Origin of the sequence: uncultured Treponema sp. (assembly GCF_946187725.1) — a bacterium.
Lineage (GTDB): Bacteria > Spirochaetota > Spirochaetia > Treponematales > Treponemataceae > Treponema_D.
In genome coordinates this window covers 1-115,343 of the sequence record NZ_CAMHSK010000002.1, presented here as the reverse complement: position 1 = coordinate 115,343, position 115,343 = coordinate 1, and the positions used below count along the sequence as shown (strand labels likewise).

Annotated in this window: 93 protein-coding genes, 7 tRNA genes, 1 rRNA gene and 1 other RNA gene (1 of these 102 running past the window's edge); 51 read left to right on the top strand and 51 right to left on the bottom strand. The window is 42.9% G+C overall.

Going from position 1 to position 115,343, the window contains the following annotated elements; translation table 11 throughout:
- The 8 genes from Q0Q74_RS01505 to lnt form a co-directional block, all read right to left on the bottom strand.
- Positions 1-106, bottom strand: partial view of a hypothetical protein gene (locus Q0Q74_RS01505; RefSeq protein ID WP_294427823.1) — the 5' end (the start) only. 326 nt of this gene lie to the left of the window's left edge; 106 of the gene's 432 nt are visible here — the first part of the coding sequence; its start codon is at positions 104-106; its stop codon lies beyond the left edge, outside the window.
- A 45-nt stretch (positions 107-151) separates the two neighbouring features.
- On the bottom strand, positions 152-1,105 hold the full coding sequence (argF, locus tag Q0Q74_RS01500; protein ID WP_294427821.1) for an ornithine carbamoyltransferase: 954 nt from the start codon (positions 1,103-1,105) through the stop codon (positions 152-154).
- 590 nt (positions 1,106-1,695) lie between these two features.
- A tRNA-Met gene (locus Q0Q74_RS01495) sits at positions 1,696-1,768 on the bottom strand.
- 73 nt (positions 1,769-1,841) lie between these two features.
- Positions 1,842-2,345 carry a transcriptional regulator NrdR gene (gene nrdR, locus Q0Q74_RS01490; RefSeq protein ID WP_294427818.1) on the bottom strand — a complete coding sequence of 168 codons (504 nt, stop codon included), beginning with the start codon at positions 2,343-2,345 and terminating at the stop codon, positions 1,842-1,844.
- A 24-nt stretch (positions 2,346-2,369) separates the two neighbouring features.
- Positions 2,370-3,068, bottom strand: a complete 699-nt coding sequence (locus Q0Q74_RS01485; RefSeq protein ID WP_294427816.1) for a hypothetical protein — start codon at positions 3,066-3,068, stop codon at positions 2,370-2,372.
- The gene (locus tag Q0Q74_RS01480; RefSeq protein WP_294427982.1) at positions 3,059-3,796 is read right to left on the bottom strand and encodes an energy-coupling factor ABC transporter ATP-binding protein; all 738 of its coding nucleotides are present in this window, start codon (positions 3,794-3,796) and stop codon (positions 3,059-3,061) included. The genes Q0Q74_RS01485 and Q0Q74_RS01480 overlap by 10 nt, the downstream gene beginning before the upstream one ends.
- Before the next feature lie 21 nt (positions 3,797-3,817).
- Complete coding sequence (locus Q0Q74_RS01475; RefSeq protein WP_294427815.1) at positions 3,818-4,396, bottom strand: biotin transporter BioY; 579 nt, start codon at positions 4,394-4,396, stop codon at positions 3,818-3,820.
- A gap of 38 nt (positions 4,397-4,434) precedes the next feature.
- Positions 4,435-6,267, bottom strand: a complete 1,833-nt coding sequence (gene lnt, locus Q0Q74_RS01470) for an apolipoprotein N-acyltransferase (RefSeq protein WP_294427813.1) — start codon at positions 6,265-6,267, stop codon at positions 4,435-4,437.
- Between the two features lie 58 nt (positions 6,268-6,325).
- Between lnt and Q0Q74_RS01465 the strand changes: the two genes are divergently transcribed.
- Genes Q0Q74_RS01465 through secA form a run of 7 tightly spaced genes read left to right on the top strand, consistent with a single transcriptional unit; the run spans position 6,326 to position 18,379 of the window.
- The gene (locus Q0Q74_RS01465) at positions 6,326-7,504 is read left to right on the top strand and encodes a galactokinase family protein (protein WP_294427811.1); all 1,179 of its coding nucleotides are present in this window, start codon (positions 6,326-6,328) and stop codon (positions 7,502-7,504) included.
- Positions 7,494-8,285, top strand: coding sequence for a 5'/3'-nucleotidase SurE (gene surE, locus Q0Q74_RS01460; RefSeq protein WP_294427810.1), 792 nt, complete (start codon positions 7,494-7,496; stop codon positions 8,283-8,285). The genes Q0Q74_RS01465 and surE overlap by 11 nt, the downstream gene beginning before the upstream one ends.
- A 27-nt stretch (positions 8,286-8,312) precedes the next feature.
- On the top strand, positions 8,313-8,987 hold the full coding sequence (locus tag Q0Q74_RS01455; RefSeq protein WP_294427808.1) for a tetratricopeptide repeat protein: 675 nt from the start codon (positions 8,313-8,315) through the stop codon (positions 8,985-8,987).
- Positions 8,988-8,990: 3 nt separating this feature from the next.
- Entirely contained in the window at positions 8,991-11,090 is a 2,100-nt protein-coding gene (locus Q0Q74_RS01450; protein ID WP_294427806.1) for a hypothetical protein, read from the top strand.
- Positions 11,091-11,109: 19 nt separating this feature from the next.
- A complete protein-coding gene (sbcD, locus tag Q0Q74_RS01445) occupies positions 11,110-12,423 on the top strand; it encodes an exonuclease subunit SbcD (RefSeq protein WP_294427805.1) in 1,314 nt (437 codons plus the stop codon).
- The gene (locus Q0Q74_RS01440; protein ID WP_294427804.1) at positions 12,423-15,569 is read left to right on the top strand and encodes an AAA family ATPase; all 3,147 of its coding nucleotides are present in this window, start codon (positions 12,423-12,425) and stop codon (positions 15,567-15,569) included. The genes sbcD and Q0Q74_RS01440 overlap by 1 nt, the downstream gene beginning before the upstream one ends.
- A gap of 38 nt (positions 15,570-15,607) precedes the next feature.
- Positions 15,608-18,379, top strand: a complete 2,772-nt coding sequence (gene secA, locus Q0Q74_RS01435; protein WP_294427802.1) for a preprotein translocase subunit SecA — start codon at positions 15,608-15,610, stop codon at positions 18,377-18,379.
- An 82-nt stretch (positions 18,380-18,461) separates the two neighbouring features.
- Here secA and Q0Q74_RS01430 read toward each other — a convergent pair whose 3' ends face one another.
- Positions 18,462-20,909 (bottom strand): ATP-binding protein, encoded by a 2,448-nt coding sequence (locus tag Q0Q74_RS01430; protein ID WP_294427801.1) that lies wholly within the window; start codon positions 20,907-20,909, stop codon positions 18,462-18,464.
- Positions 20,910-20,980: 71 nt separating this feature from the next.
- Here Q0Q74_RS01430 and Q0Q74_RS01425 point away from each other — a divergent pair, with 71 nt between their 5' ends.
- The 4 genes from Q0Q74_RS01425 to flgE all read left to right on the top strand — a co-directional run bounded on the left by Q0Q74_RS01425 (position 20,981) and on the right by flgE (position 25,320).
- Positions 20,981-21,745, top strand: coding sequence for a precorrin-2 C(20)-methyltransferase (locus Q0Q74_RS01425; RefSeq protein WP_294427798.1), 765 nt, complete (start codon positions 20,981-20,983; stop codon positions 21,743-21,745).
- 134 nt (positions 21,746-21,879) lie between these two features.
- Positions 21,880-23,355 carry a flagellar hook-length control protein FliK gene (locus Q0Q74_RS01420; RefSeq protein WP_294427796.1) on the top strand — a complete coding sequence of 492 codons (1,476 nt, stop codon included), beginning with the start codon at positions 21,880-21,882 and terminating at the stop codon, positions 23,353-23,355.
- Positions 23,356-23,431: 76 nt separating this feature from the next.
- On the top strand, positions 23,432-23,899 hold the full coding sequence (flgD, locus tag Q0Q74_RS01415; RefSeq protein WP_294427794.1) for a flagellar hook assembly protein FlgD: 468 nt from the start codon (positions 23,432-23,434) through the stop codon (positions 23,897-23,899).
- Positions 23,900-23,928: 29 nt separating this feature from the next.
- Positions 23,929-25,320, top strand: coding sequence for a flagellar hook protein FlgE (gene flgE / locus Q0Q74_RS01410; RefSeq protein WP_294427792.1), 1,392 nt, complete (start codon positions 23,929-23,931; stop codon positions 25,318-25,320).
- Positions 25,321-25,503: 183 nt separating this feature from the next.
- Here the strand turns inward: flgE and Q0Q74_RS01405 are convergent, their stop codons facing one another.
- From Q0Q74_RS01405 to Q0Q74_RS01385, 5 genes are all read right to left on the bottom strand, one after another.
- Positions 25,504-28,056, bottom strand: a complete 2,553-nt coding sequence (locus Q0Q74_RS01405) for a penicillin-binding protein 1A (RefSeq protein ID WP_294427790.1) — start codon at positions 28,054-28,056, stop codon at positions 25,504-25,506.
- Between the two features lie 247 nt (positions 28,057-28,303).
- The gene (locus Q0Q74_RS01400; RefSeq protein WP_294427787.1) at positions 28,304-29,329 is read right to left on the bottom strand and encodes a hypothetical protein; all 1,026 of its coding nucleotides are present in this window, start codon (positions 29,327-29,329) and stop codon (positions 28,304-28,306) included.
- A 148-nt stretch (positions 29,330-29,477) separates the two neighbouring features.
- Positions 29,478-30,527, bottom strand: a complete 1,050-nt coding sequence (locus Q0Q74_RS01395; RefSeq protein ID WP_294427784.1) for a M23 family metallopeptidase — start codon at positions 30,525-30,527, stop codon at positions 29,478-29,480.
- Complete coding sequence (locus tag Q0Q74_RS01390) at positions 30,524-30,886, bottom strand: hypothetical protein (protein WP_294427783.1); 363 nt, start codon at positions 30,884-30,886, stop codon at positions 30,524-30,526. Before Q0Q74_RS01390 ends, Q0Q74_RS01395 begins: the two co-directional genes overlap by 4 nt.
- Before the next feature lie 95 nt (positions 30,887-30,981).
- Positions 30,982-31,155, bottom strand: coding sequence for a 4Fe-4S binding protein (locus Q0Q74_RS01385; protein ID WP_294427781.1), 174 nt, complete (start codon positions 31,153-31,155; stop codon positions 30,982-30,984).
- A 184-nt stretch (positions 31,156-31,339) separates the two neighbouring features.
- Between Q0Q74_RS01385 and deoC the strand changes: the two genes are divergently transcribed.
- From deoC to mfd, 3 genes are all read left to right on the top strand, one after another.
- Positions 31,340-32,050, top strand: coding sequence for a deoxyribose-phosphate aldolase (gene deoC / locus Q0Q74_RS01380; RefSeq protein ID WP_294427779.1), 711 nt, complete (start codon positions 31,340-31,342; stop codon positions 32,048-32,050).
- Positions 32,050-32,829 carry a DNA repair protein RecO gene (gene recO / locus Q0Q74_RS01375; RefSeq protein ID WP_294427778.1) on the top strand — a complete coding sequence of 260 codons (780 nt, stop codon included), beginning with the start codon at positions 32,050-32,052 and terminating at the stop codon, positions 32,827-32,829. The genes deoC and recO overlap by 1 nt, the downstream gene beginning before the upstream one ends.
- 89 nt (positions 32,830-32,918) lie before the next feature.
- Positions 32,919-36,608 carry a transcription-repair coupling factor gene (mfd, locus tag Q0Q74_RS01370; protein ID WP_294427776.1) on the top strand — a complete coding sequence of 1,230 codons (3,690 nt, stop codon included), beginning with the start codon at positions 32,919-32,921 and terminating at the stop codon, positions 36,606-36,608.
- Positions 36,609-36,642: 34 nt separating this feature from the next.
- On the opposite strand, the gene Q0Q74_RS01365 is transcribed toward mfd, so the two are convergent.
- Positions 36,643-37,428, bottom strand: coding sequence for a transporter substrate-binding domain-containing protein (locus Q0Q74_RS01365; RefSeq protein ID WP_294427775.1), 786 nt, complete (start codon positions 37,426-37,428; stop codon positions 36,643-36,645).
- A 171-nt stretch (positions 37,429-37,599) separates the two neighbouring features.
- On the opposite strand from Q0Q74_RS01365, the gene udp reads away from it, so the two are divergent.
- Positions 37,600-38,388 (top strand): uridine phosphorylase, encoded by a 789-nt coding sequence (udp, locus tag Q0Q74_RS01360; RefSeq protein ID WP_294427772.1) that lies wholly within the window; start codon positions 37,600-37,602, stop codon positions 38,386-38,388.
- Positions 38,389-38,419: 31 nt separating this feature from the next.
- Here udp and feoB read toward each other — a convergent pair whose 3' ends face one another.
- Positions 38,420-40,861 (bottom strand): ferrous iron transport protein B, encoded by a 2,442-nt coding sequence (gene feoB, locus Q0Q74_RS01355; RefSeq protein WP_367268318.1) that lies wholly within the window; start codon positions 40,859-40,861, stop codon positions 38,420-38,422.
- Between the two features lie 78 nt (positions 40,862-40,939).
- Here feoB and recJ point away from each other — a divergent pair, with 78 nt between their 5' ends.
- The gene (gene recJ, locus Q0Q74_RS01345; protein ID WP_294427770.1) at positions 40,940-43,078 is read left to right on the top strand and encodes a single-stranded-DNA-specific exonuclease RecJ; all 2,139 of its coding nucleotides are present in this window, start codon (positions 40,940-40,942) and stop codon (positions 43,076-43,078) included.
- A gap of 24 nt (positions 43,079-43,102) precedes the next feature.
- Here the strand turns inward: recJ and Q0Q74_RS01340 are convergent, their stop codons facing one another.
- The 7 genes from Q0Q74_RS01340 to ssrA all read right to left on the bottom strand — a co-directional run bounded on the left by Q0Q74_RS01340 (position 43,103) and on the right by ssrA (position 54,737).
- Complete coding sequence (locus Q0Q74_RS01340; protein ID WP_294427768.1) at positions 43,103-45,259, bottom strand: transglycosylase domain-containing protein; 2,157 nt, start codon at positions 45,257-45,259, stop codon at positions 43,103-43,105.
- Between the two features lie 25 nt (positions 45,260-45,284).
- Positions 45,285-45,881, bottom strand: coding sequence for a DNA-deoxyinosine glycosylase (locus Q0Q74_RS01335; RefSeq protein WP_294427766.1), 597 nt, complete (start codon positions 45,879-45,881; stop codon positions 45,285-45,287).
- A complete protein-coding gene (locus Q0Q74_RS01330) occupies positions 45,878-51,994 on the bottom strand; it encodes an alpha-2-macroglobulin (protein WP_294427765.1) in 6,117 nt (2,038 codons plus the stop codon). Before Q0Q74_RS01330 ends, Q0Q74_RS01335 begins: the two co-directional genes overlap by 4 nt.
- A 91-nt stretch (positions 51,995-52,085) precedes the next feature.
- Positions 52,086-52,796 (bottom strand): queuosine precursor transporter, encoded by a 711-nt coding sequence (locus Q0Q74_RS01325; protein ID WP_294427763.1) that lies wholly within the window; start codon positions 52,794-52,796, stop codon positions 52,086-52,088.
- 39 nt (positions 52,797-52,835) lie between these two features.
- Positions 52,836-53,312 carry a preQ(1) synthase gene (gene queF, locus Q0Q74_RS01320; protein ID WP_294427761.1) on the bottom strand — a complete coding sequence of 159 codons (477 nt, stop codon included), beginning with the start codon at positions 53,310-53,312 and terminating at the stop codon, positions 52,836-52,838.
- Between the two features lie 151 nt (positions 53,313-53,463).
- The gene (locus Q0Q74_RS01315) at positions 53,464-54,348 is read right to left on the bottom strand and encodes a 23S rRNA (adenine(2030)-N(6))-methyltransferase RlmJ (protein WP_294427760.1); all 885 of its coding nucleotides are present in this window, start codon (positions 54,346-54,348) and stop codon (positions 53,464-53,466) included.
- Between the two features lie 6 nt (positions 54,349-54,354).
- Positions 54,355-54,737: a transfer-messenger RNA gene (gene ssrA / locus Q0Q74_RS01310) on the bottom strand.
- A 117-nt stretch (positions 54,738-54,854) separates the two neighbouring features.
- On the opposite strand from ssrA, the gene Q0Q74_RS01305 reads away from it, so the two are divergent.
- Entirely contained in the window at positions 54,855-56,204 is a 1,350-nt protein-coding gene (locus tag Q0Q74_RS01305; protein ID WP_294427758.1) for an aminopeptidase, read from the top strand.
- A gap of 171 nt (positions 56,205-56,375) precedes the next feature.
- Here Q0Q74_RS01305 and clpX read toward each other — a convergent pair whose 3' ends face one another.
- The 13 genes from clpX to Q0Q74_RS01240 all read right to left on the bottom strand — a co-directional run bounded on the left by clpX (position 56,376) and on the right by Q0Q74_RS01240 (position 65,347).
- Positions 56,376-57,635 carry an ATP-dependent Clp protease ATP-binding subunit ClpX gene (clpX, locus tag Q0Q74_RS01300; protein WP_294427756.1) on the bottom strand — a complete coding sequence of 420 codons (1,260 nt, stop codon included), beginning with the start codon at positions 57,633-57,635 and terminating at the stop codon, positions 56,376-56,378.
- Positions 57,635-58,258, bottom strand: a complete 624-nt coding sequence (locus tag Q0Q74_RS01295; RefSeq protein ID WP_294427754.1) for an ATP-dependent Clp protease proteolytic subunit — start codon at positions 58,256-58,258, stop codon at positions 57,635-57,637. The genes clpX and Q0Q74_RS01295 overlap by 1 nt, the downstream gene beginning before the upstream one ends.
- 130 nt (positions 58,259-58,388) lie before the next feature.
- On the bottom strand, positions 58,389-59,753 hold the full coding sequence (tig, locus tag Q0Q74_RS01290; protein WP_294427752.1) for a trigger factor: 1,365 nt from the start codon (positions 59,751-59,753) through the stop codon (positions 58,389-58,391).
- Between the two features lie 69 nt (positions 59,754-59,822).
- Positions 59,823-59,894: transfer RNA gene (locus tag Q0Q74_RS01285), tRNA-Gly, on the bottom strand.
- Between the two features lie 49 nt (positions 59,895-59,943).
- A tRNA-Gly gene (locus Q0Q74_RS01280) sits at positions 59,944-60,015 on the bottom strand.
- An 8-nt stretch (positions 60,016-60,023) separates the two neighbouring features.
- A tRNA-Leu gene (locus tag Q0Q74_RS01275) sits at positions 60,024-60,103 on the bottom strand.
- Between the two features lie 62 nt (positions 60,104-60,165).
- Positions 60,166-60,238, bottom strand: a tRNA-Lys gene (locus Q0Q74_RS01270).
- 15 nt (positions 60,239-60,253) lie between these two features.
- A tRNA-Arg gene (locus tag Q0Q74_RS01265) sits at positions 60,254-60,327 on the bottom strand.
- 7 nt (positions 60,328-60,334) lie between these two features.
- Positions 60,335-60,406 (bottom strand) — tRNA-His (locus Q0Q74_RS01260).
- A gap of 110 nt (positions 60,407-60,516) precedes the next feature.
- Positions 60,517-60,921, bottom strand: a complete 405-nt coding sequence (locus Q0Q74_RS01255; protein ID WP_294427750.1) for a flavodoxin — start codon at positions 60,919-60,921, stop codon at positions 60,517-60,519.
- Complete coding sequence (locus tag Q0Q74_RS01250; protein ID WP_294427748.1) at positions 60,918-61,499, bottom strand: DUF3793 family protein; 582 nt, start codon at positions 61,497-61,499, stop codon at positions 60,918-60,920. Before Q0Q74_RS01250 ends, Q0Q74_RS01255 begins: the two co-directional genes overlap by 4 nt.
- Positions 61,500-61,655: 156 nt before the next feature.
- Positions 61,656-63,485: an ABC transporter ATP-binding protein gene (locus Q0Q74_RS01245; protein ID WP_294427746.1), complete on the bottom strand. Its 1,830-nt coding sequence runs from the start codon at positions 63,483-63,485 to the stop codon at positions 61,656-61,658.
- Positions 63,485-65,347 carry an ABC transporter ATP-binding protein gene (locus Q0Q74_RS01240; RefSeq protein ID WP_294427744.1) on the bottom strand — a complete coding sequence of 621 codons (1,863 nt, stop codon included), beginning with the start codon at positions 65,345-65,347 and terminating at the stop codon, positions 63,485-63,487. Before Q0Q74_RS01240 ends, Q0Q74_RS01245 begins: the two co-directional genes overlap by 1 nt.
- Before the next feature lie 109 nt (positions 65,348-65,456).
- On the opposite strand from Q0Q74_RS01240, the gene Q0Q74_RS01235 reads away from it, so the two are divergent.
- The 9 genes from Q0Q74_RS01235 (at position 65,457) to Q0Q74_RS01195 (ending at position 75,771) form a co-directional block, all read left to right on the top strand.
- Positions 65,457-66,068 (top strand): TetR/AcrR family transcriptional regulator, encoded by a 612-nt coding sequence (locus Q0Q74_RS01235; RefSeq protein WP_294427742.1) that lies wholly within the window; start codon positions 65,457-65,459, stop codon positions 66,066-66,068.
- A 76-nt stretch (positions 66,069-66,144) separates the two neighbouring features.
- Positions 66,145-66,381, top strand: a complete 237-nt coding sequence (locus Q0Q74_RS01230; protein WP_294427740.1) for a hypothetical protein — start codon at positions 66,145-66,147, stop codon at positions 66,379-66,381.
- An 85-nt stretch (positions 66,382-66,466) separates the two neighbouring features.
- Positions 66,467-68,551 (top strand): heavy metal translocating P-type ATPase, encoded by a 2,085-nt coding sequence (locus Q0Q74_RS01225; protein WP_294427739.1) that lies wholly within the window; start codon positions 66,467-66,469, stop codon positions 68,549-68,551.
- Complete coding sequence (locus tag Q0Q74_RS01220) at positions 68,548-68,850, top strand: HMA2 domain-containing protein (RefSeq protein ID WP_294427738.1); 303 nt, start codon at positions 68,548-68,550, stop codon at positions 68,848-68,850. Before Q0Q74_RS01225 ends, Q0Q74_RS01220 begins: the two co-directional genes overlap by 4 nt.
- Before the next feature lie 286 nt (positions 68,851-69,136).
- The gene (gene eno / locus Q0Q74_RS01215) at positions 69,137-70,456 is read left to right on the top strand and encodes a phosphopyruvate hydratase (RefSeq protein WP_294427736.1); all 1,320 of its coding nucleotides are present in this window, start codon (positions 69,137-69,139) and stop codon (positions 70,454-70,456) included.
- Positions 70,457-70,556: 100 nt separating this feature from the next.
- A complete protein-coding gene (locus tag Q0Q74_RS01210) occupies positions 70,557-72,911 on the top strand; it encodes an MMPL family transporter (protein WP_294427735.1) in 2,355 nt (784 codons plus the stop codon).
- 1 nt (position 72,912) lies between these two features.
- Complete coding sequence (locus Q0Q74_RS01205) at positions 72,913-73,710, top strand: outer membrane lipoprotein-sorting protein (RefSeq protein WP_294427732.1); 798 nt, start codon at positions 72,913-72,915, stop codon at positions 73,708-73,710.
- Complete coding sequence (locus Q0Q74_RS01200) at positions 73,707-74,936, top strand: DUF1302 family protein (protein ID WP_294427730.1); 1,230 nt, start codon at positions 73,707-73,709, stop codon at positions 74,934-74,936. The genes Q0Q74_RS01205 and Q0Q74_RS01200 overlap by 4 nt, the downstream gene beginning before the upstream one ends.
- Positions 74,937-74,985: 49 nt before the next feature.
- Entirely contained in the window at positions 74,986-75,771 is a 786-nt protein-coding gene (locus tag Q0Q74_RS01195; protein WP_294427728.1) for a ZIP family metal transporter, read from the top strand.
- 15 nt (positions 75,772-75,786) lie between these two features.
- Here the strand turns inward: Q0Q74_RS01195 and Q0Q74_RS01190 are convergent, their stop codons facing one another.
- On the bottom strand, positions 75,787-76,740 hold the full coding sequence (locus tag Q0Q74_RS01190) for an L-lactate dehydrogenase (protein WP_294427726.1): 954 nt from the start codon (positions 76,738-76,740) through the stop codon (positions 75,787-75,789).
- 75 nt (positions 76,741-76,815) lie between these two features.
- A complete protein-coding gene (locus tag Q0Q74_RS01185; protein ID WP_294427724.1) occupies positions 76,816-77,973 on the bottom strand; it encodes an MBL fold metallo-hydrolase in 1,158 nt (385 codons plus the stop codon).
- A gap of 148 nt (positions 77,974-78,121) precedes the next feature.
- Here Q0Q74_RS01185 and Q0Q74_RS01180 point away from each other — a divergent pair, with 148 nt between their 5' ends.
- The 15 genes from Q0Q74_RS01180 (at position 78,122) to tsaB (ending at position 91,906) form a co-directional block, all read left to right on the top strand.
- Positions 78,122-78,598, top strand: coding sequence for a hypothetical protein (locus tag Q0Q74_RS01180; protein ID WP_294427722.1), 477 nt, complete (start codon positions 78,122-78,124; stop codon positions 78,596-78,598).
- Between the two features lie 22 nt (positions 78,599-78,620).
- Positions 78,621-80,489, top strand: a complete 1,869-nt coding sequence (flgK, locus tag Q0Q74_RS01175) for a flagellar hook-associated protein FlgK (protein WP_294427720.1) — start codon at positions 78,621-78,623, stop codon at positions 80,487-80,489.
- Positions 80,490-80,519: 30 nt separating this feature from the next.
- Complete coding sequence (locus Q0Q74_RS01170; protein ID WP_294427718.1) at positions 80,520-81,767, top strand: flagellar hook-associated protein 3; 1,248 nt, start codon at positions 80,520-80,522, stop codon at positions 81,765-81,767.
- Positions 81,768-81,863: 96 nt separating this feature from the next.
- Entirely contained in the window at positions 81,864-82,307 is a 444-nt protein-coding gene (fliW, locus tag Q0Q74_RS01165) for a flagellar assembly protein FliW (RefSeq protein WP_294427716.1), read from the top strand.
- A complete protein-coding gene (gene csrA / locus Q0Q74_RS01160) occupies positions 82,307-82,528 on the top strand; it encodes a carbon storage regulator CsrA (protein WP_294427714.1) in 222 nt (73 codons plus the stop codon). The genes fliW and csrA overlap by 1 nt, the downstream gene beginning before the upstream one ends.
- Before the next feature lie 89 nt (positions 82,529-82,617).
- Entirely contained in the window at positions 82,618-83,544 is a 927-nt protein-coding gene (locus Q0Q74_RS01155; protein ID WP_294427713.1) for an exopolyphosphatase, read from the top strand.
- 341 nt (positions 83,545-83,885) lie between these two features.
- On the top strand, positions 83,886-84,746 hold the full coding sequence (locus Q0Q74_RS01150) for a flagellin (RefSeq protein ID WP_294427712.1): 861 nt from the start codon (positions 83,886-83,888) through the stop codon (positions 84,744-84,746).
- Between the two features lie 385 nt (positions 84,747-85,131).
- Entirely contained in the window at positions 85,132-85,980 is an 849-nt protein-coding gene (locus Q0Q74_RS01145) for a flagellin (RefSeq protein ID WP_294427710.1), read from the top strand.
- A gap of 126 nt (positions 85,981-86,106) precedes the next feature.
- Positions 86,107-86,490 carry a flagellar protein FlaG gene (locus Q0Q74_RS01140; protein ID WP_294427709.1) on the top strand — a complete coding sequence of 128 codons (384 nt, stop codon included), beginning with the start codon at positions 86,107-86,109 and terminating at the stop codon, positions 86,488-86,490.
- A gap of 82 nt (positions 86,491-86,572) precedes the next feature.
- On the top strand, positions 86,573-88,666 hold the full coding sequence (gene fliD / locus Q0Q74_RS01135; RefSeq protein ID WP_294427707.1) for a flagellar filament capping protein FliD: 2,094 nt from the start codon (positions 86,573-86,575) through the stop codon (positions 88,664-88,666).
- 115 nt (positions 88,667-88,781) lie between these two features.
- Positions 88,782-89,372 (top strand): hypothetical protein, encoded by a 591-nt coding sequence (locus tag Q0Q74_RS01130; protein WP_294427705.1) that lies wholly within the window; start codon positions 88,782-88,784, stop codon positions 89,370-89,372.
- Between the two features lies 1 nt (position 89,373).
- Complete coding sequence (locus Q0Q74_RS01125) at positions 89,374-90,462, top strand: PilZ domain-containing protein (RefSeq protein ID WP_294427704.1); 1,089 nt, start codon at positions 89,374-89,376, stop codon at positions 90,460-90,462.
- An 88-nt stretch (positions 90,463-90,550) separates the two neighbouring features.
- A complete protein-coding gene (locus tag Q0Q74_RS01120; RefSeq protein WP_294427702.1) occupies positions 90,551-90,796 on the top strand; it encodes a hypothetical protein in 246 nt (81 codons plus the stop codon).
- A complete protein-coding gene (gene tsaE, locus Q0Q74_RS01115) occupies positions 90,793-91,227 on the top strand; it encodes a tRNA (adenosine(37)-N6)-threonylcarbamoyltransferase complex ATPase subunit type 1 TsaE (RefSeq protein WP_294427977.1) in 435 nt (144 codons plus the stop codon). The genes Q0Q74_RS01120 and tsaE overlap by 4 nt, the downstream gene beginning before the upstream one ends.
- A 1-nt stretch (position 91,228) precedes the next feature.
- Positions 91,229-91,906, top strand: coding sequence for a tRNA (adenosine(37)-N6)-threonylcarbamoyltransferase complex dimerization subunit type 1 TsaB (gene tsaB, locus Q0Q74_RS01110; protein WP_294427700.1), 678 nt, complete (start codon positions 91,229-91,231; stop codon positions 91,904-91,906).
- A gap of 43 nt (positions 91,907-91,949) precedes the next feature.
- On the opposite strand, the gene Q0Q74_RS01105 is transcribed toward tsaB, so the two are convergent.
- The 5 genes from Q0Q74_RS01105 to Q0Q74_RS01085 all read right to left on the bottom strand — a co-directional run bounded on the left by Q0Q74_RS01105 (position 91,950) and on the right by Q0Q74_RS01085 (position 99,568).
- Positions 91,950-92,678 (bottom strand): SIMPL domain-containing protein, encoded by a 729-nt coding sequence (locus Q0Q74_RS01105; protein WP_294427698.1) that lies wholly within the window; start codon positions 92,676-92,678, stop codon positions 91,950-91,952.
- A gap of 22 nt (positions 92,679-92,700) precedes the next feature.
- Entirely contained in the window at positions 92,701-94,764 is a 2,064-nt protein-coding gene (locus tag Q0Q74_RS01100) for a hypothetical protein (protein WP_294427695.1), read from the bottom strand.
- A gap of 24 nt (positions 94,765-94,788) precedes the next feature.
- A complete protein-coding gene (locus Q0Q74_RS01095) occupies positions 94,789-95,160 on the bottom strand; it encodes a hypothetical protein (protein ID WP_294427694.1) in 372 nt (123 codons plus the stop codon).
- Positions 95,153-98,194: an AAA family ATPase gene (locus Q0Q74_RS01090; protein ID WP_294427693.1), complete on the bottom strand. Its 3,042-nt coding sequence runs from the start codon at positions 98,192-98,194 to the stop codon at positions 95,153-95,155. The genes Q0Q74_RS01095 and Q0Q74_RS01090 overlap by 8 nt, the downstream gene beginning before the upstream one ends.
- A 141-nt stretch (positions 98,195-98,335) precedes the next feature.
- Positions 98,336-99,568, bottom strand: coding sequence for a DEAD/DEAH box helicase (locus Q0Q74_RS01085; RefSeq protein WP_294427691.1), 1,233 nt, complete (start codon positions 99,566-99,568; stop codon positions 98,336-98,338).
- A 58-nt stretch (positions 99,569-99,626) separates the two neighbouring features.
- On the opposite strand from Q0Q74_RS01085, the gene Q0Q74_RS01080 reads away from it, so the two are divergent.
- Complete coding sequence (locus tag Q0Q74_RS01080) at positions 99,627-100,742, top strand: glycosyltransferase family 1 protein (protein ID WP_294427689.1); 1,116 nt, start codon at positions 99,627-99,629, stop codon at positions 100,740-100,742.
- Between the two features lie 38 nt (positions 100,743-100,780).
- On the opposite strand, the gene Q0Q74_RS01075 is transcribed toward Q0Q74_RS01080, so the two are convergent.
- The 7 genes from Q0Q74_RS01075 to Q0Q74_RS01045 all read right to left on the bottom strand — a co-directional run bounded on the left by Q0Q74_RS01075 (position 100,781) and on the right by Q0Q74_RS01045 (position 107,617).
- Complete coding sequence (locus Q0Q74_RS01075) at positions 100,781-101,329, bottom strand: ATP-binding protein (protein WP_294427687.1); 549 nt, start codon at positions 101,327-101,329, stop codon at positions 100,781-100,783.
- A 43-nt stretch (positions 101,330-101,372) separates the two neighbouring features.
- Entirely contained in the window at positions 101,373-101,711 is a 339-nt protein-coding gene (locus tag Q0Q74_RS01070) for an anti-sigma factor antagonist (protein ID WP_184658136.1), read from the bottom strand.
- An 18-nt stretch (positions 101,712-101,729) separates the two neighbouring features.
- Positions 101,730-103,385 (bottom strand): GAF domain-containing SpoIIE family protein phosphatase, encoded by a 1,656-nt coding sequence (locus Q0Q74_RS01065; RefSeq protein ID WP_294427681.1) that lies wholly within the window; start codon positions 103,383-103,385, stop codon positions 101,730-101,732.
- An 89-nt stretch (positions 103,386-103,474) separates the two neighbouring features.
- On the bottom strand, positions 103,475-104,416 hold the full coding sequence (locus tag Q0Q74_RS01060; RefSeq protein WP_294427680.1) for a transcriptional regulator: 942 nt from the start codon (positions 104,414-104,416) through the stop codon (positions 103,475-103,477).
- A 5-nt stretch (positions 104,417-104,421) separates the two neighbouring features.
- Positions 104,422-105,165 (bottom strand): metallophosphoesterase, encoded by a 744-nt coding sequence (locus Q0Q74_RS01055; RefSeq protein WP_294427679.1) that lies wholly within the window; start codon positions 105,163-105,165, stop codon positions 104,422-104,424.
- A complete protein-coding gene (locus Q0Q74_RS01050; RefSeq protein WP_294427676.1) occupies positions 105,166-106,527 on the bottom strand; it encodes a tetratricopeptide repeat protein in 1,362 nt (453 codons plus the stop codon).
- Between the two features lie 145 nt (positions 106,528-106,672).
- A complete protein-coding gene (locus Q0Q74_RS01045) occupies positions 106,673-107,617 on the bottom strand; it encodes an SDR family oxidoreductase (RefSeq protein WP_294427674.1) in 945 nt (314 codons plus the stop codon).
- 70 nt (positions 107,618-107,687) lie between these two features.
- Here Q0Q74_RS01045 and Q0Q74_RS01040 point away from each other — a divergent pair, with 70 nt between their 5' ends.
- The 8 genes from Q0Q74_RS01040 (at position 107,688) to Q0Q74_RS01005 (ending at position 112,689) form a co-directional block, all read left to right on the top strand.
- On the top strand, positions 107,688-109,073 hold the full coding sequence (locus Q0Q74_RS01040) for a glycoside hydrolase family 3 N-terminal domain-containing protein (RefSeq protein ID WP_294427673.1): 1,386 nt from the start codon (positions 107,688-107,690) through the stop codon (positions 109,071-109,073).
- Positions 109,070-109,924, top strand: a complete 855-nt coding sequence (locus Q0Q74_RS01035) for an SAM-dependent methyltransferase (RefSeq protein WP_294427670.1) — start codon at positions 109,070-109,072, stop codon at positions 109,922-109,924. Before Q0Q74_RS01040 ends, Q0Q74_RS01035 begins: the two co-directional genes overlap by 4 nt.
- A gap of 105 nt (positions 109,925-110,029) precedes the next feature.
- The gene (gene infC, locus Q0Q74_RS01030) at positions 110,030-110,551 is read left to right on the top strand and encodes a translation initiation factor IF-3 (protein ID WP_294427668.1); all 522 of its coding nucleotides are present in this window, start codon (positions 110,030-110,032) and stop codon (positions 110,549-110,551) included.
- A 57-nt stretch (positions 110,552-110,608) separates the two neighbouring features.
- Positions 110,609-110,809: a 50S ribosomal protein L35 gene (gene rpmI, locus Q0Q74_RS01025; protein ID WP_294427666.1), complete on the top strand. Its 201-nt coding sequence runs from the start codon at positions 110,609-110,611 to the stop codon at positions 110,807-110,809.
- A gap of 24 nt (positions 110,810-110,833) precedes the next feature.
- A complete protein-coding gene (gene rplT, locus Q0Q74_RS01020) occupies positions 110,834-111,193 on the top strand; it encodes a 50S ribosomal protein L20 (RefSeq protein ID WP_294427664.1) in 360 nt (119 codons plus the stop codon).
- Between the two features lie 24 nt (positions 111,194-111,217).
- Complete coding sequence (locus Q0Q74_RS01015) at positions 111,218-111,871, top strand: cell division protein ZapB (RefSeq protein ID WP_294427663.1); 654 nt, start codon at positions 111,218-111,220, stop codon at positions 111,869-111,871.
- Positions 111,872-111,874: 3 nt separating this feature from the next.
- On the top strand, positions 111,875-112,195 hold the full coding sequence (locus Q0Q74_RS01010) for a cell division protein ZapA (protein ID WP_294427661.1): 321 nt from the start codon (positions 111,875-111,877) through the stop codon (positions 112,193-112,195).
- 14 nt (positions 112,196-112,209) lie between these two features.
- Positions 112,210-112,689, top strand: a complete 480-nt coding sequence (locus Q0Q74_RS01005) for a DUF188 domain-containing protein (RefSeq protein ID WP_294427659.1) — start codon at positions 112,210-112,212, stop codon at positions 112,687-112,689.
- Positions 112,690-112,706: 17 nt separating this feature from the next.
- Here Q0Q74_RS01005 and Q0Q74_RS01000 read toward each other — a convergent pair whose 3' ends face one another.
- The gene (locus Q0Q74_RS01000; RefSeq protein WP_294427657.1) at positions 112,707-114,011 is read right to left on the bottom strand and encodes an HD domain-containing phosphohydrolase; all 1,305 of its coding nucleotides are present in this window, start codon (positions 114,009-114,011) and stop codon (positions 112,707-112,709) included.
- Between the two features lie 493 nt (positions 114,012-114,504).
- Between Q0Q74_RS01000 and Q0Q74_RS00995 the strand changes: the two genes are divergently transcribed.
- A 16S ribosomal RNA gene (locus Q0Q74_RS00995) occupies positions 114,505-115,343 on the top strand; the annotation flags it as partial.

Genomic DNA, 115,343 nt, shown 5'->3' with positions numbered 1-115,343 from the left:
TTTCTGCTTCCTGATATTCATTTTTGTAATGTGATTTATCCTTTGCAGAAACAGAGAACAAAACGCCTATGCCAAGAAGCATTGTCAAGATGAATAATTTTTTCATATAGAATCTCCTTTTTGACCAAATGGTCTTTTGTGTTTCAATGTCCTAGATTAGAGCGAGCATAATAGCCTTGATGGTATGCTTGCGGTTTTCGGCTTCATCCCACACCTTGCTTGCAGGACTTTCGAAAACATCTTCGGTAACTTCCTGCCCAAGAACAGCTGGCAGACAATGCATGAAAATTGTGCTGGTTTTGCCTGTGGCTGCCATGAGTTTTGAATTTACCTGATACGGTGAAAGAAGACGCGTTCGTTCTTCTTTGAGCGATTCTTCGCCCATCGAAACCCATACATCAGTATAAAGGCAATCGGCACCTTTTACAACTGAAATTTGATCAGAAATTTCAATTTTTGCGCCGCTTTTTGCTGCAATTGGAGCGCAGATTTCCTGAATGTCGGCTGGCGGGAAAAGTTCTTTAGGTGAGTAAATCGCAAAATCAATTCCGAGTTTGGCTGAAATAATCATAAGTGAGCGGGCAACATTATTTCGTCCGTCACCACAGAATGCCCATTTTAAGTCTTTGAGAGTTCCAAAATTCTCTTTGAGTGTCATTATGTCTGCAAGTGCCTGAGTAGGATGAAAATCATCCGTGAGCCCGTTGATGACCGGAACTCCTGAAAATTCTGCGAGCTGCTTAACATGCTCCTGTTTAAAACCACGGAATTCGATTGCACTGAACATGCGGCCCAGAACTCGTGCTGTGTCTTTGACACTTTCCTTTCCGCCGAGCTGGATGTCGTCCGTTGACATGAAAACAGGATGACCGCCTTCTTCTCCAAAGGCAGTTTCAAAAGATGAGCGTGTGCGTGTGGAACGCTTTTCAAAAATCAATGCAATTGTTTTGCCCAGAAAACGCTGGTGGACTTCACCCGCATGAGCCTGTTTTTTTACCAGAAATGCGTAATCAAGAATCTGTAAAATCTCTTCCGGCTCCCAGTCAAGCCATGTTAGAAGAGAGCGCCCCTTAAAAGGCGTGTCAAATTTTTCTGCTTGAATCATAAAGTATTCTATAATTAAGATTATTTTTGGTCAATCAGTACCGTTAGTAACTCTCGGTGAGAGCTAGGCTCGAACCGCGCAGAACCTAGCGAACCGGTCGCCAAAGGCGAAGAAACTCGTGAGATGAGTTTCTAGGGGAGTCTCGCTGAGGGCTGTGCTTGAAGCGTAGGTTCAAGTCCGTAGGAAATATACCGTACAAAAGAAAAACCCACGACTTATAAAATAGTTTGTTTAAGTAGGTAGGGGCAATAGGTAGCGAGTCGGTCGCGAAGCGAAAAAACTTGCGAGGCAAGTTTTTAGACGAGTCTCGGTGAAGGCTATGCCTGAACCGCTTGAAGCGTAGGTTCGAGTCCGTAAAAAATATACCGTACAAAAGAAAGCCCCACGACTTATAAAATAGTTTGTTTAAGTAAGCAGGGGGCAATAGGTAGCGAGTCGGTCGCGAAGCGAAAAAACTTGCGAGGCAAGTTTTTAGACGAGTCTCGGTGAAGGCTATGCCTGAACCGCTTGAAGCGTAGGTTCAAGTCCATAAAAAATATATCGTATAAAAAGAAAAACCCACACTATCAAATAGCGTGGGTTCTAAAAAGTAGGGGCAATAGGACTTGAACCTATGACATACGGAATATGAGTCCGGTGTTCTACCAGCTGGACTATGCCCCCAAAAGATGTATCTATTTTATGTAATTGATGGGATAATGTCAAGTGCCTGATGACGAAAAAATTGATTTTTTCTTTATTTTTTTTCGTTTTTTGGCTCTGATTTTACGGATTCACTGTTTTTTGCTTTTTTTAGCTTTTTAACTTCGCTGATGAATTCGTCCAAATTCTCAAAATTTCTGTAAACGGATGCGAATCGGATGTAGGCAACTTTATCCACATCATGAAGCCTTTCGAGAATGATGTCACCGAGTTCAGTAGTTGAAATTTCACGGCTGGACTTGCCCTTCATGAATGCCGCATCTTCTATGTCATTTATAATGTTGTCTTTTGTGCTTGATGAAACTGGTCGTTTTTCAAGTGCGCGTTCGATACCTTTTTCGATTTTTGTGCGGTCAAAGGGTTGTCTTCGGCCGTCACGCTTTACGACCATAAAAGGCTTTTCTTCAATACGCTCATAGCTTGTAAAGCGCATTCCGCAGCTGACACATTCCCGGCGGCGGCGGATAGATTCACCGTTGGCCATTGTTCTTGATTCAAGCACCTTGTCATCAAGGCTTCCGCAATATGGACATCTCATCTTTTTCTTCCTTAATAGTTAACTCTACAGACTTCTATTCTGAATTGCAAGAGTTTTCTCGTAGCCTTCCCGTAATGAGACATGAAAAAGTTTTGGAAAAAGATAAATCGCTTTAAAAATGGAATCTTTTCCGCCTCTGGAAATCCATGCCCGTTCAAGCCTGTTCCAGAAAGTTGAGATTCTTGGAATGAAAGAAATTGCCAGCGCAAGCGTGTCTGAGAGCGGAGCAGAATCCTTTCGTGTTAAAAACATCTCTATTGAAGAAAATCCGTCTTTGAATTGGCCTGTACTGGTCGTCCTGTAGAAAATCGATGTGATTTCAAGTGAGAGCGCAAGATGAGCAAGCAGCGGAAGGTATGTCAGGTTGGGAATGAAAATCTTTGAAATCCCTGCGTAAACATCTTCCCATGATTCTGCTGGGAAATTTATTGAAGAAAAGTGATTTGAAAGATTCAGGATAAGGCCCGCAATATATAGAAGAATCATGTACGCGAGCGTGGGTTTTGCATCGGAGAAAATCTCTGAGACGCTGAATTTGAGAAAAATTGCTGAAAAAAGAATCAAAACCGGGTAAGCGAAAATGCAGATTCTGACAGGAAGATAGAACGCAAGCAGTGCAAGCACGAGAATCAGAAGAATCTTTAGTGCCGGTGAAAGAGTATGCAGGAAAGTGCGCTGAACTTTATAATGAAAGAAATTGGCATCCATGTTTCTTATTTCCATACCAAATCACTTACGCTTTCGTAGCGGGCGAGAGGGTTTCTGATTGACCATTTTTCCAGCGGGAGTTTTAACGCTTCTTCCGGCTTTCCGTCAAAAACGAGCTTTCCGTTCTGGAGGATTATGAAATGGTCGGCCAGTGCGAGGCATTTTTCGAGTTCATGAGTCAGAAGGATTACTGTTTTGCCTTCATCGTGAAGTTCTTTTAGGAGACGGTTTACATCGCAAACGGCAGGGTAGTCAAGATTTGCGTAAGGTTCGTCAAAAATGATGATTTCCCGCTTCATTGCAAGGATTGATGCTACCGCGAGCCGTCTTTTTTCGCCACCTGAAAGAAATTCTGCCGGAAAGTCGGCTTTTTCGAGCAGATGCACGCTTTTGAGGGATTCTTCTACAATTTGCGGAATTTCTTTTTTGCTGAATTTCAGGTTCTTTGGACCAACAGAAACATCTTCGCGGGCTGTATCACCTAAAATCTGCATGGAAGCGTCCTGAAAGACAAGACCTGGTTTTGAATCGACTTCAATCTTCCCTGTTGAGGGCTTCATGAGGCCTGAAATCAGCATCATGAGAACGCTTTTTCCGCTGCCATTGGCTCCGCCGACAATTGTAAGAGAGCCTTTTTCGACTTCAAACGATATGTTCGAGATGGCTGCATTCGGTTTTCCGTCTGGAGAGCTTGATGGGAATGTCTTTGAAATGTTTTGAAGTTTTATTATTGTTTTCATTATTGCGTAAAAAGGCTCTTCGTTTTAATTTTCAGATTCCAGATATCTTGCTGCGACAGGTCTTATTGCTGCTGAAAGTGGAATCGTGACAAGCCATTTGATTAAATCCCCCGGAATGAACGGAATGAATGTCAGTTTTAATGCCGCCGTGAATGAAACGGGCTTTCCTTTGCCGGCCATGACATGCATGAACCACGGAATTCCTGGCAAGTAGACTAAAGCATATGCTAAAAGTGAGAATACGGCGATTTTTGCGAGAAATTTAATGTCCTTTTTGTTTTCGGTAAGATTTGGTTTTCCGAGCATTAGCCCCAGAAAAAGCGAGGCGAGTGCGTAACCGAGCATGTAACCGCCTGTTGGTCCAAGAATGATTGCGATTCCACCGTGTGCGTTTGCGAAGACCGGAATTCCAACGGCACCAATCGTAAGCCATATAAGAACTGAAACTGCACCGTAAAAGCTTCCGAGAATTGCACCTGCGAGAATGCTGAACATATTCTGTACGGTGACAGGAACTCCGCCCGGAAGCGGGATTGCTATTACACAGCCGATACTGATGAGTGCGGCGAACAGCGCTGAAAAGACATATTTTCGTTTTTGCATGGATTGTTAACCTTCTTTTATTAAAGATGTTGACAATTCTACATATTCCAGTTGTTCCAGTCAATAGCGAAATCTCGGTCGTAGACTGCCATAACTCTTTCAAGAAGTTCGTACCATTCGATTCTGTGCGGTAAGAGCGTTGTTTCGATTTTTCGTGCGGCAAATTCTTCTTCTTTTTTGTGTTTTACTACAACTGCGATGTATGCGAAAACAAGCATGAGGAGCGAATATGGAAGCCAGTCACCTAAGCGGGCATAAATTGTCATTTCTCGCTTGTAAACAGGCACTTTGTAAGTCAGTGCGCCTTCTTTGAAGAGCGGTAAATCAGCAATGACTTTGCCTTTTGGATCAATGACGACGGTGTATCCTGCATTTGCGGCGCGGATTGTGGTCGTTCTGTATTCGATTGAGCGGTAATGCGCGACAACAAAATGCTGAATTTCGGCAGAATCGGTCTTTGACCAGGAATCGTTTGTGATGTTAACGAAAACTTCGCTTCCAGAGTGGTAGAGTGCGTGGCAGACTTCGTGTGCTGAATCATCAAAGCAGATTGGTGTTGAGATAATCACGCTTTTGAGAGGTTCTTCCTGCTTTTTTTTCTTGTCCGGCATGATTGAGATGATATCGAATGCTTTTTCGGGCTGAAGTTTTGATTCAAGCGGAATTTCAAAGAGAACAGGCTTTTTTCCTGGAGTCCAGCCGTAAGAGAATCCTATCATGCCCTTGATTATACGGCGGACGGGTTCATACTGCCTGAAAGGAATGGCTTCCGCAAAAGGAACGAGGTGCATCTTTGTGTATGAGCCTGAAAATTTGCCGCTCTTGTCGAAGAGAAGTGCGGAATTTCCGTATTCATGCAGCTCGTCGTTGAAGATGATTGGACCACCGATAATGAAGGGCGTGTGGTTATTCTTTATGAATTTGATGAGTGGATTTTCTGATGGATAGAAATTGTAATAGGTTTCTGCGATTGGGAACCGTTTTGAAAGAACGGCTTCACTCCATACAACGAGATCGCATTTTTCACCCTTTTTGATGATTTCATCCAGTTTTTCTTGTGTGATTTTTTGTGCTAGCGTGATGTTTTCTTCTTCGTCGCGGCGGTTCGGATTTCGGTTCTGCTGAACGAGAATTGTGTTCATCAGTTTTTCAGGGTAAATCTCTTTTGAAAGCTGATGGATTCCATACGCAAAGGAAATTGCAAAAAGTGCAAGGCAGGTAAAACATGCCGTTTTATATGAAGAAAATCGAATTTTACCTTGACGGGAATTTGAAATTTCTGAAAGAAGAAGGGTGCCTTCGCCCATGATTGAAGAAAAAAGCGCAAAAAGGAAAGTGACTCCGTAAACACCGGTGATGTCTGCAATCTGTGTGAGTGATTCCCAGCGGTAAGCTGTCATTGAGAGCGTGCCCCATGGATAGGCGAGAAAGCCTGTTGACTTGCAGTATTCCCAGATTATATATATAGAAGAGAACCAGAAAATTCTGAATGGAATGGCAAATGCCTTGTTCCCTGCCAGTTCCTGAAGACGGTAAGATTTTGATGCAAAAAGAACAGGAAAGTAAAACGCCAGTGCGAAAAATCCCTCAAAGAAGCCAGTGCCCAAATCAGAGGCGCCGAGCGTGAAAATTGCGAAACCGGGAAAATTTCCGAGCCAGAAACTTGAAAGAAGATGTGCGACGGCGCCGTGTAGAAAACAGAGAATAAATGTTTCTGGCAGGCTTTTTGAGCGTCGGATAGCTATATAGAAAGGATAGAGTGCAAAAAGACCGATGAGTGGTGAGCCAAATTTGAGTAATTCATTAGGAATGGCTGCCGCAATAAGTAATGCTGACAGAAGCGTACAAAAAATTTGTAAAAATCGAGACATTGTGTTATCATTCTATTAAGTTGCATTTAAAAAAGCAATTACACTTGTGGGGGGATATATGGAACTAGTAAAGGATATTCACAAGTCAGAATACGGTCAGCAGCCTGATGTGCTTGTCTGCACTCCCGGCAGATTCCATCTTATCGGGGAACATTCCTGGTTTTTCCGTGATAAGACTCTTTCCATGGGTATAAATATTCCTGTTTATGTGGCCGTTTCTTCCCGTGACGATAACAATTTTCATTTCTATTTTCCTCAGCTCAAAGACCGCAAAAAGATTTCTATGATGGGCATGAAGTTCCGCAAGGAAGACCGCTGGGCAAATTCCATCAAGGCAATGATTTATGGATTCAATGCTGCTGGTTTTGAGGTCCGGGGCATGAATTTCACGATTTATTCTGACATCCTTCCTTCTGCTGGCTTCGGAATCACCACGGCAATCAAAGTCGGTTCTGCATACGCAATAAAAGAACTTCATCATTTTGATTGTGATGAAAGTCAGATCCTGAGGGCAATTGCCAACGGTAACCTTCATTTCCTCAATACAAACAATTATCTCTCTGACATTCTTTCCGCAATCCACTCTGATGAAAAATCCCTGGTTCTTACGGACCATGCGACAAAGAATTGCGAGCTTATTCCGTTCGACTATCCTGAGAAAAAAATCATTCTTGTTGATACCAAAGTTCCAAGAGTCAGCATCTGGAACGAAGATATAATCCGTGAGCCTGAAAGCGCGCTTCTCATCGGTGAATTAAAAGAGCGAAAGTCTTATGTTCGCGGTGGCTGGCGTTATGAAGAAAATCCTCACGAAGTCAATTTAGTCCTTTCGGTCGCCCCGGAGATGATTCATAAAAAGCTTCACAGCGTAATGATGGAGCATAAATATGTTCTTGATGCCTGGGATGCGCTTGCCAAAAAATCTTTCGGTCAATTTGCGCGGGCCGTCAATCACAGCCATGAAAACATGCGTGATGAATACGAAATTTCTTGTCCTGAAATCGACTGGATTTTAAAACGGCTTGCAGAAATCAATCCGAATAACGATGATTCGCGAAATCCTTTTAATTGCGGGCGCATCACCGGTAAAGGCTTCGGCCGCTGTCTTTATGCAATCCTCGACGAAAAGGATGTTCCCGAATTCAACAACAAACTTTCCGAATTCACAAAAATTTTCGGCTTCAAAACTTCAAGTTACGAAGTAGAGCCTGCAAAGGGAGTTCACATTGTCTCTTAATTCAGAAAATACCTTAAATGCCGCCAGAAGAAAAAAAATCCTTGTTACGAATGATGATGGAATTGACGGCGAGGGAATGAAAGTTCTTGTTGAATCCTTAAAGTCTGTGTGTGATGTCTATGTTCTTGCTCCAGATTCTAACAGGTCGGCTGTTTCAAGTAAAATTACCCTGGGTAAACGGCTTGCCTTTCAAAAACATGGCGAATCTACTTATTCTTGTTCGGGTACGCCTGCGGACTGCGTGATTTGTGCCTTCACATCGCCTTTGTTCGGATTTAAATTTGATGCGGTCGTTTCTGGAATCAATGCGGGGCCAAACATGGGCACTGATGTGATTTATTCAGGTACTTGCGCTGCGGCCCGTCAGGCGGTCATTATGGGGGTTCCGGGAATTGCCGTGAGCCTTGAATCTGAATTTTTTGATTATGCGAACCATGGGTTCAATTTTAAGCCTTTGGCTGATTTTACGGCGAAAAACCTTGACGAGCTGATTTCTTTGTGTTCGGGTGATGTTTTTGTAAGTCTCAATGCGACTTCCGCCGATACATATAAAGAGGCAGCTTTTGCTTCGGGATGCGTGCGCGATTACGGAGACAAAGTTTCAATAGAAGGCAGTGATAATGCTTCATTTTTTGGAATTTGCAATACCAGTAAAATTTCTGTTTCCGGAGAGAGTGATTCTGATTACAATATAGCACGCAGCGGAAAGATTGCGGTCTCGCTTGTTTATGCTGAACCTGTGTTAAAAAAGCCGGGCAAGGGTGTAGACTTTAAATTTTAATTTTGCTTAGCTGTTACGGGAGGGCGTATGGCTGACAATGACATTCTGAAAGAGGGGATAAGCATGTACAAGAATGCCGATTACAACGGTGCGCTTGCTTTTTTCCTTTCTTTGCCAGATGATTCTGAAATCAATAATATTGAAATGGCATATTATATAGGTCTGTGCTATGCAAAGCTTGAGCGTTACAATGACGCTCTTTTGTATCTTGAACAGGTTGTTACGGGCGGCTCGGAACTTGAGCGTGTTCTGCAGTGCCGTTATGTTCTTGCGGTAATTTATGCCAACAGCGGTCGAAAAAAGCTTGCTGAATTCGAGCTGAACAAATTGCTTGAATCAGGCTACCGACCAGCCTCTGTTTATTCATCTCTTGCTTATATTGCCTGGAAACAGGATGAAATTGAGCGTTCCCTTGATTTTTATAAAAAGGCTATTGAGCTTGAGCCGGAAAATGCAACGGCTCTTAACGGAATGGGATATGTTCTTGCCTGTGAAAATCGCGATTTGACAAAGGCACTTTCATTCTGTAAGCGTGCATTGGACAAACGGCCGAATTCTCCGGCCTGTCTCGACAGTGTAGGTTGGGTTTACCTAAAGCTTGGACTAATGGAAGATGCTTTCAAATATCTCAATCAGGCCCGCATAATGTTGCCTGATAACGAGGAAATTGCCGAACATCTTCGTATTGCGCAGGAAAGTTAAAAAATGAAAATTGAAAAACGAATAATAAAAAATGCAACGACTGCCATTCTCTTCTTTGTTACAGGATTTTCTGTATTTGCACAGCAGAGTGGTGCCTTTGAGAGTGAAGAAGCAAATTCCCGCTCTTCAATCGGTGCAAGGACTGCGGCTTCAGGTCTTGCTGAGCAGGAATTCCGCCGTGGTGTTCAGGCTTATTACCGAGGGGCATTCAACGACTCAATCCTTCAGTTTGAAAAGGCTCTTTCTTATCTTCCCGAAGAGATGATTATTCTCGACTGGCTCGGAAAGGCATATTATCGTTCTGGTATTGAAGGGGCTGCCCTTGAGCACTGGCAGTATGCTTCAAACGAAGGATATGGCGGACTTCTTTTGCAGAACCGCATTGAAATTGTTCGTGACCGTCGTCTGCTTGCTGGCGGGGCACTTGATAAACCTGTCCGCTACACTGAATCCGGAAGCTATAACGGCAAAAATGAAGAGGGCAATCTTGTTTTCAGTCAGCCGGTTTCGGTTTTGCCGAATAATGACGGCACGGTGTGGCTTTTGTCATACGGTTCAAATGAACTTTTAAAAATGGACTTGAACGGTCTTGTAATTGACCGAAACGGCGGATATTTCAACGGATTTGACCGTCCTATGGATTTGATTCGCCTCCATAATGGAAATCTTCTCGTCAGTGAATTCGCTGGTGACAGAATTTCCATGTTCACTTCAAAAGGTGCTTTCGTAAAATCTTTTGGCAAAAAAGGCGGTGCTCTTGGCGGAATGGTTGGCCCTCAATATATGGCCGAAGATTCTGACGGGAACATTTATGTAAGTGATTTTGGAAACAGCCGCGTTGATGTTTTTGATTCTGAGGGAAATCCTCTGTTTTTCTTTGGAAAAAAATCTGATGATTTTGCGGGGCTGAAAGGTCCAACGGGAATCGCTGTTTACGAAAATTCTGTCTTTGTCGCTGATTGCCTTACAGGTGCCGTTCACAGATTTGATGTATCCGGCAACTATCTTGGTCTTCTCTGCAAAAACAAAACTTTCAAAAAGCCCGAAGCAATGAAACGCTGGGGAAAGTATCTTGTCATCTGCGATACTAACAAGGTTTATTCAATCGATACTGATACAGGCTCTCTCTTTGAGAATCTTTCTTCAGGAAATGCTCCTTCAAGGCTCACGAGTGCCGTTCCAGACATCAACGGAAACATTCTCGTAACGGATTTTTCTTCAAACGAAATCTATGTAATGGCCAAGCTTTCTGAGGTCGTTGGCGGACTTTTCGTTCAGATTGAGCGTGTCATATCAGATTCATTCCCAAAGGTCACTCTTGAAGTAAAAGTTGAGAACCGCTCTCGTCAGAGCATCGTTGGTCTCAAAGAAAACAATTTCTTCATTACAGAAAACAAATCTCCTGTAATGGATTACAAACTTGAAGGTTCTGCCTATGTTAATGATTATGCAGACATAACTCTTTTGATTGACCGTTCCGTTTCTTCATCACGATACGAAGAAAGCATGGAAAATGCTGTCAAAGAGATTTCTGCGGCTATGAACAACAAGGGCACTCTTCGAATCGTAAGTGCTGGAACTGTACCTTTGATTGAATATGAAGGTGCTCCTGAAGGTGGAATCAATTTTAAGCTTAAAAATCTCAAAAATCCTGCTTCTTCAAATGTTGCCCTGGATGTCGCTGTACGAATGTGTTCAAATGCCCTCATAAACGCAGCAAAAAAATGTGCGATTGTTTATATCGGTGACGGAAAGGTGAGCCAGCTCGCATTCTCAAAGTATGGCCTTTCTGATTTAACCGCTTATCTGAACAACAATTCGATTGGTTTTGTCAATCTGCTTCTTGCTCAGGGCACTGCCGACAGCGAATTGAATTATCTTTGTGACCATACGGAAGGCGGCGAATATTATGTTTATCGTGATACAGGTCTTTCTGGCATGATTAGCGACATAATTGATATACCAGCCGGTTCTTATATCCTTTCATATACATCATCCCTTGGAACGGATTTTGGTCAGCGGTATCTTCCTGTTGAACTTGAGGCTTTCATAATGAACCGAAGCGGCCGTGACGAGACAGGTTATTTTGCTCCATTGCAGTAAATGCTGATTGTGGTGACAGATGCGCTTTATTCATACTGCTGACTGGCATCTCGGCAATCAGATGCATGATATCGACAGAAAAGAGGAAGTCAAAGCTTTCTTCGGCTTCCTCAAATCTCTCATAATTAAAAAAAATGCCACCGCTCTGATTGTTTCGGGCGATATTTTTGATACTGCAAATCCCCCTCTTGAAGCGCGGCGTCTTTATTATACTTTTCTTGCATCCCTTTCTGACACCTGCTGTAAAAATGTGATTATTGTCGGCGGAAATCATGATTCATCGGTTATGCTCGATTGTGCTAAAGAACTGCTTGATGTGTTGAATATCCGCGTTGTTGGTTCCATCAATAATCTTAATCCGTCTGACATGTGCTTTGAATTGAAAGATTGTAATGATGAAGTCTCTGGCGTATGCATGGCACTTCCTTTCATCCGTGAACTTGAACTCCGCAATCTTGTCTGGAAGTCTGGTGAAGAAAAATCTGCTGAAAATCGAAAGATTGCTGATTCTGATTTATATAATATTGCATATCAAAAAATATATACTCAGGTCTTTAATGAGGCCGAAAAACTGCGTGACGGGCGGAACATTCCGATTGTAGCTACAGGGCATTTGTATGCCGCAAATCTCGAAGGACGGCTTTCAGAAAAAAAATCTAATGAAAAAAGCGATGACGGTGTAAAAGTCCTTGATGTTCTTGGAACTTTGGGTAATGTGCCGGTTTCTGTTTTCCCGCCTGCTGATTATGTTGCGCTCGGTCACATTCATTATTCCACAATGGTCGCAAAAAATCCCGCGATACGATATTCAGGCTCTCCTTTTGTGATGGGCTTTGACGAAGCGGAAATTCCTCATTATGTTCTCTGCGTTGACTTGAATCCTTGTGCTGGTGAAAAATGCAGCCTTGAAGTCGAAAAAATTGAAACTCCAAGAATTGTTACTTATAAAAGACTAAGTGGAACTCCGGCCAAAATTAAGGAAGAACTTGAAGCTCTTTCACGAGAAAAAAATGGAACCAAGCCTTTGTATCTTGAGCTTTGTTATAAGCGGGAAATCGGAGTGAATGTGCAGGAATATCTGGCGGAAACAATTCAAAATCTTGGTGAAAATATAAGTGTTGTGAGCTGGAAAGTCCTTGATTTTGAAAAAGCCTTTTCTTCAAGTTCATTCAGCGGATTTGAAATGCGTGAGATAAAGAATCTTGATGACAAAGAAGTGTTTACGCAGCTGATTCTCTCAAAATCCGGTCTGGAAGCCGAAAGTGAAGAAGGAAAGCGTGCCATAGAAAAATTCCTTCCTCTTTTCATGCAGATTGCGGCGGGAGAAAACTGATGCGAATTACGAAACTTGAATTTGAAAATCTGAATTCCCTGAAAGGCAAATGGACAATCGATTTTACTCATCCTGACTATGCGAAAAATCATGACATCTTTGTAATTCACGGCCCGACTGGTGCTGGAAAAACTACGATTCTTGATGCAATTACACTTGCCTTGTACGGAAAAACTCCCCGCCTGGAGACGATTAACAATGGCGAGGGCGGAAACGAAATCATGACTCGTGGAACCGGCTTTTGTCGTGCACAGGTAACCTATTCTTGTAAAAAAGGAACTTTTGTTTCTGAATTTCAGCAAAACCGTGCGAATGGAAAGGCCGAAGGAAAACTTCAGAAAACTTCTTATAAAATTACGCGGATTGATTCAGACAATTTGGATTTAGGAGAATTGTTTTCGGCAACAAGTGAAGTTGTGGCTTCGGGAAACGGCTCAAATCTTGAAAAAGAGACCCAGAAAATCATACAGCTGGATTACAAGCAGTTCTGCCGCTCAATCATGCTTGCTCAGGGCGAATTCAGTGCGTTTTTGGAAAGCAATGGCCGTGAGCGCGCTGAAATCCTTGAAAAACTCACAGGAACAGAACGATATCGTGAAATCGGTAAAAAAATTGCCGAAAAATTCAGCGATATAAAGAAATCTTTTGCGCTTATAAAGTCCGAAAAAGAAAATGTTGAAAATCTGATAATGGATGATGAAGTTGAAAAGGATTTCTTGAAAAAATCATCTGATTTAAAACAAAAAATTGCTGATTCTGAAAATAAAATTGCCGCTTTGCAGAAAGAAATTGCCCAAATTGAGGAACTTGACCGGCTCCAAAAATCTTATGATGAGAGTTTGAAGATAAAGACTGCCATTGAGAACGAGACGGCTCTGTTTGCGCCTCAAGAAAACCGTCTTTTAGTGGCAAAAAATGCAAAAAACTGCGAAAAAGACTTTGCTTTGCTTGTCGGTCTTCGTAATGAACTTAAAAACACCTCTCAAAAAATAGCAGAATTGAAGAATTTAATTGCCAAGGCTGAAGAAAAATTTGATTCTGCCAAAAAAAATGAAGCTGATTTCAGAAAGAAACTTGAAACTGCTGAAAAAGACTTGGTTGAAAGTCAGAAAATCTGGAAAATCGTGCGGGAAAAGGATGTTCAGATTGAAAGCGAAAAGGCAAAAGTTCTTGAATGTGAAAACCGCAAAAAATCATCGGAAAAGGTTGCTTTTGAGGCAAAGAAAAGAATTGAACTTCTGAAAAGTGAATTAAAAAATCTTGACGAAAAATCGATTTCGGTCTCGGATTATATCACTCAGAATAAAAATGATGAAAAATTGCCTGAGATTATTTCAAAAATCCGCACAATGGAAAAGTCTGCCGGAATTTCATTGAAAAATCAGGAACAGCTTGAAAAAAAAGAATCTCAGCTTCAAAAGGATTTTGCTTCTCTTGAAAGTTTAATAGAAAAAATTGAGCAGGAGCTTGAAAAAATTGATTCTGAAATTCAGAGCCTTGTTTCTGCCGATGCTGTTTTTTTTGCGAAAATTCTCCGCCTGAATCTTTCTGATGGAAAAAATTGTCCTGTCTGCGGTTCAGTTTATCATTCGTCGCTTAAAAATCATGAAAATCTTTCTGAAAATGATTCGCTAAAAGCGAAAAATCTCGCTGAAAAAAGTTCAAATTTAACTGAGCGTCATGAGCAACTCACATCTGACTTGAATTCGGCCAGAACTCGTCTTGAATCCTTAAAAACTGAACTGAAAAACAATGAGTCCAATCTTTCGGATTCAAAAAAATCCTGTATTCAGATTCTTTCGGAAATAAACGATTCGCTTTCTTTTTGGGGAAAAATTGCTGATTTTGCGGATTTGCCTTCAAAAATCGAGCTGCTTCAGAAAAAATCCCAAGAATGGGAAGAAAAAGAGTCTTTGCTCAGGCAAATTGATGGAGAACTTCAGACCAAAAAAGCCGAACTTGCCCTTACAAAAGAGAATTTTTCTGCTCAGGAAGAAAATTTCAATAAATCACTCGAAGAATATCAGAATTCTCTGTCTTTTTTGCAGAAACTCCAGTCAGAACGGAACGAGCTTTTTGGTGAAAAATCGCCTGATGAAGAAGAAACGGCCTGTAATGATAGAATTTCTGCTTTGAGAAAGGCATTTGAAGATTCAGGGAAGGCCATGAATCAGGCACAGGACGACAAATCCCGGCTTGAGGCACAGAAAACTCAGCTTGAAAAGAATCTTGATGAAAAAGAGCCTCAACTTCGTTCTGATGAAGAAGCTTTCTTTGAAAAATTGAACGAAAATGGTTTTGATTCCGAAGAAAAATTTCTTTATGGCCGCATGACGGACGCGGATTTTTCAGAACTTGAGCGAAAAAGTGAGGACTTGAAAACTAAGCTCACAAAGGCAAAAACCAGTCTTGAAAATGCAAAAAAATCCCTCGAAGATTATAAATCTGACAGTAATTTGACTCGTTCAAGGGAAGAACTTGATTTTGAAAAAACTACCCTCGAAAACGAAAAAACTGCTTGTGGTGAAGAGCTTGTAAAAATTCAGTCAGCGCTTGTTAATAACGAGCAGAATAAAACCCGCTCAAAAGAAATTCTTGCAAAATATCAGAAAATTCAAGAAAAATTCGGTGTCTGGGAGCAGATGAATAAGTGGGCAGGAATGAGGGAAGGTGCTGATTTGTCGGTTTTCGTTCAGAGCCTTGCGTTTAACTCTCTTTTGACCATTGCGAACAAGAATCTTTTCGGAATCACATCCCGGTACAAACTGGTGCAGAAAAATCAGGGAAGTCTGGAATTTGAGATTCAGGACATCTATTTTGAGCAGCCTCGTTCAATCACAAATCTTTCTGGCGGTGAAAAATTCCTTGTTTCTCTTTCATTCGCGCTTGCAATTTCTGAGTTCGCAAGCCGTAATGTGCGCGTGGATTCACTCTTTTTGGATGAAGGTTTCGGTACTTTGAGTGGCGAACTTCTTACCGAAGCAATCAATGCCCTAAAAAATCTTCAGAAAGAAGGAAAAATGCTCGGAATAATCACGCATGTGCAGGATGTAATAGAAGAAATTGATCAGCGGATTGAAGTAAAGCCTGTTTCAGGCGGTCACAGCAAGCTGATTGGCAGCGGAATTTCGGAACTGCATAGCTAATTGCTAACTTCTGACATTTTTGCTATATTTATAGAACTATGTTAGACAAAGTTTTATCCGTAATTTTCGGCTCACAGAATGAGCGTGATGTTAAAAAGTTAATTCCAATCGTAAAGGCAATCAACGAAAAAGAAGAATGGGCAAAATCACTTGCTCCAGAAGATTTTCCTAAACAGACACAGATTTTCAAAGAGAGACTTTCAAATGGTGAATCTCTTGACGATATTTTGCCGGAAGCGTTTGCTCTCTGTCGTGAAGCTGCATTCCGCGTGCGTGGAGAGCGTGCTTATGACGTTCAGCTCATGGGCTCAATCAACCTACATCAGGGTAAAATCACCGAAATGAAAACTGGTGAAGGTAAAACTCTCGTGGCTGTTGCTCCGGCTTACCTCAACTCACTGAGCGGAAAGGGCGTTCATGTCGTTACCGTAAACGATTACCTTGCTGAGCGCGATGCAAACACAATGCGCCCGGTTTTCTCATATCTTGGTGTTACTGTAGGAACGATTCTGTCTAACATGGACAACGCTGTCCGAAAAGAAAACTACAACTGCGACATCACATACGGAACTAACAACGAATTCGGTTTTGACTACCTGCGCGACAATATGCAGATTGAAATGTCTCGCAAGGTTCAGCGTGGATTCAACTATTGTATCGTTGACGAAATTGACTCTATCTTAATTGATGAAGCCCGAACACCGCTCATCATTTCTGGTGCCGGCGAAGACGATACTTTCAAATTCTACGAAGTTGACAAATATGTTGATTTGTTCGAAGAAGCAGAAAAAGACCCAAAAACAGACGACTACTATGATGAAGTCGAAATGACTCCAGAAGAGCGGGCTGCGCTCAAAGGTGATTACAAAATCGATGAAAAATCAAAGCGCGTTTCTTTCACTGACAAGGGTATGAACAAAATCGATTCAATCCTTCATCAGCATAATTTGATTGCTCCTGAAACAACTGTTTTCGATGAAGAGAACTTTGAATATGTTCACTACTTCACTCAGGCAATCCGCGCTCACCGTTTGTATAATAAAGATGACGAATATGTAGTCCGTGACGGCAAAGTTGAGATTGTCGATGAATTCACAGGTCGTATCCTTGAAGGCCGCCGCTATTCAGACGGTTTGCATCAGGCAATCGAGGCCAAAGAGCATGTAAAAATCGCTCAGCGAAACCGCACTATGGCTACCGTTACATTCCAGAATTTCTTCCGAATGTACACAAAACTTTCCGGCATGACCGGTACTGCTGCAACTGAGGCCGTCGAGTTCCAGAAAATCTACAAGCTCGACTGTGTTGTAATTCCAACAAACCTTCCTGTCGCTCGAGTTGACGAGCAGGATGAAGTTTACCTCAATGAATCTGATAAATGGAACGCAATCGTTAAGGAAATCCGTGAGGCTCACACAAAAGGACAGCCGGTTCTGGTCGGTACAGTTTCTGTCGAAAAGTCAGAGCATCTTTCGGCACTCCTTACACGCAACGGAATCAAGCATGAAGTTTTGAACGCAAAGAATCACGCTCGCGAGGCTTTGATTATCGCAGAGGCTGGTGCAAAAGGTGCCGTCACTGTCGCAACAAACATGGCTGGTCGTGGTACCGATATTAAGCTCGGTGGAAGCTATGAGCAGCGTGCATTGAGCAAGGTCGGAACAGAGGCATCTCCAGAAGAATATCAGGCAGCTGTCAAAGCCGAAAAAGAAAAGTGGCTCAAGGACTACGAGGAAGTAAAAGCTCTCGGCGGTCTTTATGTAATCGGTTCTGAGCGCCATGAATCACGCCGAATCGATAACCAGCTCCGTGGTCGTTCTGGCCGACAGGGTGATCCAGGACGCTCAAAATTCTTCATTTCCATGGACGATGATTTGATGCGCTTGTTCGGTGGCGACCGAATGAAGAACATCATGACAAAAATCGGTATGGAGCCTGGTGAACCTATCTATCATCCATGGCTTACAAAGGGAATCGAAAAGGCTCAGAAGAAAGTCGAAGAGCGAAACTTTGAAATCCGTAAGAATTTGATTGACTATGACGATGTTTTGAATGAGCAGCGTGAATTCATCTATCAGCAGCGTGACTCAATTCTTGAAGACGATAATTTGAGCGAAAGAATCATGGCAACGGCCAGAGATTACCTCAACGACTGGTTCTATGACTTTGCACATACAAAAAAGGGTGAGGGAGTCAAAGTTCTCACAGAGAACATCAAGAATAATTTCGGCGTAATGCTTCCTCCAGAAATGCTTCATGAAGAAAAAGTTCTCTCGCTTTTGCAGAATGACATCACCGAAAAAGAAACTCTGGTCGGACACGAGCAGTTCAATATGTTCATCCGTTATCAGTACATTCAGGCAATTGACCGAAAATGGCTCGATCAGCTCGAATATTTGGACGGATTGCGTGAAGCAGTCCACTTGCGCTCTTATGGTAGCAAAAATCCTCTTACTGAATACAAAATTGACGGCTTTAACCAGTTCGATGCAATGATTGAAAAAATCCGTATCGAAATCGCTGGCCGCGTATTCAAGGTTCGAATCCAGATTAATCCTGTTCAGCAACCACAGCGAAAGGCATTGCAAGGTAATGCACAGCATTCTGAAGCACAGAGCATGAGCGAAGCTGCGGCACAGGGCAGGGGTGAAGCAATGACAAGAAACGCTCAGGCTGCCGCAAGCCGTACAATGGCAGGAGCAAGCACCGGTCAGAGCGTCACTGTCGTAAGAAGTGGCCCAAAAGTTGGCCGTAACGACCCGTGTCCATGCGGCTCGGGGAAAAAATACAAAAATTGCCACGGACGATAGTATGGGGCAGTTCCTGAAAATCTAATCCTGTAATTTGATGGGGAGTGCGGATTAATCGCGTTAAGTGTTAATCTGTGCTCCCCTAATTTTCTATAAGCCTTTCAAGCGTTTCGTAGAGAAGTTCTGCATCAATTGGTTTTGATAGATGTGCATTTAATCCTGATTGCAGGCTTCTCTGAACATCCTCATCAAAGGCATTTGCCGTAAGTGCGATAATCGGAATAGTTTTTGCATCTTTTCTGTCTAGGGCACGAATTGCCCTTGTGGCTTCAAGTCCGTCCATTTCTGGCATTCGCATATCCATAAGAATCGCGTCGTAATATCCTTCTGGTTTTCCGTTGAATTTTTCGACAGCGATTTTTCCGTTTTGTGCACGCTCTGCTTCCATTTCCCTAATCTGAAGAACCATAAGAATTATCTCTGCGTTTACATCCATGTCTTCAGCGACAAGAATATGCCTTCCTTTTAAATCTGCCTTATTTTTTGTTTCATCCTGAAGTTTATCTTGCTCTTCTGATTCGCAATTCTGCTTGTCTGAATCTGTAAGTGTAAGCGTGACGGTAAATGTTGAGCCTTTACCTTTTTGGCTTTCTACCTGAATTTCGCCGTTCATCATTTCGACAATGCTCTTTGTGATTGACATTCCAAGACCAGTGCTTCCATATTTTGTTTTTGTCGAAAAATCTTCCTGACTGAACGGATCGAAAAGTTTTGAGAGAAAGTCCTGACTCATTCCAATTCCCGTGTCTTTAATCACAAAGCGGAATACTGATTTTCCGTCATAATGCTGGATTTGTTCAACGCTGAAACTGACTTCGCCGCCTTCAGGTGTGAATTTTACCGCATTTCCAAGGATATTAATCATGATTTCTTTTAGACGCATGTCATCGCCGACATAGTAATCGAAGCTGCTTTTTTGAATTTCCTGCTTCCATGTAAGATTTTTTTCTTTGCACTGACTTCCAATCATTACATTGATTTGTTCAAGCAGTTCGGAAAGAGAGAAAACTTCTTCCCGTAATACCATTCGACCTGCCTCAATTCTGCTCATATCAAGAATGTCGTTTATGATATCGAGAAGATGATCCGCAGATGTGCCGATTTTTTCGAGATATTCACGGGTTTCGCTCGATATAGTTTGGTCGCTGAGGGCAATTCTGTTTAAACCGATGATTGCATTCATCGGGGTGCGTATTTCGTGGCTCATGTTTGAAAGGAAGGCCGTTTTTGCACTGTTGGCGCTTTCTGCGGCTGAAAGTGCATCCCTGAGGGCCTGACTTTGTGTAAGCGTTCGCCGTGTTTCTGCATCAACATCCGTGAATCCAAGACCGATTGCGTGAACAATATGGTCATCACGGTCTTCTGGATGCCTCACTCCTGCAATCCGCATCATTTCGTAAGATTCGATTCCATTTCGGTTTATCATGTAGCGGAAAGTGATGATTCTCTCATGTTCTAGAGCCTGCCGAACTGAGTTCGGGTTTACGAAATTAAGGAAATCTGCGCGGTATTTTTCGGTAACATAGGCATTTGCATAAGCCGTAAAGGTTTCAATGTATTTAAATTGCTCCCCCTGATGAAGCCCGTTATCGAGCTGGGAATGTGCCTGATAGCAGATTCCAGAATTTTCGTCAAGATTGATGTAATAGACGCTTCTGTACTCGGAAGAAAGGGCTGTAATCATGCTGTTTGCCTGAGAATGAATGTTCCGGGTGTAGGTGTGAAGCCCTTCTTGTACCTGATGAATCCGCGCTGCAAGGGCAGACACCTCATCTTTATGGAAGGTTTCACAGGGTTCCTGAACGGCATCGGGATTTATTTCCAGTGTGAGTTCGTCCACATCCTTTGCGACATCTGAAAGTTCAGAAATGATGGTTTTTATCTGTCTTCGAAGTCTTGTTGTTGCAATCAGAACCAAAAGCACGCCCAGGACTATTGAAATCATGCTGCTGAAAAGAATTGAATGAGTCTGCTTTGAAATTTGCTCATCGTACCATTGCGCTGAAAAATCAACTGCTACGATTCCCGCGACTTTTCCTTCAGAATCAAATACTGGGCTGTATGAGCTGTAAAAACGCCCCCAGTCATCAGTATAAGGCTCTTCATCAACGCTTGGCTTGCCTTTGCTCGCGGCATAAAGTGCGTCCGTATATACTACTGGGTCGCCGAAAATGCCCGGATCTTCGATAGTAGGATCAACTGTAAACGAAAAATGTTTATCTCCGTCATCGTGTACGCAGTAAATGTATTTGAGGTCGATATTATTTTGGAAAAAAGCGAGCGTGTCATTGATTTTTTGATATTCTTCGCTTCCCTTGTCTTCTGCTTTGAGATTTTTGAGAATATCTCCGTCCAGCATGTCTGCGGCAGTGTTTGAAATGTCGAGCATACGGTTTTGAATCAAAATTTTTAATGCTGAGCGGGAGGTATCCGTAAGCATAAAACCAAGAAAAATATTTGCCGAAAGCAGCAAAACTGAGACTGTAATCGCAAATTTCGTAGCGAATCCTGGTAATTTTTTTCCTGCCATGCCTTTAAGTATAAGCCAGAAAATGTATTTTTGGTAGATTTTTTTCTTAAAGGATATGATATACTCATTCTGTGTTGAAAAAAGAATCAAATACTGTTCAAAATAAAAAATCCGGAATCTTTTATGCTGTGAGCTGCGGTGCTGGAAATGCGGAGTTGCTCACCTTACAGGCAGTCCGTGTCTTGAAAGAATCCGAAGTCATTTATTATCCGCAAAGTGAAAGAAATTCAATCGCACTTGATGCAATTAAATCTCTTGAAAATGAAATAGATTTGCCCACCAAAAAGCTGATTCCGTGCATTTTTTCAATGACGGACAGCAAGACCAAATCCGATTCCGAATATGAAAAAATTGCCGCGGAATGTGCAGACTTTCTCAAATCAGGGAAAAATGTTTCAATGCTCTCAATTGGCGATGTTTCGCTTTATTCAACTGCCGGCCGCCTGTCTTCCATTGTCAAAAAGGCTGGTTTCGAAGTCAAATTCATCGCTGGTGTCAATTCTTTTTCTTCCGCGTCGGCTTCTTTTGGGCTCTCTTTGTGTGAAAAAAACGAGCCTCTTACCGTGCTTCCCGCAGATTCGTTTTTCAAGGAGTCAAAGTTAAAATCGGCATTGGAAGGCGAAGGAACAAAAATCCTTATGAAAATGGGCCGTCATTTAAAAGAAATAATTTCACTTTTAAGCGAGATGGATTTGATTCAATATTCGCTGCTTGTTCAAAAATCGAGCCTTCCTGATGAAAAAACTTTTTTCGGCAACGAGATTTTGAGCATGAGTCCTGAGGATTTTGAAAACGCCTATCTTTCGCTGATTATCATAAAAAAACACTCAGAATAATGTGAAAAATATTCAACATTTCCTCAAAAAAATACGATGATAGAAGAGTAGACATCGAAAATTTTATCAGAGGCTGTTCATAAAAACGACGGCTCTGTTGCATAGTTTTCTTGTTAAAAAATGGGGGATGTGCCATGAATATTCTTTCAGTTTCTCAATTACAGACACAGACAGTTCATCAAGATTCGAGAGCGCAGTTTCAGTCTGAGCGTGATACAAATATTGACTCGAATAAAGCTTCCTTTGCGAAAGCACTGGATGAAGCGAGAAAATCTAATTCTTCTGAGCCTGAAAAAACTGAGGAAAGAAAGCCGGCCGATGAAAATAAAGTCGCCAAAAACGAAAGTCGTCCTGAATCTGACAAAGAAATCGATGATTCTGAAAAAGACGCAAAAACTGAAAATCGTGAGAAAAATTCAAAGATTGCAGAAAAAGACGGCAAAAACGCTGACGAAAATGAAGATAAATCAGCTGGTCTCGGTTCATCTGAGGAAGTCGCGGCAAGAATCCAAAATCTCAATAATATGATTCAAAAAAATGAGCTTTCTGATAGTGAGTCTGTCAGCGAAAATGGAAATATTGCTTTAGAAGATACTATTGAGATTGACAGCAAAATGATTTCATGGCTCTCATCTTCAAGAGTTGATGATTCTAATGAAACTATGTCATCCGAAGATTTCGCGAAGATGATTGATGCCGCCGTTGAATTCATTCCTGGATTTGAAAGTGAATCCGAAAAACTTGAATCAGCACAGAATCTTGCGGCAAATGACCCTCAATTTTTCCTTGAGAATATTGCCACTGAGCTTTCTGATATAAATGCGGCCGGAACTGTAAAAACAGAGCTGAATTTAGATGACACAAGAAAAAATCTTGCTTCAAAAGAGACAGATGAAAAGAAGAAGGGCGCAAAACTTTCAGTACATGATTTGAGGACAAGGCATCTCGTTGATGATGCCGCTGATAAAAATGCAGCGAAAATCGCATCGGATAAAGTTGTCCAGAAATCAGCTGAAAAGAAAGAGATAAATCTTTCAATGCAAAAACAGGCTGACGGAGCCATGCAGATGACAATGGAACTGGCCGCTCGTGCACAGGAGAACATTACTTCTTCATCTGCTCAGGTTGCGGGTGCTTCAGGTTCTGATTTCCAGCAGATGCTTTCAAATGCAGTTCAGGAAAACGCACCGGAATTCGTAAAAGCTGGAAATATCGTCCTAAAAGACAACAACCAGGGCTCAATCAATCTGATTTTGCGACCAGAAGGCTTGGGAAATGTAAAAATTTCACTGAACCTAGATGATAAAAATCTTTCTGCACAGATAACTGTTCAGACAAAAGAGGCAATGGATGCTTTCCGTGAAAGTATTCCGAGTTTGAAACAGGCTTTTGCCGAAAGCGGCTTTGAAACCGGCAGTTTTGATTTGAATTTCTCAAATAATCAGAATCAGCAGGGCTTTGCGCAGGGAGATGGCAGCCAGAATCAGCAGAATTCGGCAATTTATGCTCAGAAAACCTACGGTGATTTCGTCACAACAGGCACACTTTCTGCCGAAAATACACCAGATTCCTATGGTGACGGAGCATATGGAATCAATATTGTGGCGTGAGAATTTTATAAAGTCGGGAATCTGAATGCCGATATTTGAAGTGTAGCGTTTACTACGCTATATGTGGGGTAAAAATATGGAAATGACAGCAGCTAACATCAACACAACGATGAGCGCTCAGGACAAGTTCAAGGTCGATAATGTTGTAAATGGTTTCAACAAGAAGCTTGACGCTGAACTTCGACAGGGCAGAGTCGCGAGCAATGAACTTGGAAAGGATGACTTTTTGAAGCTTTTGATGGCTCAGATGACGAACCAGGATCCGACAAGTCCGATGGAGAACACTGAATTCATCGCACAGATGGCACAGTTTTCATCATTGGAGCAGATGACAAACATGAGTCAGAATTTTGAGAGAATGACTTCAATGTTTAATTCGAGCGAAGCTCAGAGTATGCTTGGTCACACTGTTCAGATTGACCTCGGAGCAGAACAGACAACGACTGGTGTTGTTGAGGCTGCAACAAGAGGAACTTCCCCACAGGTGCAGGTGAACGGTATGTTCTACGATATGAATAAAATCAAGGCTGTTTACGGCTTCTAAGAATAAGAAAGGAAAAAGAGGGTAGCTATATGATGAGATCACTTTATTCTGGCGTTTCTGGTTTGCAGAATCATCAGACACGAATGGATGTAATCGGCAACAACATTGCCAATGTAAACACAACTGGTTTCAAACGCGGTCGTGTTAATTTTCAGGACATGATCAGCCAGCAGCTTCAGGGGGCAGCAAAACCAACTGAAGAGAAGGGTGGTGTTAACCCGAAAGAAGTCGGACTTGGTATGACCGTTGCTGCAATCGACACAGTTTTCACACAGGGAAACCTTCAGTCAACAGGTATCTCTACTGATATTGCAATTCAGGGTAACGGTTTCTTCATTGAGAAGAGCGGTGAAAAATCTTACTACACTCGTGCTGGTGCTTTCTCACTTGACCAGAACGGAACTCTTGTAAATCCTGCAAACGGAATGCGCGTTCAGGGTTGGATGGCTCGTGAGCTTAACGGAGAAATGGTTGTTCAGACAGCTGCAACTCCGACAGATTTGACAATTCCTGTAGGTTCAAAAGACCCTGCAAAAGCTACTCAGAATATCAATTTTGCCTGCAACTTGAACAAAAATACACCTGAAATTCCTGAGAATGCAACTGAAGCTGATGTCGCAAAAGGAACCTGGAACACTGAATTCAAAATCTATGATTCATTCGGTAACGAGCATCTTTTGAATGTAAACTTCACTCGCGTCCGCGGAAATCCAAACCAGTGGAATGCAAGTGTTCAGATTGATCCGGACAATGCTGATTTCACACAGACTCGCGTAGGATTGGGAACAACTGACGGTGTAGAAAACACATTCACAGTTTCATTCGACAATAACGGAACTTTGGCTTCTGTTACTGATTCAGCAGGAAACGCTTCTAATCCGAATGGTGAAATCATCCTTCAGGCTTCATACACTGTTCCTGATTCAAACGCTGATGCAGACGGAAATCCATACCGCCAGACAATGAACATCAACTTGGGAACAATCGGAAGCATGATTAACACTGTAACACAGAGTGCTTCTGCAAGTTCAACAAAAGCTTTCTATCAGGACGGCTATACATTGGGCTACCTTGAGAACTTCAAGATTGACTCAACTGGTTCAATTACAGGCGTTTATTCAAACGGTACGAACCGCACAATCGGTCAGCTCGCAATGGCAACTTTCGCAAACCAGAACGGTCTCGAAAAAGCTGGTGACAACACTTATGTAAAGAGCAACAACTCTGGTGAGGCAAAAATCAACGCGGCAGGAATCGCTGGTGCCGGAAATCTTTTGGCAGGTGCATTGGAAATGTCGAATGTCGATTTGACTGAGCAGATGACTGATATGATCGTAACTCAGCGCGGTTTCCAGTCAAACGCAAAGACAATCACGACAGCAGATACACTGCTTGAGACAGTCTTGAGCTTGAAACGATAATACAATTCATAAAGCATAATTAATAATGCAGAATGAAAACCACAGATTACACAGATGACACAGATTGAAAATTAAAATCTGTGAAATCCGTTACATCTGTGGTTTTATTTTTTGAGTGCTTTTAAGAAAGATTTCACTTGATTAAAACTCTCTGTGCCCTCTGTGAGGAATTTAAGCGAATTATTAATCCAAAAGATAGTTGTAATCAGGTGCGTTGCCGAATTCGTCTTCTGCAAGGAAATCGTAAGAAGACTTCATTGATTCATCGAGTTCATTTTCGGCATTAAGATTGAAAGAAAGCGGTTCATGGTCTTTGATAATCAAATCGCTTGCAAAACCCGCCCTGTAAAGTTCCTGTTCAAGCCTGTAAATACCAAGAATTCTTCCTGTTGAATTGCCTGAATGTACAGTACAAAGCTCCGTAGGCTGAGTTCCATCAAGGAAGGTGAGGGCGATTTTATGCTCACCGCAGTCTTCGGTTGGAAGTGCTCCGCTGATTGAGCAGACCGTAACTTCAACAGTTCCGTTTGAAGGCTTTGGGAAGTCTTTGAAAGGAAGACCGTCATGTGCTTTCTGCATGTAGCTTGCCATTGCATAACCAGCAAGAGTAGAGCCTGTGAGCTGAAGACCGAGTGACTGACCCGGCTTATCAAATCCGAACCAGAAAATTGATGTTATGTAAGGCGTAAAACATGCTGTCCATGCGTCGGCCCAGTTCTGTGTTGTTCCTGTCTTTCCAGCGGCTGGAATCGTGAATTTTTTGCCTTTTGAATCACGATATGTGAATTTTGAGCCATTGCCGGTAGGACCAGCCAAACTACCCGATTTAACTGTATTTTCGAGAAGTTTTGTCATTACATGGGCTGTTTCAGGTGAAATTATCTGCGTAGAATCACCTTTTGCCTGTTGTCTTTGACGGAGTTCTTTTTCTGGATTTAAGAATACATTGCCGTTTTTATCTTCAACGCTTCTGATTGCAAGAGGAACGACTTCTTTTCCGCCGTTTGCAAAAATTGCATATGCGTGGGCAAGTTCGATTGGGCGGACTGAACAGACACCAAGACCAATCGGGTAGCCAGGAACGAATCCTCTGTATGGAATCTCATTTTGTGGGATTCCGAGCAAATCAATTGCCCTGTTTATAGCCGTATCAAAACCGATTCCGTCAAGAATTTTGAGTGAAGGAACATTCATAGAATGAGCAAGCGCGTACCAAAGCTCAACATCGCCTTTCCATTCTCCACGGAAATTCTGCGGGATATAGGGCTTACCGTCAGCAGTATGGAATACGACCGGTGTATCTGAGATGATTGTGCTGGGCGTGTACTGCCTTGAATCAATCGCCGCACTATAGTAAAGCGGTTTGAAAGAAGAACCTGGCTGCAGTTTTGCCTGAACTGCCCTTATGAACTGATTTTCGCCGTCAAATTTGCTTCCACCGACAAGAGATGTGATGTAACCGGTAGAATTCTCGATTGCAATCATCGTGCCTTCGACAACATTTTTTCCGACATTTGATTTTGCGACTGCATTTGCCTTGTTTGCGACACCTACTTTTAGTGAGTCGATTCCGCACACCAGAGAAAGGACATCGACAATCGGATTGATTGTCTTTGTATATGTAGAAAGTGCAAGTGCTTCATTTCGCTGCTCTGAAACTTTTAGCTCACCGAGGTTGAATGCCAGTGTCAGAAGCTCTGTAATCGGTGTATAGACCTTAAATGCTTCGGTCTGTCGTTCTGTGCTTGAGCGCTGGTAAGTTCTGTTTGCGTATGCAATGTAGCGCTCCATTGTGTTCTGGGCCGCAATTTGATTCTTGAGGTTGAGCGTTGTGTTTACAGTGAATCCTGAAGAATAAATATCATCGGTACCGTAAATCATGTCAGAAAGCTCTCTGCGGACATATTCCGAGAACCAGGGAGCATTATCGTCTCGTGAACGAATCTGAGTGTTTCCTGTGCGTGTGTAGTCGAAATTAGCCCAATAATCATCAAAGGAAGTATCAGACTGTTCCTGTGTAATCAAGCCTGATTCTACCATTGCTGAAAGGACATACTTCTGTCTGTCCATCGCACGGTTTGGATATTCAAAAGGATTATAGTGTGCCGGGTTTGAAAGCTGAACGACAAGAATTGCCGCTTCTGCAGGAGTGATTTCTGTGGCATCATGACCGAAATAGTATTTGCTAGCGGCATTTACACCATAAGTTCCGCCACCGAAATAGATTTTGTTTAAGTAAAGCTCAAGAATTTCGTTTTTGGAGAAACGACGCTCCATTTGGATTGCCCACCAGAGTTCCTTTAGCTTTCGCATGTATGACATGTCGCGTCTGTCGCAGTAAAGCGTTCCGGCAATCTGCTGAGTGAGCGTTGAGCCGCCTCCAAGCGAAAGATGCAATGCCTGACCGACAACCGCTCTGAAAAGTGCCTTGACTGAAAATCCGTGATGCTTGTAGAAGATTCTGTCTTCGCGGGAAACGAGTGCATCAATCATGTGCTGAGGAAGCCTGTTGATGCTTATAATCTCGCGTTTTTCCTCGCTTGCAAGTTCTGTAATAAGTTCACCGTTAATGTCGAGGATTCTTGTTGGAAGAGCCGTATCAAATTCTGTGAAATTTTCGTTATCAATTATGTATTTTGTATTTGAAAGGGCAAGGCCGAGCGAAATACCAAAAACCGCCGCACAGAAAAAAAGCCCTGAAATCATTAGGATTGTAAACTTGCTCGTTTTTTGCATTGATATAGAATACAATTTATAGAAGATTGTGTAAAGATAAAAGAAAAGGGCTGTCTTGCGACAGCCCAGTTGCCCATCAGGCAAGTCGGGCACCAATGGGTGGGAGGGGATAATTGCGTGCCCGACTATTATATTATCGCTATAAAGTGCGAAAATCTTTAGTGGAATTGAAAAGATTTTTAAGAGATTTTGAAATTTTCCGATGTGAATAGAATTTTTTAACGAAAAAGTGAAGTCAAGCTGATATTTATTCTTCTTCGGTAACGCTTGCGTCTACATTCAGGTTAACTGAATAGGTGCGTCCATTGAGAACAGAAAGAGTTTTTACGATTTCGTAGTCAGCCAAAAGGAATTTGACCTTGTGCTCGCCCTGAGTGATTGCCATAGGCTCTTCTGTAGCACTGACAGGCGTATCGTCAAGGAAAACTTTTGTATCTTTTGGGCAGAGGATTTTTAAAAGCGGCTCGATTCCACGGAGTTTTACTGACAGGGAAGTGGTTTTAGCCTGTTCAATTCTGAAGGTTCTGAGCTCGTTTCGGAAAAAATCACTTACGACAGAAAGATGATGCTCTCCTGTGCTGAGGAGCTGGGTTTCGTAATTTTGAACCGGAATATCATCGATGAAGACAGAGATTTTCTTTTCGCTTTCAGAAAGTGATGATGCTGCAGAAGAATCTGGCGGTTCAATGCTCAGATTGAGCTTGCCTTTGTTTTTGAGAACGGGTTTTGCCGTAATTTCAAGAACGGAATTTTCAAGGCTTTCAGGAACCCCTTTCATTACCATCATGAAACGCAGGAAAAATCCCTTTTTATAATTTTTGAAAACAGGGAGCTTTGTGGAATAGGGCGTGTCCTTGATTGTAAAATCGTTTGATATAGGGATATGCAGCGTGAGTGACAACTTTCCCGGCAGCGTATCAAGATGAATGCGTTCTCCGTAATAGTTGAGGTTATTTTCACTTGGAACCGGATTTAAATTGTCGTAGAGAGTATATGCTACTGAGTCCCGCCAGGTCGCGATTAATTCAGGAATTTTGAAACTCAGCTCAAGCGCACTGATGTATGTTAAATCTTCGGGAAGGGTGACAAAAAGTGCGTCATTGATTCCGCTTTCAACTGTGATTTTATCGTCGATTTTTGAGAGTTCAATGGGAATTACTTTTCGGACACGGAAATTTTCTGAAAATGAAAAAGCAGCTCCCAAAAACAGAAGCGTGCAGAGAGAAAATTTCTTTTTGTTTGCGGCAAAGGCCTTGAATCTCAATGAAAGCATAAATATAAACAGTTAAGCAAATTATATTATAAGAGTAATTATTTTTCCACAGGAAAGCCGCCGTAATATTGAAATTTGTTTAAGTTTTTTTAATGAAAGAAGTTAAGTAAGTGCTGCTTAACACTTGTCGCGATTAATCAGTGTTTCCTTAGAAATTTTTAATCTGCCTTGTCGGGTCAGTTGCTTTTCCGTCTTCCCGAACCTCAAAATGAAGGTGCGGACCTGTTGAAGCGCCCGTTGTGCCAGTGAGGGCAATTGTCTCGCCCGTTGAAACTCTCTGGCCCTGTTTTACAAGTGCTTTTGAAAGATGTGCGTAAAGGCTTGTTCTGTTTGCCGAGTGAAGGAGAACGACATAGTTTCCGTAAATTTCATTATAACCCACGGTTGTGACTTCACCGCTCTTGCACGCGAAAACTTCTGTTCCGATTGGAGCGGCAAGGTCGATTCCGGCATGAAATTTCCATTTTCCTGAGATAGGGCTTGTCCTGTATCCGAATTCTGATGTGACGATTTTTTTGCTCAGAGGAAGCTGCATCCCATTGTCGTGAAAAAAGGCTTTTTGCGTCTGAGAGAAAGTCTTTGAGGGCAGAAAGTAAAATCTTTTTCCATCGATTTCAAAAATTTCTGTCTGCCTTGTGATTTCCTTGGCATATTCCTTCTGGATGATGATTTCAAGTGCCGATGATACTTTTTCAGGAATAAAAATCCCCTGCATGACTGGAAAAATGAGGCTCATGCCGGTTTTAAGGTCTTCCGGGCAGGAAAGTCTGTTAATCGTTGCCAGAGTTCCTTGACCGGTTTGAAACCTTGCGTATATTCCGTTAAAAGTGTCGAGGTATTTTTCTTTATCCTGCGTGACTGTGTATTTATAGAAGAAAGATTTTGGTTTGTCCCGGATTTTTTCTTCAGGAAAGTCTTTCGGAAGATTTTTGATTTTCTGGTAGCGTTCAAGGTCTTTTTGATACTGCTGCCAGATTTCGTTTTCACGGCGGATTTTTTCACTTTCTTCTGGGGATTTTGCGCTTCTCGGTGAAACGAATTTGGGATTTATGATTTGAACGAAATCCTCTTCAGAAAGCACGGTAATTTTTTGCGGTGCTTCTTCGCCTGTAAAAGGAATTTCCGGGTTTTCAATGGCAATGCCTTTATACAGTGAGGAAATTGACAGAATCAGCAGAATTAAATGTCTTCGGTTCATTTGCGGGAATTTTCGCCTGCCAGTTCCGTGCCTTCAGATTTTAAGAAACGAATTGCCAGAAAGAGCAGGGCACACATTAAAATCAGGCTGAAAAGTGCGAGGAATCTTTTTCCGTTAAGAATGAGGATGAAAGTCAAGAAAAGCCCGCCTGCCGCAATTAGGATTTTAGTTAAAAAGGCGACTGTGCTGAGAAGACCGTATTGCTTAATCTTTTTTATGATTATGAAGGTGATGAAAAGAATAAGAATCGTGCTGACGGCGATTGAATATGGTTTTTGAAAATTAACTGCAAGATGGCAGAGGGGAATTGCAATGGATGCACATAAAACTGAGGCAATAAGAACCAGAATCATTTCCATAATGCAGAGATTTTAAAACAAATTGAAGAAAAAAAAAAGACTGCCGTGACAGCAGCCTTGTAAAAATATAGAAAAACTTGTCTGAACCTTACGGATTATGCCTCAGAGATAGCACTAGCCGGGCATTCAGAAGCACATGTTCCGCAGCTGACGCATTTTCCTGCATCGATTTCGCGGTGTCCGTCATTCTCGCTGATAGCGCCGACTGGACAGTCTGGCTCACAAGTTCCACAGTTTACGCATACGCTTGGATCGATTTTCATTGCCATAATTGATACCTCACAAAAAAGATTCTTAATATAATTTAACATTGGAAAAAGCGAAAAACAAGGGGCTGATTAACGAATTACCCTTGGCTAACGAACGATTTAGGCAGTGCTAACAGTTTTTTGAAAAAAAAAATTTGCGAAATCCTGAATATAGGAGTACAATAGGGATAAGAGGAATTTATTTATGGAAAAAAATGCTGAATCTATTCGCAAAATTGCCGGGATGATTGACCACACAAACTTGAATCCTTGTGCAACCAAAAAAGACATCGAAAAATTGTGTGAGGAAGCAAAAAAATACAGCTTTGCTTCTGTTTGTGTGAACCCTTCTTATGTTCCACTTTCTGCTTCACTTCTTAAAGGAAGTTCAGTTAAAGTCTGTACTGTAATTGGTTTCCCACTTGGTGCAAATTCTGCTGATGACAAAGCTGGTCAGGCTGCGCTCGTTGTTGATGACGGTGCTCAGGAAGTTGATATGGTTATTAATCTCGGTCTCGTAAAGGACGGTGACTGGGATGCTGTTACAGATGAAATTGCAGCCGTTCGCGGTGCAATCGATGAAGTTGAAACTCCAGAGCATGTCTGCCTCAAAGTAATCATCGAAGCATGCTATCTTACTGATGAAGAAATCGTTAAGTGCAGCGAATGCTCAGAAAAGGCTGGTGCTGATTTCGTTAAGACTTCAACAGGTTTTGCAATCATCAAAGGCAAAGACGGAAAATTGCTTCCGAACGGTGCTACAACTCATGCAGTTGAAATCATGCGCAAAACTGTCGGCGACCGTCTCGGCGTAAAGGCCAGCGGTGGCGTTCACAACTGGGAAGAAGCTGTTGCAATGGTCGAAGCCGGAGCAAGCAGAATCGGTGCCAGTGCAGGCGTTGAAATCGTCGGTTAATGCGTAATTTTTCCACACCCGCGTTGATTCTCTCTGTTCAAATGAGCGGAGAAAACAACAGGCGGGTGACTGTTTTTTCCCCTTCCGAGGGGATTTTTTTTGCTACTCTCTATGGCGGCCCTAAAAGCAAAATGAGGTCTCTCGTTTCGCCGATGAATTCGGGGCTTCTTTATTTATATCGTGATGAAGCCAAAAATCAGACTAAAATCACTGATTTCGATGTAAAAAACTATCATCTTTCTTTCCGGGAAAATCTTTTTAAAACCTATGCGGCCGCTTTCGTTACGGAAATCCTGATTAAAACAAAATGCGCCGGTTCAAGTCAGGAAAGCTGGAAAATCATCAATGGATTTCTTGATGGAATAGAGCTTTCTGATGAAAATGAGTCGCGGCTTGGGCTAGTTCGCTTTTTGTGGCGATATCTTGGGCTTCTGGGCGTCCGGCCTGACACAAAATCCTGCTGTATATGTGCTTCTTCCCTGCATTCAGAACGATTCAGCGGAAATTCGCTTTCCATGCGCTATGTTTTTTCGCGTGAGGAAAATGCCTTTGTCTGCCCTGACTGCAATAGTCTGAGTGAGCGTAAAATCGATTTTTCTCTTTCAAAGGCAGCCATTACTTATCTTGAGGCGGTTTCGAGTCTTAGTCCAAAGGAAGTGCGTAAACTCACGGTTTCCGAAAAAACTTTCCTTGAAATGAAGCAGCTTGTCTATTTTTTGATTGAGCAGGCCTGTCTCACGAAACTAAAATCACTTGAATCAGGAATCGGAATCCTGTAATTTTTCAGCCTTGAACTGAATCACTCTGACAAGTATAATAGACTTGTTCGGAACTTCAGTTTTCCGGGCACTTCTAAGTAAACACAAAAATGAATTCACTGTTAACAACCTGCATATCCTCTGTTACGAACAGATGGACCGATTTTTTTTCTGATGTCAAAAATTTAGCTTCCGGCTCATATTTTCCTGCTGAAATTGAAGGTGTTTCTCAAACTTCAGCCGCTTTTTTTACGGCACATTTTATTGATTCTGTTCGTGCCCGAATTCTCTCTTCATTGCAGTATAATTCTACGGGGCGATATTCTCAGTCTCAGCAAAAAGGTGGAACTGCGGGGCTTCTTGCCTCATCGCTTGATTTTGTGCTTGTAGTTTCAAGTGAAAAGGAAGCACTTGAGGTCCGTCAGGATTTTGAGACGGCATTTGCTGATTCGGTTGATATTTTTATCCTTCCGTGGTGGGGGCTTCTTCCTTACCGTGCGAGTGCCATTGGTTCTGCCGTGTTCGGTCAGCGTTCCGGTGTGCTTGCCCGCCTCGCATATCAGGCTCGCTCTCTAAATTCTAGCACAAGAGCAAGGATTTTTATTGTAACTCAGCGCTCTTTACAGGCGCCGCTTCCTTCTCCTCAGTATATCCGTTCGCTCGTCTTTAATCTTAATAAGGGCACTGTGATTGACCCTGCCGAACTTGCCGAAAAACTTAGTTCTCTTGGCTATATCCGTGTTCCAAAAGTCGGTGTGCCGGGCGAATTTACTCTCCGTGGTGAAGTTCTCGATGTCTTTACGCCTGGTGAAGAAAATCCTTCCAGAATTCTTTTTGATTTTGATGAAATTTCTTCAATAAAATCCTTCAATGTCGAAAGTCAGTCAACGCTTGAAATCCGTGAAAATCTTTTGATTTATCCAATGAAGGAAGTCATTTGGAATGATGAGCTGATTGCCCGTCTTGAAGCCGTTTTTGACAGGTTTGGAAAGAACTTGGAGACGGAGGATGCAGACGGTGCTGAAACGAATAAAACGGTTTATCTTGAACTGACAGAAGAGGCCTCAAAGGCAAAGGACAAACTGCTTTCAGAACTTAAAATTTCACGCGAATCTGAGGGCGAGGAATTCTTTTACGGCGCTTTGTGGGAGAAAAAATACACTCTATTTGACTATATATCTCCGGATACGACGGTCTTTTTCTATGATTATGACCGTCTTAACAACATGAAGGAGAATTTTGACCGTGAGTATGCGGGAATTTACCGTAAGGCCCGTTTGACTATGCCGGTCCTTCCTCCAAGCGACATGCTGATTCCGTTTGAGGAAGTTTCTAAAGCGCATGAACACCGTATTTCGTTCAGAACGCGTCATACAGAGACGGATGACGAAAAGTATGCAAGTGAAGATGTTAATTTCTTCAAAATCGAATGTGAGGCTTCTAGGAGCTTTTTTGGTAATATCAATTATCTCAAGGAACAGCTTGAAGATTTGCAGAGTGAAGGCTGGCGGATTTTTGTCTTTGCTGACAATGAAAATCAGTCTCTGCGCATAAAGGAAATTCTTAAGAATTTCATTGATAAACCTGCGGAAGGCGAATATCTGGAGAGACTGAATAAAAATGCAAAAAAAGGTCTTCCTTATTATCCTCTTGTCGTTTTTCCAAAAGCAATTACTTCAGGATTCAGCATTTCCGAAACAAAAACGCTTGTAATTCAGGAAAATGAGATTTTTGGCCGTCGAAAGCATGTTCCCAAATCCCTTCATCATGCGAAATCTCAGGCAATCGATACTTTTGTCGAGCTTAATGAAGGTGATTATGTCGTTCATGTCAATTATGGAATCGGTCTTTTTAAAGGAATCCAGCGCGTAAAGGCAATGGGTAACGAACGCGATTACATCAAGCTTGAATATGCTGATGAAGAATTCGCTTTCGTGCCGATTGAGCAGGTCAATCTTGTTCAACGATACATTGGAAATGAGGGCGATGCTCCGAAACTTGACCGAATCGGTTCAAAATCCTGGGAAAACCGCAAGAGCAAGGCGAAAAAGGCCGTTGAAGATCTTGCTGAAAAACTTATCGCTCTCTATTCAAGACGCAAGGCCAGCCGTGGCTATCCGTTCCCGAAAGACGGCGAGTGGCAGACTGCGTTTGAAGCGGCTTTTCCTTATGAAGACACTCCGGACCAGTTCAATGTCTCAAGAGAAATCAAGGCTGATATGGAAAAGCCTGTTCCGATGGATCGTCTTGTCTGTGGAGATGTCGGCTATGGAAAGACAGAAATCGCAATGAGGGCGGCGTTCAAGGCCGTGATGGGCGGAAAACAGGTCGCTTTCCTTGCTCCGACCACAATTCTTGCCGAACAGCATTATGAAACCTGTATTGAGCGTTTTTCGAATTTCCCGATTCATATCGCACAGCTTTCAAGATTTGTAACGCCAGCCGAGCAAAAAAAGATTATAGCAAAAGTTGCTAGCGGTGAGGTTGATATTCTTGTTGGAACGCACCGTATCATTCAGAAAGATGTGCATTTCAAGGATTTGGGACTCATGATTATCGATGAGGAACAGAGATTCGGTGTCAAAGATAAGGAAAAACTCAAGACAATGAAGGCAAACATTGACTGTCTTGCCATGAGCGCAACTCCGATTCCGCGAACCCTTCACATGAGTCTTCTTAAAATCCGTGATATGTCTCTTTTAACCACGCCGCCGCAGACTAGAAAGCCGATTGAGACGATTGTTGATGCCTACACGGATGAGCGGGTCGCAAAGGCAATCAGGCAGGAAGTCGAGCGGGGTGGGCAGGTTTTCTATCTGCATAACCGGGTTGAAAGCCTTGAGGAAACACGCCGAAAACTTCAGCAGATTGTTCCGGAGATGATGATTGACATTGCTCACGGTCAGATGAGTGCCGAAGAGCTTGATGACATTTTCCGTCGTTTTAAGATGGGCGGTTTCCATATTCTGATTGCAACAACGATTATCGAAAACGGTATCGACATTCCTAATGTAAACACGATTATCATTGACCGTGCCGATATGTATGGAGTAAGTCAGCTTTATCAGCTTAGGGGGCGGGTTGGCCGAAGTGACAGAAAAGCATATGCATATCTTTTATACCCGGAAAACAAGGTTTTGACCGAAGTTGCTATGAAGAGGCTTCAGGTTATTTCTGATTTCACCGAGCTTGGTTCAGGCTTTAAGATTGCGATGAAAGACATGGAAATTCGCGGTGCCGGAAATCTTCTTGGAAAAGACCAGAGCGGTGAAGTTTATTCCGTCGGTTTTGATTTGTATGTAAAATTGCTGAATGAGGCCGTTGAGCGCCTTATGAACAGCGAAAATTATGAGGCTCAGAGCGAAGTACTCATGGAGCTTGAATATTCCGGCTTTATCCCTGATTCATACATTCCGAACCTTCAGACAAAAATGGAAATTTACAAGAAGATTGCGGGGGTTGTATCAAAAGATGAGCTTGAAAGCATGTATCTGGAGCTTGAAGACCGTTTTGGTCCGATTCCTGATGAAGTGTACAGCCTATTGAGTCTTGCGGAAGTCCGTGTAATCGCAAAGAAACTTTATATTTCTTCTCTTAAAGAAAGACAGGGCGTGATTCAGATTGAATTCAGCAAGGTCAGTGATTTGAAGATTGACCGGGTTTTGAAACTGATAAAAGAAAGTGCCGGAAAGGTGCGGCTTGATCCGACAAAACCGAACATGATTCTCCTCTCAGCCGGAAAAATCGGCCTGAAGGAGAAGAGCGAGTTCATCCGCGAAAAACTGGAAGCCCTCGCATAGCCGGCCGCTCCGTGTCCAGACACAGACATTCGAGCTAAAACTTGAGCCGGTGCTTTGTAAGGAGTTTGTCTAGTTCGCCGGTTTTGATTAGGGTTCGGATGACTTCATTTACCTGCTTTGTGACGGCTGAATTGTCCTTTTTAATGGCGACTGCGTACATCATTTCGTCATAGTGCTCTGGCAGAATCAAAAGCGAATCATCGATGTAGCCGTGCAGAATTGAGTTGTCAATGCAGAACGCATCGATTTCACCATGGCTGAGGGCATCTTTTAAGGTCTGGTTTGAAGGATATGTTACGCAGTTGAGGAACACGCCTTCTTTGATTGCCGCATTCTTTATTGTGCTCGTTGTCATTGAGCCCTGTGTAACGCCGACCTTTTTGTTTTCGAGATTTTTGAAGGATGTGATGCCCGAAGATTTTTTGACCATGATGCCGACTGAATCAGTGTAATAGATGTCCGAAAAATCATAGCCCTGCTTGCGTTCTTCTGTGACCGTGAAGGTTGCGATAACGATGTCAACCTTATCCTGATTGATGAATGCGCTTCGGTTTTTTGCTGTTACCGTAACGAAATTGACTTTTGACTCGCTTCCAAGAATATGTTTTGCGATTGCCTTTGCGATGTCAATTTCAAGGCCTTCATATTCTTTTGTATCCGGGTTCAGATAGCCGAATCCTGGAACATCATCCTTTACGCCGACAGTAAGAACTCCCGCTCGTTTGATTTTATCGATTCCGTTTGATTTTGCACTGGCACTTTCAGCTGCAAGCGCGATGAGTGCGAGGAAAAAAAATGTTTTCAGAAGAACATTTTTCATAAGATACTCCTGTTTTTAACACTGATGATTTTAATTGATTTATTATATCAGATTGGCTTAAATTGGACAATTTTTTTATATTGAGGCGGTTTTTTGAGGAATGTACGAAATTTGTGGATTTTTGAGATAAAGCATGGTAAAGTTTAAAAGAAATCTATTAAGGAGGAAATAATGGTAGATTACACAGAAGGCTCTGGCAAACAATATCATACAGGAGTTGGCCCAAAGGACATAGGCAAATATGTCATTTTGCCGGGCGACCCTAAACGATGTGCGAAGATTGCAGAGCACTTTGACAATGCAAAACTTGTTGCTGATGTTCGTGAGTATGTCACTTATACCGGCACAATCGAAGGAGTTCCCGTCAGCGTTACTTCAACAGGAATCGGCGGTCCTTCAGCTTCGATTGCGATTGAGGAACTTACAAAATGCGGTGCCCACACTTACATCCGCGTTGGTACCTGTGGTGGTATGCAGGAAGAAGTTCAGGGCGGTGACATTGTAATTGCGACCGGTGCTGTCCGAATGGAAGGAACCAGCCGCGAATTCGCTCCGATTGAATATCCGGCAGTTGCAAGCATTGAATGTGTTAACGCTTTGATGAATGCCGCAGAAAAACTCAAGGTTCCTAATCATACAGGTGTCGTTCAGTGTAAAGATTCTTTCTTTGGTCAGCATGAACCGGAAGTAATGCCTGTAAGCTATGAACTTGAAAATAAATGGCAGGCATGGCTCAGAATGGGCTGTCTTGCAAGCGAAATGGAGAGTGCTGCATTGTTCATTGCAGGCCAGTTCCTTCGCGTAAGAGTTGGCTCATGCTTCCTCGTCGTTGCAAATCAGGAACGGGCAAAAAAAGGCCTGCCAAACAAGCAGGCTCATGACACAGAGGCTGCAATCACAGTCGCTGTTGAAGCAATCCGTTCTTTGATTCTTAAAGACAAGGCAGCCGGAAAAATCTAAAAATCACACTTTCTGTGAGTGCAATCGCTTATCAGGCGGCTCCTATTGCAAGACCGATAAGCCTTACAGCGAGCGCCATAATCCAGGCGATTGCACACTGCCAGATTACCACGCCAGCCGCCCATTTGGCCCCAAGTTCTCGTTTGACAGAGGCAATTGCGGCGACACAAGGCGTGTAAAGCAGGCTGAATACAAGCAGGCTTGCCGCACTCAAGGTTGAAAGTACTGTTTCCACTCCGCCGGCAAATAAAATCTCTAATGCTGAAACCACACTTTCCTTTGCCATAAATCCGCTTACAAGTGCGACCGAAATCTGCCAGTCACCAAGACCGAGCGGTTTCATAAGCGGCGAAATAATTCTTGCCGCAGAAGCTAAAATGCTTGTTTCGGCGTTTTCCACGAATTGAAAATGCCAGTTAAAACTCTGCAAAAACCAGACAACAATCGTTGCAATAAAAATTACCGTGAATGCTCTCTGCAGGAAATCTTTTGCCTTTTCCCATAAAAGCTGCACCGTATTCCTTAATCCCGGCATCCTGTAATTCGGAAGCTCCATAACAAAAGGCACTGCCTCACCCTTAAAAAGCGTTCCTTTATATAAGAATGCCGCCAGAATTCCGATGAAAATTCCGAGAAAATAAAGGCCAGTCATAATCAGGGCAGAACACTTAGGAAAGAACACATTTACGAAGAACGCATAAATCGGAAGTTTTGCCGTGCAGCTCATAAAAGGAGTGAGCAGAATCGTCATTTTTCGGTCCCGTTCACTTGGCAAGGTTCTTGTGGACATTACGGCAGGTACGGAACAGCCGAAGCCAATCAAAAGAGGAACGATGCTTCGTCCTGAAAGACCGATTTTTCGCAGGAGTTTGTCCATGAAAAAGGCAACCCGCGCGATATATCCCGAATCTTCAAGCATTGAAAGAAAGAAGAACAGTGTCACGATAATCGGAAGGAATGAAAGAACGCTTCCAACGCCTGCAAAAATGCCGTCTATAATAAGGCCGTGCAGGACTTCATTTACGGCCATTGCAGTAAGCGCTTTATCCGTCAGCTCTGTGAGCTTATCGATTCCAGTTTCGAGAAATCCCTGGAAAAATGAACCGATTACATTGAAGGTTAAATAGAAGACCGCTGCCATAATCACTATGAATGAAGGAATTGCCGTCCATTTTCCTGTGAGGAGCCTGTCAATTCTCTGGCTTCGTTCGCGCTCACGGCTTTCCTTTGGCTTTTTTACGCAGGAATCACACAGCTTATAAATGAACGAAAAACGCATGTCTGCGATTGCGGCACTTCGGTCAAGACCTCTCTCTTTTTCCATCTGCATGATTATGTGCTCAAGCATTTCCTTTTCATTTACATCAAGGTTGAGCTTGTGAAGAATCCTTTTGTCGTCTTCAAGAAGTTTGCTTGCCGCAAATCTGAGCGGAATTCCTTCTTTTTCGGCATGGTCTTCAATCAAATGGAAGGTGCCGTGAAGTGCCCTGTGAACGGCTCCGCCATTATCCGATTTGTCACAGAAATCTTGCCTTAGAGGCGGTTCCTGAAATTTTGCGACATGAATCGCATGTGCAATCAGCTCTTCAATACCCTGATTCTTTTTTGCCGAAATCGGAACGACAGGTACGCCCATAATCTGTTCCATCGTATTTACATCAATTGAGCCGCCGTTTGCCGTCATTTCGTCCATCATATTGAGGGCAATTACAAGAGGAATGTTCAGTTCCAGAAGCTGCATGGTCAGGTAAAGGTTCCTCTCGATGTTTGTAGCGTCCACAATGTTGATGATTGCGTGAGGCCGTTCGTTCAGTACAAAATCCCGTGAAATCAATTCCTCGCTCGAATATGGAGACATCGAGTAAATGCCGGGCAAATCCGTAATCAATGTGTCTGCATGGCCTTTGATTGCGCCTGATTTACGGTCAACTGTTACGCCCGGAAAGTTTCCTACATGCTGGTTTGAGCCTGTGAGCCGGTTAAAAAGAGTCGTTTTTCCGCAGTTTTGGTTGCCGACAAGCGCGAATTTGAGGATTGTGCCATCCGGGAGCGGATTTTCGTCATTTTTGTCATGGAACTTTCCGCCTTCGCCAAGGCCAGGATGAGAAGGAGTTACGCTTTTTTCTGGGCACCCCTGCCTTGCGGCAGGCCGGGCTTTGCACACTTCCGCGCCAGATGCGCTCCATTCTTCCATTCCTTCGCTTCGCTCATTCATTTCAGAACACGCTTCGCGTGGTGTTCCAATCCCTGGTGCAGAATCAACTTCAATCTTCTGGGCATCTGCGATTCTCAAAGTAAGTTCGTAGCCGTGCAGACGGAATTCCATCGGGTCACCAAGCGGGGCATATTTTATAAGTGTAATTTCGGTACCGGGGATAATTCCCATATCAAGAAAGTGCTGCCGGAGAGCACCGTTTCCGCCAAGCTTTTTGACGCAAACTGTCTGTCCTGTTTTGATTTCATCTAAGGTCATATATATCTTTTAGCACGACTTCCAGCCGTAGTCAAGATTTGCAATCTATGTTAATCTCTTTTAGTCTGTGGTTTTATAATGAAGAATTGGATTAAAAAACATATAACGCGTAACGATGTCGGAGCTTTGTACGACAAATTCGGAGTAAATGCACTCACTGCCTCAATTTTGCTTAGAAGAGGCGTTACTGAAGGAAGTGAAGTTCAGTTCTTCCTTGAAGATGACCTGCGTTTTCTTCATAATCCTTTTTTGTTTGCGAATATGGAAGATGCCGTTGACAGAATTTTGCAGGCAAAGGATGAAGGTGAAAAGGTCCTGATTTTTGGTGACCGCGATGTTGACGGAATCACTTCTACTGTCGTTTTGTACGATTATCTTGTTTCTCTCGGTCTTGATGTTTCATGGCGACTTCCCGGCGGAACTGACCCTTACGGATTGAATAAAAATGCCATCGATGATTTTGAAAAAAATTACGGTTCTCTCATAATCACGGTTGACTGTGGAATCTCTAATGTTGAAGAAATTGCCTATGCTTCAGAGAAAGGCATGGATGTAATCGTAATTGACCATCATACTCCGCCAGAGGTTTTGCCGTCTCCCGCAATCATTATTAATCCAAAATGCGCGGATTCAGGCTATCCGTTCAAAGACATTTCAGGATGTGCCGTTGCGTATAAGGTGGTTTCGGCCCTCCGCTTCGCACAGACAGAACTTTATAAAAATGAAGTATCCTTGCTCACTGCCAGGGTCAATCCAGATTCATCTTCTGCCACCATAGAAGTCCTCAAACTTCAGAATCTTGTTGAAAAGGCTCATTTTTCTGAATCGGTTCCGTGCGGAAGCTCAATCATGGAAACCAAACTTGTTGATTTTTTACGGGGCCAGCAGATTTTTGTTTGGGATGAAAAATCTCTTTCTTCTATATTGTCGCAGGTTTTTACAAGCGGTGCCGAATTCAATTTCCTTGATTTGAGGCCCGAAGTCGCAAAGATTTATCCTTCGTTTGCGGCCGTTTCTTTGGCTCAGTTAAAGTCAAAATCCCGGCTTGCCCGCTACAATCCAGAATTCAACTCAGAAATCAAAGGTTTTTACAATGTTTTCGTCACTTTCATGAATGCGCAGATTGCACGGCAATTCCCTCAAAATGAAGCGGCAAATGAGCGCGACCTTCAGCTGGTTGCATTGGCTGCCCTCGCAGACATCATGCCGCTCAAAAACGAAAACCGCATTTTCATCCGTCATGGCATAGAATCTATGAACAAGGGCAAATCGCGTGAAGGCCTTAGGGAGCTGCTTTCAATGCAGAATCTTCTTGGAAAGCGTATCACGGCAACTGACCTTTCATGGAACATAAATCCTGCCTTGAATGCAACAGGCCGTCTTGGTCAGCCTGAAATAGGCGTTGAGCTTTTCCTTGAGCAAAATGCTGAAAAACGCACTCAGATTGCCCAGAAAGTAATCGAAATGAACAATGAGCGCAAGGCACTTGGCAACGAAGGCTGGAATTACGCGGTTCTTCAGGCAAAAGAAAGCATTCAAAAATATGATGGAAAGCTCTGTGTTATAATCGATGAGCGAATCAATCGCGGGGTTTCGGGTACAATCGCCGGTAAACTCGTGAATGTTTATGACATTCCTGCCATGGCTGTCACTTTTGTTGACGACAATGCAATCGGCTCAATGAGAAGCTGCCGTGGATTTGAAGTGCTTTCCCTTCTCGACAAGATGGCTGATTTATTCGTCAGTTACGGCGGACACGCTTATGCGGCGGGCTTCACCTTTAAAAAGGAACGGCTTAATGACTTCCTTGCGGCTCTTGAAAAATTCGCGCCGCAGATTGAGCTTTCATCTTCTGAATCAGAGCAAATTAACATCGATGCAGAAATTCCTCCTGAATACTTAAAGCCTGATTTGCTTACAGTTGTTGATAATTTTGAGCCTTATGGTGAAGAAAACCGTGAGCTCACCTTCATGAGTAAAAAACTGCGGATTTTTGATGCCATGATTATCGGAAAGACCGAGCGGCAGCATCTCAAACTCACCTTCGATTTAGGGAAAACTAAGTGGCCTGCAATGTTCTGGGGGGGCGCAGAGGCTCTTCACAGAGATTTTGATAAAGGCGACACAGTTGATGTTCTTTATCAGATTAGCCGCAACACATACAACGGCGTTGAGACTCCCCAGCTGATTATTACCGACATTAGAAAATCGATGTAAATCATTTTTGCTCTGCAAGGTCGGTCATCTTACATTGATTTCAATTTCGTCACTTTCTCCGGCACATTCAACTTTTATGCGGTGCCTTCCTTTTTGCAGGGGAATTTGCTCTGTGAAAGGGCGTTTTCTTTCATTCAAGGCTGTTCCGTCGATGCTAAAGACTGCACGGTCGGTTTTTCCGCCAATTGCCTCGACTACAAGTTTTTGCTGATGTTCTGAGACTGAATCATCATAATAGAAAATGCTGTTGTTTCTCGGAGAAATGATTTTTAACGGGCTGCCTTTTTCTCCGACTTCACCGCTTCTGTTCTTCATGCGGAACCAGACGGCGTATTGTGCGGGATATGTCGTGCCTTCCTGCGTGTGCCAGCTGCAGCATTCCCCTTTGTCCTGAGAGCCAGTTGCCACATATTCTGAAATCTTGTCTGGGCAGAATTCTCCTGCCTTCTTGCCGGAAAGTGCGCAGATTCTTTCTTTTTTGAACTGTGCGGGCTTTTTGAAATCCTTTCCGTTGTTCCCTTGCAGAAGCACGAGCAAATCCCTTGCGATTTTTGCAGGAATAGAGCTTCCTGTCTTTCCGATGACTGTTTCGCCTGAAAAATTTCCCATCCAGATTCCCACGGTGTATTTTGGGGTTGCTCCCAGTGCCGTGATTGTCTGATATTGATTTGCCGTTCCTGTTTTGAACATAGCGGGAAATGGTGTCAAAAAAGTCTGATTGTATCCGAAACCGAGTGCACGGGAATCCCGGTCAGAAAGAATGTCGCAAATCAGCCTTGCTGTATTGACATCGTAGACCTGACTTGCTTCTTTGCGGGAGTTTGTGGCAGATTCGTTATTTTGAAGGGCTGCGTCTTGCATCATGCTGAGTGGAAGAAAATAGCCGTCGCGCGCAAATACCGAAAAGGCCTGGGTCATCTCGAAAATTGAAACTTCAGCACCTCCGAGGGCAAGCGAAAGCCCTGAATCAGCGTTTTTAAGAGAGTCGAATCCAAGTTCCGAGAGTTTTTTAAGATATGTATCAAGGCCGATTTCATTAAGAAGGTAGACCGCCGGAATATTCAGGCTTGAAGCAAGTGCGACCCGCAATCGGACAGGACCATTGAATCGCCTGTTGAAATTTTGTGGAACATAGAGATTTTCGAATCCGAATTCCATCGGAATATCCGGCAGCACAGAAGATGGCGAAAATCCTTTTTCAAGCGCAAGTGCATATAAAAAGGGTTTCATGCTGCTCCCCGGCTGCTGATAAGAAAGAACTCCGTCAACCTGACCATTGTGCGATTCATCGAAAAAATCAGCACTTCCGACCCATGAAAGAATTTTCCCTGTCTGAGTTTCACAAATCAAAATCGCTCCGTTTGTGAGCCTGTTTGACGCATATTTTTCAACTGACTGCCTGAGCATATCTTCTGCGGCATGCTGCAAAGCTAAATCCGCTGTCGTATGTAAATCTGCTGCCTTGCCGATTGGAGAATTTGGAAGCGTTGAAAGGTATCTTACAAAATGCGGCATTTCAAAAGGGTATGAAAAGGGCCTTCTTTTCGAATCAGAAGAAAAACTGTAAAGGGATGGCCTGCGTGGAATCTGGGAGAGAGTTTTGGCTTCTTCTTCTGTGAGGGCTGCAAGTTCTTTTGAGAAAAAATATCGTGCTGCGCTTGAAACGCCTTCTGTGTTGAATCCGAACGGCACATTGTTCAGATAGGCTTCAAGAATTTCTTTTTTTGAGAGCCGGGCTTCAAGCCTGAAAGCGTCAAAGGTTTCCCTGATTTTAGCGAAAATCGTGCGTTTTTGGGACGGCCTGATGATTCTTGCCAGCTGCATTGTGATTGTGGATGCACCGCTGACTGTGCGGAATTCCCTGACATTTTGAAAAATTGCCCTTAAAACCGAAGAAAAGTCAATTCCGTGGTGAGAATAAAAATGCCTGTCCTCGGCTTTGATAAATGAATCCTGTACAAAAAGCGGAATATCTTCAAGCGGAGTGAATTCCCTGTGGAGTCCGTCTTTTAGGGCGATGATTTGAATCAGTTTGCCCTGATTGTCAAAAACTCTTGTTGAAACGGGGCGGCTTTTGAATTCAGAAAGTTCGGGATAAGGAGAAAAGCGTATTAAGAGAAAAAAAATGGCAGTAATGAGTAAAAAAATCGGAATTATATAGAGAAATTTGTTTTTTTTCATGATTTTGAATGATGTTCGCATATTTTTAGGATTGACCAGAAGAAAAATCAGATTGGCTCGTAAAACTAAAATCCTGACCAAGATTATTGATTTTACTGTACTCAGCCACAAGATTTTCGACCGACCAGGCTGCATTTGCCGGGCTTGTGCTTGGAAGACAAGCTGCTTTTAAAGCAAATCTTTCTTCGTAGACCGAAGAACAGTGTTTTTTCCAGAGCGCGAAAGCTGTTTTTCCAGTACAGAATATGTGCCGGATTTTGCTCCTTGATAAAATTTCCGTAAAATCATTTGGAACGGCGTTTTTAATGCTCGCGTCACTTGCCCCGGAAATATCGCATTGTTTAAGCACATCCCAAAGGGCAATCTTATGACGAATCAGAAAATCCCGCCTTTCATTTATGGCTTCTAATCTTTCGCTTGCGCTGATCTTTTTGAGGGCTTTGTTTGGAAAGTTCAACTTCTCGCCGAATACGGTAAAAATTACTTCCCAGAACCGATTTTGAGGATGCATGTAGAAAAATCCGTTTTCCCTGCTTTTAGGGGAGGGAAGTGTGCCCAAAATCAGGACACGGCTTTCCTCATCCCAGACAGGGGAGATTTCGTGGACTATGGTTTCGCTCATTTTATGGTGTAGAGAATGCCGTCTGTCCGTCCGAAAACTTCGCTCTCATACATACATTCTGCACTGACTGGAGGCGTCGGGAATACACCTCTTCGTACGGCACGGAATTTAAATTCTGCGGTGGTTTTGCCTTTGCCAAATGAATCCCAGAAGAATTGAATCTCTGAATTGTAAATTGCCTGATTTGACATGTAATGATCGCCGCCATAGAAATAGCCCTCGTAATCATCATAGTCTTCTGAATATTCGTCGCTTCCGCTTGAAGTTTCGGCATCGTCAGGGCTTGTAATGAAGGTAGCATCAAGAATTTCTGCTCCGCTTGGAACAGGCGCGCGCAACGCAACAAAATCCCTGTCATAGCTTGAAGAAAGCGTGATTTTCACTTTGTAGGTTTTTCCGCTTTCAAGTTCAATCAGTGAATTGTCCTGCTTCATTTTGATTTCTTCACCGGTCGTATTGTCGTACAGCTGCATGACTAAGCCAAGGCCTTCATCGCGTGCGTTCTGAAGCTCGTTTGGAATGGTGTAACGCATCGTGGTGGTGTAGTAGAGTGACCCCCGTCCTTTTTTGCTGATTTCAAGAGGAAGTTCCGTATTTCTTGGAAGCGCTTTTAATTTGTCAGAATCGAATGGCAAAGTGACTGTTACAGGTTTTGATGCCGCTCCCTTAAAATCGCATTTTGCAAGTTCATCCTTATTGAACAGGGCCGTTGCATTGAGATTCGTTTTATCCAGATTGTTTGTTTTTATAAGGGTGTAGATTGATTCCAAAACGCGGGCAGTATTTGCTGTATTTTTCCAATAGCCAGCTCTCTGATTTCCAAGAAGAGAATAAATGAGTTTTGTATTCATCTGATCATCTTTATCAAGCAAAGTGAAAAGCTGAAGTGTAAGGGCAAGATTTTCTGCCTCATCGCCATTGTAAGCAAATGCCCATTTCGGAGCATTCGGATTTGTAATGTCTACGCCTCGGGTCTGAGGTCTCATGTAGGTCCTGATTTTTGAAGCCGCCTCTTTTGCGAGAGTTGATTTTGCACCATCTTTTGCGATAGAAGCGAGTCCCGAAAGTGCAATGGCCGCAATGTCCTGACCTTCCCTGCGGATGATAGAAGCAAGTTGCTCATCGAAAACAAGTTTGCCGTTCAGAGCGAGCACATAGTAGTTGTAGGCACGGCAATAATCATTGTAGAAAAGCGCAACTCTTTCATATTCTGAATCACTCTGAATGTGAAGCTCAGCCTGCTTTTTGAGGGAATTTGCCTCTGCGTAAATGTAATTGCACAATTTGTCAATGTCTATTGCCAAATCTTTTTCTTTATAGCCTCTCTGTAGTGCAAGCGCGTAAATGTGTGCGATTTTTGATGAGACAAAAAGATTTGACTTTGACGAAGTTGGCCAGTAACCAAAGCCGCCGTCACTGTGCTGACAGTTTTTCCAATCCTTGAAGTATGATTTTACGCATTTTCTGATATTGGTGACTTCATTTTCGAGATTGAATACATCAATGTAATCCTCAAAAATGACGAGCGGAAGGATGCGTGAACTCTGCTGCTCAAGGCATCCGAATGGATATTCAAAGAGATATTTTACAGCATCGCCCAAAAGTCCAAGTCTGGTTGCGTCAAGCGTCACTGCAAGGGTGCCGTCCGTTCTGTCGTCAGCATTTTCTGTCAATGAAGGAATTACGACTCTTTCTGTGACAGAAGCTTCTTTTTCCTCAAGCTGGCCGGTCGTCGTGACAGTTTCAAAAACATAAGGTTTTTCGATTTTGAGCGGACATACAAGTCTTTCATTCAAAACTTCACTTTTGACCGTGAATTCGAGAGTTACAAGCCCTGCCTTAACTGCCGCCAAATCAAAGTACACGACAGTGTTTGCACCGCCTGGAACAGTGATTTTATGCTCTGAAGTTCCGTCTACAAAGGCCTTTCCGTCTTTGAGCGTCAGACCTGATTCATCTTCTTTCTTTGCGTTTTCGCGTAGAGAGAGGGAAACCGATACTTCATGTGCCTTTTCGTCAAGATTTGTGAGAAGCACGCCAACTTCACTTGTATCCCGTTCGCGCAGCTGCCGTGGGAGAACCTGCTGAACATTGATTGGATTCTGTACTGCAATTTCATCTTCCTGAAGTGCAAGAAGTTCGCCGTTCACACCAAAAACGGTGATTCGATAAGTTGTGAGCGTGTCCGGAAGATTGAATTTCACAGATACTTTTCCGTTTTCATCAGTTTTGAGCATCGGCTCGAAAATTGCCGTCGGATTAAAGTCACTTCGTTCTTCCATTTTTTCATCATCAGAACTGTCGCCGCCCTTGAGATTTTTTACTTCGTAAGTTACAGGATCCATCAAATAATCGCGTGAATCGCCGCCTTTAACATGAAGCGGGAAGTTGCCTGCATTATAGAAGAAAGAAATCGGATCAGGAACATGATAGTCAATCAAGTCCAGAACTCCACGGTCAACCGCAAGCAAAGTAAGTTCTGCATTTGCAAGTGGCTTTCCGCCTTTTGTTGCATAAAGCGTAATTTCGGCTTCTTCGCCCGGCCTGTAAGACATTTTTGCGTTTTCAACTTTGACAGAGAAGGATTTGACTCTTGGATTTACGAAAAGCACTGCGGCTCCATAATATCCCTTCGGCTTGTCCAAATCGGCTTTTCCGTATTCATGAACAGGTTCGCCCTGTCGTACTGAATAAGAAGAAATTGAGACATAGAAGACCGGAACATAGTTTCGTGCCACAGGAATATCGATTACATGAACCGAACCATCCAAATGACGCACTTCTTCAGTGAAAATTCCTTCGCGTTCAACCGTAATCAGATAATTTCCTTCTGGAAGAGAACTTTCAAGCAGAATATGCGCTGTTTCGCCAGGATTATACTGATTTTTGTCAGGCGTGAGTTTTAGGGCGGTTGCATCATCCTGATACCATGAGACTTTACCGCTTCCAGTTACAAAGAATTCATATTCTGTGATTACATCGCGTCCCTGTTTGTCCGTTGTCGCAACCTGAATCTTGTGATAGCCCGGCTCTTTCGGTGTTACTGTGATTTTGCCGCTCTCTGAAAGATTTATGCTTTCTTCGCTTTCGGTAACATCGGTTTTTTCATAGCGGCTGTAAATGTCATCGATGCCCTGCTGCTGAACAAGATTCCATTCCTCGCGCGTAAGTTTTACATTCAATTTTTTTGCATTTCCGCTCAAAGCCTGTGCCGTTACTGAATTTGCAATGGCCTTACCGTCAGGAAGCGCAAGTTTGTAAGTGAAGGTGAGCTTTTCACCTTTGCGGGCGAATGAACTCTGCATTTCTGGCTTTGAAAGTCCAAGGTAGAATGATGCCGGATGAACGAGAACTGTTCCGACTGCCGTTACCTGCTGATTTGAGACATCTGTAATATCAGCGCTGAGCCTGTATCTGTAGGCCGCACCCTTTATGCTGTTGCCGCTGGTTTCGCATGAGATTGAAGCACTTCCGTTCGCGTCCAATGCTCCTGAATCTTCCCTGATGTGGTTTCTGCTTTCGTATTTGTCGCTTGGACCGAATTTGTACTGATTGAATTCAGGTTCGTCACTAGTAAAATACCATGGCTCCCTGAACCAGTTTGTTTCATATTTTGCGCTTGCAAGTGCGCCACCTGCGAGATAGCTTGCACCAAGTTTTGCCTGAACCTTTTCACCGGCGATTACAGGCGTTTTTGGCATAGAAACTTCAGTCTGGAATTTCAGCCGTTCAAAGTATGCGACATTGATTGAAAGCAACTGAGTCTTTCCTTCAGGCTCGCGTTTGTATTCAATTTTATAGAATCCTGGTTCAATGTCTTCCGGGATTTCAAATGAGCCGTAGAAACCGCCAGATTCGGTTGTTTTTCCTTCGATTTTTCCGAATTCTTTTGCATCGCGCCAAGTGTCTTCTTTGAGGGTGACAGTAAAATCACCTTCATACGGAAGGAAGGTGCCCAAAATCTGGTCGCGGTCGATTCCCCTGAAAGAAACTGTTTCGCCCGGCTTATAAAGGCCACGGTCGCTGAACATGAAAATCCTTGCTTCGGCTTTGATTTCATTCGGTACTTTTGAATAAGAATAGATTCCGCTTCTCCATGGCGAATGATTTTCCGGCTCAAAAATCACTTTGTCGTCATCTTTTTCTACAAAAATATACGGTGCATCCCAATAATCACCTGAAATTACGGATTTTACATTCTTTTCGGTTAGATTAATGACTGCCAGACCGTTTTTGTCTGTTACTGCCCATGGTGCATTTTCCTTGATTATAGAAAGATTTGCGCTTGGTTCATAGGCATATACTTTTGCACCTTCGACAGCCTTTCCGTCTGAAAGATTCGTGACCATCGCGGCAATCTTGTTGTATGAATATCGCACGGTGACACCAAGGTTCGTGACCTGAATGCTCGTTTTGTTCGTGTTCCAGTAGTAGGTTGATGAATCCCAGTTTGTCGGTTTTCTAGGAAGTTTTATCGCTGAGTAAAAATCTACCCAGCCCTTTTCGCCTAAAAGCTTATCCTCAAGATTTACGATTTCAAAAATCCTCTCATCCCGCGGCTCAACTGAAAGCTCTGTGCGGCTTCCTTCGTTTTCTGGAGAATAGACCAGTTCCGATGCTTTTGTTGAATCAAGGACTTCGTATGGATTTTCAGTGGTTTTGAGAAGGTATGCGCCATTGACAATATTCTGATACTCAAAAATCATTTTATGCGGGAATGTGCTTTCGAGCATCCTTACGCCTGAATCAGTGAAATTCGCGCTGCTTTCAGCTCCCGGAACTTCTATTTCAATGCTGAGTTTATCGCCTGAAAATTCAATGTTTCTTCCATATATATCTTTAAGATTTGAGTTGATTTCAAGTGCATATTTTGAGTGGAAGGTGACTGGCAGACCAAAGATTTTTACGGTACATCCTGAAAACTCAAAATTTTCATCTGTGAATGCAAGATTTTCGCCTTTTTCTGATTTTGCAGAAATCGACTGAAGCACTGAACTTTTTTCGACCGGATGAGAAAAATAGAGCTGGACAGGATTTGTGTATTTTCCGTATGAATGCATCTTGTATTCATATTCATAAGTGAATGGAGCGAGTGTGTTGAAACCGGCTGTCGTCTTATTCGTTTTTCCTGAAAGTGTCTGTGTGACAGAAAGAAGGACATGAGTGTTAAAAGGAGGCTCTTCATCCAAAAAGTAAGTGACTGTATCAATCATTTCCTGTTTGACGGAAAAACTGAGCTCTTTACTGCCTGCGGTGATTTTTGAGATTTTGCTGATTTCATCGGCATTTACGGGATAATTGAATTGAACTCGCAATTCCTTTGAATACTGCGGAGGAACATCATTTTTATCGACCCATTTGTCTTTTGAATAACCAGGGGCTGACCAGATGATTTTGAGAGGTGCGGCTTCGGTTGAAAAAGATTTTTCGCCTGTAAGTGATTTTCCGCTTAGAGATTTAACATTATCATTGATTCGGATTGTGTAGACCTGCATCGGATTTACGGCTTCTGTCGTGTCAAAAGAAAGGAGACTTGTTCCGTTCCATCTGAAAACGCCTTTGATTTCGGGTTCAATCGTCATTATCTCGCTTTTCGTGATTACTTCGCCTAATGAACTCAATGCAACGACTGGTTCTGAAAAAAGCACATAAAATGACGGAAAACGCACTTCTGCAGGAATTGCTCCCCGCGGCCCAAAATCAACGATTGTAAACGGCTCGTCTTTTTTGGAAGATTTTTTTGATTCGTTTTCATCTCCGCTCATTCTTGTGATTTCAGGATATTTGAAATCAGATTTTTTTGTGCTGTAAGAGGTTTTGTATTCTGAAAGATTTCGTAAGCCCGGTTCAATGCTTTCTGCTTTTGCGCCCTTTGCTTTGGGTGAAGAAAGACGGACTTTACCGGCGACACTTTCGCTTTCAGGCTCGTAAGGCGTGTAATCAGGTGTAAAGAAATTGCCCGCGTCAAAAACTCGTTCGCCTGTATCAAGAATTGTTAGTCCTGGTGCGGAATTTGGAATGTCGCTTTGAAATTGAAGTGATGATTTTTCGTTTTTGCATGAAACAACTGTCAAAAATCCAGCTGAGAGCAAAACTGCAAGAATTTTTTTCATAAAAAAAAGCCCTCTCAAAACTTTGATAGGGCTTATTATAATGTGTCAAATGTCGATTTTCAATCAGCTGTCTAAAAATGAAGAATTGACTCTAGTCATTGCTGAGCAGTTCAGGATGTTTTTCGGCGATTCTTCGTGCAAGATACAAAAATGGCGTATCCAGAATAGAAGTTACAATGAAGATTGCGTATCCGAAAATTAAAATCTGAATAATGATGTCTGCCGGGAAAACACCAGCAAAAGCGAGCAGGTTGAACACGACGACATTGATAAGCTGACTTACGAGCGTAGAACCGTTGTTTCTGAGCCACAAAAAGCGTTTTCTGTCACCGAATTTCTTTTCTGTCCATGCCCATACATGATGATATGCCCAGACATCGTACAATTCGCACACTACATATGCAAAAAGGCTTGCAAGCATGACTCTCGGTGTGTTTGCGAATACGGTTTTGATTGGAGTTGCCATAGTGTCAGCTTCTGCCGGAATGTAAAGGAACCAGCTCTGTGAAATCAAGATGAAAGTGATGTTTGCCGCAATTCCGAGTTTGACGCACTTGTTTGCTTCTTTTTTGCCGTAAAGTTCGCTCATGATGTCTGTCGCAAGAAAAGATGACGCAAAGAGCACATTACCGAGCGTGGTGTCCATGCCGAAAGCGTGAACGAGAATCAAAACTTCGATGTTTGCAGTGATTGTACAGATTACTGTCCATGCGAAGATTCCGTGCTTACCAAAAAGTCTGAAAAAAAGTACCAGTCCGCCAAAAAAAACAGGTACCGATGCCAGCATTAAAATTTCATTCATAATAATTATTCTCCTATAAAGTGAAAAAGAGACGCGTCTTTATTTTCGTCTGTCGATGGCTGAAAAAAGCCGTGATTTCGCGATTGCCTCGTAGTCTGTGTCTGGTTTTCCGTAATTTGCAAACGGATAAATTGCAATTCCGCCGCGAGGTGTGAAAATTCCTTCAACTTCGATGTACTTTGGTTCGAGAAGCTTTACGAGGTCTTTCATAATGATGTTCACGCAGTCTTCATGGAAATCGCCGTTGTTTCTGAATGAAAAAAGGTAGAGTTTCAATGATTTTGATTCGACGAGAAAACCATCAGGAATGTAGTTGATTCTGATTTCGCCGAAGTCCGGCTGTCCGGTTTTTGGACAAAGTGAAGTGAATTCAGGGCAGTTGAATGTGACCATATAGTCATTGCCCGGATGCTTGTTCGGAAATTTTTCGAGAATTTCCGGCGCGTAGGTCGTAACATATTTTGTGCCGTTTGCACCCAAAAGTGTTACGCCAGAAAGTTCAGATTCTGAACGCATAGAGATGTCCCCCTAGTTTTGTTTTATGTCAGGATGGTTACGAACTGACAGGGGAAACATCATATATGCAATTTACCGTCTTAGTCAATATCAAAAGAGTACATGCACAGGGGACAGATTGCTGTGTTATATTCGGCGTGCGCTACTATCCCTAGCGCTTTTCTACCGTCCAGCTATTTGCCGTCTCGCCAAGGATTTTGCTCAGTTCAGGAAGAATTTCCTGCATTTTCTCGTCCAGTTTGAATGGGAAATTTACGATGAACATTCCGCTGCCATACAATGAAGCAAGCCCCGTCATGTCCTCTTTGCGCTTGATTTCCATCTGTATGTCAAGAATCTTTGCTTCGGTTGAATCTACGCTTGCGGCAATTTTTTCTTTCATCATGGAGATTTCCATGCTTCGGTGGGCGACAAGCGGGTACCACAATGCGATTATTCCCGCGTTCCATTTTTTATGCACCCTGGCGATTACTTCACCGCACTTTTCAAAGTCACTTGCATCCTCAAAACTAGGGTCAATCACTGCCAGTCCGCGCTTGATTTTTGGCGGAGTGATTGCAGAAAGCAGTTCGTAGCCGTCTCTTTTGTGCAATTTCGGCTCAAAAAAGATTTTTCCGCTTTCTTCGCACATTTTTCTTCTATTATAAACACATTCTTTCAGCTCTTCGAAAGCCCTTGGATGCAGTTCAGAAAGAATCTGCTCATCGCCTTGTCGTAAAAAAGCATTTTCAATCAGCGGTGAGCCAGGATATTCTCCGTGCGAGTAATAATCTTTGATGATGCTTAGAAAATTCGCCAGAGAGGGCAGTGCAGAACTCAAATCCTGATTCATGATTTTTTCGATGCCGCTGGATGCTTCCCCTGTTTTTTGTGCGCGCTCATCGTCAAGGCGGTAAATCCCGCTCCCTGCATGTGTGTCAATAACAGTGAAGGGCTTTTCTTTCTGGCAAAGATGCTCAAGAATCAGTGATAGCGTGAGATGCTTTAGGATGTCTGCGTGATTTCCGGCATGATAGGCGTGAATGTAGCTTAACATAAAAAGGGTTGGAGATGGGGGGAATTGAACCCCCGTCCGAAAGTGGAAGCCAAATACATCTACATGTTTAGTTATGCGAGGTGTTTGTCGGGAGCAGGTAGCAGCATAACAAGCGTCTCCTCCGTATTTTGAGTAAAAGTCCCATGCGCACCCCAAAAATTACGCACAGCAAGTCCCTGTTTGTGACGGAAGTCGTGATGTTAGGAACAGCACACCGCGAGTTCCGGCTCAAGCGCAATTAAGCAGCGAGAGCTTCTGCGAAAGAAGTTTCTTCAACTTCTTCTTCTTTTCTTTCGAAAATTGCAGTTATTGTTTTCTCAGTTTAGGGAACCTTGACTCCCACATGCAGTAAGTGCCTTGATCACAATCGTCGAAACCGGTGCACCCCCTTTATTTTTTCAATGTAAATATACAGATGAAAGCATGCAAAGTCAAGGAAAATGCCAAAAATCTTGAGGAATTTTCTCGTCTTGATGATGTCATGCTTATGATATAAAATCTTTTCCATGAAAAACGAATCTCTTATTAATGATTACAAAAAATTCCTGGACAACGGGAAGACTGAGCGTGAATGTGTCAGCCAGCTTATCGCATGGGCAGAAACTGCGGGATTTAAGAACGCACTGACCTGTGACAGCTTAAAAGCCGGCGACAAAGTTTACATTCAGAAAATGAACAAAGCTATCGCATTTTTTGTGCTTGGAAATGAACCAATTGAAAAGGGCATGAATATTCTTGGTGCCCATATTGATTCTCCGCGCCTTGATGTCAAGCAGAATCCTCTCTATGAAAAGGATTTCCTTGTTTATTTAAACACCCACTATTATGGAGGAATAAAAAAATACCAGTGGGTAACTCTTCCGCTTGCTATTCATGGCGTTGTCTGCAAAAAAGACGGCACAACTGTGAATATTCGTGTGGGCGAGGATTCAGGTGATCCTGTATTCTGCATTTCTGACATTTTGCCTCATCTCGCTCAAAAACAAATGAAGGAAATTGCGAGCGATTTTATCACCGGTGAAAGCCTCGATTTGATTTTAGGAAGCGGAATCCCATCAAAAGACGATGAAAAGTCTGGCGAAAAAAAAGAAAAGCCTTCTGCAAAAAAAGCAATCCTTGCAATCTTAAAAGAAAAATATGAAATCGAAGAAGAAGATTTCGGTTCTGCAGAGCTTGAAGTTGTTCCTGCTGGGAATGCAAGGGATTTGGGCTTTGATCGCTCACTGATTCTTGCGTATGGTCAGGATGACAGAAGCTGTGCATACACTTCAGCACGCGCTTTGATTGAAAGCAATGCCTCAAAGCGCACAAATTGCTGTATCTGTGTCGATAAAGAAGAAATCGGCTCTGTTGGTGCTACCGGCATGGAAAGCCGCTTCTTTGAGAACGCTGTTGCCGAAGTAATTGCCCGCATGGACGGCGCTTATTCTGATTTAACTCTTCGACGCTGCCTTGCAAACTGCAATATGCTTTCAAGCGATGTAAACGCCGCTTTTGACCCGATGAATTCAGACCTTTTTGATAAGGATAATGCAAGCTTCCTTAACGGCGGAATCGTATTCAATAAGTACACTGGCAGCCGTGGAAAGAGTGGTGCAAGTGATGCAAATCCTGAATTCATCGCCCGACTGCGCGGCTTGCTCGACAAGGCGAATGTAAAATATCAGATGGCAGAACTTGGAAAGGTTGATCAGGGCGGTGGCGGCACTATTGCTTATCTTGCCGCAAAATACGGAATGAATGTCCTTGATGCTGGCGTTTCAGTTCTTGCAATGCACGCCCCTTGGGAAATCACTGCAAGAGAAGATATCGAACAGGCTTATGAAGCCTACAAGGCATTCCTGACGCTGGAGTAAGTGGAAAGCTGAAAGTGGAAAGCTGAAAGTGGAAAGCTGAAAGTTTCCGGATTAAAAAAAATGCCTGATTCATTAGGATTGAGGTGCTTGATTTTATCTCGCATATCCTTTTGAATCAGGCATTTTGTTTTCGGAGCCGGCTTTCTGTTCTCCGTTTTAAACTTTCCGTTTCTAAGCAGTCTGCTGTTCAATAAGAAGCTGGTCAAGGTTTGGCTTTACTTTGCCTAGAACGATGTCCTTGGTAACAGTGAGGTGCTTTTTACCCTTGATGCTAGGAGCTTCGTACATTAAATCCATCAGCAGCTTTTCAACGATAGAACGAAGGCCTCGTGCACCTGTTTTCTGCTTGATTGCAGTTTCTGCGATTTCATCAAGTGCTTCGCTCGTGAAGTCAAGGTCAAGGTCGTCCATTTCAAATGAAGCCTTGAACTGCTTTGTGATGGCATTTTTCGGTTCTGTAAGAATTCTTGTCAAATCTGCCTTTGTAAGCTCTTTGAGAGCAACAGAAATTGGCATACGACCAATAAGCTCAGGGATGATTCCGAATTTAACAAGGTCATCCGGCGTACACTGGTTAAGAAGTTCCATGCGCTGTGTTTCGTCCATTGTTCCGACATTTGAGCCGAAACCAAGTGAATGAGCTGCAATTCGCTGTTCAATGATTTTTTCGAGACCAACAAATGCACCGCCCAAAATGAACAGAATATTTGATGTGTCAATCTGAAGCATTTCCTGATTAGGATGCTTTCTTCCGCCCTGTGGAGGAACAGAAGCCTGTGTACCTTCGATGATTTTCAAGAGAGCCTGCTGAACGCCTTCGCCAGAGACGTCTCGTGTGATTGAAGTGTTTTCGCTCTTACGGCCGATTTTATCAATCTCATCAATGAAGATGATTCCTCGTTCTGCTGCCGGGATGTTTCCGTCTGCGGCATTAATCAGCTTGAGAAGAACATTTTCGACATCTTCGCCGACATATCCTGCCTCGGTGAGAGTGGTTGCGTCTGCAATTGCAAACGGAACCTTGAGCTTTTCGGCAAGAGTTTTTGCAAGAAGAGTTTTGCCGCTACCAGTCGGACCAATCAGAAGAACATTCGATTTTTCGATTTTAACTTCATCGTCTGCTCTGATTGTGTCGAGTTTTGACATTCGTTTGTAGTGGTTGTAAACGGCAACAGAGAGTGCTTTTTTGGCATAATCCTGACCGATTACATATTCGTCAAGATAAGCCTTAAATTCTTTTGGAGAAGGTACTTCTGTCATGTCAATCGGGTCAAGAGATTTATCCCGTTGAGCAAGCATTCCTTCACAGACAGCGATACACTTGTCACAGATATAAATTCCGCTGGTCGGAGCTGCTACAAGATGTCTTTTTTCATCGCCCGATTTTCCGCAGAAAGAGCAGTACTGTGTGTCAGAACGAAATCCACGCATTATTTACCCCCATTTGATTCTGATGCAACACGAGACGGCATAACTTTGTCTACGATTCCGTAGGCAAGTGCATCTTCTGCACTCATGAAGAAATCGCGCTCAATGTCTTTTGCTACTTCGGATTCAGATTTACCGCATTTTTCAGCAAGATATTTGATTGAAAGCTGTTTGAGCCGAATGATTTCTTTGGCCTGAACAGCAATATCGCTTTCCTGTCCCTGAACTCCACCGCGTGGCTGATGAATCATTACACGGCAAGAGGGAAGTGCAAATCTCTTTCCTTTTGTGCCACCTGCAAGCAAAATTGCTCCCATGCTTGCAGCCTGTCCGATACAGATTGTCTGAATGTCGCATTTGACGTACTGCATTGCATCGTAAATTGCGAGACCTGCTGTTACGCTACCGCCTGGAGAGTTGATGTATATGCTGATGTCTTTGTCCGGATTTTCTGATTCCAAAAATAGAATCTGTGCGACTACAAGATCAGCGTTCAAATCGTTGATTTCGCCGTCAACAAAAATAATTCTGTCGCGCAAAAGGCGTGAATAAATATCATAGAATCGTTCGCCGTTACCGCTTCTCTCGATGACGCTCGGCATGTAGTTGTTCATCTGTTCGTTCATTATTTCCTCTTTTTATAAATATAATGAATTTATTTTAAAAAGTCCAAAAAAAACGGAATGTTCCCGAAAAAAAGAAACATTCCGCTTATACCTGCTCGGGAAAATGATTTTTCTCAGACTTTAATGCCTGTTAGCGATTGAACAAGTCCTTGAAAGCAATCTTGTCACCCTTTGAGAGCTTAACTTCAGCAAAAATCTCTTTGTAGAGTTTCTGCTCTTTTGCTTCGTCAATGAGATATTCTTTTGAGCGTGGATCAGAGTAGTGCTGTTTAACTTCATCAACAGTGATTCCGTTTCCGTCAGCGATTTTCTGATATTCTGCTTCAATTTCCTCTGGTGTAACAGAGATGTTTCGTGCTTTGAGAAGTGCATCAACGATGATTCGGCTCTTGAGCATTTTCTCTGCATCGCCAGTCCATTCTTTAAGCATGTCTTCTTTTTTCTGGCCTGAAGCTGAAATCATGCGGTCGAGTTCTTCTACAGTTGTCTGGAACTGCTGAGCCATCATTCTCCAGCGTCCGTCAAGCTCTGCGTTCAACATGCTTGCAGGAATCTCAAACGGATATTTTTCGATAAGCTGTGAGAGAAGGTCATTTGTCTTGATTTCGTTGACTTTATTTGTCTTTGCATTTTCAAGATTGCGCATAATGTCTTTTTTGAGGTCATCAAGTGTCTTAAATTTCTCGTTGACATCCTGTGCAAGCTCATCATCCAAAGCTGGAAGATTGCGGACTTTAATCTGTTTTACAGTGACAGCATAAGTCTTTGTTTTGCCTGCGAGTTCTGCGTCTTTCTCGTCTTTGCCGTATTTCTTTGTGATATCTTTTGATTCACCTTTTTTGAGGCCAATCAAATCATCATCAATTTTGTAGACATTTTCTGCTGTTCCGAGAGTGAAAGTGAATTCTTCGCGTTTTGTAGAAGCGATTTCTGCACCATTTTCATCTTTTTCAACGATAGAGATTGTGATGATGTTGTCTTTTTCTGCCTTTTCATCATCTTTTTTATCGATTACGACAGCATTTCGTTCCTGAATGCCTTTGAGCTCTTCGTTGAGTTCTTCATCGCCGACTGTTACCTGTGGTTCTTTGATTGTAACACCCTTGAAATCGAAAGATGCTGCATCAACCTTCGGGAAAACATCATAAGTTACTGTGTAGACGAAATCTTTTGATGTATCGAATTCCGGCATTTTTTCGAGAACTGGCTGTGCGTATGGAAGAGGGCGGTTCTCAAGTTCTTTTTCGTCAGAGAAAATCTCGTTCAATGACTTGTCGATGAGGTCGCTTGCAGCTTCCATTTTAATCTGCTCGCCGTATTTTCGTTCAAGAACTGATGCTGGAACATGACCTTTTCGGAAGCCAGGAATCTGAACATTCTTAGTGTATTTGCTCATTGTCTCTGAGTAGCTGTCTGCCACATCTTTTTTAGCGATTGTGACTGTGAGTTTTGCCGATGAGTGCTCCAATTTTTCGATTTCTTTGGTGACTTTCACGCTTATTCCCCTTAAATGTGTTGAAATAAAAAAAGCGATTCAGATGAAAATCTAAATCGCTCAAGTTAGAGCGGAAAACGGGATTCGAACCCGCGACATCCACCTTGGCAAGGTGACGCGCTACCACTGCGCTATTTCCGCAAAAAATTAATTCGCATCTGTATATTGCAATAAACTGTTTAACAGTTAGAGCGGAAAACGGGATTCGAACCCGCGACATCCACCTTGGCAAGGTGACGCGCTACCACTGCGCTATTTCCGCAAAAATTGTGCGAGAGAAGGGACTTGAACCCTTACGCCGAAGCACTAGATCCTAAGTCTAGCGTGTATGCCAATTTCACCACTCTCGCGAGTTAAACCGGCATCGGCAGTAATGCCTCAATTCCGATTCCCATCAAGCTTTTGGCTTGAATGAGCGACCGGGGGCTCGAACCCCGGACCCACAGATTAAGAGTCTGTTGCTCTACCAACTGAGCTAGTCGCCCGAATAATCAGTTTGATGCGTCCGACACGGATCGAACGTGCAACCTACGGATTCGAAGTCCGTTACTCTATCCAGTTGAGCTACGAACGCAAGATTGGGTGCCTGATGGGGCTCGAACCCACGACAATCAGATCCACAATCTGACGCTCTACCACTGAACTACAGGCACCATGTAACTGATGTTTGATACTATATCAGAAATCAGTAGAATGTGTCAAGAGTTTGGAAATGAAAAATCAATAATTTTGTAAAAAAAATCAAATCCAAACCCTTAAAAAATTAAGCTATCAGTTTTTTAACGGCTTCAAGGTCTGCATCCTCTGGTGAAAGATGAGCCTTGACGCTTCCTACGAAAACTGCCCTTGCTGATTTTACGCGTTCTTCCCAATCGGAAATCCACTGACCTTCGCCCCAGTCGTAGGAACCGAACAGACCGACTTTTTTTCCGCTCAAGCTGCCTTCGATTTCGGAGAAAAAGGTTTCCATTGAATCATCAAGCTGTTCTGCTCCCATTGCCGGACTTCCGAGAAGAATCAAATCTGCGGAAAGTGTATCTGCAGAATCTGCATTGTCAGCGGTTGAAATGCTCAATTCATGACCTGCTGATTTTGCTGCCTCAGCCACTGCATTTGCCAGCTGTTCCGTGTTTCCTGTTGTCGTTGCGTAAACGATTGCTACCTTCATTTTGATGCTCCTTTTTGATATGTATATTTTTTAGTTACCAGTGGAACTGAAAGTCCAGAGGCAAGTAATTTCATGCATGTTTCACTGCATTTTTTGTACAGATTCATACGGCGGATTGCAGTTTCTTTGTCACCGTAAACTTTCCAGGTTCCGGAATATTTAAAATCCCTGGCCCCGTGCGTTTCAAAACCGATTACATCTTCGAGAGGGTAGCCTAAAAAGAGTCCGACTTCATGCGGAAAAATTGCGTTTGCCGAAAGCCTGTGCAAAAGTTCAGAAAGTACATATTTGATGCCCTTTTCAACATGATATCCTTTTGAAGATAGATATTTTTTGTTTTCTGGTTTTTCAAGGATTTTTTCTAGAAGATTTTTATCATAGACGAAAAAAAGGAAGCGGCCGTCATTTTTCTTTACAGGTACAAAAAATTTCTTTTCCTTTGAAAACTGGCACTTCCATTGCTGAAGATGCTCTGAACCGTCTAAAAACTTTTGATTTGACATTGAAAAAAGACAGGCCGGCTTGATGCCGCATAATGCCGGTGAAGCACAGTGAATTATAGTCTCATCAAAACCCATTTGTTTACTCCAAAAAAAATGGCGGGGAAAAGCAAGAAACAGTCAAAAAGCCTTGCCCCGCCAAAGAGGTACTTAAAGAGTTAGGTTTAGCTAACTTACAAAGTTACTATATGCTAATTAAAGTTTTATGTCAATAACTTTAATGCAAATTTTAGATTACAACTTCCAGCTTACTGCCTTTTTGCGTGAATCGATGAAGCGGGAATAGATGCCGCCCAGGTTTACGAGTTCTTCGTGTTTTCCCTGCTCAGCGATTTTGCCTTTGTCGAGAACGATAATCTGGTCGGCGTTGCGGACTGTCTTGAGTCGGTGTGCAATCATGATTACCGTTTTTTCTTTTGTGAGCTGGGTGATTGCGGCCATCAAATCGCGCTCATTTTCTGGGTCAACATTGGCTGTGGCTTCGTCGAGTATTACTATCGGGGCGTTTTTCATGATTGCGCGGGCGATTGAGATTCGCTGTTTTTCGCCGCCAGAAAGGCTTGCTCCTCCTTCACCGATTACCGTATTGTAACCGTCCGGCAAGGCAGAGATGAATTCGTGGCAGCAGGCTTTTTTTGCGGCTTCAATTACGCGTTCCATCGGTGCGTCTGGCTCGCCGAAGCGGATATTGTTTGCGATTGTGTCATGGAAAAGATAGACATTCTGGAATACGAAGCTGAAGTTTGCCATCAGACTGTCCATATCGTAATCCCGTATATTTTTTCCTGCAAGCGTGACTTCGCCTGAATCGACATCCCAGAAGCGGGCCAGAAGGTGACAGAGAGTTGTCTTTCCGCCACCAGAAGGCCCAACGATTGCAGTCGTGCTTTTTTCAGGAATCGTAAGCGAAACACCGTCGATGATTTTTTTCTTGTCGTAAGCAAAGGAAATGTTTTTTGCAGAAAGTCCCGGGGCGTTGCGGGGTGTCCCCGCAGAAGGGGTAGGCGGAAATGGCGAAGCCATTGTAGCCGAGGGGGAGACTTCCCCCACATTGCTCACTGCTACTTGCTCATTGCTAATTAGCTTCATGGTCGGAACATTGAGAATTGCCTCTGCTTTTTTTACTGCAATGTCGATTACGCGGAGAAGTGCTGAGTAGTTTCCGCCTGATTCCATTGCACCAAAAAGCATGAAGGAACAAATCAGCATTACGGCGCAGTTTGAAAGGTGCATCGTGCCATTTAAATAGAAGGAAATTGAGGCCAGCATGATTGCGACACCGGCGAGCTTTGCGATGATGCTTTGGATACAGGCAAACGGGATGCAGTGCAGTTCCATTTTGATGAAGGTTCTCTTGCATTGGTCGATTATGGCATTCAGTTCTGTGCGGCGTTTGCCAGTGATATTGTAGGCGCGGACTTCGGCGATTCCCTGAATGTATTCGAGAATTTTTGAGACCTGTGCCGTGTCTGCTTTGTCTTTTTGAACCGAAAGCGAGCGGACTGAAAGACGCATGAAAATGTTTACGAATTGGAAGGTTCCGAAACCTGCGAGGGCAATCAGTGCAATCCGCCAGTCAAAGAAGAAAATCATGGCGATTATGAGTGCTGAGTCCAGAAGTCCCTGCATTACAAGCATTACGGCTCTGGTAGCAACATCGCCTAAAAGTTCCATAGTGTTCGTGGTGACTGAGGTGATTTGTCCGAGCGAGTTTTTGTTGAAGTAGCCCATCGGAATGTAGCGCAGATGTTCGGCGATTTCTATGCGTTTGTTTGCTGCCGTTCTGTAGCCGCCTTCTGTCTGCCACATGCTCATGTTCTTTTTTGTGATGATTGCACCGACCAGGCTGAATGACATGATTCCGAATGAAAGCCAGATTGTGTTTGCCGTGAATGGAACTCCGTCCTTGAGGCTTCTGATTATTCCAGAAATCATTACGGCAACGGCGGCAATTCGTAGTGCCATGAAAAATGAATTGACTACGCCGATTATCATTGCAAGGTGAAATTTGCGGCGATTTTCTTTGTCGCAGAAATTGAAAAATCTTCCTAAAATCTCAAACATTATGCTGCCTCCCCACTGTCTTTTGATGAAATGTGTGCTTCCCACATGTCTTTATATAGCCCATCTTTTGCAAGAAGTTCTTCATGCGTTCCCTGTGAATCAACCAGACCGTCTTTGATGACTACGATTTTGTCTGCATCCTGAATTGTTGAAAGCCTGTGTGCGATTACAATCAGCGTTTTTCCTTTTACAAGATGTGCGACACCTTCTTGAATGATTGCTTCGTTTTCAGGGTCGGTGTAGGCGGTTGCTTCGTCAAGGATTACGATTGGTGCGTTTTTCATCATTGCGCGGGCGATTGCGATTCTTTGTCGCTCTCCGCCAGAAAGGTGTGTTCCGCTTCCGCCGACGATTGTGTCAAAGCCGTTTTCAAGGCTCATGATGAAGTCGTAGCAGCCGGATTTTTTGGCAATTTCTTCGACTTCTCTGTCCGTTGCTTCCGGCTTTCCGAGACGAATGTTTTCACGCACGCTGAGGTCAAAGAGGAAGTTGTCCTGGCTGACATATGCGACGCGACGGTTATATTCTTCAAGTGAAAGATTTTTGATATTCACGCCACCGATTTCGATAGAGCCGGAATCAACATCCCAAAGTGACGCAATAAGCCGTGCAATCGTTGATTTTCCGCTTCCGCTTGGTCCGACAAGGGCTGTGTATGAGCATGAATGAAGTGAAAGATTTATGCCATGAAGGATTTCATTGCCACACGGATTCGGAATTGCTACGCAATTCCCTTTTGAAGTATTTTTTTCTTGATTTTGCGTTAGCAAAATCGAATCTGTGTGGCTTTTTTTAGAGTCTTTCTTATACGAAAATCTAACGTCCTTTAGCACAATTGAATTATCTTTTGGCGTTTTTATGTCTTTTTCCGGGCGTTCGAGTTCCGGCATGTAGAGAATTCCGCCGACTTCACCGAAAATTACTCCGGCTTTTGCAATGTCGTCGTGGTAAGAATAGACTACAAGAAGCGGCTGAATCACGCTCATAGAAAGGATGATGATTGTGATGAAATCTACGGCAGAAAGAGTTCCGTTCAAAAAGAAATATCCGCCGATTGGAAGGACTGAAAGAAGTGTAGAAGGGGCAATTACAAAGGCGATCGTGAAAGGCCAGATGCAGTCGCGCATCCACTCAACATAGCAGTCAGAGCCTTCTTTTGCTGCAACGACGAATTTTTCGTAAGATGACTTTGATTTTCCGAAAGCTTTTATGACTTCGATTCCGTTGATGTATTCGACCGCCGTATCATTCAGGATTTTTGTCTTGTCGATTGCGTTCTGAAAACGTTCGGTCATATTTCGCATCATGAAGCAGGAAGCAATCAGGCCGATTGGAAGCGTAATCAGCGAGGCAAATCCCATGCGGGCATCGAGATGGAAAAGATAGATAAACATTACTACCGGAAGCAAAAGATTGCTCGTCCATTCAGGAAGGATGTGGGCGAGAGTCGTTTCCATGCTGTCGATTCGTTCGATGAGGATGTTTTTGAGAGTTCCAGACGGCATATCAAGGACAGATCCCAGTGGAACTCGGGCAAGCTTGTCACACAATTTTTTTCTGATGTTCGCAAGCAGGTTGAAAGTTGCAACATGGCTCAGCGTGGTTGAAATCATGTGGAAAAATGCATTTCCCACCCAAAATGCGGCAGTAATTCCGGCTTCGAGAAGGTAGACATTCCAGTCACGCACTCCGTCCAGAAGCTTTCTTACAATATCCGCGATGATGATGTAAGGAGCAAGAGCACATGCCACGCAGAGGACTGCAAAGAATATGCTCGCCCAGTACATGGGCTTTTTTTCGCCCGCGAATGTGAAAATCCACGAAAGAAGTGATTTCTTTTGTTGTTTCGGTTTGTTTTCCATTAATTGACCCCCTAAAGATACATTATTAATTTTGTTAGATTAGGCTAACTGTTTTATATAACACTGTTATATTATTGTCAAGAAGATTCTCTTAAACTATACTTTACTTATGGCAGAAAACACTTTGCAGAAAATACACGAGATTGCAACAGCCGAATTTTTGGAAAAAGGATTTCGTGGTGCCTCGCTTCGCGAAATCGTTAAAAAGGCAGGGGTCACGACCGGGGCATTTTACGGCTACTACAAGAGCAAGGAAGAACTTTTTTCGGCTCTCGTAAAGCCTCATGCAGATAATGTGGCGAATATTTTCGGCGGTCTGATTGAGCAGTTCAAAAGCCTGCCAAAAAGCGAATGGGCAGCCAACATGGCGACTTTCTCAGAAAAAGGCATCGCTCAGATTTACGAATACGCTTTCAATCACAAAGATGCTTTCCGCCTGATTCTTAATGCAAGCGAAGGAACGGAATTTGAGAATTTCGTCCATAATATCGTTGAGCAGGAAATTGAAATCACCCACATTTTTTACAAGGAAATGGAAGAGCAGGGCTACGAGCCGTACGCATTCGATCCAACCCTTGAACACATCATCATATCAGGCGAATTTGCGGCTATCTTCGAGCTGATTATTCACGACATTCCCTTTGAAGAAGGCATTAAATGTGCCCAAAAAATCCACGATTTCTATGAAGCAGGCTGGCAGAGCGTTTTGAAGCTGAATTAATAATTTTATTGACTGAAAACCTTCGTTTATGCTATAACATCGTTATATAACACTGATATATATTCGAGGTTTACCTATGGCATTTATCAACAACAAATGGGTTGCTTTTGGCGTTGGAGTTGCGGCTGGTGTCGCAGCTGTTTCTCTTGTAAAAAATCCAGCTTTCAAAAAAGCTTGTGCAGCTGTCGTTGGAAAGGGCTTGCAGCTCAAAGACGATGCTTGTGCTTTCGCTGAGTCTGTAAAAGAAGACGCACAAGACATCGTTGCCGAAGCAAAATACAACAATTCAAAAAAAGCCGAGGCTAAGGCATAAAAAGCGCGGCGGAGCGAAGCTGATTTTCAAAAACATGAACTGAGATTTTCACTCCGCCCAATGACCGTTTACACGAGGCAAAATCTTGACCGTCACAATTCATCATGCTCTGCCTGGCCGAATCCGCATTCACTACGATTTGCACGAAATCACTCCCAGGCAGGCAATTCTCGCACAGAGCCTTATCGCCGTTCAGGAAGGAATTATCGATATTTCCGTCAACACGAACATCGGCTCTTATCTGATTCTGTTTGATTCTTCAATTATATCACAGTCCCAAATCGAAAATCTTTTTAAAGCTCTCGGCTCAAAGTATCTAGATGATGAAAAACTTCTTGAGGCTGTCTCGCAGATTCCAATCACCGAAAGCATAATGAGCATTTTTGTCAGCACGATGATAAATCATTTTGCCAAAAAACTGCTTCCGATTCCTATCAGACGGATTTTGCTTTTCTCGAACATTGTTCCGCGAGTCCTTTCTGCACTCAACAATTTGTTTACCGAAGGAAAGATTTTCAGCACGCAGATGCTTGATGCCACAGCCCTGACTACGGCGGCTTTCACCGGCAACACGAACACGGCAAGTTCAATCTCAATGCTACTCTCTTTAGGCGAAGAAATTGAGGAAGTCACAAAGCGGGTTTCTTACGGAAATCTTGCTCACAAACTTCTGATTTCAGACGAACCTGTTCATATTCTTGAAGACGGCGAAGAAAAAACAATCCCTGCTGAAGCTCTCAAAAAAGATGACCTTGTTATTGTCCGCGAAGGAAGCATGATTCCTTGTGACGGCACGGTTGAGAGTGGCGAGGGCATGGTTAATCAGGCGAGCATCACGGGCGAAAGCCTTCCTGTTGACAAAAAGGCGGGAAGCGGAGTCTTTGCGGGCACGATTTTGAGCGAGGGCGAGCTTGTAATCCGCACCCGCTCAACAGGAAGAGACACAAAGGTTCAGAACATCATTCAAATGATAGACAATTCCCAGAACCTAAAAGCAAATGTACAGCGGCGGTCAGAAAACCTTGCAGAAAAAATCGTTCCGCTTAATTTTGCACTTGCCGGCCTTACCTGGCTTTTTACCCGAAATCTTACAAAGACCATGTCAACGCTGATGGTCGATTATTCATGTGCAATGAAACTTGCCGCTCCGATTGCAGTTCTTTCTGCCATGAAAGAAGCTGCAGGCTATGGAATAAGCGTAAAGGGCGGAAAGTATCTTGAAGAGGCTGCCGAAGCCACAACGATTATCTTTGACAAAACCGGAACTCTCACTTATGCGAACCCCAAAGTCGAAAAAATTTATGCAATGAAAGATTTCAGCGAGGATTTTGTCTTGCAGACTGCGGCCTGCCTTGAAGAGCATTTTCCGCATCCACTCGGTCGTGCCGTCGTTGCCCATGCCGAAGAAAAAGGCCTTTTCCACCCGGAAAATCACACGAAGGTCGAATACATCGTGGCGCACGGAATCGCATCAACTTTGGACGGCAAAAAAGTGCGGATTGGAAGCGCGCATTTTATCTTCGATGACGAAAAAATTCCATTCGATGAAAAAGTGCATGAAATTCAGTCTGAATCCGCAAAAACTGGTCAGTCGCTTTTGTATCTTTCTTACGACGGAGAACTTGCGGGCGTGCTTGCAATCGGAGACCCTGTGCGCCCCGAAGCGAGGGAAGTCATTCAGAATCTCAAAAAAACAGGAATCCGCCGCTGCGTCATGATTACAGGGGACACCGAAGGTGCGGCCAAAAATATCGCTGAGAGTGCAGGTCTTGACGGCTGGTATTCACAGGCCCTGCCCGAAGATAAAGTCAGCCTGATAGAACGGGAAAAGAAAAACGGCAAAGTGATTATGCTTGGAGACGGAATCAACGATGCTCCGGCATTGAGTGCGGCTGATGTAGGAATCGCAATCGAAGGAAGCTCGTCAATCGCAAGCGACACTGCGGACATCGTTCTGAGTGAAGGTGGTCTTAACAATGTCGCGACAACACGAGTTCTGGCTCAAGGCTTAATTCAAAAAATCAATCATAATAATGCCTTCATAATAGAAGTAAATTCTGCTCTGCTTCTGCTCGGAGTGTTCGGGCTGATTTCGCCACAGCTTGCGGCAATCCTTCACAATTCGGTCACAGTCGGAATCAGCGTAAAAGCAATGGAGAACATTCTATGATTACAAGTTTTTTTCCTGGGCGAGTCCGGCTCAGGGCACCGATTTTTAAGGAAACTGATTTAGTTGAAAAGGCGCGCGCAATTCTTTCAAAATCTGACGCGGTAAAAAATATTGAGACAAATCCTGTGACTGGGAGTGTTTTAATCGAATACAATCCCTCAAAAGTTCCGATGGAAAAACTTTTGCCGATGCAGGATTTTTTTGCCAGGCTTGCCTGTGAAGCCCAGCATTTTGACGGAAAAGCCGAAAGCCGCGATAAGATTTCACAAATGCTTTCAGCTCTTGAAGGTTTGTTCTAAATAATTAATCTTCTAAGCACTGTTGGGGTGATTTTTTTTTATAGGCTTGACACATCAAGGATAATAGAATATAACAACAAGTGTTAGATAAAACTAACTGATTTGTTAGCCACAACAGTCATTTCTGGGACTGTCTGATATTCCTTGGGCAGTCCCGTATTTTTATGGAGGTTGCCCTGGCATGACTACATCCCTGTAGTCATGCCAGGGGCTGAGTTTCTTACGAAACTCACATATTCGTTGCATCCGTGCAACGCCGCTAACGCGGAGTTTTTGGAGGTTAAAAATGTTGAATAAACTTGCAATCAGCAATGTAATTGGTCGTGAAATCATCGACTCTCGCGGAAATCCTACTGTTGAAGTAGATGTAATTCTCGAAAACGGCGTTCTTGGTCGTGCCGCAGTTCCTTCTGGAGCTTCAACCGGCGAAAACGAAGCCCTCGAACTTCGCGACGGAGACAAAAAACGATACGGCGGAAAGGGCGTTCTTAAAGCCGTTGAAAACGTAAACAAAATCATCGCACCGGCCCTCAAAGGCGAGAACGTTTTTGAGCAGCGCGCAATCGACATGAAGATGCTCGCCCTCGATGGTACTCCGACAAAATCAAAACTCGGCGCAAACGCAATTCTCGGTGTTTCACTTGCAACAGCTCAGGCAGCCGCAAAAGCCCTTAACATTCCTCTCTACCGCTACATCGGCGGCGCAAACGCACATGTTCTTCCTGTTCCAATGATGAACATCATCAACGGCGGTGCTCACTCAGACGCTCCGATTGCGTTCCAGGAATTCATGATTCGTCCGGTTGGCGCAAAATCAGAAAAAGAAGCAATCAGAATGGGAGCAGAAGTTTTCCATGCACTCGCAAAATTACTCAAAGGTCGCGGACTTTCAACTGCTGTAGGCGATGAAGGCGGATTCGCTCCAAAATTCGACGGAATCAATGATGCGCTCGATTCAATCGTTCAGGCAATCAAAGATGCAGGCTACAAACCTGGCGAGGATGTAAAAATCGCAATGGACTGTGCCGCTTCTGAATTCAGCGTAGAAAAAGACGGAAAATTCTTCTACAACTACAAACAGCTTTCAAACGGAACTCCAAAAGACCCGAACGGAAAGTGCCTCTCAGACGACGAGCAGATTGCTTACCTTGAAGAACTGATTACAAAATACCCGATTGATTCAATCGAAGACGGACTTGATGAAAACGACTGGGAAGGCTGGAAAAAGCTCACAGAACGAATCGGCGGAAGATGTCAGCTCGTTGGCGACGACCTTTTTGTAACAAATGTTAAATTCCTCGAAAAAGGAATCAAAATGGGAGCCGGAAACGCAATCCTCATCAAAGTAAATCAGATTGGCTCGCTCACAGAGACTCTTGAAGCAATCGAAATGGCACACCGCCACGGCTACACAACAGTCACAAGCCACCGCTCAGGCGAAACCGAGGACACAACAATTGCCGACATCGCAGTTGCGACAAACTCAGGCCAGATTAAGACAGGTTCAATGAGCCGCACAGACCGCATGGCAAAATACAACCAGCTCATCCGAATCGAAGAAGAGCTTGGCGACACAGCTGTTTACGGCTACAAAAAACTGAAATAATGTAGATATTTTATAAGCGGCTGTCCTGTGAAATGCTTGCGCTCATAGGCAGCCGTTTTTGTCGATTAATATATAACACTGTTATATTACGGAGTGTTTTATGAAAGTAAAAAAGATTAACGACTGGTTTGAAAAGTTCGGGCGGTTTGAAGTGAAGCATCGCTGGGCTTTTCTTATCAGCCTGATTGTCGTTACGATTGTCGGAAGCATGGGACTTAGCCGTCTTAAACTTGACAATGGTGAAGAAGACTGGTTTGACGACTGGGAAACCACAAAGCGCAATCAGGATCACTTTGAAGACATTTTCGGCTCGACGGATAGCCTTTTGGCTCACATCAAGGCGGACGATGTTTTTGCCCCGGAAGTCCTTGCGATGATTGACCAGCTTGGAGACGAGCTTTTACAGAATGTTCCTTATGCCGGAAGCATTACTTCGCTCATGGAACTTTCGATTCCGATTGGTACGGAAGATGGCTTTGAAGTCACAAGTCCATTTAAAGATGGTGTGCCAGAGGACGCAGAAGAACTTGCACAAAAGAAGGCCTTTATTCTGAGCCGCGAATCGCTTGTGAACACGCTTGTCAGTGCTGATGCGACCGAAACCTGGCTTATCGTAAATCTTGAGCAATATTCAGAAAACCTGACAGAAGCAATGGTAAAAATTGCGCCGCCTGCCATGAAGATTTTCAACGACCCCAAGTATAAATCTGACAAATGGGAAATCCGCCCAGCGGGCATGAGCTACACCGAGTTTGAGGAAGAAGAGGCGACAATGAAGCAGCTTGTTACACGCATTTTGCTGGGTTTTCTGGTAATGCTTGTCTGCCTGATAATTTTTATCCGTTCTCTCCGCGGAATTGTAGTTCCTTCGATTTCAACAGTCGGTGCGCTTACTACAACGCTTGGTTTTTCCGGCTGGATGGGAATAAAGGGAAACAACTCAATGATTATGATTACCGTGCTTCTTTCGATGGCACTTGCGGTCGGATATTCGGTTCACTATATCAACAGCTTTAAAATGTACTTCCGCAAGACTGGAAAACGCAAGGAATCAATCGTAATGGGCGTGCGCGATTCAGGCTGGGCTTTGTTCTTTACAGTAATCACGACTATGGCGGGAATGCTTTCCTTCCTTTCTGCAGGAATTAAGCCGATGCGCTGGGTTGGCGGGATTACAGCCGCTACGGTCTTTGCAGTTTTTGCCTACATAATAATTCTTCTTCCGGTTCTCTACAGTTTTGGAAAAGATAAATCTCCTGAAGCGGACTTTGTGAATGCAGAAGGTGCGACGAAATCGGATTTGCGTGTTGAAGCGATGGGAAAATCAATCCTCAACAAAAAATGGATTACCGTGATTCTTACGGTTCTTGTTTCCGCTCTTGTGATACCGGGGATTTTCAAAATCAAAGTGAACATGAACTACTCTGACATGATGGGCGAGCGCACACCTTATATCAAGCGTCTTTTGGAAATCACAAGGAGCCAGCTTGGAAGCCAGTACGATTACGAGGTTCTGATTGAATATTCTGATGAGGACGCGATTAAAAATCCTGAGGTTCTCAAAAAAATGGACATTCTTGCGGAGCGAATCGGAAAACTGAGCCAGACAAAAGTTTCCAACGGAAAGCCGCGAGTTTCTTCGGTTACTAAAATCATTAAGGAAATGAACAGAACTTTGAACGAGGATGACCCGGCTTCCTACATCATTCCGGATAATCAGGATTTAGTAACGCAGATTATGTTCCTTTATGAAATTTCTGGTGGAACGGATTTGTATGATTACATCAGCAATGATTTCCGCGCGGCATATCTGAAGGTTGAACTTGCCGGTTACGACGGAGAAGAAATCGTAAGGAATCTTGCGGAAGTCAAAAAATGGGTCGCAGAGCTTTTCCCGGATGCAGAAAATGCAGGAGTCGTTGGTGAAGTCGTTCAGTATGCGCAGATGAACGGAAAACTTGTCCGCGGCTCAATCAAATCGATTGGAACTTCGCTGATTATAATTCTGGTTCTGCTTGTACTTGCATTCACATCGATTAGAACCGGATTTATCGCAATGATTCCGAATATTGTGCCGATTGCGCTGATTGGCGGAATCATGGGCTACGCAAGCGTAAACCTGGATATGATTACCGCGATGATTATGCCGATGATTTTGGGAATTGCCGTTGACGACACGATTCATTTTACGAATCACATCAAATATCATTTCGAGCTTACCGGAAATTACAGAAGCGCAATAGAAAATTCATACCGCGAGATTGGAAAAACGATGATTATGACGACGATAATTCTCTGCGCCATGTTCGCGATTTTCCTTACAAGCACGATGAATGTTCTGGTAAATATCGGCTGGCTTTCAGTAGTCGGTCTTGGAAGCGCACTGATCGCGGACTACACGATTACACCGGTGTTGCTTTATATTACACGACCTTTTGGTAGGGAGACAAAATAACATGAAAAAGACAATTTTTACACTTTCAGCATTTTTGATGGGAGCAGGACTTTTTGCCCAGTCGCTCACGGGCTACGAGATTATGAAAAAGGCAGATGAAGTTCCTGAGCCTGTAACATCATCTTCAACTGCAACTCTCACGATTCACACGAAAAAAGGTTCGGACAGAAAGCGCGAAGTCATAATGAAAAGCAAGGATTACGGAGATGTCAAAAAAGAAGTCATCGTCTTTGTGACGCCAAAAGATGTTTCGGGAACCGGCTACCTGATGTTTGAGTACGAAGAAGATTCAAAGGGCAACAAAAAAGATTCTGACAACTGGCTTTATATGCCGGCGATGAAAAAGACTCGCCGAATTGCTTCAAGCGGCTCAGAAAGTGACGGAAGTTTTATGGGAACGGATTTTACTTACCGCGACATGGGAGACAGAAATCTTAACGACTACGATTACAAGCTTTTGGGCGAAGAAAGCGTGGACGGAACTGAATGTTACAAGGTTGAGTGCGTTGCAAAAGATAAAACTGAAAAAGACCCGCGATATATTTCTTACATCGCAAAATCTGATTTCATCCTCAGAAAATGTGAGCTTTTTGACCGCCAGAATCAGCTTCACCGCGTTCTGACCTGCACAAACTTTACGACAATCAAAGGCTTTACGACAGCTCAGAGAATGAAAATGGAAAATGTTCAGAGCGGCACATGGTCACTTTTTGAGACTGCAAACATTGTTTACGACGGCGGTGACATTGACGACTCGATGCTTACTGTAGCCGCACTTGAGAAAGGCCGAATCAGATGAAAAAATTTTGCTTCTTTTTGACACTTGCATTTTCGCTAAGTTTGTTTGCCGAAGAAAATATCCGCTTTTCCGGAAATGTTGAAACTCTTTGGGGAGCAGGTTTGCCCTGGACAGACCGCAATACGGCAAGAGGCCGCATGAATTTGGGTGAAACTTCATTCACCGGGAAAATTGATTCTTATTTCGGAAACAGTTCTGCTCTTGTTGAAGGTTCTGCTAAATATGACTCAATTGAAGATTCTGAGGATTTTTCGCTTTCCGAATGCTGGATGGACTATACTGCGGACTTTTGGGGAATGAGAATCGGACGGCAAAAAACTGCCTGGGGAAAGGCTGACGGAATCGACATAACAAACGTGATTTGCCCGAAAGATCTTTCGAGCCTTGCTGTTATGACGACAAATGAAAAACTTGCCATAGACGCTCTTCGTTTTTCTGTAAATGGAAATCAGTTTACGGCTGACGCATACTGGATTCCATTTTTTACACCGGCAAAACTTTCGGATGCAAAATTTGAAAAACCTGAATCAAAATTGTCGAATGGCGAGGGTGGCTTGAAGCTTTCGGGATATTTTTCTGTGCTGGATTTTTCGTTCTACGGATTTTACGGGTGGGACGATATGCCTTTTTTGGATTACACAATGTCTTCTGAGGGCGTGAATGTGACTGGCGAATACAAGCGCATGGCCATGTTCGGAATAGACGCTGCGGTTCCAATAAAAGAAACTGTTCTTCGCATGGAAGCCGCATTCTTCCCGAAGCGACATTTTCAAAAATCTAGCGGAATTATTATAGAAGAAAAAATGCTTTCTGCTGAAAAACTTTCTTCCGCTTCAATTGAAAGTTCCCTTCAGCGCAACGAACTTTTTGCCCTTGCAGGTCTTGACTGGATGAGAGATGGCTGGACTTTTACCGCCCAGTATTACTGCGATTACGTTTTGGGAGAACTTGAAAATCTTGAGCGCGAAAAAGCCTTGCAGCAGGGAGCGACTTTGAGCGTGTCAAAAAAACTTTTGTCGGATACGCTTGAATTAAGTTTCAGCGGAGTTGTCGGCTTGAATGATTTTGACAGCTTCATAGAGCCTGATGTAACTTACAGCCTTTCGGATCAGATAAATCTTTCTGGCGGGGCTTATGTTTTTATTCCGGGGCCAGAGCGTGACGGTCAGTACGGCGCATACAAGGATTTGAGCACGGGGTATGTAAGATGCAAATTCAGTTTTTAGAATTCGCTGATTTATTCAAGAATGTGAAAACTATGCTATAATCTTCTATATGAATATCACAATTTCAGGTCTTTTGATTCCATTTTTGGGAACTATGCTAGGTTCAGGCTGCGTGTTTTTTATGAAGCGTGAAATGAACGACAGCATTCAGCGTGCTCTGCTCGGATTTGCGGCTGGCGTAATGATTGCGGCGTCTGTCTGGTCGCTTCTCATTCCGGCGATGGATATGTCCGAGCAGATGGGGCGGCTTGCATTTTTGCCTGCATTGGCGGGATTTTCACTCGGCGTGGCTTTTTTGTTCCTGCTCGACAAAATCACTCCGCACCTGCACGCGATGGCAAAAATGCCGGAAGGTCCAAAAGCTGGAGTAAACAAAATCAGCCGTACGATGATGCTTGTTTTTGCCGTTACGCTGCATAATATTCCTGAGGGAATGGCTGTCGGTGTGGTTTTTGCAAGTTTTTTGAACGGAGGAACAATTTCTTCAGCTGATGCGGTTGCCCTTTCTCTCGGAATCGCCATTCAGAATTTCCCAGAAGGTGCGATTATCTCTATGCCGCTTCGTTCGGAAGGAAACAGCAAGCTCAAATCGTTCTGCTATGGCACGCTTTCCGGGGCTGTGGAGCCTGTTGCGGCCATAGTCACGATTTTGCTCACTTCGCTGATTTTGCCGTTTTTGCCTTATCTTCTTGCTTTTGCAGCCGGTGCCATGGTTTATGTCGTCGTTGAGGAACTTTTGCCTGAAGCAAGCCGTGAAGAAAAGACTGACATCTGCACGATTGGTTTTGCGCTTGGATTTGCACTGATGATGGTTCTTGATGTAGCTCTTGGGTGAAATCCCAGCGATTTACTAAATCTGAAGTTCCCGATAAACGCCCTGAACGAGTTCGGCAGATTTCAGAAGTAACTGCTGCTCGTCATCGGCGAGTTTGATTTCTACAATTTCTTTTGCTCCGTTCTTGTTGATGATTGTCGGAACACTGATAAAGATATCGTTCAAGCCGTATTCGCCGTTCAATCCAACGCTCACGGGAAGAATGCGGTTTTCATTGAAAAGAATTGACTTGATGATTGCCGTTGCGCTTGAAGCGATTCCGTAACAAGTGTTGCCTTTTCGGCTGAAAATGTCCCAGCCGGCCTGTTTTGTGCGTTTAAGCAGTTCATCCCTTGTGATGTCTTTTGTTCGGTCTGCATTGTCGGCAAAGACATCAGAAAGGTTTTTACCGCCGATTGTCGCGCTTGTCCATGAAACCATCTCGCTGTCTCCGTGTTCCGCCATTACAAAGGCTTCTACGCTTTTTGCATCGAGATTGTACATTTTTGAAAGTTCGCAACAAAGGCGTGCTGTATCAAGGGTTGTTCCGCTTCCGATAATTCTGTTTTTGGGCAGGTGTGAAAGTTTCCAGACATAATACGCCATGATATCCACAGGATTTGAAATCACGACAAAAACGCCGTCAAATCCGTTCGCCATGATGTTTTCAACAATATCCTTAATGATTTTCATGCTTGGCGCGAGCATTTCAAGGCGGTTCGTAGAATCCTTGGGCATTGGCGCACTGGCAGTGATTACGACAACATCAGCATCACGGCAGTCAGAATAATCCCCTGCCTTAATCGACATGTTACGATTCATAAAATAGATTGAATGCTGCATGTCCATCGCTTCGGCGACAGCTTTTTCTTTGTTCACATCAATCAGGACAACTTCCTCGCAGATTCCCTGATTCAGAATGCTGTATGCTGTAGTCGCACCGACATTTCCAGCACCAACGATTACAACTTTTGAATCCTTAAAACTCATATTTTACCTCTATTGCCATGGATTATAACATTTTTTTATTTTCTGTGCATTTGCTTCTATAAAAATGGACAATGCTTATCTCAAAAGGGAAATCGCGTTTCGTCTCCACCAGCGCTCTGTAAAAAGCAGAGGCGTTTCAAGTCTTGCTGTCTGACCGATATATGGCGTGATGACCGTAATTCCTTCCTTATCGGCGGCGAGTAAAAATCGTTCGACTGAATCATCCCATCCGTGCCTTGAAAGGATGATTGCTCCCCAGTGAACCGGCATGGCGACCTTTGCACCGAGAATTTTTGCAGCTTCGACTGACTGTTCCGGGAATGAATGGACGAGCGGCCACTGAACATCGTACTGACCGCATTCCATAATTGCAAAATCAAAATCCCCGTATTTTTCGTGAATTTTCTGCCAGTGCGGACCGAATCCTGAATCTCCGCTTTCAAAAATCTGATGGAATTCGTCTTTGAATACCCAGCTTGCCCATAAAGTTGTCATGTTGTCGGTGATATGACGGCCCGAAAAATGTTGTGCGGGCGTACATGCGATTTTCAGCCCTGAGATTTCTGTTTCTTCCCACCAGGCCATGTTCGTGATTTTTTCGGCTTTGACTTTCCAGCGTTTCAGATGATTTTCGACGCCGAGCGGAACGACATAATGCTTCACTTTTCCGTCGATTTCGCGGATTACATTGTAATCAAGATGATCGTAATGGTCGTGCGAAAGCAAAAGTATGTCAATTTCTGGAAGTTCTGAAACTGTGACCGGCACTTTTGTAAAACGGCGGCTTCCGACCCATGAGACAGGGGAAATCATCTCTGAGAAAACCGGATCAATCAGAATGTTAAGGCCGTGCATTTGTAAAAGAAGGCTTGAGTGTCCGAACCAGGTCACGCGGATTTTATCAGGCTCAGGGATTTCTTCTGGATTTTCAAGGAAATCAGGTTTTTTGAGCGGAAATTCGAAATCCGGGCGAGGAGTGTTTTTTGAAAAGGTAAGCGGGTCTGGCTCGGAATTTTTATTAAGGGAAAGTGTTTGAAAATCGCTCTCGTTGTGAAATTTTTTGCCGTCGAAATTGGCGGCTCTTTCTGCATAATTTTTACGGTCAGCCTTGCTTGCCTTCCCGCCGAACGGCTTCCAGACTTTGAGGAATACGAATGCGGTCAGCGTGACTACTGAAATAAGCGCAAGAATTGCAATACCTGTTATAGCAAGAACATGAAGAAATTTTGACATGGGAACTCCTGCATAAAAGATACAGAATATCGGCAGATATCGGCAAGTATTTGTGGTAAAAGTTCTAATCAATTTTTTTCAGATTCCGATAATCAAAAGGAATAAATCTAAGATTTGGCGATTCGTCATTTCTATTTGGGAAAATTCAATGGCTGAAGAAAAAATAGAGCAGACCGGGGAAGCTGAAATTATCGCTCATAAAGAGAACCTCGTTTCCGTGATGCAGGAGGAAAATGCGCTTCTGGACAAAATCCTTGAGCAGCAGACACTCCTTCATAATTGCGTTCGGGACAAGGACTGGGATGCACTCAATCGAAATATTGAGAATCTTCAGAGCCTGAGCGATAAGTTTGTTGAGCTTGAAGAAAAACGCGTCAGGCTCAGCGAGAATGTTGACATGGCTCGTGATGATGAAATTTCTCCTGTATTAAGCGAAGTTAGGGGAAAATTGCAGAAATCGAAGGTGGAGAACAAGGTTCTGAACGAATACATTTCCACTACGCGAAAATTCCTGCAAGGGGTGTTTGATTCGGTCGTTCCTCAGAGAAGGAATGTTCTGTATTCAAACAAAGGTCAGATTGTAAAACCAGAGCTGAGCAGTGTAGTGCTCAACCAGATGATATAAGAAAGTATTTTAGGGGGAATATATGGCAAATTCTTTCGCAGCGATTGAAATTGGAAAACGAAGCCTCATGGCTCACTCGACTCAGATTAATACGGCTGGTCACAACATTTCTAATGCCGATACTGAGGGATATTCACGCCAGCGTGTTCAGGTTAAGACTTTTGATCCTCTTCACAGACCTGATTTGACACGCGAAGAGCGCCCCGGACAGATTGGACAGGGCTCATCTGTTGAAAGCATTAACCGTCTCCGCGACGAGCTTTTGGATCAGAGAATTGTCGCTCAGTCTAATCAGGAAACTTACTGGACTACACGCGAAAAATATTACACGATGATTGAACAGGTCTACAATGAGCCTGATGAAGTTTCAGTACGAACCAATATGGATATGTACTGGGATGCATGGCGGGATCTTTCTATTTATCCTGAAAGCCAGGCTGCCCGACAGGCTGTTGTTACTCGCGGTGAAAGCCTTGCCGAAAGCATTCAGCAGCGATACTCATCTTTGAGCGGAATCGGAACTTTGATTAACGGTGACATTGAAGCTACCGTAAAACAGATTAACTCAATTACAAAACAGATTGCAGGTCTCAACGAAGAAATCGTCAAGGTAAAGGCAATGGGTGATAATCCTAATGATTTGCTTGACCGCCGTGATTTGCTCGTTGAAAAACTTTCTGGTCTTGCAAACATCACAACTGACATCCGCGACGATGATGAATTCATGGTTCACCTTGAAGGAAACATCCTCGTTCAGGGACATATTGCGCGCAGCTTTGAAGTTGAGCCGATGACAGACAACAATGGCTACAGCAGGGTGATGTGGTCTGATACAAAGAACACTGTTCAGGTTTCAGGCGGTACTTTGGGCGCATTGATTGAACTTCGTGATGTTGATGTCCGCAGTGAAGTTCAGAAGTTGAACACTGTTACAATGAACTTTGCTGATTTGGTAAATGATGTTCACCGAAACGGAATCGGCATGAACAATGTCACTGGCCTTGATTTCTTCGTTCAGCATCCATTTGTAACAAGCACAAACGGAAATTATGACCGAAATGGTGACGGTGTTGATGACCATTCATATATTTTCAGATTCACGGGTACAAATTCCCTCAATCCGCAGGAAAAAGTCGGTCTTGAAGGCACAATGACTTTCTCTGGAAAGGATGGCAATATTTCTGTTCCTTATCATGCGACAGATACAATCGAAGAAGTTGTCGCAAGAATCAATGATTCTGATGGTGAAGTAAAGGCTTATCTTGACCGTGACAACCGGCTTGTTTTGAAGGCAAGCACTTCAAACTCAATCGAAAATCCTGATTTCGTAATCCGTCATGTCGAGGATTCTGGAATGTTCCTCACAGGATATGCCGGAGTTCTTAATGGAAGCGGTGCAGAAAATGCTTATGATTTCGCACAGGCTGATGCAGTAAATGCCCTCCGTGGTGATTTTGCCGTAGCACCTGTTTTGAATCCAGCCGGCTACATGGCTGTAAATGATGCGATTAAAAGCGATGTTTTGAGCGTAGCTGCCGCTTATCCGACAAGTCAGGGCATATCGATGATTGGCGATGCCCGCGCTGCCGTTGAGATTGCTTCAATCCGCAACACGAGCGTAATGATTGGAAAAGACCGTACTTTCGATGACTACTTTGCAAATTCTGTTACGAATGTAGGATTGAAAGCAGAGCAGGCAGAGATGAATATGATGAGCCAGAACGCAATCATGGATGATTTGAGAAATCTTCGTGATTCAATCAGTGGCGTAAACATTGATGAAGAACTTGCGGAAATCATTAAATTCCAGCACGGATACAATGCCGCCGCAAAATTCGTTTCTGTAATCGATCAGATGCTCGACACGGTAATTAACCGCTTGGGTGTATAAAGCATAAAAAAAATCATGGAGGATTAAAAAATGCCGACAAGAATCAGTTCACAGCTGAATAATAACCAGACGCAGTACAATCTCCGCCGACAGGAAGTACGACGGGCAAAGATTGACAAGCAGATTGGAACTCAGTCACGCATTTCTTCATTGCGCGATGATCCAATCGCTGCTGGTCATCTTGTAAAATATCAGTCTTATAAAAATCGCGTTGAAAAGTTTGAGAAAAACGCAAGTATCCTGAGCGACCAGTATCTTTATCGTGAGGGCTACATGACCAATTCTCTTGAAATCATGCAGCGGGTGCGCGAGCTTGCCGTTACAGGTTCAAACGGAATCTACACGAAAGATGATATGCGCAATATGGCTGTCGAAGTGAATGAGCTTCTCGGTGAACTCCTCCAGAATGCAAATGCTGTTGCTCCGGACGGAAATTCTCTTTTTGCCGGAACAAATACAAATATCCGTGCTTTTGATGTCGATATGGGTGCGATTGAAGGTTCTACCGTTCCTTTGATTTCAGCAGTGCACTATAACGGCTCGATTGACCAGAATAAAGTCGAAGTTGATGAGAACAAATACATCACGGTTGAGAGTGCCGGAAACCGAATTTTCTGGGCGGAACCTCAGAGACTTTTCGGTGGCCGCGATTCTCGTGAATGGCAGGCTCAGCAGGATTCAGTGATTTCTGTGGACGGACAGAAAATCAATGTTGAATCTGGTGATAATGTATATTCCCTGATGGCAAAAATCAATTCGAGTGGTGCTGCCGTAAAGGCTTCCCTTGACCCGGTTACTCATGGTTTAAATCTTTCGACGACGGATGCAAGACAGCTTTGGCTTGAAGATGTTTCTGGTTCTGCATTGAATGAGCTTGGAATCATCAAGGATTCAAGTCAGCGCCCTCCGTATAATATCGGAGATTCTGTCCGTGTAACAGGCGGTTCTCTTTTTGATACAGTCATCGCGCTTCGTGATGCAATGTTTGCAGGTGATAATGAAGAAATCGGTGGCCGTGTCCTTGCAAGTCTTGATTCTGGAATCAATACGCTTGTAACTCGTGTTGCAAAATCAGGCAGCGAGTATGAGCGGCTTCAGAATGATATGACACGAAATTCTGCCGTAGCATTGAATGTTACGGGCCAAATCAGCAGGGAAGGGGACCTTGACCTTACAAAAGCAATAACGGACGAAAAAATGCTCGAATACACTCAGAACGCCACGCTCTCAACAGCCGGAAAAATGTATTCGTCAACCCTTTTGAATTATATGAGATAAAAAAAATAGACGCGGATAAACGCAGATACGCACAGATATAAAATTATCAGCGTGAATCTGTGTCCATCCGCGTCAAAAATGTCATGGAGAAAAATCATGGAAGTTAAGACTAAGACAATGGGAACTGTTTCGGTCGATGAGAAAGATATCATTGATTTTCCGAATGGTGTTCTTGGATTTGAAGATTTTCATAAATACGCTTTGATAGAGTCGGAATATAAGCCGTTTTACTGGATGCAGTCTCTGGATGAGCCAGGCCTAGCTTTCCTTATCGTTGACCCTTTCATCATTGCTGAGCATTACGAGCTTGATGTTGATGACAAGACACTCTCAGAAATCGATGTTGTTTCAAGCTCGGATGTAATCGTCTGGTCAATTGTAACAGTGCCTGCTGACGGCGGACCTGTCACGGCAAACCTTCAGGGACCGGTTGTTGTTAATAAAAAGAACAATCTTGCACTTCAAGTTATTCTGGCTGATACGAAATGGACTACTAAATACAATATCATCAAGGCCCTGAAAGCAAAGGGGGCAAAATAATGCTGATATTGTCAAGAAAAGTTGATGAAAAAATAAAGATTGGTAATGACATCTCAATCCAGATAATCGGAATTTCCGGAGATCAGGTTAAAATCGGTGTTGATGCCCCAAAAACCGTAAAAGTGTTCCGCCAGGAAGTTTACGATGACATTCAGCGGCAGAACAGGGAAGCAGCTCTCGGAAGCACTGCTTTGGATGCTCTTGCAAATCTTTTGTCATAATTAGGCACTCCCTACGCTAACTCTGTATATCCTCTTTTTTTCTTTGCGTTCCGTGTAAACCCGTGCTAAAATAATTTTGAGGTTATTTTATGGCAATGAGATTAGTTACCCGTTCTGATTTTGATGGTTTGGTCTGCGGTGCGCTCCTTTTGGATGTTGGTGTCGTTGACCATTGGAAGTTCGCGCATCCTAAGGATTTGCAGGACGGCCTGGTTCCTATTGACGAGAACGACTGCCTTGCAAATGTACCCTATGTAAAAGGTTGTGGCCTTTGGTTCGACCACCATTCAAGCGAGCATGAGCGTCTGGCGCTTGCCGGACAGTATAAGGGGGAGAGCCGCATTACGCCGAGCTGTGCACGCATTATCTACGAATATTACGGCGGAAAAGAACGCTTCCCCAACTATGACGACATTATGATTGCCGTTGACAAAGTTGATTCCGGCAACCTTACGATTGATGAAATCCAGAACCCGCAGGGGTGGATTTTAGTCGGTTTTCTGATGGATCCGCGCACTGGTTTAGGGCGATGGCGCCAGTTCACGATTCCGAATTACGCGCTCATGGAAAAACTGATGCACTGTTGCCGCGACATGAGCACCGATGAAATTCTGGCACTTTCCGATGTTCAGGAGCGCATCGAAGTCTACAAGGAGCAGACAGAGAAATTCAAGGAGATGGTAAAGGCTCACACCGAGGTGCACGGTAACCTGATTGTGAGCGATTTGCGCGGTGTGGATCCGATTTACACCGGAAACCGCTTCATGATTTACAGCATGTATCCTGAACAGAACATCAGCGCATGGATTGTAAGCGGCCGGGGCGGGGCGGGCTGCTCTGCTGCCGTGGGCTACAGCATATTGAACAAAACGAGCAAGGTGAATGTAGGAAGTCTCATGCTCAAATATGGTGGCGGCGGTCACGAAAAAGTAGGCACCTGCCAGTTCACCGATGAGACGATGGGCGAAGGCTTGCCTAGAATGCTCGAGGAACTCAAAACTTTGGCAAATGCCTAAAAATTGCTAAAACTCTTGAAAGTGGCAGGGCAGTGCTGACTCTTATGTTGGCACTGCCTTGTTGTTTTTAAAGCCACTGTATCGAAGTTACAACGAAATCTGTTTTCAATTAAAAAAAATCGAAAAAAAATAAAAAAAAATCGAAAATTTCTCTAAAGTTATTAATAATCATTGCCGATACTAAAAAGGACAAGTTATGTTCAGAACAGCTTCGTAGAAGAATTCTGGCAAACATGTCACGAAAAAGGAGACGGATGTAGCCTTGTAATACTGAAGTTTCCTTTTTCAAACAGGCTAAAAAGGATTTTGGCTTGAAAAACATTTCCACGGAGGAAAAAACTATGGTCATTAACCACAACATGTCCGCAATGTTCGCCAACCGCAATCTCGGCGTAACAGGTCTTAGTCTTTCAAAAGACATGGAGAAACTCTCTTCAGGAGAAAAAATCAACGTAGCAGGAGACGATGCTTCAGGTCTTGCAGTATCTGAAAAGATGCGCAGCCAGATTCGTGGTCTCAATCAGGCTTCTCAGAACGCTTCAAATGGCATCAGCTTCATTCAGGTAACAGAAGGTTACTTGCAGGAAACTACTGACATCTTGCAGCGACTCCGCGAGCTTTCTGTTCAGTCATCAAACGGAATCTATTCTGATGAAGACCGAATGCAGATTCAGGTTGAGGTATCTCAGCTTGTTGCCGAAGTTGATCGAATTGCTTCACAGGCACAGTTCAACGGCATGAACATGCTCACAGGTCGTTTTGCACAGCTCAACAGTGAGAATGCTATTACTGCTTCAATGTGGTTCCATATCGGAGCTAACATGGATCAGCGTATGCAGGTTTTCATCGGAACTATGACAGCTGCTGCTCTCGGCGTTCGTGCAATTGCAACTGAGGAAGTCATGAAAATTGATACTCCTGAGCTCGCAAACACTGCAATCGGCACTCTCGATGAAGCTCTCAAAAAAATTAACAAACAGCGCGCTGACCTCGGCGGTTATCAGAACCGAATGGAGTACGCTGTACGAGGACTCGACATCGCTTCTGAAAATCTCCAGGCTTCTGAATCACGCATTCGCGACACCGATATGGCTCAGCGAATGGTTGATTTCACAAAGAACCAGGTTCTTCAGCAGGCTGGTACTGCAATGCTTGCACAGGCAAACAATCAGTCACAGAATGTCTTGTCTTTGCTTCGATAGTGCATTATAATGTTTTTTTGGAAGATATGAGATTCAGTATGTTTCTTGTATCTTTCAAAAAATGTGTGATGTTTATTGCTTTACCTCTTTATTTTCATCAAACATCCCGTTACAATGTAATCAGCAGGAACAGAAGAATCGTGATTTTCTTTTGTTCTTTTATGACCATTCAGGCGTGCATTTAGACACGCCAACAGTTCTTTGAAAAGAGTTCTCTATGCTTTCTGTGACAGCGTAAGCTGATATTGATTTTTCTCAATATCAATTCCCGCTGTACTAGGTCTAAATCACTTTCGGGGGCGCAAAAACCGGAGGCAGCCTGCACAGATTGGGACATGCAACATGATGTTGTATCTGTCTGCTTTTTATCATGGAGGACTAAAATATGGTAATTAATCACAACATGAGTTCTTTGTATGCTAACCGTACATTGGGCGTTTCAAACGAACAATTGATGGGTAACATCGAGAAACTCAGCTCAGGTCAGCGTATCAACAAAGCTGGCGATGATGCTTCAGGAATGGCAGTATCTGAAAAGATGCGCAGCCAGATTCGTGGTCTCAATCAGGCTAACCGAAACATTCAGAATGGTGTTTCATTCATTCAGTCTACAGAAGGCTATCTCTCAGAAACAACTGATATCCTTCAGAGAATCCGCGAACTTGCAGTACAGTCAGCTAACGGTATCTATTCTGACGAAGACCGAATGCAGATTCAGGTAGAAGTTTCACAGCTTGTATCAGAAGTTGACAGAATTGCTTCACAGGCACAGTTCAACGGAATGAATATGCTCACGGGTTCTTTCGCTCAGAATTCAGACCGCATCATGCAGTTCCAGATTGGAGCTAATGTTGACCAGAACGAACGTGTATATATCGGCACAATGACCGCTCAGTCACTCGGTCTCAAAGGCGCACAGGGAACAGAAGAGGGAATTAAAATCGACTCTCCTGATCAGGCAAACATGGTCATCGCTACTGTTGATGATGCTCTTAAAAACGTATCTAAGCAGCGAGCAGATCTTGGCGCTTATCAGAACCGCTTTGAAATGGCTGCAAATGGTATCAATGTTGCTGCCGAAAACCTTCAGGCTGCTGAATCACGCATCCGTGATACAGATATGGCTAATGAAATGGTTGAATACACAAAGAACCAGATTCTTACACAGTCTGGTACCGCTATGCTTGCACAGGCAAACAGCCAGTCACAGAATGTATTGGCATTGCTCCGCTAGGTCATAGCAAAAAAATCGCCGGTGCATACGGTAAAAAGAGACTTCTGGATGTTGTCTTTTCGTAAGGCACAAGCGTAAGAGGGAAAGGTGCGCCCCTTTCTCTCTTTATTTCAGGAGGAACAGCCCATGAATACAGTTAATTCAGTCGGGCAGAATTTGGCAATGGATGGCCACTTCGCGTATAACTCCGGAGCAACTTCAGCTGTAAAACAGTCCGCAAATGTAAAAGTTGCGGAAATACCTATGGCAGATGCTGCTCAAGTGGTACAAAACATTACAAATAATCTTGCCCAGGTCAAGGAAGATGCAAAACAGCTTCAGCGCCTGTCAGATGTCGTGATGGGGCGTAAAGTCCTGTTCAGCGTCAATCAGGAGCTTAATCAGGTTGTTGTGTCTATCGTTGATCCAGCAACGGATAAAGTCATCAAGGAGATTCCGTCTGCGGACTTGCAGAAACTGAAAATCAGAATCAGAAAGACCATCGGTCTTCTGTTTGACGAGATGATTTAATATTTCGTCATCGGTGCAAATCTTACGTTTTGCAAATCTACTTGATTAATTTTGGTTTTCTGTAATCTGAGGGGATATTACTATGGCTGAAATTTCAATACCTGGAGTCAGTGATAAATATAAAACCAACGATTATATTGATGCACTGATGAAAAAAGAGCGTATTCCTCTCACTCGTGAGCAGGAATCGCTTGACAGGTACAAAGAGCAGCAGGGCGCATGGCGCGGCATGAATCAAAAAATGTCGGCATTGCGTGACAGCACAAAAACTTTATATTCCTTTGAAAATCCTTTTAATAATAAAATCGCCTCATCATCTGACGAGCGGGCAATAACTGCCGATGCTGGTCGTGAAGCCGAAGCTGGCTCAATTAAAATCGATGTCATAAAAGAAGCCACCTCTGACCGTTTTTTGTCTGGTGAAGTTGATAAAAATTCAAAAGTTCCAAAAGGTGTCTATACATTCGAGGTTGGCGACAAAAAAATAACTTTCAACTATAAGGGCGGAAAGCTCACTGAATTCGTAAATTCCCTCAATAAACGAGGTGCAAATACAATAAAAGCCTCACTTGTCGGAGTGAGCAATGGAAAATCTTCTCTGTTGTTGGAATCGCTTAAAACTGGCGATGACAACTGTCTTGTTTTGAAAGATGACGCGCTTGCCTATGCGCTTGAAAATAAAATCGTAGAAAAAAGCAAAAAAGATGTTACGACTTTCGGTATGGATTTATCGGAACTGGATAAACCTGTTGATGAAGCAACTCTTTCTAATCCCAAAATTCCAGAAGTAGAGCAGGATGGTATGCCGCCTCTCACAAAAACTTTCGTTGAATACGATGAGGAAAATGAAAAATTAGTCGTTCCTCCTCGAAGCGGTTTCACAATTTATGTTCCTGAAGAATTCCTTACAATTCCAAGCGAGATGTTTGAATTCAGGTACTCAACTCAGGAAGTCGAAGATTTGACTGAGGAATTGAATATCAAACGCTCGACTAGACCGGAACTTCCTGATGCAGGAATTGCCACTTTTGAGACTGTAACTGTGCAGAACGAGCAGAGTGAAACTGACCTTCCTCCTGTTCCGCTTGAACCTCTTGTGCCAATCGTTGGCTATGAAGATTTTTATGTTCATAATAAGGACGGAAGCGAAGTCAAAATTGATACGGCGGCACTCAAACTTGACAGCGAAACCGGTGAAAAAACTGTTTCTCTTTCATTAAAACAATATCCCGACATGGAAAGCATTGTCGTGCGTAACCGAAATACAGGTACTCAGCTTTACATCTCAGAATTTTCGACTTACGATGAAAAAAAGAATCTTGGTTATGCTCCAATAAATCCGATTTCTCAGGCTGGCGATGCAGTCATAAAATACGAGGGAATCACGATAACTCGTCCTTCAAACAAAATAGATGATGTTGTTCCTCATGTCACTTTGAATGTTCATCAGCCTACAAAAGAGACTGCAACTATAGACATCACGAATGACAAAGAGGCCGCAAAGGATGCTCTTATTGAATTTGTCGGTCGGTATAATCAGGTGCTTGCAGAAATGACGATTTTAAGCGAAAACAAACCTGAAATCATTTCTGAGCTTGACTATCTTTCTGATTCCGAAAAAGAAGAAGCTGAAAAGAAACTTGGAATGTTCCAGAATGATTTCTCGCTTACAAACGGAAAGGCATCTTTAAGGGCTGCTGTGACGGCCAGTTACCGTTGGTCCGATACCGCTACACTCACCATGCTGAATCAAATCGGAATATCAAGCCGGGCTTCTGGAAGTACGGGTGGATATGTTGCAAGCCAGATGCGTGGGTATCTTGAGATTGACGAGAAAAAACTTGATTCTGCCCTTGATGAAAAGATGGACGAAATCAAGAATCTTTTTGGTTATGATTCGGACGGGGACCTGGTCATCGATTCTGGAATCGGATATTCAATAGACAGGCAGCTTACAAGCTGGGTTCAGTCCGGTGGAATCATTGCCAGTAAAAATAATGGAATTGATACAAAAATCAAAGCGTCAGAGGCCAATATCCGGCGGCTTGAAACTCAAATTTCTTCAAAAGAAGCAAAACTCCGAAGTAAATATGGCCAAATGGAAGGAACTTTGAACAATCTGAATGCTCAGTCGAATACAATTTCAAATTTTGCTAATGGCGGTAAATCACAGTAGAAAATCCGGCTTGTTTGAAATCTGCTGCAGATACTCTGCGAATAAAACTCGACAACAAAAAAATATCGTGTTATAATTATAAGACTGCAATGAGCCTGTCTTTAAAGGAATTTTTATGGAATTTTATGTCAATAATGAAAAACTTGATATCGTTCTCGAAGATGAAAAAACTGTCGGTGATGTATTGAAGGCTTTTGAGACTGAATGTGCAAAAAACAATGCGACAACAGTAAATATCACCCTTAATGGTAAAAATATCGGTGCAGATGAATTCGATTCAATTTTTAACGAACCTCTCGAAGACGACACTAAACTGGAGCTTATCATTGTCTCTCAGTCAGAAATAATCGATTCCTTTAACAGGCAGATTAAGGACTGTGAGATTCTTTCAAATGAATTGCTTGAGTTGCCCGTAAAACTTCAGAGCGGAAAAGATCAGGAAGCGACAGGCTTAATTGCAAAATTTGCTGATTTTATTGAGAAATTTTGTCATACGACAACTCTTTCCGCACTTTTTCCTTCAGTTTACGAAAAACTTAAGATAGACGGAAAGGGCGTCAATGAGTTTTTTCAGGAATTTTCTCAAATTCTCAGTGATTTTGAACAGGCAATTGTTACAAAGGACACTGTGCTTATGGGGGATTTGGCTGAATATGAGCTGAGTCCAAGACTGCAAGCCATAACTCAGACAATTAAGGAGCTGTAAGATGTTTCCTCTGCAGACCGGCTCGCCGCTTCAGGCTCGCCTCGATGTGAACATTTTTTCGGTTATTCTCATACTTTTACTAATAATTTTTATTATTACTGTTATATTCGTAATCTCAAAACTGGCTACGAATTATGTCCGTTCTCCTGCATATATAGAAAAAAAGAAAAATCGGCCAACTTCGCTTAAAGATATTAATGAAATTGCTGCACTTTGTTCTCTCACAAAAGAAGAAAAAGAAGTCTTGGCTCAAATGTGCAAGATGTATCGAACTCCAAACATCAAATATCTCGTTCGTGATTATCAGTCTATTCAAGAGTGCCTGAAGGCTCAGTTCCGTGTATTCGATAAAAATCAGGATGAAATCGGAAAAACATATCTTTTTGCGATGAGGCGCAAACTTTTCAAAGTATTCTGTCAGCAGGGACTTATTAAGAATTCCAAAAATATTTCAGCAGGAACAATTTTCACATATACTGTTGCCAAGGGATTCCATCATAAACTTACTCTTGTAGAAAATAATCCAGACGCAATGATTCTCAATTTGCCGCCGGTGCTTAAACAGGAAGAACTTCCAAAGCAGCTCGAAAAAGTGAATTTCATATTTGAGATGGAAGATGGCACGCCGTATAATATTGAAACAAGAGTTGTCCGGTATCAGATTGGCAAAGAAAATGAAAACCAGATTGTTGTCGTGCATTCTGATAAAGTTTCAGCGCTGCAGAAGCGTGAACAGGAGCGTGCGGAACTTAATCTTTCATGCAAATTTCATTCTGTTAAAACGGTTGTGGAAGGTTCCGGTAAAAAAGAGAAAATTTCATATATTCCTTCAGAAAAGGCACACGATGGTGTTCTTGAAGATATTTCCGCAGGTGGATGCAGGCTCATTGCTACATTGCCAATCAAGGCGGAGCAGAATATTTTCATAGAAGGCCAGTTCAATATGAAAGATAATGATCATGCAATTGGCACCATTGTTCGTACCACAAAGCGAAGTGATGGTATTTATATTCTTCACATCAAATTTATCAAAATCGATGTGAAAGTCGTCAATAGAATTCAGGCTATGGTCTGTAAATACGATGATTAGTTTTGTCGTGTATGCTGAGATTATAGTTTGATGGAAGGTAGTTTATAGGTTACTTATAAAAATGAAGGTTTTGGAACTAAATCAAATTGTGACGGATGATAATTACATTTATTATCGTCGCAACTACACAGCAAATGCCAAGCTACAGATGCTGTCTAAAACATTAGACATCAAAATCTCTTTCACAATTGAAACTGGACCGCTGGGCGATAAAATGCTCTATGTGGATATTGACCAGGGTAATGATATTGACTATCCTCTTATTCCTGTGAAATCTGCCCTCAAAACATACATATTAACTCTTGATAATGAAGGTAAACTTCCGTGCGGCTGACATTTCATACTTCATCGGCAAACGAAACTATTGAACTTGGTAAAAAAATCGGCTCTCTCCTTACAAAAGGTGACATCATTGCTTTACAGGGAACTCTTGCAGCCGGAAAAACAACAATCACTAAGGGAATCGCATCATCTCTCGGCGTAAAGGATGAAATCACAAGTCCAACTTTCTGTCTTATTTCTGAATACGAAGGAAAGCTTCCTCTGTATCATATGGATGTTTATCGTCTGGAAGGTGGCGATGATTTCATAAATCTTGGTGTTGAAGATTTGATTTATGGAAATGGGGTTTCGCTGATTGAATGGAGTGAAAAAATCATGAGCGAGCTCCCCAAAAAAACAATAATATTAAAACTGGAACCCATTGAGGGCACGGACGAGCGTAACATAACGCTTGAAAATTGGCCTCATGGTGAGATAAATTAAAATGAAATCACTGGTAATTGATGCTGCAGCAAGTTGTATGACGATTGCTGCTAAAAATGACGAATTTAAGGCTTCTCTTTCGCTTGATTTAGGGCAGAAACAGTCACAAAAACTGCTTCCAGCCATAGATTATGTTCTTTCTCAGGTCGAGCTAAAATCTTCTGATTTGGACTACACAGCCCTTACAGCTGGACCGGGAACTTTTACAGGTTTGCGTCTTGCTTTTTCTGCATTGAAGGCAATTGAACTTGCGGCTAATGTGCCCGTTTATGGCGTTCCGACGCTTGATGTCTATGCTTATCCATTCTGCAAATTTGATGGAATGGTAGTCAGTGTAATTGATGCAAAAAAAGATCAGTATTTTGCTGCTGTTTATGAACATGGTACCCAAATTATGGAACCCGCTGATACAACAGCAGACTTTGTTTATTCAAAACTTTCCAAGGATCAGAAAATTCTGCTGGCGGGGCCTGATGCAGGGCTTTTTGCTGAAGAGCTTAAAAAAATTGATGCCTCTTTGAATCTAGTCGTCTATAGTGCTCAGCCTCTTCCTACTGAAGCTCTTTTTTCAATCGCTGAAGAAATGATTGAGCAAAAAAAAGAGCCGCTCGCTGATTACGACGGCCCTGTATATCTCAGAAAATCTGAGGCAGAAATTAAGCTTGAAAGTCAAAAATAAGAGGAAAGTTCAACTCTTTCCTCAAAAACTTTCTTTATGCTGTTTATCGTAACTGATAGACGGCATCGATACTGACTGTTACAGTTGAACTTCCACCTGAAATCGGTGTAGAGACAGCAGATTCTTCAAGTGCAAGGTCTGCTGTAGCCATTGCTGCATTGAATTTCCTCATTTTTGGATAAGAATAATCCGCATGTTCTGAAATCGAAAGAACTTTTCCAAGTTTAGAGCCGCTTGCTCCTGCCAGAAGATTAGCAGATTCATGTGCCTGAGAAATTGCAAGGCTTCTTGCCTGTTTTTTTGCAAGTTCTGTATCAGTAACGCCGTAATTCAATGAAGAAAGCTGGTTCGCACCTGATTTAAGCGCAAGGTCAATTACCTCGCTGACTTTATCAATTTTCTTTACGAGAATTTTAATCTGATTGGTAACGCGGTAATCCTCTGGAATTGTGCGGCCTGTTTTCTGGTCATAGCGTGTTTCCTGATAGACCGAAAAATTTTGTGTTGAAATACAATCTTTTGAAATACCAGCGTTTGTTATCGCTTCCTGTACGGCTGTCATTTTTTTTGCATTGTCTTCTGATGTTTTTGCTACATCTGCACCTTTTGTAATTACAGAAAGAATGATTGTTGCTGTGTCAGCTTCAAGAGTTACGCTACCGGTTCCTGATACGCTGACAGTTCGTTTTGAATAATTATCCTGCTGGATTGTACAAGAAGAAAGAGCACAAATTGCAGTCATGCTTGCGATTAAAGAGATTATTTTTTTCATGTCGTGAACTCCTTTTTAATTATTATCTTATGTCGATATAAAAACGCTTCAGATAAATTGAGCGGTTTTTTGCTTTTTTCCAGAATTTACTTGCTGGATAGAGTTTTACCAAAGTGTCATAAGAATCAACACTTGAACGAATATTTTTTACTTCGCTTTCGCTTTCCCAAATTTGTCCTAGAAGATAAAGCGCTTCGTCAAGTCTTGTTGAGGCAGAATTAAAGTATTGCTCTGCTTCATCCAGTGCAATTTCATACTTTTGTGCTTCAAAATCCTTTAGGGCCTGTTCCAAAAGCGATTCGTCTACTTTGACATCTTGTTCTTCATGGAACATAAAAGGTTCGTTTTGAATCAGACTGTTTTCTTCGAATGTAATGTTTCCTGGCTCTCGTTTTGAACTGCGTGAACTTTCAGAAGAAGTCGGCGTGTAATTGTAGACCTGTGATGGATTTGATTCCTGCTCCTGTCTGAAATTTTCTACTGATGCAGAAATCTGAGGGGGAGGTGCATTTACCGTTTTTGGCGGAAGTGCAGGCTTCGCTGGAACAGGTGTATCAGTCGTTTGAATGACGGTCTTTACATCATTTTCTGGTGCAATGTGAGGAACTGAATTTACAGAATGTGCTGTATTTTCTTCTTTTTTTGAAGGCTGTGGTTTTACAGATTCTTTGTTGTTTGAACTGACAGCAGTTTCTTTAGCTGAAGGCGCTTCTTTTTTTTCTGAAATTTCTTTTTTCTGCGGAGCCTTCTCTGTCTGTTTCTTTACAGAATCATTTGAATTTTCAGTTGGTTTAACCGTTGCTTCTGTAATCGTGTTTTTCTTATTATCATCAGCCTGTTTTTTTTCGGTTTCTGAAGAAAGCTCATTTTCTTTTGTAGCAGATTTTGCTGTTTGAATTTGAGGATTTGTTTCATTTGCTCGTTCAATTCTTCGCTGGGGCTTTGCCGGAACAATGTCTGCATAAGACGGCGCTTTTACGCGCCCTGCGCTCTTCTTTGTTTCGACAGTGACAGCAAGATAATCGTCAATGTATTCTCCTGTCAGAGAATCATCTTTGTAAAAATGAAGGATTGTGTTGCCTGCTTTTTTTGCTCTTAGAGAAAAAGTTGTGTTAGCAGAGCCCAATTTTCGGCCAAAATAATTGAAAAGACTGTCACCCTCAGTTTCACCGATATAAGACCAGCCTTTTCCAGGATATGTTACATCGAGATACTGGTTGATTTTGACTGCAACTGACCGAGAAGGTGTAATATCACCTGTATCTTCACCTTTTTCTTTGTTTTCCTGTTTTGAATTCTGTGATGGTGCTTTTTCTGCCGGAGTTGTATCCTGTTTTGTATTTGCAATAGGTTCTGGTTTTTCGGCAGATTCGACAGGCGTTGCTTCAGACAGTTCAATTGTTTCGGATTCCGGCTCATTTACGGCCAAACTTTCTTCAGACTGATTTTCTTCTGTTTGAACTGGTTCTGCCGTTTCAATTGTTTCTGTTTCTTTTTCCGGCAAATCAAGCACTAATACTTCTGGTTCTTCAAAAATCTGATACTCAGAGATTCTGCCCCGCTCATCTGTAGTTGGAGCTTCTTCGCGCTCTTTTGTAAGATTTGAATCCTCTTCGCTGACTTTTTCGGAAAAATCTTCTTCAGAAATTGTTTCTTCTGAAATCTCTTTATTTTGTGATTCTGTTTCTGAAACTTCTTCAGTTTCGATAGCTACGGCACTTTCGTTATTTTCTGATGATTCACCAATTTCGCTTATTGCAGTTTTTTCTGTTGTTTGATTTTCTGCCGGCACTTCTTCAGCAGGTTCGCTCAATGGTGAAACTGAATTTTCTGCATTGTCTTCTGCACCTGTTTCTACATCAACTGTTTGTGTAGCAGGGCTTTCCTTTTCCTGTGCAGGCATTGCTGAATTCATTTCATCCGCGATAGCATTCGCGACTTCTTCATGAATTTTTGCCGATGTTTCTTCAGGGAAATGATTAATTTGAGGTTCCTGGCTTGGTTGAGAGACATTTTCTGTTGTGCCGCATGAAGCCAAAATGAGAAAGATTGTAGATATAAATGCAAAAAATGAAATTTTCTTCATATTATACTCTTTTGCTGGCAGCGCTTATGGAGCGGAGCTTGTTATGTCATTTATGATTTTATCGTTGGCTTTTTCAAGTTCTGTCATTGTTTCATCTTCTGGAAAAGTAAACCACTTGTTGACTTCTTCGTTTGACCATTGATTCTCTGTGATTCGGTTCGGGTAGTATTCTTTTTCGATATCAGGAGCGTCTGGAATCAGGACCGGTGCATCTTGCGTAAAAGGTTCCTGTGTAATCTGCTGAACTTTTTTTTCAGGAGTTGTCTGAATCATGAGAATTGTGAGTCCGGCAAGGAATAAAAATACAATCAGAATGACTACAGCCAAAAGAACAGGCTTTTCGTGGGCAAAATCAGAGAAAGCGTCTTTAATGTCATCAATTCCAAAATCAAGCATTACTTTCCTGTGCCTCCGGATTTTCTTGTTTTGCTTCTTCGGCCGCTAATTTTGCAGCTTTAGCTTCTGCCTTTGCGCGTTTTGCGGCTTCTTTCTGTTCTTCATTATAGCGTTCAATTACAGGGTCAGTAATGGTTCCGTCTGCGTTATGGATTCTCTTTTCTGGTCGCGGTGGAATTACGACACCTTCTTCATCAGGAACATCTTCTTCGATAAATTCTTCGGTTTTGTCGTAGGCGTTGCCTGTCGTAATGTCTTTTTCCAGGCTGATTGTAATGATTTTACTTACACCTGATTCCTGCATTGTAACACCAAGCATAGTACTTGCACCCATAACCGTTTTTTTGTTGTGAGTAATGACTATGTACTGTGAGAGTTTTGCAAATGAACGGAGTGTGCTAACAAAACTCGTGACATTCTTGTCATCCAAAGCGGCGTCAATCTCATCGAGAAGACAGAATGGAGACGGGCGAACCTGATATGTCGCGAAAAGAAGTGCAACTGCGGTCATTGTTTTTTCACCACCGGAGAGAAGGGCGATATTCTGTAATTTCTTTCCTGGCGGCTCTGCATAGATGTCAATTCCTGAAGAAAGAACATTCTGCGGGTCGGTCAGGCGCAATTCACCACGACCACCGTTGAAGAGACGGCGGAACATGTTGTGAAAATTCTTTTTGATTTTATTGTATGTCGAAATAAACATCTCTGTTGATTTCGATTTGATTTCTTCGGAAACACGCAGAAGATTTTCGAGCGATTTATTTGTATCATCGAAACTTGCCTGCAATTTTTCGTATCGTTCCTTCTGCTCACCGAATTCTTCCGGTGCCATGAGGTTGACCGAACCTAAATCTGCAAGTGCTTTTCGTGAATCTGAAAGTTTTTCCCTAAGAACTGCAGCCGGAGTGTTGATTTTATACATCCGCTCTTCAAATTCCATGAGGTCACGGGAGTGCGTTTCGATGAAGTTTTGCTTGATGTTGCGGATGTCGTTTTCGCTGGTGACGAGCTTGAGAGTCAAGTCTTCATATTGAGACTGATATTTCTGCTGCTCTTCGCGCTTTTTATCAAGGGCGTTCTTTTTACCGCTTACGCTTGTGTTGCATCGCTTGATTTCTTCATCAAGATTTCCCATCGTTGCAGCACATTCTGAACCTCTTCGCTCAATTTCAGAGAGGGCAGAGGCGATGTCCGAAAGTCGCTCATCCATGTCCTCCTGATTTTTCTGCTCAAGATAAAGGTCCTGTTCGTTTTGGCGGAGTGCGTTCTGTTCTGTTACGAGATTGCGTTTAAGGAGTTCTGCCGTCTGCTTGGCATTGAAAATCTGCTGCTGCATTTGCGCTTCAGAAATTCGAAGCTGAGAAAGCGTATCCTTGTATTCATTAATTTTTCCGATTAAGAGGATGTTTTCTGATTTGAATCCATCGATTCGTTCCCGGATAGTTGCGACCCGCTGAACATTTTCCTGAATGTTCTGATCGATTGTGCGTTTTTTTGTGATGATACCTTCCGGCGACAAGAAATCATCGATGAAAGCAGGAACTGTCTGTGAATAATTCTGGACGGCACCTTCAATTTCTGCAACGAGTTTTGCAACTTCTTCAAGTGCTTTTATTGCATCCTGTGCAAAAGTTTCATTTTCTGATTCTGAATGCCCTTTGAAAGAAGCAAAATCTGAGAAAATGTTTTTACGGCCTTCTGCAAAAACTTTGAGTTTACCGACTAAAGAATCCAGCTCTTCCTTCGCTTTTTTGCTTGCGGCTGATGAAAATCCTGAATCTTTGAGCTTTGCATCAAGTTCAGTTACGATATCTTCAGTAATTGCTTCAAGTTCTTTTTGAAAATTCTCCCGTTCTGCAAGGAGATTTTTGATTTCATCTTCGCTATCGTTGACTTTCTGTTCATTAGTAGAAATTTGATTCTGTGAATTCTGAATGTTGTTCACGAATGAATCAATGTTCTGCTTAACATCTTCGATTTGTTTTGTTTTTGCCCTCAAATCTGCGTCTTGATTTGAAATTTCGTCATTCAAATCATCAATTCGTTCTTGAATGGACCGTTGTTTGAGTTCGAGTGTGCCGATTTTTTCACGAACCTGACGGGCCTGCTCGTTTAAAAGCTTCTGCTGGTCGAGTTTGTTTGTTTTTTCAGTCTGGATTCGGACAAGCTCCATCTGAAGCTCGCCCATTTTTGCCTGCAATTCCTTGATTTTATCGCTGTTTTCGGTGAGTGTATTGAGAATTTCATCGATTTCGGCCTGAACTGCATTGCGTTTTTCAGCAATCTCTTCTTTTGCCTGTGTCTGGCGGGCCTGATTTTGAACAAAATCCTTTAATTTGAGAAGCTGAATATCAAGCTCAAAGTTAAAAATATCTTCCTTGAGAGCACGATATTTGATTGTCTTTTCACTTTGTACTTTTAAGGTCTCGTAACTGCGTTTGTTTTCTGCCAGAGCGACTTCGATTTGTGCCAAATTCTGCCTTGTTCGTTCAAGTTCGCGTTCCGCTTCTGCAACTTCAGCCTTACTCCTCGAAATTCCAGCAGCTTCCTCAAAAAGATAGCGTCTGTCTTCAGGTTTGCTTGAAAGAATCTGGTCGATTTTACCCTGTTCCATGACAGAATATGCTGCTTTACCAACACCTGTATCCATGAAAAGGCGGCGGACTTCGGTAGGTCCTACCTGGCGGTTATTGATGTAATATTCATTTTCGCCCGAACGGTAAAGACGGCGTTTGAGTGCGATTTCTGTGTCATCAAGCGGAAGAAGACCGTTTTCATTTGCAAGTGTTAATGTGACTTCTGCAATGTTGAGGGGCGGCCTTGTTTCAGTTCCGTTAAAAATGACCGATTCCATTGTGTCCGCACGGAGATTTTTTGCCTTATTTTCTGCAAGAACCCATTTGACTGCATCAACTACATTACTCTTTCCACAGCCGTTGGGACCAAGAAGAGCCGTGATGCCGTCTGCAAATTCGACATGGGTTTTGTCGGCAAATGATTTAAATCCAAATATATCCAGACTTTTTAGAAACACAAGGAAACCTCATTTTTTTGAAATAGTATCTGATAATATACCATGAAACGCGTATGTAGTTCAATGATGTTTTTCTCATGAAATTTATAGAGAAAATATTTGAGTCATATTTAAGAAAGAACTTGCTGCTTGCGTAAAATGTTAATCATCGCTTTCTTTTGCTTTTTCCTGTTGGCCCAGAGTGTTTGGATCGACCAATTTTCCCTTATAAAGCATTCTTGGGTATACGGTGATTTTGAGTTTTTTCTCGATTGCGGCATATTTTCGCATTTCATAACCATCGCCGATTACGATATTGATTCCTGTTTTACCCATTCGTGCCGTTCTTCCTGCTCTATGGATAAAAAAGTCGTCATCGCTAGGCATATCCATCTGGATTACATGAGAAATGTTCGGGATATCCATTCCGCGGGCTACAAGGTCGCTCGTTACGAGAATTTTGATTTTTCCGCTTCTGAAACGGTCGATTGTTGCCTTGCGTTCTGTTTTTTCGGTTTTTGCCGTGAGCGCATAACATTCTATGTTTTTGTATTTGAGTTTTGAGACGATGTTTGCGACTTGATCGATTTTTGATGTAAAAATTAGTGCTTTTTCAGGTTTTTCTGCAATAAGAAGTTTGCGCAATGTGTCGATTTTATCTCTTGTTTCAGCAAAAAGTGCGTAATGCGTGATTCTTTTTCTAAGGACATCTTCCGGTGGAAGGAAAAGTGTCTTTAAATCGCTTTCTGTTGTGCCATTTTGTTTAATTCTTGTGTTTTGTAAGATTTGGCGTGTTGATTTTGTGATGGTCGCACTGGCTGCAATCAACTGGATGTCTTTTTTCATCGCGCAAATCAGTTCAATCGTTTCATCACGAAGCTCTGGTGAAATCAGACGATCAACTTCATCAAGAACTACAGCCATGGCTCCGTCGAGCTTCAGTTTTTTTAAGTGAAAAAGTTCCAGAAGTCGTGCCGGTCCCCCGATTACGACAAGAGGTTTTTCTTTGAGGGTTTCAGCCTGTCTTTTGATTGGAGCGCCGCCTACAAAAAGTGCTGCCTTTGAATCGGTAACAAGCTGCACCTGGGTTTTGATTTGAGATGCAAGCTCGATTGTTGGTGAAATGATTACGATTCTAACTTCTTTTTTTGGATTGTCGATTTTTTCGATATTCTGTAAAAGCGGAAGAAGATATGCCAGTGTTTTTCCAGTTCCTGTTTCACTTTGAAAGAGCAGAGATGTGCCTTTTAGGATTTCAGGAATTGCCTGCGACTGAACGGCGGTAGGTTCAGTGATTTGAAATCCGGCGAGTTTTTCAATATATTTTTCTTCGATTTCGAGTGATGCGAAATCCTTTGCCTTAAAACTGATGTCTTTTGTGTTTTCTGAATCCATTCTTCTACTATAGCAGAGAAGCAAATAATTTGCTATAATCAAAAAGGTTGATAAAATCATGAAAATTGGCATAGACACTTTCGGCTGCGAGCACGGTAAATCAGGAGTCGGGTCCTATCTAAGCTCTATTTCTCAAAAATTTCAGAATTCTGATGAAATTAATTTCGAACTTTTTGGGGCTGAAATTGACCGCTACACTTATGGCCGTGACAGCAATCTTGCTTTCGAGCGGGTGCTTTTACCGGATGATGAGCGTGCGGAAAAGGCCTGGCATATTTTTGCCTGCGGTTTTTTTGCCAAAAAACAAAAATATAATGCCATTCTTTTTCCGGCTGCGTCTTATGCTATGCCGCTTTTTTTTACGACGCCTTCGGTTGCGGTTGTTAACGACATTGTTTCTGAGCTTTTTAACACGAAAAGTTTTGCCGAAACCTGCAGAATTAAATCATCATTAAAAAGGGTCAATAAAATCATTGCTCCAAGTCAATTCGTCAAAAAGGATTTGAGAAGGCTCGGTATTGACCAGAACAAAATATGTGTTGTCCACAGCGGAATCAATCATTCTCTATTTTATCCTAGGGAACTTATTACTTCTGAAAGTGAGATGATTAAACCCTTTGCGATTCGTCGTCCGTATTTTTTGTATGCATCTACAATGTCATCGCCGTTAAAGCGTCATGTTGAGCTTATAAAGGCCTTTGAGATTTTTAAAAAGAAAACTGGCCTGCCCCATAGACTCGTGCTTGCGGGTAATGAGGGGGCTTGCTCTGAATCTATTAAGAAAACTGCACTTGAATCACAATTTTCATCAGATATTTTTCTCACGGGTTATTTTCCTCATGACAGTTTTCCTGCCTTATATGCGGGAAGTGAAGGCTGTCTCTTTCCTTCGGAAATTGAAGGGGTAGGGCTTCCTGTTTTGGAGGCAATGGCAACTGGAGTTCCTGTCGCTTGTTCAAAGGCTGGTTCCCTGCAGGAAATTGCTGGTGAAAAGGCAATTCTTTTTGACAGTACAAATCTTGAAGAAATAGCATCAGCAATTGAAAAAATTTCTACAGATACGAAACTCCGCAAAAAAATGATAAAAGAAGGAATTGACTGGTCTAAAAAATTTAGTTGGGAAGCCACTGCCCTTGAAACTCTTGAAGTGTTAAAATCTGTTGCCAAAAAATAAAAAAAACGCGGCTCGATTTTGAACCGCGTTTGAATTGTTTAGTCTTCTACTGCTACACCTAGGTGTTTTTTCTGGAACTTTTTAAGCATTGCTACGCCGTTGCGTTTTCCGTTGTAAACATAGCCGCCATCCCAATATTCAAGTGCTGCGAAAAGAGCGTTACCGCCATCCTGATCATCCGATTTTTTTGTACGGAATGATACATAGTTTGCCAGTTCCTCAAAGTTTGACTCGTGAAGAGCCTGCAATCGCTTTCTATTGAAGTCGTTCCATTTTTCCAAATCTTTGAAACCTTCACCCTCGTCCTGTACGATGAGATGTGCGTGTGACGGGCTGAATGAATACCAGACTCTTACTTTCTTGTTGATATCACAGTTGTTTCCGTGCTTTACAGCATTTTTGATAACTTCGGAAATCTGCTGCTCAAGAAGGTTGATTTCCTTAATTTCAAGGGGTGCTGACTGAACGATAAGAAGCGTGAAATAACGGATCTGACGGAAATCTGAAGGGAATTCCTTGTAAAGCATATTTGTTGTATCGAACAACGGATCGTTGTCGTCTGAACGCAATTCTTTAATTTGTTCCATATTAATTTACATCTCCTGTATGTTTGTTAAAGTGAAAATCCACTTACTCATTAACCATGAGAAGAGCTTCTTCTACGCTGTTTGCGATAGGGAAGTATCCCATAAGTTTTGTGAGTTCGATAACCTTCTTTACAGAGCCATGAATGTTTGAGATGGCAAGTTTGAGGTTCATCTTTTTGATTGTTGAGCAGATGTAAATCAATGCACCGATTCCAGACGAGTCGATGTAATCTACCTGTTCAAGGTTGATGATGAAGCTCTTTACATTTTTCTCAAGCATTTTCATGACGAGTTCCTTTAATTTATAGGAGTTGTAAAGATCCATTTCGCCGTTTACATCTATGATATAAACTTCTCCATTTTTTCTAATTTTCAGTTCCATAAATTTTAACTCCTTTAGTTACTGAATTTTAATCACAAGAAGAGTCTGGTCATCGCGCAGCGTTTCGTTGCCAATAAACTTCTTGATATCGGTTTTTACCAGGTTTGCGATGTCCTTACCCGGCAATTTAGCATTCGCTTTTATGATATTGGTCAAGCTTGCCAGAGAATATTGCTGCCCCTGGGCATTTAATGCTTCAACCAAACCATCCGTATAACATATTATAATGTCTCCTTGGCTTGCTGTAAACTCTATATCCTTATAACTTGTAGTTTTTTCGATACCGATTGGCTCACAAGTTACGGATAGCTTTTCTACAGCTTCCTTAGCTACATTATAACGGTAGACAGGAACGCTTCCACCTGTCGAAAGCTGAACCTTCTTTTTTGTTGGGTCGTAGTTGATGAGTGCAACTGATGCAAAGTGATCTACATTCAATTCACTACATACACCTCTATTAGCCCAACTGAGGATTGTACCTGCTGATTGAGTTGTGTTTACGATTAAGCGGAACATCGAGCGAATCATTGCCATTACAAGCAGTGAATTCATTCCTTTGCCTGCAACATCCATTACAATGAAGGCTATTCTGTCTTGTCGGGCAGGAATTACATCATAGATGTCTGAACATACACCTGAGGTGTGTTCAGCATATGTACCGATGTTAAGACCCTGCATTGGAGGAAGTTTTTTTGGCAGAAGTGAAAGCTGGATATTTGAAGCGATATCTGCTTCTTTCGTAAGTTCCTGTTTCTCAGTGTATTGCTTAAAGTTGAGCGCCGTTTTGAGGGCTGATTCAGCGAAGCCTGCAAGTGTCTGTGCCCAGTCAAATTCCTGATCGCCAAATGGATCTGTATCTGGGTTGCGTGAAAGTGCAAGTACTCCAACTACGACATCTTTACCAGGCATTCTGAGTGGAATAAAAATGAAACTTCCGAGTTTTAAGAAATCTTCTGGTTCGTTTTCATAGATTCTTTCATCCATTTTTGGAATTGAAAGAAGTTCTGCTTTACCTGCTGTGGCAACTTCACCGAAGATGTTGTCGCGAAGAGGAAACTGCGCATATTTGAAACTGGTTGATACACGAAGCGGTTTGTGAGGCAAATCTTCCGGCAGTTTATAAGGAGGCGGAAAATCGCCTGTGAAAGATTTAACTGTGATTAAATCCTCAAATTCATCAACCATAAGGATTGCACCACCATGAGCCTTCGTAACCTCAATACAGGTTTTGTTGATGGCATCAAGCAAGTTCTGCATCCCGTCTTTATCTGAGAATGAATCTGCTGCGAGCGCAACGAAAGCTTTGCCCTTCTGAATAAGATCGATTTTTTCGACTTGAATTTCTTCTACGACAACCTCTGGTTTTGTTTCCTCAACCTCTTCTTCTACTTCTTCCTCTTTTGCGAATTCCTGCGGCTTTCCAAAGACAAGCATGATACAGTAAGGAATAAAAAGAAGAGAAGTGAGCAGCAATAGAAGTGCGAATAGCATCATGCCCGGATGTAACGCAGTGTAGACACACGCGATTATCACTACAGCCAGCGCAAAATATGCAATAAAACTTACCTTTGCGGTTTTTCTTACCTTAATGATTGTGAGTAGCACTGCAATAATGCCTGACACAATCGCGGTGCCGAACAAAGGAACATAAGAAATTGCGTCTGATGTAAACATTTGACTCCCTTATATTGAAACGAGGATTGATAACACAACCCACGCTTCCTCTACATATTTTATAATTGTAGCATCTGAATATCTTACCGTCAAGTTTTAATTTGAGGTTGATTTCTGATTTTCTTCTTAAAAATGATGCCTTTTATCTTATTTTTGAAATGAGAGAGCGGACTTTCACCAAAAGTCTGCATAAAAGGTGTTGCGATGTCTTCAAGCGTGAGTTCCGAGCCGAATTTGCCTTTGATTTCATCCCAGTATTTTATCATCCAGACATAAAGGTCGCTCTTTGTCCTGTGTCGGAAATATTTCATTATGTGGTATTTGTCGATGATTTTGATGACCGGAAGGTACACATGAAGCAGCCATGACTGCATTGCCTTGTCCATTCCCAGTTCTTCACTGCTGTTCAGATTGATATAGTACTTGTGTGTGAGGATATGATTGTAAATAACATCGTATTGGCCAGGAACAGAAAAATCGATTGCCCAGAAATCCGTGACATCCCCGAATCCTGTTTCTGTGTAGAAAACCCTTTTTTCATAGTTTATGACCTGCCGGGTCATTTTTTTGAAGGAATCTCCCGGATGCAGCTTGATTTCACTCTGGAGACTTACTACTTCTGCATCTATAAATTCTACCCCTTTTGACATGGCAACCGAAACACGATGATTACCATCGCGAACGAAATACACTCCTCCAAGTTCATAAAGCGAGATCGGGGGAAGGGGAATATCGTTTATGTGGGCCATATCGATATGTTCCCACCTTGATTTTAAGTGAAGGCTTTTTGGAAAAAATCGGTTGTCAAAATCGTTATATCGCCCTTCGCTGCCAACAATCAGTTTTACAGGAACCGTCTGCATTCCTTTGTAAACTTCGTTTTCCGGTTTGAGTAGTTTTTTTATGTCCGAGAGTGATATCAGCGTCGCTTCATCAGGGTTGAGAAAGTGCTGCACTTCATTAAAAAGAGCCTTGTGTCTGGCCTTCGAAAAATCCTCTTCGGTTTCGCTTGATGTCATGAATTCACCCATGTAAACTAACCCTCCGTTTTATTAGTGTTCATGCCGTCATTTTCAAGTTCAAGAATTGTGTGGCTGTAGGCGTTTACGACAGTAGTTTCGCCTGATTTGGTCAGTCTGGGCGTGTTCATGTCGTAAAGATGTATGTGTCCGTGCACCAGATAGGCCGGCTGAAATTTTTTTATGAACCAATTGAAGCATTCAAATCCCTTGTGGCATGGATCTTCCTTGTCGTGGATATGCCGTGGGGCAGCGTGTGTAAGGAATATGTCAAGGTATGTTCCGTAGAGCATTTTGTTGATGAGAAGCCTTGGTGTCATGGCAAGAAGTTTGAGAAGCATCTGCAGATTAGTGTACTGGTTCAGACCGTTGTTATAGCGTATTGAGCCTGATGCCCCTGCTATCAGAAGAGGCCTTTTTTTACCGTTTTTTTTGAGCATAGGCAGTTTTTTGTCTTTTAGAACCTTGAAGCCTGCGTAAATCGCTCCGAAACTTCCTCTTAAATCAAGGGCACTTTCTTCACGCCATGTCGGATGAGGACCTTTCTGCCGTTTTTGCTTGTGATAATAGCCAAATTCGGAAAGATTATGGTTTCCGAAGATAAAGTAGGTTTGTTTGTTAAGCGTGGAGACGATAAAATCAATATAGTCGGAAGGCAAGTCGCCTGCACAGAGAATCAAGTCTATGTCACCGAAGCGTTCCTTTGCGCTTGTGCTGTATACGAGAGGATCAATCTGGTCTGATACGCAGAGAATCTTCATTTAAATTCCTGCCTTGGCAAGAATACCCTCCAGTTTTTCTTTGGAGACAAGTTCAATCGGCCTATTTTCGGCGAATCTTATTGCCGTTGTCGTGAATTCTGAACTTGTACAGGCAAATGCCTTTGTACAGTTCTTTGCCTTTGAAAGATCGAGTGTACGCCTTACCTCTGCATCTTCGATAGGATCCGTGATGCGGTAGAAATTGACAAGATAAAGCTGTTTCCGCATGTTCATCCAGTCGTCTTTTCTTGCTTCTGTAGCGAAAAGCTGACATCCCCATTTTGTTTCTTCGCAAGTCTGGGCTGAAAGGTTGAATCCGGCAAGAGCGGCCTTTTTGCATATCTCTACGAATTCAGAATTTGAGCTCGTGAGATATTCCTTGAGACTATCATTTGACTGTAAATCCTTGTATTCCGATAGTTTAGATGCGACATCACGGAAATTGTGGTTAGCTTTTGATATGAGTTGCCACTGTTCGATTGCCTTGTCAATCTTGCGGTTCTTTTCGAAGCAGGATGCAAGGAAATAACGGGCGTAAAGCGTTTCCTGTGATTTTTCATCCTTGCTTGCTTTGACAGCCTTTTCAAATTCTAGCTGGGCGTTATCCATTGCGCCGGCCATCATGTAGCACGAGCCTCGTTCGAGAAGCGCCCTCTGCTTGAATTCCGGATCACGGCAGGCTTTTTCAAAAGATTTTACTGCAGCCGGGTATTCCTTTCCTTCTTTTTGTATTTTTCCAAGATAATAGTAAGAAGAGAAGCTTTCGGGACTGAGCTTTATGGCATAGTCGATGGCCTTTTTGGCATCGCCGTACTGCTTTGCCCGAAAAAGAATCATACCCATGCCGGTCCATGCCTTTATGTGTTTTTTGTTGAATTTTATGGCTTTTTGATAGAACCCCAGCGCGCTTTCAGCGTTATTCTGCTGCTCATAAATTTTACCGCACTGATAGAAATTTTCTGCGTTTGTCGGTTCCATCTTTGTGAGCAGGAGAAACTCTTTGAGTGCGTCATCAAGCTGGTTGAATTTAAGGTAGAGCTGAGAGAGCTGCTTGCGGAATTCTGTTTCTGGGAGCTGTGCGTCAAAAATTGCGTTCTGTGCAACATTTTTGAATTCCATGAGGGCAAGTTCGTTCTTTCGGTCTGCAAGATATGCTTTGCCCAGATAGTAATGAGCGTGAAAATCCCTCGGATCTTTTGCGATAAGGGCCTTGGCTGTCTTTTGTGCGGCCGCGTATTTCTGCTGCTTGATGAGCTTGTTTATGGCATCAATTTTTTTGGGGGCTGCAAAGGATTTTATTACAAAAACAATGAGAAAGCCTATTAGTACGAGAAGAATTAGACTGACTGCAATAACTACCATAAATCGATTCGACTCCAGACCGAAAAGGATTTAAGGAATTTCGAAAAAAAACTGAATTTTCCAAAATCCCTTTAAAATTTCTTGAAATTATACACCATAAGAAACGATATTTCAATGAATTTTCTTTATCGCCGGTTTTCTCGCCTTAGTGCGGTCTCTTATTATATTTGAAGGTGTATCTCGCGCACAAATATCTGCCTATAAAATGACTCATGAAAGCGGTGAATTTCCATTTTGCGTTCCATAGAATGATTTTCTTGCCCTTTTTCGCCTTTTTAAGACAGTGCTCGACAACTTTAACCGGGTCTTTCCCGTTGAGGACTTCTTTTCTCACGCCGTTTGAAGCGACATTTGCAAAATCGGTCGAAACGCTTCCCGGACAGAGTGCGCTGACTTTGATTTTCTTGTCTTTAAGTTCTGCTGCCAGTGCCACGGAAAATGAAAGGACATAAGCCTTTGTCGCCGCATATACAGCAAAATTTCCGAGAGGGAGAAATGAAGCAAGTGAAGCGACATTTATTATTGATGAGCCTTTATGCAGGAAGGGGAGGACAGCCCCGCATATTCCTGTTAAGCTGGTGCAGTTCAAGTCAATCATCTCAAGCTCTCGGTCCAAGTCTGTTTCATCAAATGGTCCGTAAGTTCCGAATCCTGCATTGTTTACTACAAGGTCGATTTCGTAGCCTCCTGAAATCTTTTCGGTTGCGAGAAATGTCTTGAAAAGATTTACGCCCTCCTTTCCTGCAAGATTCATCGGAATGACTTTGATTTTCGGCGAGCGCTCTTCATTGCGGACTTCTTCTGCTGTTTTTTCGATTTTGATTCCTTCGCTTTCCAACTCTGGATTTTCTGATTCGCTTGCTTCTGATTCCTGAACATCCGTTTCTGAACTTTCTGATTCAGGAATTGTGTTTTTCACATTCTCAAGTTCGTTTTTTACACCTTCGAGTTTTTCTTTACTGCGGGCAAAAAGCCAGAGTTCGTCGCCTGAGGCTTCTTCTTTTTTATTCTGAAGGTTTCTGTAAATCTGCCGCGCGAATTCAGCACCCATGCCGGAACTTGCGCCTGTAATAATAGTAATCTTTCTCATGCGGATAGTATAACACAAAAATTTTAACTGTAGTGTATGCACGCAGATTTTTTTTTGCTAGAATCAACTTATGAATCAACCGAGTTTGTCTGTGTTCTTCCGCGTAAAAACATTGTGTTTGTTCTGCGCAGCATGCAGTTTCTTTTCATGCACTAAAAAACTTACCCCTGAGCAAATCGAAGCAGAGCGTCTTTTAAAAGAAAAACAGCGCCTTGAACGAATCGAGATGGCGAAAAATCAGGCAGTTAAAGAATATGCCGCAAGTCTTTCCGATGAGGTCAGAATTTCTCAGCTTTTTCTTGTAAACATCGAGGGGAATCAAAAATATTCATCAGTCGAAAAAACAGGCTCTTTATATGGAAAATATGATGAGGGGGAGCCTCTTGTTCCTGGCGGAGTGCTTCTTTTTTCATACAACATTTCAAAAGATCCCCTCGAAACTTACGATTATATCAAGTCAATCCGTGATTTTTACATCGAGAATAATAATCCGCCGCCTTTTGTCGCGGTTGATCAGGAAGGAGGCGATGTGAACCGTTTACGCGGGCTTACAAGCGTTCTCTGGTCTCAAAAAAAAGTTGCCGCCTCTTTTTCGCTTGAGGGGGCGTCTGAACTGTATTCTGCGCAGGCAAGGCAAATGAAAAACCTTGGATTCCACATGAATCTTGCGCCTGTCGTTGAGGTAGAAAACGAGTCAAACCGGGATTTTCTGGATACGCGCACTTTCGGAAATCTTGACGATGTGCTTTCTTATGGAAAAAATGCGGTCTGCGGCTATGAAGAAAACGGCATCGCCACGGTTCTCAAGCATTTTCCGGGAAATTCCAGCACCGACCCTCATACAGGCTTACCCGAAATCGTTATTACAAAAGCTGAACTTGAAAGAAATTATATCGAGCCTTTCAAAAATCTTCTTCCATGCTCTTCAGCAGTTCTTATGAGTCATGCAAGAATCACCCTCACTGATGATGATTCTTATGCCGGGGCAAAAACTCCTGCCTGTCTCTCTGATTTTTGGGTTGCTCAGATTCTGCGCGAAAAACTTGATTTTAAAGGCCTTATCCTTTCGGATGACATTTTTATGGGTGCCCTCGCCAAAAACGGATGGCCTCCGGAACTTGCTGTAGTACAGGCTATCGAAGCAGGAGTTGATGTAATCATGCTCTCTGAAAAACGCTTTGGTTCTGTTGCTAAAATTCTTATCGAAAACTCTGAGAAAAATCCGGCTTTAAAAGAAAAGATTTCTCAGGCTGTCGAAAATGTAATCCGCTATAAAATCGAGGCTGGAATCCTTGAAATGTCAGAAGTTGCTGATTCTGCGGAAAATCTTTCTTCTGCAGAGCTTGAAAGTCCTGTTTTTTCAGTGCGTGTGAATCCTGATTATGCTGAGTTTGACTTGAAGAAATTTGACAGTGATTACAATGCCGGCATGAAAGCCTACGGAATGGGAAAATGAAACAGTCTGAAAAAAACAAAAAATTGAGCGGGGCTGCCGGTTTTGAAGAATATTATTCAAATCTTTTTGCCGACCGTTGGCAGGCCTTAAAAGCGGCATTTCCTCTTGAAAGTGATTATGCTGAATGGAAGGCTGGCGGTGAAAAGTCTTACTTTCTGGATTCGGCTTCAGTGCGTGCGGCAGTTTCCCTTCCTTTAAAAGATGCTACCGACATTCTCGATTTGTGCGCGGCTCCCGGCGGAAAAACTTTGGTTCTTGCTTCAAACATGGCTGATGACGCAAATCTGCTTTCAAATGAGCGCTCGCCTGACCGTAAAAACCGACTTTTGAACACTGTCCGTGACTGCCTTCCAGAACAAATTCGCGAGAGAGTTACCGTAATTTGCAAGGATGGAGCACAGATGTGCCGGGCAAATGAATCTTCATTCGATGCGATTCTGCTTGATGCCCCGTGTTCTTCAGAACGCCATGTTTTTCTCGATGAAAAATATCTTTCTGAGTGGTCGCCCTCAAGGATAAAAACACTGTCGATGGCTCAGTGGGCTCTTTTGTCTTCCGCATGGAGAATGCTGCGACCTGAAGGTTTTCTTCTATATTCTACATGCGCGCTTTCACCAGATGAAAATGACAATGTGATTGCGAAACTGCTCAAAAAATTCAAGAATGCGATAATCCTTGAACCAGAGATTTCTTTGAATTACAGTAATTTTATTTCAAACGAACTTCCCGAATATGAAAAAACTGAATACGGAGCACAAATTCTCCCGGATAAAGCTGGCGGTGCAGGTCCACTTTACTTCTGTCTGCTGAAAAAAACGGGCGGTGAAGGCTGTTCCACTTCTAATTGCTAATTATGTTTGTTTCTGGTTGAAAATCACTAGACATACTTTTGATTATTTTGATATAATCTAAGGACATATTTGCAGTAGTGTTTTTTATGAACACAAGGAGGAATGTTGGCAGATACAAAAGGTTTGCGAATCAATGAACAGATTCGTGTACGCGAGGTCAGACTTATTGACGATGAGGGCGGAAAGAATGGGATTGTTCCCACTCGTGAGGCTCTGGAATTGGCAAAAGAAAGGGAACTTGACCTTGTAGAAGTTTCGCCAAACGCTAATCCGCCGGTTTGTAAAATCTTAAACTACGGTAAGTATCGGTTCGAGCAGGAAAAAAGGCTCCGTGATTCCCGCAAGGCCCAGAAAGCCCTTAAGCTCAAGGAAATTCGTATGCAGCCAAAGATTGGTGCCGGCGACCTTGATACTAAGGCAAAACATGTTCAGGAATTCTTGGACGAAGGCGATAAGGTTAAGGTTACAATCCGTTTCCGCGGTCGTGAGCTTGCCCATACCGAACTCGGCTACGATGTTCTGAACGAAGTATTGAAAAGGTTGACCGAAGGTTCATACACCATCGAGAAGCCTGCCGCAATGGAAGGGCGGTTTATGTCAATGACATTGAACGCCAAGGCCAAATAAGCTAGAGTTTAAATCTTCCCGGTGTGGAAGTACTTTAGTTAATTAAGAGGTGGCAAAATGCCAAAAATGAAGACAAAGAAAGCCGCAGCTAAAAGATTCTCTTTTACTGGAACAGGCAAAGTAAAGTACAAGAAGATGAACCTTCGCCATATTTTGACGAAGAAATCAGCAAAACGCAAGTTGCATCTTCGTCACGCAGGTATCCTTTCTGAGGATTCATCAGCAAAAATCCGCAAGCAGTTGCTTCCGTACGGTTAATTTAAAGGTTATAAGGAGTAAAGAATGTCTAGAGCAGTAGATGGAACAAAACGCAATAACCGCCGTGCAAAAATCTTGAAGCTTGCAAGCGGTTTCACAGGACGACGCGGAACAAACTATAAGGCAGCAAAAGACGCTGTTGTAAAGGCTCTCCGCCATGCTTATGTTGACCGCCGCGACCGCAAAGGCGATTTCCGCCAGTTGTGGATTGCTCGTATCAATGCAGCAGTTCGCGAGGAAGGTCTTTCATATTCAAGATTTATCAATGGTCTTACAAAGGCTGGAATCACACTCAACCGCAAGGCTTTGTCTAACCTTGCAATCGAAGATCCTGTAGCTTTCAAGGCTGTTGTTGAGGCTGCAAAAAAAGCTCTCGAAGCGTAAATTTTACTGAGCCTGGAGGGGTGCATGATTTCTATCGATCAAGTTCTGTTGCTTGAAGAAAGGGTTGAAAGCGCTGTTAAAAAAATCGAACAGCTTAATGCAGAAAATGCTGCTTTGCGTAGAAAATGCGCAGAGCTTTCAAACGCACTTAATGCAAAATCGGAGCAGTTTTCATCTTTTCAGAATGATCAGGGCAAAATCGAGGAGGGCATCCTGAAGGCTCTGAGCCGTCTTAATGCTGTTGAAAACATTGTTCTTTCGGCAGCTGGAGCGGCTCAATCCTCTCTTAATCAAAATCCTGTCAATCAGCCAGCTGTAGCTGCTGTCAATAATCTACAAATCTCTCCGCAGCATGGCGAAAATTCATCAGTTTCAGAGCAAACGGTCTTGTCAGAAGAACAGTCTGTACAACCGTCTGTCGAAGAGTCAATCCAGGGAGATTTTGACGCAAATCCAGAAAATCCTGTTCATGAAGAATTTGTACAGCCGCAGTTTGAAGCTCAGGAGCCTGTAAATACAGAGACTCTTGCATCAGATGTTGCTTTTGAGTTCGGTGAGTCCGAGCCGTCGAATATTCAGAATGGAATGATTTCTGGTCAGAATCCAGAAATGTCTGATGGTCAGAATTCTGCTTCTGAGAATCCTGATTCTTCTCAGCCGATGTTTGATATTTTCTAGTCTATGGGTTCTCTCCAAATCGATGTTTTCAATCAGCCCTTTGTCATTCAGGCGAATGAGGATGATGAGTATCTTCTTAAACTTCTCGGGTATTATAAGAGAATTGTCGGACGGATTCAGCGTTCGGACAGCTTAAAAAGTCCTCTTCAGGTTTCGGCTCTTGCTGGTATTATTTTGTGCGATGAGCTGTATAAAGAAAAGTCCAAGGCACAGCTTGCTCGTGGGGGTGAGAATGCCGGAATTTTTACTGATGAAGAAGACAGTAACGAGGCAGAGAGACTTACAAAGCTTATGATTGAAAAAATTGAAAAGGCCTTGCAGTAATGTATAATTTTTCTGTGTGGGTTGATGCAGATTCTTTTCCTGTTAGAGCCCGTGATTTTCTTATCTCTCATTCCATTCCGCAAAAAGTAAAAGTCTGCATGGTTGCAAATCATGAAATCAAGGTGAAAAATCCAGAAGTAAAAATGATTGTCTGTGAAAAGGGGAAGGACTCTGCGGACAACTATATTTTTTCAAATACTTCTGCAAATGATATAGTGCTTACAAGGGATATTCTTTTTGCTGCCCGCCTCGTTGAAAAAAAAATATGCGTCATGAATGACCGCGGTTTAATTTTTTCAAAAGATAACATCGAGGATAAGCTTAGGGAAAGGGAATTCAGCTTGAATCTTTCTGAAATCGGTTTCGGTTCCAATAAAGGAAACTATTACGGTGATAAAGAGCTTAGAAAATTTTCAAGCGTATACAGCGAAGAACTTCAGAAACATATAATCGCTGACATCTATAATGTTAAAATGCACGCTGATGCTTTTTGAGCACCAGCTTTGCAAATCTATTTTTCCATGCGCTCGTATGCGGAGTTTATCTGAATAATTCTGTCTTTAACCTCAACAAATGCAAGCACAAGTGAGGGGTCAAACTGCTTTCCGGAAAGCCCCTGAATTTCCATAAAGGCATCATCGATGGACCATGCCTCTTTGTATACACGGCTGTGAGAAAGTGCATCAAAAACATCCGCTATTGCAACGATTCTTGCAGCCAGAGGAATTTCTTCGCCTTTTAGTGGTCTTGTCTGGCCAACAGGTTTTCCGATTTCATAAGATAGATAATCAATGTTTCCTGGATAGCCGTTTTCGCTTCCATCCCACCATTCATGATGGTGAAGGGCAACATCACGCGACATGGCATCAATGTCTGATTCCGGCTCTGAGAAAAGCTGTGCTCCGATGCAGGTGTGCCCCATCATTATAGAGCGTTCCTCTATGTTAAATCGACCCGGCCCAGGTTTTTTTAGAATCACATCGGAAATTCCGACTTTACCAAGATCATGGCATTTTGCAGCGATTTTGAGTATGTCGCGGTATTTCATCCTTTCTTCTTTAGGGATGTTGTGGTTCAGAGCCCACTGGTCGTAAATTTCAAGTGAAAAATCTGAAACTCGCTCTACATGCGAGCCAGTTTCTTTTGGATCGCGGAATTCTGCCATTCGCTGCATGCGCTTAATCATGTTGCTTGTGAGGTATGTGTGTTCAAGAGTTTGTGTAACGCTTGAAGCGAATTGCTTTATGAATTCGACTGATTCGTCACTGAAAGGGATGGGATTTTCGTTGGAATCCTTCGCATTGATTATTTGCAGGACCCCCAAAGTCTGGCCGCTGCTGGTAATGAGCGGCACGGTAAGCATAGAGACTGTTTTATAATTTGTTGAAATATCGGTACTGTTGTTGAATTTGTATGGAGTGTCACCTTCGATGTGGTATGCATCAGCTATGTTGAGAGTTTGCCCGGTACATGCACAGTATCCGGCGATAGATGATTTTGTAATCGGTACCGTAAAATAGACATACGGTGATTTTGATTCCGGTTTTGCCTTTTTTTGCTGGGTTGCGTTTTGAGCATACTTGATTCGGAGAAGCTTTCCTTTAAAAGCCGACTCTTCTTCTGTGTAAGCAGCAACTGGAACCGCAGAAGGCTGTTTGTCTTCAATTACATAAATTGAACCGGCATCTGCGTTTGCAATTGCCCTTGCTTCCGTGAGTATGCGCTCCAAAAGGACATCTGTATCTCGAATTTCATTCAAGAGTTTTTCTGTCTCGAAAACTTTTTGCAATTTATCTGCATTTAATGCTTTTGCCATCACTTTTCCTTAATAAGAATATTATAATTTAATTGAGTTAAATAGTCTATCATGAAGTGTGATTTTTCTTCAATTATAGAGCAGCGGGGATTTGAGAGCAATAGCGGGGCTTTTAAGCATAAAAATGGGGAAAATCGTGAAAAATAAAAAAAATGAAAAAAAATGAAAAATTTTCGAAAAAAAATAAAATTTCTGTTGACACAAAATGTATGTCGTGATATATTTATCCTCACCCGCTGACAACAAGTGCGGCGGTCACAAAGTTCTTTGAACAGCAGACAGGCAAGTGAAGGGAAAGGATATGACGGATTTCCGTAAAGTTTCCTTAAAAACAATACAGGAAAAATTGCGGAAAGGCAATAGTACATGTCAACAAAACATTAAACAAAGCCAGCGGAGGGCGAGAGCTTCTCCAAGGCGTTCCTAATCAATCAAGGTTGGTCAGGGGATTAGTTATTTATGGTAATCTTGAGCCCCTCGGGGCTTTAGAATAATCATGGAGAGTTTGATCCTGGCTCAGAACGAACGCTGGCGGCGCGTCTTAAGCATGCAAGTCGGGCGGCAAGAAGGAAGCTTGCTTTCTTCCTAGAGCGGCGGACTGGTGAGTAACGCGTGGGTGACGCACCCTCCGGACGGGGATAGCCTGTGGAAACACAGGGTAATACCGGATAAGGCCGCACGGGCCGGAACCGTGCGGGGAAAGGAGCCTCGGCTCCGCCGGAGGAGCGGCCCGCGTCCCATCAGCTAGTTGGCGGGGTAAAGGCCCACCAAGGCTACGACGGGTACCCGGACTGAGAGGTTGGCCGGGCACATTGGGACTGAGATACGGCCCAGACTCCTACGGGAGGCAGCAGCTAAGAATATTCCGCAATGGGCGAAAGCGTGACGGAGCGACGCCGCGTGGACGATGAAGGCCGGAAGGTTGCAGAGTCCTTTGGCGTCCGAGGAACGGCGCGGCCAGGCAATGGGCCGCGTCTGACTGTAGGGCGAGAACAAGCACCGGCTAATTACGTGCCAGCAGCCGCGGTAACACGTAAGGTGCGAGCGTTGTTCGGAATCATTGGGCGTAAAGGGCATGTAGGCGGTCCGGTAAGTCGGGCGTGAAATGGCGGGGCTCAACCCCGCCGCAGCGCCCGATACTGCCGGGCTTGAGTCAGCGAGGCGGAGGCGGAATTCCTGGTGTAGGGGTGAAATCTGTAGATATCAGGAAGAACACCGGTGGCGAAGGCAGCCTCCGAGCGCATGACTGACGCTGAGGTGCGAAGGTGCGGGGAGCAAACAGGATTAGATACCCTGGTAGTCCGCACAGTAAACGATGCGCACTTGGTGTCC

What these genes read in the sequence shown, in the direction of transcription:
- argF (WP_294427821.1), bottom strand. Translation starts at nt 1,105, where the DNA reads ATGATTCAAGCAGAAAAATTTGACACGCCTTTTAAGGGGCGCTCTCTT.
- nrdR (WP_294427818.1), bottom strand. Translation starts at nt 2,345, where the DNA reads ATGAGATGTCCATATTGCGGAAGCCTTGATGACAAGGTGCTTGAATCA.
- Q0Q74_RS01485 (WP_294427816.1), bottom strand. Translation starts at nt 3,068, where the DNA reads ATGGAAATAAGAAACATGGATGCCAATTTCTTTCATTATAAAGTTCAG.
- Q0Q74_RS01475 (WP_294427815.1), bottom strand. Translation starts at nt 4,396, where the DNA reads ATGCAAAAACGAAAATATGTCTTTTCAGCGCTGTTCGCCGCACTCATC.
- lnt (WP_294427813.1), bottom strand. Translation starts at nt 6,267, where the DNA reads ATGTCTCGATTTTTACAAATTTTTTGTACGCTTCTGTCAGCATTACTT.
- Q0Q74_RS01465 (WP_294427811.1), top strand. Translation starts at nt 6,326, where the DNA reads ATGGAACTAGTAAAGGATATTCACAAGTCAGAATACGGTCAGCAGCCT.
- Q0Q74_RS01455 (WP_294427808.1), top strand. Translation starts at nt 8,313, where the DNA reads ATGGCTGACAATGACATTCTGAAAGAGGGGATAAGCATGTACAAGAAT.
- Q0Q74_RS01450 (WP_294427806.1), top strand. Translation starts at nt 8,991, where the DNA reads ATGAAAATTGAAAAACGAATAATAAAAAATGCAACGACTGCCATTCTC.
- sbcD (WP_294427805.1), top strand. Translation starts at nt 11,110, where the DNA reads ATGCGCTTTATTCATACTGCTGACTGGCATCTCGGCAATCAGATGCAT.
- Q0Q74_RS01440 (WP_294427804.1), top strand. Translation starts at nt 12,423, where the DNA reads ATGCGAATTACGAAACTTGAATTTGAAAATCTGAATTCCCTGAAAGGC.
- secA (WP_294427802.1), top strand. Translation starts at nt 15,608, where the DNA reads ATGTTAGACAAAGTTTTATCCGTAATTTTCGGCTCACAGAATGAGCGT.
- Q0Q74_RS01430 (WP_294427801.1), bottom strand. Translation starts at nt 20,909, where the DNA reads ATGGCAGGAAAAAAATTACCAGGATTCGCTACGAAATTTGCGATTACA.
- Q0Q74_RS01420 (WP_294427796.1), top strand. Translation starts at nt 21,880, where the DNA reads ATGAATATTCTTTCAGTTTCTCAATTACAGACACAGACAGTTCATCAA.
- flgD (WP_294427794.1), top strand. Translation starts at nt 23,432, where the DNA reads ATGGAAATGACAGCAGCTAACATCAACACAACGATGAGCGCTCAGGAC.
- flgE (WP_294427792.1), top strand. Translation starts at nt 23,929, where the DNA reads ATGATGAGATCACTTTATTCTGGCGTTTCTGGTTTGCAGAATCATCAG.
- Q0Q74_RS01405 (WP_294427790.1), bottom strand. Translation starts at nt 28,056, where the DNA reads ATGCAAAAAACGAGCAAGTTTACAATCCTAATGATTTCAGGGCTTTTT.
- Q0Q74_RS01400 (WP_294427787.1), bottom strand. Translation starts at nt 29,329, where the DNA reads ATGCTTTCATTGAGATTCAAGGCCTTTGCCGCAAACAAAAAGAAATTT.
- Q0Q74_RS01395 (WP_294427784.1), bottom strand. Translation starts at nt 30,527, where the DNA reads ATGAACCGAAGACATTTAATTCTGCTGATTCTGTCAATTTCCTCACTG.
- Q0Q74_RS01390 (WP_294427783.1), bottom strand. Translation starts at nt 30,886, where the DNA reads ATGGAAATGATTCTGGTTCTTATTGCCTCAGTTTTATGTGCATCCATT.
- Q0Q74_RS01385 (WP_294427781.1), bottom strand. Translation starts at nt 31,155, where the DNA reads ATGGCAATGAAAATCGATCCAAGCGTATGCGTAAACTGTGGAACTTGT.
- deoC (WP_294427779.1), top strand. Translation starts at nt 31,340, where the DNA reads ATGGAAAAAAATGCTGAATCTATTCGCAAAATTGCCGGGATGATTGAC.
- recO (WP_294427778.1), top strand. Translation starts at nt 32,050, where the DNA reads ATGCGTAATTTTTCCACACCCGCGTTGATTCTCTCTGTTCAAATGAGC.
- mfd (WP_294427776.1), top strand. Translation starts at nt 32,919, where the DNA reads ATGAATTCACTGTTAACAACCTGCATATCCTCTGTTACGAACAGATGG.
- Q0Q74_RS01365 (WP_294427775.1), bottom strand. Translation starts at nt 37,428, where the DNA reads ATGAAAAATGTTCTTCTGAAAACATTTTTTTTCCTCGCACTCATCGCG.
- udp (WP_294427772.1), top strand. Translation starts at nt 37,600, where the DNA reads ATGGTAGATTACACAGAAGGCTCTGGCAAACAATATCATACAGGAGTT.
- feoB (WP_367268318.1), bottom strand. Translation starts at nt 40,861, where the DNA reads ATGACCTTAGATGAAATCAAAACAGGACAGACAGTTTGCGTCAAAAAG.
- recJ (WP_294427770.1), top strand. Translation starts at nt 40,940, where the DNA reads ATGAAGAATTGGATTAAAAAACATATAACGCGTAACGATGTCGGAGCT.
- Q0Q74_RS01340 (WP_294427768.1), bottom strand. Translation starts at nt 45,259, where the DNA reads ATGAAAAAAAACAAATTTCTCTATATAATTCCGATTTTTTTACTCATT.
- Q0Q74_RS01335 (WP_294427766.1), bottom strand. Translation starts at nt 45,881, where the DNA reads ATGAGCGAAACCATAGTCCACGAAATCTCCCCTGTCTGGGATGAGGAA.
- Q0Q74_RS01330 (WP_294427765.1), bottom strand. Translation starts at nt 51,994, where the DNA reads ATGAAAAAAATTCTTGCAGTTTTGCTCTCAGCTGGATTTTTGACAGTT.
- Q0Q74_RS01325 (WP_294427763.1), bottom strand. Translation starts at nt 52,796, where the DNA reads ATGAATGAAATTTTAATGCTGGCATCGGTACCTGTTTTTTTTGGCGGA.
- queF (WP_294427761.1), bottom strand. Translation starts at nt 53,312, where the DNA reads ATGCGTTCAGAATCTGAACTTTCTGGCGTAACACTTTTGGGTGCAAAC.
- Q0Q74_RS01315 (WP_294427760.1), bottom strand. Translation starts at nt 54,348, where the DNA reads ATGTTAAGCTACATTCACGCCTATCATGCCGGAAATCACGCAGACATC.
- Q0Q74_RS01305 (WP_294427758.1), top strand. Translation starts at nt 54,855, where the DNA reads ATGAAAAACGAATCTCTTATTAATGATTACAAAAAATTCCTGGACAAC.
- clpX (WP_294427756.1), bottom strand. Translation starts at nt 57,635, where the DNA reads ATGCGTGGATTTCGTTCTGACACACAGTACTGCTCTTTCTGCGGAAAA.
- Q0Q74_RS01295 (WP_294427754.1), bottom strand. Translation starts at nt 58,258, where the DNA reads ATGAACGAACAGATGAACAACTACATGCCGAGCGTCATCGAGAGAAGC.
- Q0Q74_RS01255 (WP_294427750.1), bottom strand. Translation starts at nt 60,921, where the DNA reads ATGAAGGTAGCAATCGTTTACGCAACGACAACAGGAAACACGGAACAG.
- Q0Q74_RS01250 (WP_294427748.1), bottom strand. Translation starts at nt 61,499, where the DNA reads ATGGGTTTTGATGAGACTATAATTCACTGTGCTTCACCGGCATTATGC.
- Q0Q74_RS01245 (WP_294427746.1), bottom strand. Translation starts at nt 63,485, where the DNA reads ATGTTTGAGATTTTAGGAAGATTTTTCAATTTCTGCGACAAAGAAAAT.
- Q0Q74_RS01240 (WP_294427744.1), bottom strand. Translation starts at nt 65,347, where the DNA reads ATGGAAAACAAACCGAAACAACAAAAGAAATCACTTCTTTCGTGGATT.
- Q0Q74_RS01235 (WP_294427742.1), top strand. Translation starts at nt 65,457, where the DNA reads ATGGCAGAAAACACTTTGCAGAAAATACACGAGATTGCAACAGCCGAA.
- Q0Q74_RS01230 (WP_294427740.1), top strand. Translation starts at nt 66,145, where the DNA reads ATGGCATTTATCAACAACAAATGGGTTGCTTTTGGCGTTGGAGTTGCG.
- Q0Q74_RS01220 (WP_294427738.1), top strand. Translation starts at nt 68,548, where the DNA reads ATGATTACAAGTTTTTTTCCTGGGCGAGTCCGGCTCAGGGCACCGATT.
- eno (WP_294427736.1), top strand. Translation starts at nt 69,137, where the DNA reads ATGTTGAATAAACTTGCAATCAGCAATGTAATTGGTCGTGAAATCATC.
- Q0Q74_RS01210 (WP_294427735.1), top strand. Translation starts at nt 70,557, where the DNA reads ATGAAAGTAAAAAAGATTAACGACTGGTTTGAAAAGTTCGGGCGGTTT.
- Q0Q74_RS01205 (WP_294427732.1), top strand. Translation starts at nt 72,913, where the DNA reads ATGAAAAAGACAATTTTTACACTTTCAGCATTTTTGATGGGAGCAGGA.
- Q0Q74_RS01200 (WP_294427730.1), top strand. Translation starts at nt 73,707, where the DNA reads ATGAAAAAATTTTGCTTCTTTTTGACACTTGCATTTTCGCTAAGTTTG.
- Q0Q74_RS01195 (WP_294427728.1), top strand. Translation starts at nt 74,986, where the DNA reads ATGAATATCACAATTTCAGGTCTTTTGATTCCATTTTTGGGAACTATG.
- Q0Q74_RS01190 (WP_294427726.1), bottom strand. Translation starts at nt 76,740, where the DNA reads ATGAGTTTTAAGGATTCAAAAGTTGTAATCGTTGGTGCTGGAAATGTC.
- Q0Q74_RS01185 (WP_294427724.1), bottom strand. Translation starts at nt 77,973, where the DNA reads ATGTCAAAATTTCTTCATGTTCTTGCTATAACAGGTATTGCAATTCTT.
- Q0Q74_RS01180 (WP_294427722.1), top strand. Translation starts at nt 78,122, where the DNA reads ATGGCTGAAGAAAAAATAGAGCAGACCGGGGAAGCTGAAATTATCGCT.
- flgK (WP_294427720.1), top strand. Translation starts at nt 78,621, where the DNA reads ATGGCAAATTCTTTCGCAGCGATTGAAATTGGAAAACGAAGCCTCATG.
- Q0Q74_RS01170 (WP_294427718.1), top strand. Translation starts at nt 80,520, where the DNA reads ATGCCGACAAGAATCAGTTCACAGCTGAATAATAACCAGACGCAGTAC.
- fliW (WP_294427716.1), top strand. Translation starts at nt 81,864, where the DNA reads ATGGAAGTTAAGACTAAGACAATGGGAACTGTTTCGGTCGATGAGAAA.
- csrA (WP_294427714.1), top strand. Translation starts at nt 82,307, where the DNA reads ATGCTGATATTGTCAAGAAAAGTTGATGAAAAAATAAAGATTGGTAAT.
- Q0Q74_RS01155 (WP_294427713.1), top strand. Translation starts at nt 82,618, where the DNA reads ATGGCAATGAGATTAGTTACCCGTTCTGATTTTGATGGTTTGGTCTGC.
- Q0Q74_RS01150 (WP_294427712.1), top strand. Translation starts at nt 83,886, where the DNA reads ATGGTCATTAACCACAACATGTCCGCAATGTTCGCCAACCGCAATCTC.
- Q0Q74_RS01145 (WP_294427710.1), top strand. Translation starts at nt 85,132, where the DNA reads ATGGTAATTAATCACAACATGAGTTCTTTGTATGCTAACCGTACATTG.
- Q0Q74_RS01140 (WP_294427709.1), top strand. Translation starts at nt 86,107, where the DNA reads ATGAATACAGTTAATTCAGTCGGGCAGAATTTGGCAATGGATGGCCAC.
- fliD (WP_294427707.1), top strand. Translation starts at nt 86,573, where the DNA reads ATGGCTGAAATTTCAATACCTGGAGTCAGTGATAAATATAAAACCAAC.
- Q0Q74_RS01130 (WP_294427705.1), top strand. Translation starts at nt 88,782, where the DNA reads ATGGAATTTTATGTCAATAATGAAAAACTTGATATCGTTCTCGAAGAT.
- Q0Q74_RS01125 (WP_294427704.1), top strand. Translation starts at nt 89,374, where the DNA reads ATGTTTCCTCTGCAGACCGGCTCGCCGCTTCAGGCTCGCCTCGATGTG.
- tsaB (WP_294427700.1), top strand. Translation starts at nt 91,229, where the DNA reads ATGAAATCACTGGTAATTGATGCTGCAGCAAGTTGTATGACGATTGCT.
- Q0Q74_RS01105 (WP_294427698.1), bottom strand. Translation starts at nt 92,678, where the DNA reads ATGAAAAAAATAATCTCTTTAATCGCAAGCATGACTGCAATTTGTGCT.
- Q0Q74_RS01100 (WP_294427695.1), bottom strand. Translation starts at nt 94,764, where the DNA reads ATGAAGAAAATTTCATTTTTTGCATTTATATCTACAATCTTTCTCATT.
- Q0Q74_RS01095 (WP_294427694.1), bottom strand. Translation starts at nt 95,160, where the DNA reads ATGCTTGATTTTGGAATTGATGACATTAAAGACGCTTTCTCTGATTTT.
- Q0Q74_RS01085 (WP_294427691.1), bottom strand. Translation starts at nt 99,568, where the DNA reads ATGGATTCAGAAAACACAAAAGACATCAGTTTTAAGGCAAAGGATTTC.
- Q0Q74_RS01080 (WP_294427689.1), top strand. Translation starts at nt 99,627, where the DNA reads ATGAAAATTGGCATAGACACTTTCGGCTGCGAGCACGGTAAATCAGGA.
- Q0Q74_RS01075 (WP_294427687.1), bottom strand. Translation starts at nt 101,329, where the DNA reads ATGGAACAAATTAAAGAATTGCGTTCAGACGACAACGATCCGTTGTTC.
- Q0Q74_RS01070 (WP_184658136.1), bottom strand. Translation starts at nt 101,711, where the DNA reads ATGGAACTGAAAATTAGAAAAAATGGAGAAGTTTATATCATAGATGTA.
- Q0Q74_RS01065 (WP_294427681.1), bottom strand. Translation starts at nt 103,385, where the DNA reads ATGTTTACATCAGACGCAATTTCTTATGTTCCTTTGTTCGGCACCGCG.
- Q0Q74_RS01060 (WP_294427680.1), bottom strand. Translation starts at nt 104,416, where the DNA reads ATGGGTGAATTCATGACATCAAGCGAAACCGAAGAGGATTTTTCGAAG.
- Q0Q74_RS01055 (WP_294427679.1), bottom strand. Translation starts at nt 105,165, where the DNA reads ATGAAGATTCTCTGCGTATCAGACCAGATTGATCCTCTCGTATACAGC.
- Q0Q74_RS01050 (WP_294427676.1), bottom strand. Translation starts at nt 106,527, where the DNA reads ATGGTAGTTATTGCAGTCAGTCTAATTCTTCTCGTACTAATAGGCTTT.
- Q0Q74_RS01045 (WP_294427674.1), bottom strand. Translation starts at nt 107,617, where the DNA reads ATGAGAAAGATTACTATTATTACAGGCGCAAGTTCCGGCATGGGTGCT.
- Q0Q74_RS01040 (WP_294427673.1), top strand. Translation starts at nt 107,688, where the DNA reads ATGAATCAACCGAGTTTGTCTGTGTTCTTCCGCGTAAAAACATTGTGT.
- Q0Q74_RS01035 (WP_294427670.1), top strand. Translation starts at nt 109,070, where the DNA reads ATGAAACAGTCTGAAAAAAACAAAAAATTGAGCGGGGCTGCCGGTTTT.
- rpmI (WP_294427666.1), top strand. Translation starts at nt 110,609, where the DNA reads ATGCCAAAAATGAAGACAAAGAAAGCCGCAGCTAAAAGATTCTCTTTT.
- rplT (WP_294427664.1), top strand. Translation starts at nt 110,834, where the DNA reads ATGTCTAGAGCAGTAGATGGAACAAAACGCAATAACCGCCGTGCAAAA.
- Q0Q74_RS01015 (WP_294427663.1), top strand. Translation starts at nt 111,218, where the DNA reads ATGATTTCTATCGATCAAGTTCTGTTGCTTGAAGAAAGGGTTGAAAGC.
- Q0Q74_RS01010 (WP_294427661.1), top strand. Translation starts at nt 111,875, where the DNA reads ATGGGTTCTCTCCAAATCGATGTTTTCAATCAGCCCTTTGTCATTCAG.
- Q0Q74_RS01000 (WP_294427657.1), bottom strand. Translation starts at nt 114,011, where the DNA reads ATGGCAAAAGCATTAAATGCAGATAAATTGCAAAAAGTTTTCGAGACA.